Here is a 111,941-nt window from a genome sequence, read left to right on the forward strand (position 1 = left end):
CTGCCGGTGGAGCGCTTCACCCGGGCACTGGACGAAGCCGGCTTCCCCGCGCGGCCGGCCAACGGCTGACCCCGGCCGCCCCGGAACGGCCCGCCGGGCATTGCCCGGCACCGGCACCGGCGCCGCGGCGCACAGCCGCGGCCGCAGGGGCCGCCGCGTGGGGCCGCCCGATGGCGAGCCGGCCGCGGCGCGCGGACCGCCTGCAGTTCCACCGGGCCCGCACCGCAGGCGGCGCCCCCCCACAGCACGGCACCAGACAGGCGGCGGCCCAGGCGCGCAGGCATCGCACACGCCCTCCATGGATAGATGGCCCTCGTGCGCGGGCACCGCGGCGACGCGCCAAGCACCGGCGCTATCATGGCGGCCTCCCACTTCGGCGGCAGTCGCGTGCAGACCATCCTCACTCCGGTATCGATCGGCGAGCTGATCGACAAGATCACCATCCTGGAAATCAAGGCCGAGCGCATCGACGATGCAGGCAAGCGCGGCAACGTGCGCACCGAGTTGGAAGGCCTGTGGCCGCTCTGGCTGCAGCAGCAGGCCGAACGCCCCGAACTGGAAGCGCTCAAGCAGCAGCTCAAGGCGATCAACGAGCGCATGTGGGACATCCAGGACCAGCTGCGCGCCAAGGAACAGGCGCAGGCCTTCGATGCCGGGTTCATCGCCCTGGCGCGCGGTGTCTACGGCACCAACGGCGAACGCGTGGCGGTCAAGAACACCATCAACCGGATCGCCGGCTCGGCGCTGGTCGAGGAAAAGCAGTACCAGGGCGAATAGGCCGGCGGCGACCCGGGCAATGAAAAGGCCAGGTCGAAGACCTGGCCCGTGGCTCCCCAAAAAGACGGTGTACTCAGCGCAGCGGTGCCGGCGCCTCGCGCGCCGGTTCGGCGGCCACCGGTGCGGTCTTGATCGACAGGCACATCGGGCACACGCTCTCCAGCACCTTGATCGCGGGCCGGTACACCGTCTGGCATTTCATGCACTGGACCATTCCAGTCGTGATGGCTTCCATAAGCCCTCTCTTTGTCGTTGTTCGATCCGGCAATATCGCGGCAGCGGCGATGCTTTTCAAGCCGGCGCCGGTTTCCGCGCCGGTCCCGCCGCACCCGGCCGGCAGCGTGGCGTGACGCGCCGCAGACATCGCGCCCGGCATCATGGCCGCATTCTTCCGATGCCATAGCGGGTGCGCCATGCGGGTGTTGACCCTGTGCCTGTTGCTGCTGCTCGGCCTGACGTTGACGATCGGCGGCGGCATGCTGCTCGCGCTGCACGGCAGCGCTTTCTACCTTCTCAGCGGGCTGGTCCTGCTGCTGGTGGCCCGCGGCCTGTGGCGCCACCGCCGCTGGAGCAGCTGGCTCTATGCCGGCTGGCTGCTCGCACTGCTGGCCTGGTCGCTGTGGGAGGCCGGCCTGTACGGCTGGCCGCTGGCGACCCGGCTGGGCCTGCCGGTGCTGCTCGGCCTGCTGCTGGCGCTGCCGGCGGCGCGCCGTTCGCGCCCCTACGGCTACACCGGCCCGGCCGGCTGGCCGGTGCTCGGCACGAGCCTGCTGCTGGGCGTGGTGGCGCTGGCCGGCATGGCCCGCCACCCCCACGAAACCCGCGGCCGCCTGGCCGCCGCGCCATCCGCCGCCCCGCCCGCGGACACCACCGCGCCGGCGCCCGGCGAATGGCCCGCCTACGGCCGCAGCACCCATGGTCAGCGCTATTCGCCGCTGCAGCAGATCACCGCGGCCAACGTCGGCCGCCTGCAGCTGGCCTGGCAGATGCAGACCGGCGACGTGCGCCTGCCCGACGACGTCGGCGAGACCACCTATGAGGCAACGCCGCTGAAGGTGGGCGACACCCTCTACCTGTGCACGCCCCACAGCTGGGCACTGGCGCTGGACGCCGATACCGGCAAGGTGCGCTGGCGCTTCGACCCGGGTGCGGGCATGGAACCGCAGCGCCAGCACCAGACCTGCCGCGGCCTGTCCTGGCATGCCGGCTCCGCGACGGAGTCCGCCGACGGCCGCGCCTGTGCCGCGCGCGTCTTCCTGCCCAGCGCCGATGCCAGGCTGCACGCCCTGGACGCCCGCACAGGACAGCCCTGCGAGGATTTCGGCGACCACGGTGCAATCGACCTGACCCACAACATGCCGTTCAAGCAGCCCGGCTACTACTACTCCACCTCGCCGCCGCTGGTGGCCGGCGACAAGGTGATCGTGGCCGGCGCGGTCAACGACAACTACGCCGTCGATTCGCCGTCCGGCGTCATCCGCGCTTACGACGCGCGCAGCGGGCGGCTGCTGTGGAACTGGGATTCCGGCAATCCCACCCGGACCGCGCCGCTGGACCCGGCCGACCCCGGGCAGGTCTACAGCGCCAGTTCGCCCAACAGTTGGGCGGTGGCCAGCGCCGACGAAGCATTGGGCCTGGCCTATTTCTCGATGGGCAACCGCACCCCGGACCAGCTCGGCATGTTCCGCAGCCGCGCCGAGGAGACCTATGCGTCCTCGGTCGTCGCGCTCGATCTGGCCAGCGGCCAGGTGCGCTGGGTGCACCAGTTCGTGCACCACGACCTGTGGGACATGGACACCCCGGCACAGCCGTCGCTGCTCGACCTGGACCTGCCGCAGGGGCGCACGCCGGCCCTGGTGGTGCCGACCAAGCAGGGCGACGTCTACGTGCTCGACCGCCGCACCGGCCAGGCGCTGCTGCCGATCGGCGAACGCCCCGCGCCGCGGGGCACCGACATCCCCGGCCAGCGGCTGGCCACGCATCAGCCCTATTCGGCGCTGAGCTTCGAACCGCCACCGCTGCGCGAAGCCGACATGTGGGGCGCCAGCCTGGTCGACCAGATGCTGTGCCGGATCCAGTTCCGCCGCCTGCGCTACGAAGGCCGCTACACGCCACCGTCGCTGCAGGGCTCGCTGATCTACCCGGGCAACTTCGGCACGTTCAACTGGGGCGGCGTGGCGGTGGATCCACGGCGCCAGGCGATGTTCGGCATGCCCACCTACCTCGCCTTCGTCTCCACCCTGGTGCCCAAGACGCAGTTGGAAGGGCAGGCACTGAACACCGGCGAGCATGGACTGAACGAGAACAAGGGCGCCGACTACGCCGTGGAACTGAAACCGTTCCTGTCGCCGCTGGGCGTTCCCTGCCAGGCGCCGCCCTGGGGCACCATCGCCGCGGCCGACCTGCGCACCGGCATGGTCGCCTACCAGTACCGCAACGGCACCATCCGCGACCTCTCGCCGCTGCCGGTGCCGATCCGCATGGGCGTCCCGGGCATCGGCGGGCCATTGCTGACTGCCGGGGGCGTCGCGTTCCTGGCCGCCGCCGTCGACGACAACTTCCGCGCCTACGACGTGGACAGCGGCAAGCTGCTGTGGAACGTGCGCCTGCCCGCCGGCGGCCAGGCCACGCCGATGACCTACCTGGACAGCCGCGGCCGGCAGATGGTGGTGCTGGTGGCCGGCGGCCACGGGTCGATCGGTACCCGCGCGGGCGATTACGTGCTGGCCTACACCCTGCCGGGTAGCGACTGACGGAGCGGCCGCACGGGCGCCACACGCCCGTGCCCGGGCCGGTATACGGGTCCGCGCACGCCACCGCGGGAACCGGCATGCAGGCCTGCGCCACATGCCGCGACGACCACGGCCATGGCCGTCGCGATGTGCCGGTCGGCAGGCCGGCACCGGCCACGCGCTGGAACCTCCCTGCCGCTTTTGGTAAGGTCCGACGCTTGTTCAGCGCACTGGCGATGATTGATTCCGCCCTTTCATGCGCTGCCTCGACGGCACGGCAACGGCTGCGGTGTTGATGCCCGCAGGCGCTTGCCCCTGCCTCCATTCCGTCGGCCTGTGGCCACGCACCGGGGAGAAACATTGGAACCCATCGACAATCTCGCTTCATTCCACCAGCTTTCAATGCCGGTCGTGATCGCCCTGCTGGTCCTGTTCTACGGCGGCACCCTGTGGCTCTCCATCCGCATCAGCCGCCGCGATGAAAGCGTCGACGGCTACATGACCTCCAACAGCCAGGTCGGCTTCGGTCTCTCCACCGCCAGCATGACCGCCACCTGGATCTGGGCCGCATCGTTCTACGCCGCCTCCACCTCCGGCTACAAGTACGGCATTTCCGGCCCGCTCCACTACGGCATGTGGGGCGCGCTGATGATCCTTTTCATCTATCCCTTCGGACGCCGCATCCGCGCCGTGGCGCCGGACGCGCACACGCTGGCCGAAGTCATGCAGGCGCGCCACGGCCGCACCAGCCAGATGATCCTGGCCGGCTCCAACCTGGTCGGCAGCGTCATCAGCCTGATGGTCAACTTCACCGCCGCCGGCGCGCTGATGGCCATCCTCACCCCGCTGGACTTCCAGACCGGCGTGCTGATCGCCGGCATCGGCGTGCTCGCCTACACGCTGTGGTCGGGTTTCCGCGCGTCGGTACTGACCGATTTCGCGCAGGTGATCGCGATGCTCGGCGCCGCCGCGCTGATCATCCCGCTGGTGTACTTCGGCGCCGGCGGCACGCAGATGGTGCATGACGGCTGGAGCCTGCTCAGCAGCGAACAGGCCAGCCTGTGGTCCAGGACCGCGGTGCTGGAACAGGGCGCACCGTTCTTCGTCGCGGTGCTGGCCTACGCCATCGGCAACCAGACCATCGCCCAGCGCCTGTTCGCGGTGCGCGAGGACCTGATCAAGCCGACCTTCATCACCGCCACCGTGGGCTACGGCGCCACCGTGATCGGGCTGGGGATGATCGGCCTGATCGCGCTGCTGGTGGGCGTGGTGCCGGTGGATGGCGACCACAACAACCTGCTGCCGCAGATGGCCTCGAGCTACCTGACGCCGTTCTTCGTCGGTGTGTTCTTCGTGATGGTGATCGGCTCGCTGTCCTCCACCGCCGACTCGGACCTGGCGGCGCTGGCCGCCATCGTCATGACCGACGTCTACGCGCGCAACCTGGCGCGCGGCCCGGTGGTGCCCGAGCGCATGCTGTGGGTAGGCCGCATCACCATGATCGTGGCCACCACGCTGGGCGTGGTGTTCGCCAGCTTCCAGCTGGACATCCTGTCGATGCTGGTGTTCGTCGGTGCCCTGTGGGGTGCCATCGTGTTCCCGGTGATCGCCAGCTTCTACTGGCCGCGGGTGACCAGCAGCGCCTTCAACTGGTCGGTGCTGGTGGCCGTGGTGCTGTTCATCCTCGCGCGCTTCGGCCTGGTGCCGCTGCACGGCGCGAGCGGTGCGGTGTTCGAAGCCCTGGCCGCGGTCGGTGCCGGCGTGGTGCTGGGCCTGATGAGCTTCGGCTTCTTCGGCCTGCGCTGCGCGCTGGTGGTCGGCGGCCTCGGCACCCTGGCCGCATTGCCGTTCATGCACGGCTTCCTGCGCGACTACCCGGTGCTGCTGAGTTCGCTCACCGCCTATGGCAGCAGCATGCTGGTCTGCACCGCGCTGAGCCTGCGCAGCCGCCAGAACTTCGATTTCAACCGGATCCGGCAGCAGGTGACCACGTTCGCCGACGCTGCCGACGACGACAAGGAGAACTCGCATGCATGACCTACTGGTGAGCGCCTACATCCTGGTATGGCCGGCGGTGGTCGCCGTGGTGCTGGCCCTGATCGTGCGCGGCGTGTGGCGCGACAGCCGCCGCGCACGGCGGCGCGGCGAAGACATGGTCTGAGCCCTGGCGCGTGCCCGCCCGGCTCACTCCAGGGCCAGCGCGGGCACGTCGTACCAGTGCGCCAGCGGAAACCGCGCCGCGGTCCAACGGCGCAGGAAGCCGCGGCTGTCGGCGGCGATCACCGGATCGTCGCGGTCGTCGCGCAGGTTCCAGGCGACGCCGTGCAGGCCGATGCCGCGCGCGGCGAGCGCTTCCAGGGACAGCAAGGTGTGGTTGATGCTGCCGAGCCGGCCCGACGTCACCAGCAGCACCGGCCAGCCCTGGCGGGCCACATGGTCGATGCACAGCAGCTGCGGGGTCAGCGGCACCATCAGCCCGCCGGCTCCCTCCACCAGCACCGCGTCGTACCGCGCGCGCAGGCGCGCGGTCGCGACGGCGATGGCCTCCAGGTCCAGCGCGCGCCCTTCCAGCTCCGCCGCAAGGTGCGGCGAGGCCGGATAGGCGTACAGCGCCGGCATGGTGGTGCCGTCGCGGTCCTCGTCGAACAGGCCCTCGCCCATCAGCCGCCGGTGCAGGAGGATGTCGTCCGAGACACCGGTACAGCCGGTCTGCACCAGCTTCTGGGTGATCACCCGGCGGCCCTGCCCGATCCACTGCCGCGCCAGCCAGCCGGTCGCCACGGTCTTGCCGATCCCGGTGTCGATGCCGCTCACGAACACCACCTCGCCGCTCATCCGCGCAGGTCCCCGGCCTGCAGCTCCGCGACCAGCCCGACCATGCCGTCGCACAGGCGCTGCAGCTGGCCGTCGTCGATGACATAGGGCGGCATCACGTACACCAGCCGCCCGAACGGGCGGATCCAGATCCCGCGATCCAGCAGGCGCTGCTGGACACGTTCGGCGCGCAGCGGCGCGGCCAGTTCGATCACGCCGATGGCGCCGAGCACGCGCACGTCGGTGACCTGCGCCAGGCCGCGCGCCGGCGCCAGCCCGTCGCGCAGGCCGCGCTCGATGCGCTGCACGTTGCCCTGCCAGTCCTGCGCCAGCAGCAGCTGCGTGGAAGCGAGCGCGACCGCGCAGGCCAGCGGATTGGCCATGAAGGTCGGCCCGTGCATGAACACGCCGGCGTCGCCGGCGGCGATGGTGTCGGCGATGTCGCGGCGGGTGAGCGTCACCGCCAGGGTCATGTAGCCACCGGTCAGCGCCTTGCCGATGCACAGGATGTCCGGCGCGATGCCGGCATGCTCGCAGGCGAACAGCCGACCGCTGCGGCCGAAGCCGGTGGCGATCTCGTCGCAGATCAGCAGCACGTCGTGCTCGCGGCACAGCCGCGCCAGCTCGCGCAGGTACTGCGGATGGTAGAAGCGCATGCCACCGGCACCCTGCACCACCGGCTCGATGATGAAGGCGGCCAGCTCATCGCCGTGCTCGGCGAACAGGCGTTCGACCGGCGCGATGTCGGCTGCCTCCCAGGTACCGCCGAACGGGGTGGCCGGCGCGGGCACGAAACGGCGCGACGGCAGCGCCGCGCCGAACAGGCCGTGCATGCCGGTGACCGGATCGCATACCGACATCGCGTTCCAGGTATCGCCGTGGTAGCCGGACCGCGTGGTGGCGATGTTGTGCCGGCCCGGGCGGCCGCGGGCGGCCTGGTACTGGATGGCCATCTTCAGCGCCACCTCCACCGCCACCGAACCGGAGTCGGCGTAGAAGAGCGCATCCAGCGGCTGCGGCACGATCGCCAGCAGCTGCCTGCCCAGGGCGATGGCCGGCTCGTGGGTGAGGCCGCCGAACATCACGTGCGACATGCGCCCGAGCTGGTCGATCGCCGCCTGGTTGAGGACCGGATGGTTGTAGCCGTGGATCGCGCACCACCACGAGGCCATGCCGTCGATCAGCTGCGTGCCGTCGGCCAGCTCCAGCAGCGCGCCCTCGGCACGCGCCACCTTCAGCGCCGCCACGGAGGCGCCGAGCGCGCTATAGGGATGCCAGAGATGCTCCCTGTCGAATGGGTCAGTCAGCATGTGCGTATCGGATGCCGCCGACGGGGCGGCCTGCGGGCGCGTACCTTACCGCGTCGTCCTGCGCTTGGCACCGGGCAGGCTCAGCTCAGGCCGGCAGCACGCCGCCGCGCCGTTGCGGCTGGGTTTCGTGCACGAACACCGTGTAGGTGTCGGCCGGGTGCGCCACGCCGGCCAGGTCCAGCGCATGGCCGATGGCGCCGCGGTGGTAGGTGGCGTGGTTGAGGATGTGGAACAGGATCTCGCCGCGGGTCATGCAGCCGTCGCGGCCGTCGGCGAACCGGAACCGCACCGGCGCATCCCATTGCGCGGTCGTCAGCGCCGCCAGGTAGCCGGCGTACCAACGGTCCGAATCGACCAGGCGCTCGGCCAGTACCGCCAGCGCCGGCACCTCGGCACTGTTGGTCGCGGCGTGCGGTGCCGGTGCGTCCAGCAGCCGTGCCCGGAACAGCGCCTCGACGAGGGCGATGTGGTTCAGCTGCTGCCGCGCGAAGGCGACACTGGCCGGGAAGGCCTGCGCGTCCACCGCGTGCACCGCTGCCAGCGTCCGCTGCATCGCCCAGCGCTTGTAGGCGAAGGCATCGATGCACAGCGCCTGTCCACTGCCGGCCGCCACCGGCATCAACGGTCCCGCCCGGCAGCCGGCACGGCGAGCCGTGCCGCGCTCATTCCTCGTCGTCCTCGTCGTCTTCGTCCTCGTCCACTTCGTCTTCCTCCTCGTCCTCGTCGAACGCGTCCAGCTCCTGCACGCGCAGGAAGTTGGGCAGTGCATCGGCGAAGTCGATCTGCCGTCCGTCGGCGATCATCGCCCGCACCTCGCGCTTCATCGCGCTCTCCACCAGGGCGAAACACACCACCGCTTCGGCGCTTTCCTCGCCGCCTTCATCGAAGATCGCCACCCAGCCGGCAGCGGGCATGATCTGGAGGATGTTCTCTTGCATCGGAAGCCACCTGGTTCGAGGGTGCACAGAGCTTGCGCGAAGGACAGGGCCAGCGCAATCGCGGCGCCCCGGTTCAGGCACCCGCCCTCCGAAAGCGGTGCGGACCCGGCCCGACGGACCCGCCCGGAACCGCGCCCGGCCGGGGTTTCCGGACGGATATTCGGTCAGAATGGCGCCACCTCACCGGCATGGCGGCAGATGGCTTCCCTCGCGACCCTCGACCTGCGGAAACTGATCCTGGCGCTGACCCTGCTCGGCGCCCTGGTGCCGTTCGCCAACACCTTCTATGCCAGCTACGAAGTGCAGCGCCAGCAGCTCATGGACAACACGCTGGAGAGCAACTATGCCTACGCCAACAAGCTGGCCAGCAGCACCGATGAATTCATCCGCTCCGCGCAGCTGCAGCTGTCCTACACCGCGCAGTTGCTGGTCGGGCACATGGGCGATGCCCGGCGCCTGGGCGAGGAGGCCACGCGCCTGCGGCTGATGAGCAGGAGCTTCAATTCCATCACCATCTTCGATGACACCGGCAAGGTGCTGGCCACGTCCCCGGAAACGCTGAAGCTGCAGGGCAGGATGCTCGACAGCGACGCGGTCCGGGCCACGCTGCGCACGCGCCAGCCGCTCATCAGCCAGCCCTTCCTCTCGGTATCGGGCAACTTCATCGTGTTGATGGCCTGGCCGGTGACCACCCCGGAGGGCGAATTCCTCGGTGCCATCGGCGGCGCCATCTACCTGCAGCGGGAGAACTTCCTGGACCACCTGCTCGGCCAGCATTTCTACCAGGACGGTTCCTACCTCTACGTGGTCGACGGCAACAAGCAGATCATCTACCACCCCGACAGCGCGCGCGTGGGCGTGGTGGTGCTCGACAACGCCGCCATCAACGAGGTGGCCGGCGGCCACAGCGGCAGGGCACTGGTGGTCAACAGCAAGGGCGTGGACATGCTGGCCGGCTATGCCCCGGTGCCCGCGACCGGCTGGGGCATCATCGCCCAGCGCCCGCGCGAGGCGACCCTGGCACCGCTCACCTCGCTGATGCGCACGGTCCTGCACAAGACGCTGCCCTTGGCGCTGGCCACCCTGCTGGTGCTCTGGTGGAGCGCACGGCACATCTCGCGGCCGCTGCGCCTGCTCGCCGAAGGCGCCCGCGCCATGGACCGGCCCGGAACCGCCCACCGGATCCAGTCGGTGCGGTCCTGGTACTTCGAGTCGCACGAACTGAAGAAGGCCCTGGTGCTGGGCATCGGACTGCTGCAGAAGAGCATCGCCAAGCTGCGCGAGGACGTGGGCACCGACCCGTTGACCCGGCTCGGCAACCGCCGCCAGCTGCAGGCGACGCTGCAGGCGCTGGAAGCCGCGGCCACCCCGTTCGCGGTGGTCTCCCTCGACATCGACCACTTCAAGACGGTCAACGACGGCCACGGCCACGATGCCGGCGACCGCGTGCTGCAGCAGCTGGCCGCGCACATGCGCGCGGTGGCGCGCACCGGCGACGTACCCTGCCGGGTCGGCGGCGAGGAGTTCCTGATGGTCCTGCCCGCCACCACCGCCAGCGGCGCCGCTCAGCTGGCCGAGCGCCTGCGCCGCCAGGTGGCGGCGGTGGACACGCCGCCGGTCGGGCGCATCACCGTGTCGCTCGGCGTCGCGGCCTGGCCGGCGGACGGCACCGCGGTCGCCGACGTGCTCAAGCAGGCCGACGAACGGCTGTACGCGGCCAAGCGCGCGGGCCGCAACCGGGTGGTGCTGGAAGTACCGGTGACCTCCTGAGCGCGGCTGCGGGAGCCCGGCATGCGGGCTGGAAACCGTATCAGGCGGCCGCTCCTCCGTGCTGCTCGATCGCGGCGCCCGGGACACGGCGCCGCGCACGGCCGGGGCCGCACCTTGCGGCCCGTGGCACGGCCGGCCGCGGCCTCCGGTGGCGGGCCGTCAGTTCCTCAGCCGCACTTGCTGTAGCCGCAGTTCAGGCAGGTCTCGCACCCGTCCAGGATCACCAGCGCCTTGGTGCTGCACGTGTGGCACATGCCCGCGCTGGACGGGAAGCGGGCACCCTCGCCGGTGACCTCGACGTCTTCCCCGCGCCTGGCCGGGAGGACGCCCACCGCGTCAGGGGGGGTTTTTGAGCACTCCTCGAACTGCCTGTGCTTCTCGGCGACCAGCGCGCGCTGGTGGGCACTCATTTCCGGATCGTGCAGCAGGCCGATCGACGTCAGGTGGTCTTCGACGATGGAGCCCAGCTCGGCGACCAGCGAGGGCATGTACACCCCGCCGGCCTTGAAGTAGCCGCCCTTGGGGTCGAACACCGCCTTCATCTCGTCGACGATGAAGGTGACGTCGCCGCCCTTGCGGAACACCGCGGACATGATCCGGGTCAGCGCCACGATCCACTGGAAATGCTCCATCGACTTGGAGTTGATGAAGATCTCGAAGGGACGGCGCAGCTCGTGCTCGGTGCCGGCGTTGAGCACGATGTCGTTGATGGTCACGTAGAAGGCATGTTCCACCAGCGGCGACTTGATCTTGTAGGTACTGCCGACCAGCACGTCGGGGCGCTCGATGCGCTCGTGCATGTGCACGATGTTGCTGTCCTCCGCGGCGTCCCGCTCCGCCGCCGGGGCCGCCGCCTCCCGGGCCTTGTCGGCCGGGGTGATGACAGCGTAGCCCTTGAGTTTCCTGTCGATCTTGACGGCCATGGTGCGGGCCCTGGTTGTACGTTGCGATGCGGAATGCCGCGCCCCGCCCGTCGCCGGGCGGGGCGCGGGGAACGCCCTACCTGCGGACGGCCTTCTTGACCGCCTTCTTCGCCGTGGCGGCCTTCTTGGCCACGGCCTTGCGGGCCGTCGTCGCCTTTTTGGCTACCTTCTTCTCGGCCTTCTTGACCGCCTTCTTCGCCGTGGTGGCCTTCTTGGCCACGGCCTTGCGGGCCGTCGTCGCCTTCCTGGCTACCTTCTTCTCGGCCTTCTTGACCGCCTTCTTCGCCGTGGCGGCCTTCTTGGTCGCGGCCTTGCGGACCGCCGTCGCCTTCTTGGCTACCTTTTTCTCGGCCTTCTTGACCGCCTTCTTCGCCGTGGCGGCCTTCTTGGTCGCGGCCTTGCGGACCGCCGTCGCCTTCTTGGCCACCTTCTTCCCGGCCGACGTCACCGCCTTCTTCGCCGTGGCGGCCTTCTTGGTCGCGGCCTTGCGGACCGCCGTCGCCTTCTTGGTCGCCTTCTTCCCGGCACCGGCGACGGCCTTCTTGGCGGCGGCCCGCTTGCCCGCGCCCTTCTTCTTCAGCGCTGCGGCTTCCGCCTCGGCGCTGGCCTTGGCGGCCTCCAGCTTGCGGCGCACGCCGGACACGGTCTTCTTGACCTCCTTCTTGGCGGCGGCGGCCTTCTTGGCAACGGCCTTCTCGGCCTTCTTCACCACCTTTTTCACCTTGGCGGCCTGCTTCTTCGCGCCCGCCTCGACCTTGCCTGCCCGGGTCCTGACCGCGGCAACGGCATCGCCCGCGGTGGCGGCAATCGAATCGCCCAGGTGGCTCGCGGTTTCCTTCATGTTCTCGGCAACCTGGGAAACGGTCGCTGTCACACCATTACCATTGCTCATAAAGCCCTCCTAAGGGCATCGGGTCTGTAACAGTGGCGATGCTAAATCCAAACCGGTGAAGCAGGGAACATGGCGCGGCCTCCGCCGCCGGCAGGGGACCCGGCCGAGGGCCGGGCCAGGGTCAGAACTTGCCGTAGTAGTCTTCCTTGAGTGCGTCGAACAGGTTGGCGGCGGTATGCATCTCGCCGTCGTACTCGATCTGCTCGTTGCCCTTGACCTCCCCCCACCTCGCCGCCCTCCAGCTCGAAGCGGTAGGTGGTGTTCTCCAGGTCCGCTTCCTTGACCAGCACGCCCTGGAAGGCGGCCGGATTGAAGCGGAAGGTGGTGCAGCCCTTCAGGCCCTGCTGGTGGGCGTAGCGGTAGATGTCCTTGAAGTCCTCGTACGGGTAGTCGGTCGGCACGTTGGCGGTCTTGGAGATCGAGCTGTCCACCCACTTCTGCGCGGCCGCCTGAACGTCGACGTGCTCCTTCGGGGAGATGTCGGCGGCGGCGATGAAATAGTCCGGCAAGCGCGCCTCGGGGGCGTCGGCGAACGGCATCGCGTCGGCATTGACCAGGGCGCGGTAGGCGAGCAGCTCGAAGGAGAACACGTCCACCTTCTCCTTGCTCTTCCTGCCCTCGCGGATCACGTTGCGGCTGTAGTGGTGCGCGAACGACGGCTCGATGCCGTTGGAGGCGTTGTTGGCCAGCGACAGGCTGATGGTGCCGGTGGGCGCGATGGAGCTGTGGTGGGTGAAGCGCGCCCCGGTCTCGGCCAGCTCGTCCACCAGCTCCGGGGCCACCGCCGCGATGCGCTGCATGTAGCGGCTGACGAAGCGCTCGTACCAGTAGCCGCGCTTCTCGTCGCTGTCCTCGGCATCGGCCAGGGCACGCGCCACGCGCTGGTAGGTGCCGTCGATGTCGGCATCCAGCGCTTCACCGGCCTTGGTCTTGAGACGGTACTTCGTGTCCCGGATGTCCTGCGAGGCGGGCTGCAGGGGGACGGGGTCCGAACGGGTTGGATGGCTGACCACTTCCAGGCGCACCGTGCTCATGATCGCGGGATTTCTCCTTGCGCACCTTGCGGTGCGGGTTACCGTGCTCCCGGCGGGATACGGCGGCGAGGAGGCACCACGCACCGTCCGGCTGGCGCCGTGGGCGCCGCCGGAGGGGGAAGTGTCCGCATCGTTTCGGTCGTCATCGCCTGGCTTCCGGCGGGGTGTTCGCACCCCGGGGTTCAACCCTACCTCTTGGGGACGCACTTCACATCAACCCAACATCTTGTGGCTGATGGCCCGATCAAGCTTACCCACCGCAAGGGTGATGTCAAACGCGGCAGGGCCCTGTCCGCCGCCCCCGGTACGCGCCGCGGAACGACCGCGTACGGCGGGTTTCATTGTCGATTTAGGCGCGTGCGGCCACACTCCCGTTCAGCATCCCGTCCCACCCCCGGACGCCGCGCCGGCGTCCCAGCCTGGAACCTTCGGCCCCTATGCGACCGCTTCCCACCCTGCTCACCCTGGCCCTGGCCGCCGCCTTCGGCGGATTCACCGTCAGCGCCATCCATGCCCACCTGGACAACCGCGCCGAGGCCGCGCCCAGCGCCGTGGTGCCCGCCACCGCCGCACTGCCGGCCGTGGTCGCCGGACAGCCGGTGCCGTCGCTGGCGCCGATGCTGGAGCGGGCGATGCCGGCCGTGGTCAGCGTCAACACCAAGCAGGTGGTCCGGGTGCGCAACCCGTTCTTCGACGACCCGTTCTTCCGCCGCCTGTTCCCGCAGGTGCCGCAGGAGCGCATCAACGAGTCGCTGGGCTCGGGGGTGATCATCGACGCCGACAAGGGCTACGTGCTGACCAACCACCACGTCATCGACAACGCCGACGACGTGCAGGCGACGCTGGCCGACGGGCGCACGGTCAAGGCCGAGTTCCTCGGCTCCGACCCGGACACCGACATCGCCCTGATCCGCATTCCGGCCGACAAGCTCACCGCGCTGCCGCTGGGCGACAGCAACCAGCTACGTGTCGGCGACTTCGTGGTCGCCATCGGCAACCCGTTCGGCTTCAGCCAGACCGTGACCTCGGGCATCGTCTCGGCGGTCGGCCGCAGCGGCATCCGCGGGCTGGGCTTCCAGAACTTCATCCAGACCGATGCCTCGATCAACCCCGGCAACTCCGGCGGCGCGCTGGTCAACCTGTCCGGGCAGCTGGTGGGCATCAACACCGCCAGCTTCAACCCGCGCGGCAGCATGGCCGGCAACATCGGCCTGGGCCTGGCGATCCCCTCCAACCTGGCGCGCGACGTCGTCGAGCAGCTGGTCACCAAGGGCGTGGTGGTCCGCGGCACGCTCGGGCTGGAAACCCAGAACCTGAGCCCGCAGCTGGCCCAGGGCCTCGGCCTGGCCGAGGCGCGCGGCGCCCTGGTCACCCGCGTGCTGGCCGGCTCCGGCGCCGCCGATGCCGGGCTCAAGGCCGGCGACGTGGTGCTGGCGCTCAACGGCCAGCGCGTGGACAACGCGCAGGCCCTGCACAACTTCGAAGGCCTGTCGTCGGTGGGCAGCCGCGTGGAGCTCGACGTCCGCCGCGACGGCAAGCCGCTGCAGCTCCAGGCCACCCTCAAGGAGCAGCCGCGCGCGGTCGGCGGCGACACCCTGGACCCCCGGCTGGCCGGCGCCACGTTCGCCGACCTGCCCGAATCGCTGCGCCAGGCCGGGCTCAACGGCGTGCTGGTCAGCGAGGTCGCACGTGGCAGCCGCGCCGCCCAGTCCGGGCTGGCCAGCGGCGACATCGTGCTGGCCGCGAGCAGCGGCGAGTTCGTCGACCTGGCCAGCTGGCGCGCGAGCTTCGACGCCCGGCCGCAGCAGCTGGTGCTGCGCATCCTGCGCGGCAACGCACCCGGGCAGCTGGTGATGCGATGATCGACCCCGCCGGCGCGCACGGCCGCCGCCGCGCGCCGGCACTGACGTGCCATACACCTGGCGGCTGGTATTGCTTGCACCCTGCGCCGATGCGAAGGCGCCGACCCTGGACCCCCTGAGGAGACACCCGATGAGCCCCACCAACACCGACAACATGAAGGAACACCTGGGCGACGCCGGCACCCACCTGAAGTCGGCCGCCAAGGCCGCCGGTTCCGCCGTCAAGGGCGCCGCGGACGCCGCCGGCGACGAACTGCGCCTGGGCAAGGCCAACATGAAGGCCGAACTCTCCGACAGCGCGCTGTCCGGCCTGGCCGCCGCCGAACTGGGCGGGGCCGCCGCGAAGGAGCAGATGGATGCGTTGATGGACAAGGGCAAGGACCTGGTCGACAGCGCCGCCGACCTGATCCGCGAGCGTCCGCTGGCGTCGTTCGGCGTCGCCTTCGCCGCCGGCTGGATCATCGCCAAGCTCGCCCGCAGCAACGATTGACCGGAACGTGAGCGAGGACACGCCAAGGCCGGACACGGCCGAGGACGGCGCCGGCGGCGACACCGGCGCGACCCCGGGGCTGGAGGAAAGCATCCGCGAGGTCGGCGGCGCCGGACGGCAGACGCTGGCCTCGGCCGGGCTTGCGCTGCGCTCGCTGCGGCGGCTCGCCTCCAGCGACTTCGCACTGGCGCGCAGCGCCTTCGGGCGCGCACTGGCCTGGAGCGGGGTGGCCATCGTGTTCGGCGCCTCGGCCTGGCTGCTGCTGGCGGCCACGCTGATCGCGCTGCTGCACTACCTGGGGCTGTCCTGGCTGCTGTCGCTGCTGATCACCTCGCTCGCCAGCCTGGGCGTCACCGCCTATGCGATCTGGCGGGTCTCGTTCTTCTTCCACCACACCGGCATGCATGCGACCCGGCGGCAGCTGTCGCGGCTCGGCCTGTTCGACGAGGCGGGCACGGACGAGGACGACGAGGACGAACCGGATGCAGGCACGCCGGAAGGAGGCGCGACGCGATGAACTTCGACGCCCTGCAACGCCGTGTGCGCCGCGCCGAGACCGTGGTGGAACGGCGCATGGACGAAACCGTCCAGCACTGGGATGCGCTGGAAACCGCCTGGCGCCGCAGCTGGACCCCGGGCCGCATCGTGGTCGTCGGCCTGGCCGGCGGCTTCCTGGCCGGCAAGCTGGAACCCGGCGGCGCCTTCAGCGGCGCACGCTGGCTGCAGATGGTGGGCTCGGTCTCCGGGCTGGTGAGCTCGGCGCAGGCCTCGATCGCCTCCCTGCGCGAGGCGGCGATGGCGGCCGCCGCCGGCCTGGCCGCCTCGGCCGCGACCGCCGCGGCTGACGGCGAGGCCGCGCAGGCGGCCGGCGACACGCCGGAGCCGACGGATACCGGACCCGCCGCATCGGCACCGCCGCGCCCCGCGGAAGCGGCCACGGAACTGTCCGAACCCTGAGCCGCACCGGCAGCCCCGCGGCCGGTGCCGTAAAATGGCAGCGTGAACTTCCCTGTCCTAGCCATCACCCTCGACCTGGACGACACGCTCTGGCCGTTCGCGCCCATCGGCGCCCGCATCGACCAGGTGCTGCACGACTGGATGCGCGTCCACAGTCCCGCCACCGCGGCGATGTACCCGGTGGAGGCCATGCGCGAACTGCGCGTGCGCACCTTCGACGACAACCCGCACCTGCATTACGACCTGAGCGCGCTGCGCCGCCTCACCCTGACCGAAGCACTGCAGAACAGCGGCGCCGGCATGGAGCTGCTGGAACCGGCCTACGAGGCGTTCTACGCCGCGCGCAACCAGGTCGAGTTCTATCCGGACGCACTGGATGCACTGCACCGCATCGCCGCGCGCGTGCCGGTCGCCGCGGTCAGCAACGGCAACGCCGACCTGCAGCGCATCGGCATCGGCGAGCTGTTCGCCTTCCAGCTCGGCTCGCGCGAGTTCGGTGCCGCCAAGCCCGACCCGGGCATCTTCCACGCCGCCTGCGAGCGCCTGGGCGTCGAGCGCGGCCAGGTCCTGCACGTGGGCGACCACGCCGAGATGGACGTGGCCGGCGCGATCCGTGCCGGCCTGCGCGGCTGCTGGATCAACCGCGACGCACAGGCCTGGCCGCATGCCGGGCTGCAGCCGGACCTGCAGTTCGACACCCTCGCCGGGCTGGCCGACTGGCTGGACGCGCGGGCCTGAGCCGCATGCCGGGACCGGGCCGCATCGAGCAGTGGAACGCGCCCCGGGGCCGCGGTGTCGTGCCGGCGTTCGCATCGCCGGCCGCCGCGGGTGATCTCGCGGCCCTCGCCCACGCCGGCCGCGGCTCCGTCGAGCCCCCCGCACCCGCTGGCCGCACGCGGCGGCGGCCGGACGCGACCGGCCCCGCCTCCGCGGCCGGTGCAGGGCGCGGAACACCGCGGCGGCGGAACGCGGCGGGAATACCCGCACGCCACCACCGTGCGCCCCTGCAGGACCACCTGCCGCGCGCCGTGCTGGCCGTGGCGCTGCTCGCCCTGGCCGCCGGCAGCCTGCTGCAGGCCTGGCCGCCCGCGGTCACGGTGGCCTACGCGGCGATGGGCCTGGCCAGCTTCCTCGCCTACCGCCACGACAAGCGGGCCGCCGCCAGCGGGCGCCAGCGCACGCCGGAGAGCACCCTGCACCTGCTGGACCTGTGCTGTGGCTGGCCGGGCGGCCTGCTCGCCCAGCAGCGCTACCGCCACAAGACCCGCAAGCTCCGTTTCCAGTGCGTGTTCTGGCTCACCCTGCTGCTGAACTGCGCCGCGCTCCTCTGGCTGCTGCCGGCCCTTCCCAGCCCCCCGTGATCCCCGCGCCGACGGCCCTGCGCCGCCGGTCCCCCCGACTACCAGGAATGCCCCCATGACCCATCCCTCGCTTCCCACCGGCTTCACCTCCGACACCACCGGTGCCCGCCCGCTGCACGTCCTCGACACGGCCGCCTTCGCCGCCTGGCGCGAGACCCAGCCGGAGGCTGTCCGCGCCTGGCTCGACAACCAGCAGTTCACCGCCGCCGCCGGCAGCGCCGTGCTGCTGCCGGGCACGGACGGCATCGCCGGCGCGGTGCTCGGCGTGGGCGATCGCGCCGACGCCTACGCCTACGCGCATGCGCCGTTCGCGCTGCCCGCCGGCAGCCGCTGGCAGCTGGCAGGCGGGCTGGATGCCGATGCGCTGGCCAACCTGCACCTGGGCTGGGGCCTGGGCAGCTACCGCTTCGCCCGCTACCGCACCCCGACGCGGGCACCGGCGCAGCTGGCCGCAGCCCCCGCGCAGGAGGTGTGCGACCTGATCGCCGCCAGCCTGCGCGTGCGCGACTGGGTCAACACCCCCACCGAGGACATGGGCCCGCAGCAGCTCGAAGATGCCGCGCGCGCATTGGCCGACGCCCACGGCGGCGCACTGGAGGTGATCGCCGGCGACGAACTGCTGGAGCAGAACTTCCCCACCATCCACGCCGTCGGCCGCGCCTCGCACCGCGCACCGCGCCTGATCGTGCTGCGCTGGGGCAAGGCCGATGCCCCGCACCTGGCGCTGGTCGGCAAGGGCGTGTGCTTCGACACCGGCGGGCTGGACCTGAAGCCGGCCGACGGCATGCGCAACATGAAGAAGGACATGGGCGGCGCCGCACATGCGCTGGCGCTGGCCGGGCTGGTCATGGCCCAGCAGCTGCCGGTGCGCCTGACCCTGGTGGTGCCGGCGGTGGAGAACGCCGTCGGACCGGACGCGTTCCGCCCCGGCGAGGTCATCACCACCCGCAAGGGCCTCAGCGTGGAGATCGACAACACCGACGCCGAAGGCCGCCTGATCCTGTGCGACGCGCTGACCTACGCCTGCGAACAGAAGCCCGCGACGATCATCGACTTCGCCACCCTCACCGGGGCGGCGCGCATCGCGCTCGGACCGGACCTGCCGGCGCTGTTCAGCAACGACGACACGCTCGCCCAGCAGTGGCTGGCGGCCGGCGACCGCACCCGCGACCCGGTCTGGCGCATGCCGTTGTGGCGGCCGTACCTGCGCTATCTCCACAGCGGCATCGCCGACCTCGCCAACGCCGGCTCGCGCATGGCCGGCAGCGTCACCGCGGCGCTGTACCTGGAGCGGTTCGTGGACCCCGGCCTGCCGTGGGCGCACCTGGACGTGTATGCATGGAACGACGGCGAGCGTCCCGGCCGGCCCGCCGGTGGCGAAGCACTGGCACTGCGCTCGGCCTGGGCGATGCTCAAGGCCCGCTACGGCGGCTGAGCCCGCATGGCCACCGACCGCGGCTTCGTCGACTACGTGGCCGAGCAGATCGCGCTCGGCCCGCGGCTCACCCATCGCAGGCTGTTCGGCGAGTACGCGCTCTACGTGGACGACAAGGGAGTGGCCTTCGCCTGCGACAACCGGTTGTTCGTCAAGCCCTCCGCCGCGGCCGACGAGCTCGCGCCGCAGTTGCCGCGGCTGCCGCCCTACCCGGGCGCGAAGGGGTACCCGGTGGCCGACGAACTGCTGGACGACCCGGACCGCCTGCGCGAACTGATCCTGCGCACCGCGGAGCTGATGCTGCCGCCGAAGCCGAGAACGAAGCGCGCCCGGCGCTGACCGGCCGCCGGCGCACGTTCCCGGCGGCCCCCGTAGAACGGGGCAATGCCCCGTTGCGGCATTACCGACCAATGCCCCGCCGGGCCACCGCCCAGCACCACCGCCCCCGCCACCTTGTAGAGCGGGGCAATGCCCCGCTGCGGCATCACCGACCAACGCCCCGCCGGGCCTTGCCCGGCGCTACAGCCAGCCTTTCTGCCGCGCCAGCCGATACGCCTCGATGCGATTGGCGACACCCAGCTTGCCGATGCACTCGGACAGGTAGTTGCGCACGGTGCCATGCGACAACCCGAGCTGCTCGGCGATCTCGTTGGCCGAACGGCCCTCGCCGGCCAGGCGCAGCACCTGGCGCTCGCGGTCGTTGAGCGGATCGGCCTCGGACCAGGCCTCCACCGCCAACTGCGGGTCGATGGCGCGGCCACCGCGATGCACCTGGCGCAGGGCCTCGGCCAGCTTCTCGGCCGGTGCGTCCTTGAGCAGATAGCCCTGCACGCCGGCGTCCAGCGCGCGGCGCAGGAAGCCGGTGCGGGCGAAAGTGGTGACGATCACCACCTTCGTCGCCAACCCGTGGCGCTGCACGCGCTGGGCCAGTTCCAGCCCGGTCAGGCCGGGCATCTCGATGTCGGTGACCAGTACGTCCGGGTTCAGCCGCTGCAGTTCGCACCATGCCGCCTCGCCATCGGCGGCGGCACCGACCACCTCGATGTCGGCCTCCAGGTTCAGCAGCGCCGACAACGCGCCGCGCACCATCGCCTGGTCTTCGGCCAGCAGGATGCGGATCATGCGCGCGCCTCCCTGGCGGTCAGATCAGGGTCGGAAACGGGAGAAGCCATGGGCGCGCCTCCGCCTCCCAGCGGCACGGTCACCGTCAACCGCGTACCGCCACCACGCGGCGAGTCGATCCGCAGGGTGCCGCCCAGCGCCGCCACCCGTTCGCGCATGCCGGCCAGACCGTTGCCGTTGGCGGACACGCCACCGCGGCCGTCGTCGCCGACCTCCAGCACCACGGCACCGGCGTCGACGCGCACGGCGATCACCGCCTCGCCCGCCTGCGCATGGCGGGCGATGTTGGTGACCGCCTCGCGCAGCACCATCGCCAGCCCGCACTCGATCCAGGCGGGCATCGGCGGCGGCGGCGAATGCCGCAGGTGCACCCGCGAGGATTCCAGCAACAGGTGCGCCGAGGCGAGCTCGGCGACCATGTCGGCGGCGCGGAAGCCGGTGACGGCGCTGCGCACCTGTGCCAGCGCGTCGCGCGCGATCTGCTCGGCCTCGGCCAGCTCGCGCTGCGCACGCGCCGGGTCGCGCTCGAACAGCTTGCGCGACAGCTCCATCTTCAGCGTGATCAGTGACAGGGTATGGCCGAGCAGGTCGTGCAGGTCGCGGCCGATACGCTCGCGTTCAGCGGTGGCGGCCAGGCGCCGCACTTCCTCGTGCGACAGCCGCAGCGCCGCGTCCTTCTCGCTGCTCGCGCGTTCGACGTTGACGATCAGGCCGATGCCCACGGTCAACGCCGGGATCCAGGCCACGGCCTGCCACGGATAGCCGATCCACCAGGCCAGCGAGACGAAACCGGCGTTGAGCAGTACCAGCTCCAGCAGGTACCGGCGCATGCCGATACAGCGGTTGTAGCGCAGCATCACGCAACCGAACACGAAGTAGTTCATGCCCGAGGGATAGCTGCGCAGCAGCACCGTCGCCAGCGCGACCATCGCCAGCGCGAAGAGCGGGGCGTTGCGCCGGGATGCCACCAGGGTCATCACGAAGAGCAGGATGAACAGCGGATACGACCACAGCGTGATCAGCGCCCAGCGCAGGGTGAAACCGCCACCGAACATCGGGGTGATGAACACCCAGACCGTCCACAGCAGATGCACGGCATCGGTCCACGGCCACTTGCCGAGCCTGAGGTTGTCGGCCACCACCGAATCGGGGGCGGGCTCCAGCCACGCAGGGAGATGGCGGTGGTTCACGGGGCGGTTCCTGTCATGCAGGCGCCGATGATGCCATCAGCCATACCGGCGCGGGCGGCGCATGGCGATGGCCGGGACCACCAGGATGAATACGGCCAGCCACCACGGCTGCGGCCAGGCGTTGCCGGTATCGAAGCCGACCGCCGACTGCGCCCGCGCGCCGCCCCGCGGCGGCGGCATCCGCAGCAGGAACCCCAAGCCCGGACAGGAAGGCCATCGGCGGGTACGGCAGGTTGCCCATGGCCGGCGCGCACCGGCCCTTCACCGGCCTGCCTGGCAGCCGGCCCAGTGCGCAGACCAGCGCCGGCCGCCGCACCTGCACCGCTCGCGGCCGCACGTCCGCCAGGATCCGCCCCGGCGTCTGCAGCAGGATGGTGGCCAGCGCGGCCAGCGGCATCGCCATCACCCTCCTGCCGGCCGGACCGGCCGGCATCGGCTCGCAGCAGGCCGATGCCAGGGGCCGTGCCGGCGCCGTGCGCGCCGAGCTGGGCCCGGGCCTGCCCGGCGTGCAGGTCCGGGCCCACGCCAGCCAGCGCCTGCAGCGCGCCATGCTGCCTGCGCACGCCGCGCAGGCTGGCCAGTCCCCCGTCGTTCACGCCCATCCGCCCGCTCCGCCCGGCAAGGGCACCAAGGTATCGGAGCGCGCCACCGCCCTGCAGTGCGGGCGGTCAGGCGAAGCGGGTGACACCCGTCACCTGCGCCATGCGCGGGCGTTGCCTAGAATCGGACCCCGTCGCCGGCGGGCCTGTCCCACCGGTTTGGAGTACCTTCCGTCACTTCTTCCCGCGGACACCGTCCTGTCTCCGATGAACACCTCTTCCGACCTGCTCAAGGAACTGCGTATCGACCGTTCCGCACCGGCGGCACCCGGCCCGTCTTCGCCACGCCGCTGGCTGTGGTGGGTGATCGGCCTGCTGCTGGCCCTGCTGCTGGCGATCGCCGCCGGCATCTTCTTCAGCCGCGGCACGCCGGTGGTGGTGGAGACCGCACCGGTGGTCGCCATCGGCCAGGACAGCGCCAGCGCCTCGGTGCTCGATGCCAGCGGCTACGTGGTGGCGCGACGCATGGCCACGGTCTCGGCCAAGATCACCGGCAAGGTGCGCGAGGTGATGATCGAGGAAGGCATGCGCGTGGAGGAAGGCCAGGTCATGGCCACGCTCGACCCGATCGACGCCAACGCGCAGCGCGCGCTCAACGCTGCCCAGCTCGATGCCGCGCGCAGCCAGGTCGACGGCCTGCAGGCCCAGTTGCGCCAGGCCGACGCGGACGCCCAGCGCCTGCAGCAGCTGGTGGGCCGGCAGCTGGTGTCGCGCTCGCAGTACGACCAGTCCGTCGCCCAACGCGACAGCCTGCGTGCGCAGCTGGCCACCGCACGCCACAACGCCCGGGTCGCGCAGGACGCGCTGGCCATCGCCGACCTGGGCGTGGACAATAACGTGGTGCGTGCGCCGTTCTCCGGGGTGGTCACCGCCAAGGCCGCGCAGCCGGGCGAGATCGTCTCGCCGCTGTCGGCCGGCGGCGGTTTCACCCGCACCGGCATCGGCACGATCGTGGACATGGATTCGCTGGAGATCGAGGTCGAGGTCGGCGAGGCCTACATCGGCCGCGTGCAGCCGAAGATGCCGGTGGAAGCCGTGCTCAACGCCTACCCGGACTGGAAGATCCCGGCCGAGGTGATCGCGATCATTCCCACCGCCGACCGCGGCAAGGCCACGGTCAAGGTGCGCGTGGCGCTGAAGGTGACGGACCCGCGCATCGTGCCGGAGATGGGCGTGCGGGTGAGTTTCCTGGAAAAGCCGACCGAGGCCGGGCAGAAGAAACCCGAAGGCGTGCGCGTACCGGCGGCGGCGATCGTGCAGCGCGGCCCGGACGCGGTGGCGTTCGTGGTCGGCGGCGACGACACGGTGCAGGCGCAGGTACTGAAGACCGGAGTGGAGATGGGCAAGGACCGGCAGGTGCTGTCGGGCCTGTCGGCGGGACAGACGGTGGTGGTGGACCCGCCGCCGGCGTTGAAGGAAGGCGACAAGGTGGCGCTGGCCGGCGACGCGGGGCGGTGATGCGCAGTGGTCGGGCCGTGTGACGCCCGGCGTCGCTTGACGAACCACCCAGCAGGCAGCCACCTCGAATTCTGCTGTTGCTGTTGCTGTTGCTGTTGCTGTTGCTGTTGCTGTTGCTGTTGCTGTTGCCCGTGATTCTGCTGTTGCTCGTCGCTTTTGACTTCCGGGTCCCCTTCCGCAGCGACGGAGCCGGCGGGAAGAACCCGAAGGGCGACGTGCAGGGATGCACGTCGTTTTTCTACGCGACAGGGATGTCGCGTAGAAAAATCCCGCCGGCGGAGTGGACCCGGAGTGCCGCAGGCGCGGAGGGCGCGGAGGCAGGGGCGTGCTTTCTCTTGGTTACTTCTCTTTGCACGAGCAAAGAGAAGTAACTCGCTCCTGCGAAGCAGGAGTGAAAGCTCTGCTTTCATGTTTCCGCCTTGGTTGTTGCTTCTTTCCAAAGCCAAGGCCCAAGCAACGGCTGAAGCAGGATCAAGAGCTTTCGCTCCCCTTCGGGGCGCGAGCTACTTTTCTTTGCTCGTGCAAAGAAAAGGTAGCCAAAAGAAACACGGGCCGGGCCGCGAGCCGATGCGGCTTCGCCGCATCGGTTCCCTGCGCTCCTCGCGGGCCAGGGGGACGGCGCACAACTCGCTTCGCTCAGACACGTGCGCCTCTTCGCCCCCTGTCCCGCTGCGGTGCTCGGCCCGCTCTACGGCCGGGGAAGTCAGAAGCAGGAAGCAAAAGCAACAACCGCAACCGCAACCGCAACCGCAACCGCCGAAGCATCACATCCATCCACCCGCTCCCGCCCCAGGCGGGAGGATGAAAGCAGAACGGCGCGGCAGCGCCCACCATCCACCGCATCACCCGCAGAGGACCACCCATGAGCGACCTCGTCACCCTCCGCAACATCACCAAGACCTACCAGCGCGGCCCCGAGAAGGTGCAGGTGCTGCACGGCATCGACCTGGACATCGCCCGGGGCGACTTCGTCGCGCTGATGGGCCCCTCCGGCTCGGGCAAGACCACGCTGCTCAACCTGATCGGCGGGCTGGATACGCCCAGCGGCGGCCAGATCGCCATCGAGGGCCAGCGCATCGACCAGTTCAGTGCCGGGCAGCTCTCCACCTGGCGCAGCCACCATGTCGGCTTCGTTTTCCAGTTCTACAACCTGATGCCGATGCTGACCGCGCAGAAGAACGTGGAGCTGCCGCTGCTGCTGACCCGCCTGTCGGCCGGCGACCGCAAGCGCCGTGCGCAGATCGCACTGACCCTGGTCGGCCTGGCCGATCGCCGCGACCACCGCCCCAACGAGCTGTCCGGTGGCCAGCAGCAGCGCGTGGCCATCGCCCGCGCCATCGTCTCCGACCCCACCTTCCTGATCTGCGACGAGCCCACCGGCGACCTGGACCGCCAAAGTGCGGAAGAGGTGCTGGGCCTGCTGCAGCTGCTCAACCGCGAGCACGGCAAGACCATCATCATGGTCACCCATGATCCGAAGGCGGCCGAGTACGCCAGCCATACCGTGCACCTGGACAAGGGCGAGCTGGCCGACGCCCCGGCGCACTGAGGGAGCCCGGTCATGAACTATTTCTCGTTGATATGGGCGCAGCTGTTCCGCAGCCGCACCCGCACGCTGTTCACGCTGCTGTCGGTGGTCACCGCGTTCCTGCTGTTCGGGATGCTCGATTCGGTGCGGGTGGCGTTCACCAGCGGCGGCAGCGTCGCCGGCGCCAACCGCCTGGTCGTCGCCTCGCGGCTGTCGATCACCCAGTCGCTGCCGATCCGGCTGGAACCGCAGATCCGCCAAGTGGCCGGGGTGCGCGACGTCACCTACGGCATGTGGTTCGGCGGCATCTACCAGGACCCCAAGAACTTCTTCCCGAGCTTCTCGGTGGCACCCAACTACTTCGACATCTACCGCGAGCTCGAGATTCCCGACGACCAGCTCGACGCCTTCCGCACTACCCGCACCGGGGCCATCGTCGGCGCCTCGCTCGCCCGGGAGTTCGGCTGGAAGATCGGCGACACGCTCCCGATGCAGGCCACGATCTTCCCGCGCGGCGGCAGCAACGACTGGCCACTGGAGCTGGTCGGCATCTTCCACGCGGACACCGCCACCGCGGAGAACCAGGAACGCCAGTTGATGATGAACTGGAAGTACTTCGACGAATCCAACGACTACATCAAGAACCAGGTCAGCTGGTACACGGTGACGCTGGACAACCCCGACCATGCCTCGCGCGTGGCGCAGGCCATCGACGCGATCTCGGCCAACTCCGACCACGAGACCAAGAGCCAGACCGAATCGGCGTTCCAGCAGGCCTTCATCAAGCAGTTCGCCGACATCGGCATGATCGTCACCTCGATCATGGGTGCGGTGTTCTTCACCCTGCTGCTGCTGACCGGCAACACCATGGCGCAGGCGGTGCGCGAGCGCATCCCCGAGCTGGCCACGCTGAAGACGCTGGGCTTCAAGGACGGCACGGTGCTGATGCTGGTGATGGTCGAGTCGGTGCTGCTGGTGGGCCTGGGCGGCGCGATCGGCCTGGGCCTGGCGGCGCTGGCGCTGCCGGCGATGGCCCCCAGGACCATGGGCATGCTGCCACCGCAGGTACCGCTGCAGACCTGGCTGATGGGCCTGGGGCTGATCGTGCTGATCGGCCTGGTGGTGGGCGTGCTGCCGGCGCTGCGCGCCAAGCGGCTGAAGATCGTCGACGCGCTGGCCGGACGCTGAGGAGAAGAGCATGAAGACATTCGTTTCCAATGCCGTGGTGATCCTCGTGCTGGCCATCGGCCTCGTCCTGTGGATCGCCCTGCCATGGGTCGGCGTGCTGGCCGTGGTCGTCGCCATCGCGCTGTGGCTGCCGCTCAGCCGCGGCGGGCGGCTGGCGCTGGCCGCCACCCGCATCGGCCTGTCCAGCCTGCCGCAGCGCTGGGGCGCCTCCTCGGTGATCGTGGTCGGCATCGCCGGCGTGGTCGGCGTGCTGGTGGCGATGCTGGCGATGGGCGAAGGCTTCCGGGCCACGCTCAACAGCACCGGCGACGACACCACCGCCATCGTGCTGCGCGGCGGCTCGCAGGCCGAGACCAACTCGGTCATCACCCGCGAACAGGTGCCGCTGCTGGGCAACCTTCCCGGGGTGGCGCGCGACCCCGAGGGACGGGCACTGCTGTCCCCGGAACTGTCGCAGGTGGTCAACCTGGTGTCCCGTGGCGACGGCACCGACGTCAACGCCCAGTTCCGCGGCGTCGGCGACATGGCCTGGACGGTGCACGACAAGGTGAGGATCACCGAGGGCCGCGCGTTCAAGCCCGGACTGCGCGAGATCGTGGTCGGCGAGGGTGCGCGCGGCCAGTTCCGCGACATGGAGGTCGGCGCGACCCTGACCCTCGGCAACCAGGCCTGGACGGTGGTGGGCACGTTCGCGTCCGGCGACGCGCACGACTCGGAGTTGTGGACCGATGCCCAGACCCTGGCCACGACCTACCAGCGCGGCGCCTGGCAGTCGATCAGCGTGCGTACCGAGGGCGCCTCCGGCTTCCAGCGGTTCAAGGAGGCGGTGGCCGCGGACCCGCGCCTGAAGCTGGACGTGGAGACCACCGGCGACTACTACCGCAAGCAGGCCGGCGGACTGAACACGCTGGTCAGCGTCCTGGGCACGGTGATCGGCGCTATCATGGCGATCGGCGCCGTGTTCGGTGCGCTCAACACCATGTACGCGGCCGTGGCCACCCGCGCCCGCGAGATCGCGACCATGCGCGCGATCGGTTTCCGCAGCCTGCCGGTGGTCGTCGCGGTGATGCTGGAGACCCTGCTGTTGGCGCTGGCCGGCGGCCTGTTCGGCTGCGCCGTGGCCTGGCTGGTGTTCAACGGCTACAGCGTCTCCACCATCGGCAGCAACTTCAGCGCGGTGGTGTTCAAGTTCCACGTCACCCCCGGACTGTTGTGGAGCGGGCTGAAGTGGGCGCTGGGCATCGGCCTGGCCGGCGGCCTGTTCCCGGCCCTGCGGGCGGCGCGGCTGCCCATCACCACGGCCCTGCGCGAAACCTGAACGCGCCCGGCGCGGCGGCGTCCGGGGCGCCGCCGCACCGACCGCACGCCGGTCGCCGCGACGGGATGGCGGAAACTTTTCCTTCGCGCATCTATCCGTATGGTCCATCATGCGCCCCGCCGGAGAAACCTCCGGAGGTGGCGCGACGGCGTAACGACGGATGCCGCGCCCCTCCCCCCGCGGTGATCGCATCCGTTCATTTCGTAGTCAGTAAAGGAAAACCCCCGAAGATGTCTTTGAAGTCCACCCCCCTCCGCTCTGCGATCGCGCTGGCACTCGCCACCGGCTGCAGCGCCCCCGCCCTCGCACAGTCCGACAGCGACGGCACCACCACCCTGGACCGCGTGGAGATCACCGGCTCGCGCATCCGCCAGGCCAATCTCGAAACCGCCAAGCCGGTCATCGCGCTCAGCCGGGCCGAGATCGAGAAGAAGGGCTACGTCAACGTCGCCGACATCCTGCAGGACGTCACCGCCGCCGGTGCGCCGGCGCTGAGCCGCGCGTCGGCGCTGTCCTCGGGCCGCGATTACGGCGGCATGTTCGTCAGCCTGCGCAACCTCGGCCCCGAGCGCAGCCTGGTGCTGATCGACGGCCGCCGCATGGGCGTGAGCGCCGGCGGCTACGCCGACGTCGGCTCGATCCCCTCGGCCATCGTCGAACGCGTGGAAGTGCTGACCGACGGCGCCTCGGCGCTGTACGGCTCGGACGCCATCGCCGGCGTGGTCAACATCATCACCCGCAAGAACTTCGACGGCGGCCAGGCCAACGCCTACATCGGCCAGTACAGCGAAGGCGACGGCCAGAAGCACTCCTACAGCGCCACCTACGGCAAGACCTTCGAGCGCGGCTGGATCACCGTCGGCGCCGAGAAGGTCGAGGAAGACCCGGTGCTGGGCGGCGCGCGCGAGTTCACCGCCTACCCGAACGGCCCGTACCACCCCAACGACGGCCTGAACGGCACCACGCAGTGGGGCTGGGTGGACGTCGACGGCAGCAAGCTCAGCGTCGGCCCCGGCGGCGACCCCTCGGACGTGGGCAACTTCCGCCCCACCGGCCAGTTCCCGCAGGCCAACACCAAGACCAACATGACGCTGCTGTCCTCGCTGCAGCGCAAGTCGGCCTTCGCCAACGGCGGCTTCGACATCACCGACAACCTGCGCATTGTCGGCGACGTGCTGTACAGCGAGCGCGAGTCGGTCAAGCAGCTGGCGGGCTACCCGTACCAGGTGTCCTCGGCCCAGGTCGCCTCCGGCGCGCGTGCGCCGCTGTCCAAGGACAGCGTCTTCAACCACTGGGGCAAGGACGTGCTGTTCGCGCACCGCACCGAAGAGTACCCGCGTGCGACCAACAACAGCCTGACCACCAAGCGCGCCAGCCTCGGCCTGGAAGGCAGCTTCGAGACCGGCGAGCGCTACTGGGACTGGAACGTCAGCTACATGTACAACCGCAACGAAGGCAAGCGCCACACGTTGCAGAGCATGTACCAGCCCAACGCCAACACCGCGGTCGGGCCGTCGTTCATCGACGCCGACGGCGTGGCCCGCTGCGGCAGCCCGGGCAACGTGATCCAGGGCTGCGTGCCGTGGAATCCGCTGGCCCCGATGGGCAGCGACGCGGTCGGTTCGCTCGGCGACCCGGCGGTGCGCGACTACCTGTTCACCCGCTTCAAGGACGACATCCAGAGCACCACCAAGGTGGCCAGCGCCAACCTGTCCGGCTCGCTGTTCGCGCTGCCGGCCGGCGACGTGCTGATGGCCTTCGGCGTCGAGCACCGCGAAGAGGAAGCCAGCTACGTGCCGGACCTGATGGTGCAGAAGGGCGAGATCGCCGGCACCAGCGGCCAGCCGACCCGCGGCGCCTACAAGCTCGATGAGGCCTATGTCGAGTTCCAGGTGCCGCTGCTGTCCGACCTGCCGTTCGCGCGCGAACTGTCGCTGGATCTGGCCGGCCGCTACTCCGACTACGACAACTTCGGCTCCACCACCAACAGCAAGTTCGGCCTGAAGTGGAAGCCGATCGACGACCTGCTGGTGCGCGCCACCTACGGCACCGGCTTCCGGGCGCCGACCGTGGACGACCTGTACGGCGGCACGGTGACCACCCGCGACCGCATCACCGATCCGTGCGACCGGTCCTTCGGCGCCGCCGCACGCAACGATGCGGTCGCCGCCCGCTGCGCCGCGGCCGGCCTGGGCCCGGACTTCCGCCAGAAGACCGGCGACGGCGAGGTCGCCACCACCTCCGGTGCGCAGGCCGTGACCGACTTCACCTCCGGCTCCAACCCGGACCTGAAGCCGGAAACCGCCAAGACCTGGACCGTGGGCCTGGTGTACAGCCCCGAGTTCGTGTCGGGCCTGGACGTCAGCCTGGACTGGTGGAAGATCCGCATCAACAACGTGATCGTGGGCGAGTCGGCCACCGACATCCTCAACCAGTGCTACGTGCAGGGCATCGATTCGGCCTGTACGCGTTTCACCCGCTACGGCTCGGGCAGCAACCAGGGCCAGGTCAGCGGCATGAACCGCTCGCTCAACAACGCCGGCTACCAGGAAACCGCGGGCTACGACCTGGGTGTCCGCTACCGCCTGCCGGAGCTGGCCATCGGCCGCTTCGCGATCAACTGGAACACCACCTACGTGGACTACCTGTCGCGCAAGAGCGACAACGTGGACACCACGCCGGTGGAACAGTTCACCGGCTGGGGTGGCGACTTCCGGGTGCGCTCCAACTTCAACCTCGATTGGCAGTACGGTGACCTGGGCATCGGCTGGACCACCCGCTTCTACTCGGGCATGAAGGAGAAGTGCTCCTACGACCTGAACGGCGGGCCGGAGTGCAATATTCCGGACTTCCGCTCCGGGTACACGGACATGCAGCCCAGCCGCAAGGTCGGCTCCAACACCTTCCACGACCTGCAGGTGCGCTACGCCCTGCCGTGGGACGGCACCGTGTCGCTGGGCGTGAACAACGTCTTCAAGCACGAAGGTCCGATCATGTACAGCCAGCCGAACAGCAGCTTCACCTACTACGGTGGCTTCGACATCGGCCGCTTCATCTACATGAAGTACCAGCAGCGCTTCTGATCGCCGCGACACCGCAACAAGGCAAAGGCACCGCAAGGTGCCTTTGCCGTTTCCGGAGCCGTCGCGAAACCGAACACCCCACAACCGTCATCGCATTGTCATCCGCATGCGGTAGAGCCGCGGCGGTACAGCCGCTACCGTGGCGCGTTCCCCGTTCCGGATCCCCGCCATGCTGCGTTCGCTGGCGCTGGCCTGCGTCTGCGTGATGCTGGCCGGCTTCGCCCTCTCCTCGCCCCTTCCCCCGCTCTCGCTCAGCGCGCGCCTGGCCGCGCCGGGCGGCACCTCGCCGCTGGTCCCGCGCGCGCGCATCGACGCGCTGCTCGCCACGCTGCCGCACCGCGAGGGCCGCGTCGCCGGCAGCGACGGCGTCGCACTGCACTGGATCGCCTTCGACCCCGGCGACTACCGCCTGCAGTACCGCTATCTCGGCCAGGGCGATCCCTTCCCCGAATTCGCGATGGACGCCTCCGCGCCGGCCGCGACCGCGCCCGCGCCCGCCCCGCGCGGCACGGTGATCCTGCTGCATGGCTGGATGATGGACGGCGGTTCGCTGCTGCCCTGGGCCCTGCACCTGGCCGAGGGCGGCTACCGCACGATCGCCCTGGACCTGCGCAACCACGGCCGCTCCGGGCACGCGCCCTCCGGCTACGGCACCCGCGAGGGCCGCGATGTCGCCGCCGCCCTGCAGGCGCTGGAGGCCGTTGGCGAGATCGATGGCCCGGTGCACCTGATGGGGGTGTCCTACGGGGCCGCGACCGCCATCTTCGCCGCCCGCGAGCTCGGCCCGCGGCTGCGCAGCGTGGTGGCGATGGAGTCCTTCGACAACGCCGGCCAGGCGATCCGGGCGATGGTGCCGCACATGCTCTCGCGCCCGCCCGAGCGCTTCGGCGATCGCCTTGCGCTGCCGCTGGCACGCTGGCAGTACGGCGGCCGCGGGCTGGACGATGCCATCGCCGCGGCCGACCGCCGGCTCGGCCTCGACCTGGACCGCGTGGACGTGGGCCGGGCGCTGGCGCAGGTGCCCAGCTGCGTGCTGCTGATGCACGGCCGCGACGACGCGCACATTCCGGTGGCGCAGGGCCGCGCCCTGGCCGCGGCCGCGCCGCGCGCCCGCTACCTGGAGCTGGCGGACGAGGACCACCTGAGCCTGCCGATGCGCCTGGACCGTCTTTCCGGCGTGGTCGACGACTGGCTGGCGCGGGTGCCGGCCGCCGGCGCGCCCTGCCCGGCGCCGGCCCCGGCATTGCCGCCCGCGGTGACCGGCGGCCTGGCCGCGCGCTGAGCCGCGGCCGCCGCGCTCAGTCCGCCGCGGCGGCGCCGCAGGCGGCCACGCCGGCGCAGTAGCGGCGCTCCTGGTGCGCCTGCAACGCCTCGTCGGTGAACCGCACCGGCAGCAGCCGGTGCCCCTGGAACGCCTGCACCTGGTCGTTGGAATGCGGCGAATTCCAGTCCCCGGACTGGCCGCTGCCCAGCACCGACCAGGCCTTCAGCGGCGTCGAGAACTCGACCATCATGATCCAGTTGTCGCCGAAGCCGGCCAGCGTCTCGCCGGCGGCCTGCGCCCCCATCTGCCGCTTGCCGTCGGCGGCCGGCACATAGCGCATCACCTGGAAGGTGCCGTAGCTGCCGTCGGCGCCGGCGCCGGGAAGGTCATGGCCGCGCAGGCGGATGCGGTTCACCTCGCCCCAGGCCACCGCTTCGCTGCCGTACTGCGCGCGCACGTCGGCCACCGCGTCCTGCAGGTGCCGCAGCGCCTGCGCCGGCTCGGCCAGGCCGCGGGGCGTGCGCAGCGGCGCGTCATTGCTCCACGGCTGCGCGAACGGCTGTGCCAGCGCCGCGGAGTGGCGGTCCCAGAATGCCTGGAACAGCACCGCGCCGCGGCTGTCCGCCGCCACCTGGCGGTCCCAGGCGGCAAGCACCGCGCGCGCGGCGCGCAGGGGCTCGGGCAGTCCCGGCTCGGCCTCCAGCGCCGCCAGCAGGTCGGGGAGCACCCGCTCGGCCAGCAGCATGCGCGGGCTGAACTTCAGGTCCAGCACGTCCTGCGGCGAATAGCGCTTGTCGCCGGCCAGCAGGTCCAGCGCCAGCTGCGGCCGCAGGGCGATCGGCCCGCGCTGGAAGTAGGCCGGGTAGCGCGCCGGGTCGATCCAGTCGTCCGGCGAGGCCCACCACGGCGGGTTGTTGGCGTTCTGGACGATGCCGCCCGGTGGATTCAGCAGCGCCGGCATGTCGTCCAGCCCATGTACCCGGGTCCAGATCCGCGACGCGTCGGCGGGGACGTCCAGCGAGTAGTCGGTGCCGTCGTCGGGACGCTGCGGGATCGGCGCGTTCCACAGGTAGTAGATGTTGCCCGGGCGGTCGGCGTAGATGTAGTTGCAGCCGAAGGTGGGGTGGTCGCGGAAGACCTGCTGGAAGGCCTGCAGCGAGCGGGTCTGCGCCAACCGGTAGAACCCTTCGAACTGCAGCGGTGCGTCCAGCCGGGTGGTCCGCACCGCGAACGCACGGCCGCCGACACGGTGCACGATCGGTCCCAGTTCGGATTCCCAGTAGGTGCGGGTGCGGGTCGCCAGGCGGCCGTCGGCCTGCTTGACCTGGATCTCGACCTGGCGCGGCACCAGCGCCCGGACATCTCCCTGGTAGCGGTAGTGGTCCGGTTGCGACGGATCCAGCTCCAGCGCGTACAGGTCGTCCAGGTCGGCGGCGTGGACGGTGTTGGCCCAGCCCAGATCGGCATTGAAGCCCGCCCACAGCACCGGGTAGCCCGCCAGGGTGTTGCCGTAGAAGTCGAGCACGCCGGGCACGCGGATGTGCGCCTCCCAGTACAGGCTGGACCAGTTCAGGTGCGGGTTGGCCAGCAGGATCGGGTGCCCGCCCTCGGTCCGCGCCCCGGACAGGGCGAAGGCGTTGGAACCCGGGCCCTCCTGGTTCGGCGCCGGTGCGGCGTGCATCGCGGTGGCCTCGCCCGGGCCGTACTTCCGGTCCAGGCGCGCGATGATCTCCGGCGCGATCAGGGGCGGGATCGCATTGGAGCGGATCAGCGCCATCGTGTCGGCCGGCGTGAACCGCGGCACCCATTCCGGAAGCGTCTCGCGGTGGCCGTCGACGTAGCGGTTGAGGCCGGCGGCGAAGGCGGAGACGACCGTGCGGAAGGTCGGGCTGACCCGCTCCAGGTCCTTTCCGGCCTCGGCCAGGTTGTCGAACCGTCGCATCGCGAAATCGTTGTCGGCCTCGGCCTCGCCGAAGATGCGCGCGGCCTCGCCGCGCGCACGCACCATCCGCCGGGCGATCTCGACCATGTGGTCCTCGGCCTGGGCATAGCCGAACGCGAATGCCGCGGCCTCCTCGCTGCGCGCCTGGATGTGCGGCACGCCACGGTCGTCGCGCACGATCTCCACCTGCGCCGCCACCGCGTCCCAGTGTGCGGTCTCGGCGGCGTGCGGCGCGGCGGCGAAGGCCGGCGCCGCCGCCAGGGCCAGCAGGCCGGCCAGGAACGTGCCGCGGGCCAGGCGGCGGGAATCAGAAGTCATAGGTCAGCTCCGCGTAGATCTGCCGCCCGAGGGGGCTGTAGCTGCGGTAGAAATACGGATAGTTCGTGTAGCTGTCATCGCGCGGGTGGAATGTGTTGAACACGTTGTTGACGTTCAGGCCGAGCGTCGCCTGCGGCAGGATCTTCTTGGCGATCCCCGCGTTCCAGATCACGTACGGCGCGATGCGCCCGGTGTTGGCGAAGTTCGGCAGCGAGCCCCAGCGGTAACCGTACACCGTGGCCTGCCAGTCGTCGCGGTTCCAGTTGACCTGCCAGTTGGTCTTGCTGCGGAAGTTGCGGTAGCGCAGGTCGTCGCGCTCGTTGATCAGCGCATCGCCGGCGAACAGCTGGCTCTCCAGCTTGGTGACGATGGTGTAGCCCAGGCGCAGGTCGAAGGTGCCCAGGCCACCGGCGTCCAGGCTCCAGCGCAGCGAGGTGTCCACGCCCTGGGTGCGCATCATCGACTGGTTCACCGGGTAGGAGGCGTAGCGGGTGATGGTGCCGGTATCCGGATCGCGCGCGACCAGCCCGGTGTAGAACTGGCACGACGGCGAACCGCCGTCCACCGGCTGGCCGGCCACGGTGGTGCCCAGCAGGCAATTGGCGTACTGGTCCATCAGGAAGTCGCTGTCCAGGTCGGAGACCGCGCCCTCCAGCTTGATGTCGTACCAGTCGGCGCTGAACGACAGGTTGCGCGCCACGTCCCACACCAGCCCGACGGTGTTCGAGGTGCCGGTCTCCTCCTGCAGCTTGCGGTTGCCCGAGTAGGTGCCCTGCACCTGGTCGTAGTAGTCGCTGGACCCGGAGGTGCACAGCGGGTCGCTGGGATGCAGCCCGTCCACGCGGCAGCGGTAGATGTCCGTCAGCCAGTAGAAGTTGCTGGACTCGCCCGAGTACAGGAAGGTCATGTCCGGTGCGCGGAAGCTGGTGGCATGGGTGGCGCGCAGCAGCAGCGAGGACACCGGCCGCCATTCCAGGCCCGCCTGCCAGGTGAAGGCGCCGCCGACGTCGCTCTGGTCGTCGTAGCGGTCGTAGCGGCCGGCCATGCTGGCATCCAGGGTGGACAGCAGCGGAACGCCGAACTCCAGCCCCAGCGCGTAGCGGTTGCGGGTGCCGCCGCCGGTGATCGCGGTCCAGTTGAAGATGTTCTCGCCACCGGCATGGTCCGGACGGGTGCGGACGTCGGGGTCGAGGTTGAACGTCTCGCGCCCGGCTTCGAGCACCGCGGCCATCTTGACCGTACCGGCCGGCAGATCGAACAGGTCGCCGTTCATGACGAACTGGGCGTTGCTGATGTTGGAGTCGCCCTTGTTGGTGAACACCGTGCTCAGGTCGTTGAAGGTCTGCGCGTCCACCGGCCCGAACAGGCGGCCGACCTGCACGCTGCGGATCTCCATTCCATCGCTGGTGTGGCCCTGCAGGGGACCGAGGAAGTAGTCGTTGACGCGCTGGGTGACGAAGAAGCGGCGGTCGATCGACAGGTCGTAGCGGGAGTGGCTCAGGCTGGCGTCCCAGTCGAACCGGTCGCCGAACATCCGACCGCGCATGCCCACGTTCACGCTCAGCGCGCGCTCCTTGTACTCGGCCGGAGCCTGGCCGCCGGTCTGCCCGGGGGTCAGCTTGCGGCCGGCGCTGACCACGCCGATCGCCGGGTCGTACACGTTGTTGGACATGTACCAGTTGAACATCGTCTTGTTGTAGCTCTTGTTCTTCGATTCGCTGGCCATGAGGTTGAAGTAGGCCTGGGCCGAATCGCCGACGTCGACGTTGCCGGACACCAGGCCGGAGACCTGGCTCACCGCGTTCTGGATCGAGTAGCGCGATACGTAGTCGAACACCCCGCAGCGGTCGGGCGCGGTGGCCGAGGCCGACGACCTGAAGGGGGTGTAGCGCGGATCGGCACCGGCACAGGCACCGGCCAGCGCGTCCGGCGAAGCGGTCAGCACGCCATTGGCGTCCGGCCACAGGTAGGCGTTGCCGACATTGTTGAGGAACACGCCCTGCTGCGCGGTGGCCGCGTCCGGATCGCCACGGTAGGCGGGGTTCTGGTACTCGTCGCGCAGGAAGTCGCGCTGGCTCGCCATGACCGCTTCGCGCGCCATGTACTCCAGCGCGTAGGTGACGCTCCAGCGGTCCCCGGACTTGCCGCCGGACCACTGGAACACGCCGGTATCGCCACCGCCGCCGGTGCTGGTGCCGGCGCGCACGCGGAACTGGTCGCCCTGGTAGTCGCTCTTGGTGATGATGTTGATCACCCCGGCCACGGCGTCGGAGCCGTAGATCGCCGACGCGCCGCCGCTGAGGATCTCGATGCGCGCCACCGCGCCGGCGGGAATGCTGGCCAGGTTCACCGCGGTGGAGCGGAAGTCGTAGGCCTGCGGGTAGTTGGCCATGCGCTTGCCGTTGAGCAGGACCAGGGTGTAGCCGGGCCCGATGCCGCGCAGGTTGACGAACTGGCCGTTCGGCGTGCCGCCGGTCTGGTCCATGTCGGTGCCGACGTCGCCGGTGGACTGGTTGATCGTCACCAGCGCATCGCGCACGGTGGTGAAGCCCTGCTTCTCCAGCTCCTCGCCGGTGATGACGGTCACCGGCGACGGGCCTTCGCTCTGCGAGCGGGCGATGCGCGAGCCGGTGACCGAGACCTTGTCCATCTCGGTGACGCCGGGCGCGTCCTGGGCGGAAGCGGCGGTCTGCGCGTGGCCGGCGCCGGAAGCCGTGGTGAGGATGATCGACAAGGTGACTGCAAGGGGCGTTCTACGAATCATGATGGCTTCCTGGCTGAGGGCTCTACACGGAAGGAACGGGAGGTACATCCAGTTGTCGAAAACGTGCGCGCCCGGGCGGGGGGAGCCGCCACGGGTGCGCGGAACCGCGCCGGAGCGCTAGGGGGAGGGAGAGGGGGAGGGAGAAGGCGCGGCGCCGCCGCGGCGGATCGGGTGGCCGAGCAGCGCCTCCAGTGGCGGATAGAGCTCGGGCATGTCCATGGTCGCGGACAGCCGCAGGCGCTCGCGCGGGGCCGCGACCACCTGCACCGGCATGCCGGTCTGGACCTTCGCCGATACCAGCGGCGCGCCCGCGGAGAAGGTCATGATCAGTTCCGGGAACGCCGCCAGGCAGGTCGCGCCCTGCTCCAGCAGCAGGTACTCGTTGACGAACCGCAGCACGGTGCCGGCGCGGTCGTCGAGCCGCAGCCAGCCCACGTCCAGGCCGTCGCGGCGCTCGCAGACGTATTCGGCGACCACGCCTTCGGCCGCCACGCGTCCCCCCAGTTCCCGGCAGACGCCCGCGACACCGTCGGCGACATAGGCATGGCCCAGGGCGATCGCCGCGCTGATCGCGCCCGGCGCGCCACTGCGGCAGGCCTCGGCCACCGCCACCGGGTTGCGCGCCACCGAGACGAAGCCGCCGACCGCGACCGAGGCCTGGCGCACGACCGCCGACGCGGTTTCCAGTGAACCGCTGATGGCGCCTTCGACATACTCCGCGTCGAGGCCGCCGGAGAATCCCTGTACCGAGCGGTAGCCCGGTTGCCGGTGCAGGCCCAGCGAGCCCATCAGGCTGGTGGGGTGGGCGCGGCCGTTGCAGGCCAGGTCGATCACCGGCAGCCCGGAGAGCGCCGCCTGGACCCAGCCGTTGATGCTGGTCTCGGCGCCGTTCTCGTTGGTGTTGATCGCCCTGATCGGCAGCGCCGGGTCGGCATGGGCACGCGCCAGCTCCAGGGCGCGCATCATGTGGAACGGCTGGATCGGCGCCTTCTGGCTGGACGGCGTGCCCACCAGCGCCACGGTCACGCACGCCGCCTCCGGCGCGAACTCGTCCGCGCTCCACAGCTCCGGCTGTCCCAGTTCCAGGGCGAGCGCGGCGTTCTTCAGGCCGTTGTCGACGTGGCCACCACCGCCGCCGCCGAGGATCGCCCCGCCCATCACCGCCGCACGCACATCTCCGATGGTCAACTTGCGCTTCATCTCTATGTCCCCGATGAGTACCGACACCCAGGCGCGGGATCGCTACCTGGAAAAGCTCTTGCCCAGGCCCGTGGCGAACCCGCACAGCGCGTCGCCGGCGATCACCCCGCCGGCGAACACCTCCAGCGACTTGTCGCCGCCGGTGCCGGCGCGGCGGCGGTGCCACAGCCGGTACGCCAGGCCGAGCGCGACCATCCAGCCCGCGGCCGGGTTGACGATCAGCAGGCCGGTCGCGAACAGCACCCCCAGCTGCCGGCGCACGCCGCCGACCGCCTGCAGCACCGCGCCGACCAGGCCCCACAGCACCAGGCTGCGGGCGAGATCGGGCGAGGCGCCGGTCTTGATCGCGGCCACATACGCCTGGTTGATCGGTGCCACCAGCCCGCGTGCGAAGAACAGGTCGTGGGTCGCGGCCACCACCACCGCCGCGACCGCGAACCCGATCAGCCCGGCCAGCCACTGCTGGCGGCGGCCGTCCCATTCCAGGCGCGGGTCGCGGCCCTCGCCGCGCAGCAGCCAGCCCGCCTTGAGGTCGTAGCCCATGTCGGCGAATGCCGGACCGGTCGCGGCCGAAAAGCCGGCCAGCACCACCAGCGCCTCCGGCGGGAAGCCGATGAGGATGCCGATCAGCAGCGAGATCAGGGCGATCGCGAACGCCGGGAACCAGCCCGAGTGCATCGCGGCGATGCCCACCAGCATTTCGTGGACGAAGGCCGAGAACGTGCCGTAGACCACGAAGCCGACCAGCATCGGCCAGTGCATGCCGGTGTAGACGCCCGTCCCCAGGGTCAGCAGCAGCATGATCAGCAGGTAGCCCAGCCAGCCCAGCCGCAGCACGCGCCCGGAACGGACCGGCGCCATGCCGGCCACGGCGACCGCGTCCGCGCTCCCGTCGGTGGCCGGCGCGCCCGGACGCATCCGCCGCGACACCGCGCGCCCGATCTGCAGCACCGCCATCGCACCGGCGCCGATCATCATTCCGTGGGGCACGTAGGCGGCGCCGAGGTCGATGCCCGCGAGCGGCCCGGCGTACCCGCGTACCAGCAGGCCCAGCGCGAACGCGACCATCGCCGCCATGCCGCCGATCAGCGCCACGCCCAGCGCCGACATCGGCAGCCCGACGAGATTGCCGGCGACCCCGCAGGCCAGCCCCGCCAGCAGCCTGCGCGCCTGGCGGCCACCGGCGTCGCCGGCCTTGATGGCTTCCGCCGAAGCCACGCCCATCGGCCAGGCATGGGTCGCCGGAAACGCCGGCGTGCCGAACAGGCGGTACAGCAGGTAGCCGTCCAGCAGCATCGCCAGGACCATGCCGGCCAGCATCGGCGTCACCATCTGCGGCAGCCCGAACAGGAACGGGATGCCGATCGGCAGGAACAGGCTGTTGGCCGCACCGAAGGTGGCCGCGGAGATGCTGGTCTGGGCCAGGTTCTGGGAATGGATCGAGCGGTAGCCGGCGAAGGCCGACAGCGGAATCCGCGCCAGCGCCATCGCCGCCAGGGCGCCGATCAGCGAGGTGTTGGGGGTGATGCCCAGGCTCACCAGCATCTGGATGCCGACCACCGCGCCGCACAGGCTGAGCGCCAGCGTCAGCAACAGGTTCGCCGGCGCCAGCGCGCGCGGATGCGGGAGCTGTTCTGGGTTGCCTGCGGACGTCTCGAGGGGCTCGCGCACTGGGTTCACCGCCGGGGTTATGTTCTATAATATGGAACTATATTCCACATTGTGATATATAGTTAGGCGGCTTCCCTTTGGCTTGTCAAGTGCTTGTCATGATTTCCCCAACGCACCGAGAATCCAGTGCCCCCTCCCACCCGCGAGACGCCGCGTGAGCACACTCAGCAATGCGATGCAGGTCCTCCAGCTGATCGTCCGGCTGCGGCGCGACATTTCCGTCACCGATCTCGCCACCCAGCTGGACATCCCCAAGAGCTCGGCCTCGCGCACGCTCAGCCAGATGAGCCAGCACGGCTTCCTGGAGCGCGACCCGGTCACCCGTGCCTACCGGCCGGGGAAGATCATCATGGAAGCCTCGTTCCACCTGCGCAGTTCGCGCAGTGCGTTGTCGCTGATCGAGGCGCAGCTGGACCGGCTGGTGCAGGAAACCGGCTACACCCTCTATGTGGACCTGCTCGACGGCGCCGATTCGCTGGTCATCCAGATGCGGATCGGCGGCGGTTCGCTGCAGGTGTACACGCCGCCAGGCACCCGCCTGCCGGCCTACTCGACCTCGGTCGGCCGGGCGATCCTGGCGCGCCTGGACGATGAGCGGGTGCTGCGCCTGGTGAGCGGCAGCATGCAGGCGCGCGCCAATCCGGATGCGCTGCAGACACCGAAGGAACTGCTGACCCGGCTTGCCGAGATCCGCCGCCGCGGCTGGTCGCTGGCGCGCGGCGAGTTCGTCGCCAACGTGGCCGGCATTTCCACCTCGCTGGAAGATCCGGACACGCACCAGATCTACGGCTTGAGCATCGCCCTGCCGTCCCAGGACCTGACCGAGTCGCGGATCAACGATTTCAGCCAGGCGCTGGTCACCGCGACCCGCGACATCGGCCAGCAGATCGGCGATCCGTACTGGCTCGACTTCCGCGCCAGCTGAACCACGCGCACGCCGCGCCGCTCAGAGCAGTGCGTCGAGCACCGACGTCACCACGCTGCCGGACGTGAGCACCGGCAGCTCCAGCGCACGTGCCAGCCAGGCACGCTGCGCTTCGTCATAGCCCATGCAGTCCAGCACCACCAGGCGCACCTCGGCCGCACGGCGCAGCTCCTCGACGGCGTGCTGCCAGCCGCCGCAGCCGGGCGTATACGGCGAGGCCACCGTGCACACCGGCTTCAAGCCGGCGCGCCGCCATTTGGTCGGGGTCTCCGGCAGCTGCTCGCTGGCCGGTGCCACCACTCCGATCGCCGCCCCCGGCATCAGCCCGGCCACCACCGCGGGAAACAGCACGTCCGGCTGGACCAGCAGCGCCCTGCGGGTCCGCAGGCGGTCGAAGCGCCCGGTGCACAACAGCAGGATGGCCTCGATGCCGTCCGACTCCAGCCGGTCGATCAGCGCCTGCAGCCCGGTCTCGACCTTTTCGCTGCAAATCGCCACCACGCGCCCGTCGCGCAGCTTGGTCACCAGCGGGATGCCGCCGGCGCCGGGCGCGTAGCGCGCCGCCACCTCCGCCGCGTCCAGTCCGTCCAGCAGCCCGCACTCCTGCAGCCGCAGCGACCGGCCCTTGCCGGCCAGCGCCTGCCCGATGGGCGCGACCATGTCCGGACGCGGGGTTTGTCCGATCGTCACCAGCGCGAGGGATGAAATCACGGCGGAAGTTCCATTTATTAGAACTTCGTATTATATTTTCAAACTCGCTCGCTGTCGATGGCGTTCAACGCCCGCGCCCGCCGCTCCCGGCGCGTGCGCCGCCAGGCATCACCGACGAAGACCAGCAGCCCCAGCCAGATCAGGGCGAAGCCGACCCGCCGTTCGAAACCGAACGACTCGTGCAGCACCAGCACGCCGACCAGCAGCTGCAGGGTCGGCCCGATGTACTGCAGCAGGCCGACCAGCGACAACGGAATGCGGCGCACCCCATAGGCGAAGGCGATCAGCGGCACCGCGCTGACCACGCCACCGAACACCAGCAGCAGGTCGTTGCCCCAGCCCCAGCCGGAAGCGAAACCGCCGCCGTGGCCGTGTTCCGACCACAGCACGAAGGCCACCGCGGGCGCCACCATGAACAGGCTCTCCACGCCCAGCCCGGTCACCGCCTCGACCGCCACCAGCTTGCGGATCAGCCCGTACAGGCCGAAGGTCACCGACAACCCCAGCGCGATCCACGGCGGGCGGCCGCTCTGCCAGGTCAGCCAGGCCACGCCCAGCGCCGCCAGCGCCACCGCCAGCCATTGCAGCCGGCGCAGGCGCTCGCCCAGCACCGCGACCCCCAGCACCACGCTGAACAGCGGGTTGATGAAGTAGCCCAGGCTGGTCTCGACCACGTGGCCGGCGTTGACCGCCCAGATGTACAGGCTCCAGTTGGCGCTGATCAGCGCACTGGCCAGGCCCAGCAGCCAGAACCGCCGCCGCGTCTCCCAGACCGCGCGCAGCCAGCCCCAGCCGCGCGCGAGCGCCAGGCCGCCGATCAGCAGTACCGCGCTCCAGACGATGCGGTGGGCGATGATCTGCAGCGACGGCACCTCGATCAGCAATCGCCAGTACAACGGCACCAGGCCCCAGATGACGAACGCCAGCGTGGTCGCCAGCAGGCCGTTGCGGTGCTCGCGGGCGGCGCTCATGCGCGTCGCCTCCGCGCCAGGGTGATGACCACGACCCCGGCCAGGATCACCGCCATCGCGCCCAGGTCGGCGGCGCTGAAGCGCTCGTGCGCGATCCACACGCCCAGCGCCACGGCGATCACCGGGTTCACGTAGGCATAGCTGCTGGCCAGCACCGGGCGCACGTTCTGCAGCAGCCACACATACGCGGTGAATCCGACGATGGAGCCGAACAGGCTCAGGTAGCCCACCGCCAGCAGGCCCTGCAGCGTCGGCGGCGCGGTGAAGCGCTCGCCGCGCAGCAGCCCCGCCGCCACCAGCACCACGCCACCGCACAGCATCTGCCCGGCGGCGGCCATCAACGGCGACGGCAGGTCGCGTCCCCGCGACCAGATCGACCCGGCCGCCCAGCCCAACGGCGCCACCAGCAGCAGCACCAGGCCGGTGGGCGTCGCGGTCAGGCTGCTGCCGGCGTTGAGCCACAGCACGCCGGCAAAGCCCACCGCGATCCCCAGCCACTCCCCGCCCGCCACGCGCTCGCCGCGGAACGCGGAGAACAGCGCCATCCACAGCGGCACCGAGGCCAGCGCCACCGCCGCCATCCCGGAGGAGACGTCGCGCTCGGCCAGCACCACCATGCCGTTGCCCAGCAGCAGCAGACAGGTGCCCATCACCGCCAGCGTCGGCCATTGGCGGCGGGTCGGCGCGGCCACGCCGCGCCAGCGCAGCACCGCGTAGAGCAGGGCACCGGCGATGACGAAACGGACACCGGCGATCACCGACAGCGGCGGCATGCCGCCTTCCAGCGCCAGATGGATGCCCAGGTAGGTCGAGCCCCACACCACGTACACCAGGAGCAGCGCGAGGACGACCCGGCCCCCTCGTGCGGGGGCGGGCAACGCGGGAGCGGAGGAGGACATGGTCGGTGTTCGCGGTTGGACGGGAGCAGATTCTAGGCGTTCGCCGCCCGCCGCAGCAGTCCGAAAAACGGCATGCTGTATCCGCCGCCCGCTCTTCATGCCGGCTGCGCTAGGGTGGCCGGGAGCGTCGGCGGGCCCGCCGGCCGCACCGGTCGCGCCCGCGGCCCCACCCTGCGAGGACCTCCCGCCCATGAGCACCGCCACGACCGCCGATCCCGCCGCGTTGCGGCGGTCGATCGCCAACACCCTGAAGGGCTCCGCGGGCAACCTGGTGGAGTGGTACGACGTCTATGTCTACTCGGTGTTCGCGGTCTACTTCGAATCGCGGTTCTTCTCCGCCGAGGACAAGAACTCCACGCTCTACATCTGGGCGATCTTCGCCGCCACCTTCCTGATGCGGCCGATCGGCGCCTGGTACTTCGGCCGCTTCGCCGACCGCTACGGACGGCGCCTGGCGCTGACCGTGTCGGTGTCGGTGATGGCCGGCTGCTCGTTCGTGGTCGCCCTCACCCCCACCGCCGGCACCCTCGGCCCCTGGGCCGCGCTGATCCTGCTGCTGGCCCGACTGCTGCAGGGCTTCGCCACCGGCGGCGAATATGGCACCAGCGCCACCTACATGTCCGAAGCCGCCCTGCCCGGCCGGCGCGGCTTCCTGTCCTCGTTCCACTACGTCACCCTGGTCGGCGGCCATGTGCTGGCGCAGCTGACCCTGCTGCTCATGCTGGTCTTCTGGGACACCGCGCAGATCTCCGACTGGGGCTGGCGCATCGCCTTCGGACTGGGCGGCATCGCCGCGATCGTGGTGTTCTGGCTGCGGCGCTCCATGGACGAGTCGCTGGAGCAATCCTCCATTGCCGCCGCGCGCGAAGGCAAGGCCCGCGCCTCGGGCTCGATGCGCGAACTGCTCGTGCACCAGTGGCGGCCGCTGCTGCTGTGCTTTTTGATCACCGCCGGCGGCACCGTGGCCTTCTACACCTACTCGGTGAACGGCCCGAAGATGATCCAGAGCGCGTTCGCCGGCGACGACCCGATGGTCGGGACGCTGATCAACCTGGGCGTGCTGGCGTTCCTGATGGTGCTGCAGCCGGTCGGTGGCTGGCTGTCCGACCAGGTCGGGCGCAAGACCCTGCTGGTGTTCTTCGGCGTCGGCGGCGTGCTCTACACCTGGTACATGGTGACCCGGCTGCCGCAGCAGCACGATGCGCTGCTGGCCTTCCTGACCCTGGCGCTGGGCTTCGTCATCCTCACCGGCTACACCTCGATCAACGCGGTGGTGAAGGCCGAGCTGTTCCCCACGCACGTGCGCGCCCTCGGCGTCGGCTTCGGCTACGCGCTGGCCAACTCGCTGTTCGGCGGAACCGCGCCGCTGCTGTACCAGGGCGCGCTGCGCACCGGCCATGTCGGCGCCTTCGCCGCCTATGTCACCGCGGTGATCGCGGTGTCGCTGGTGGTCTACGTGTTCTTCCTGGAGAACAAGGGCCCGAACTGGCTGGACGGAACGCGCTGAACCGCGGCCCACGGGCCACGCCCGCAGCCGCCGAGCGTGCCTCCATCCCGGCGCCCGTCCGAGCGCGCCGGCCGACGGCTGCCCGTCACGGGATTGCTAGTATCCCCGGTGTTTTCCCCGGGCCGAGGCCATCCGCATGCCGTCGTCACGCTCCCTCCATTCGCTGCTGGTGCTGTGCGCGCTGGCCGCATGTCCCGCCGCCCTGCAGGCGGCCGCGGCGGCGCCCGGAGACGGGTTCTTCACCCATGCGATCGATGCCACCGCGGATGCGCCACTGGTCGCGCGCGGCACGGATGGGCGGCTGCGCTACGCGCCCTACCGCGAACGGGGCGGTGAGCTGGCCCGGCATATCGTTCCGGACTTTTCCCGTGCCGGCTACCGCGGCGGCGGCGTGGCCCTGCCGCCCCGGCGGACGCTGCCGGTGCGCATCGTCCTCGCCCCCACGCCGACGGGCGATGACCATGCGCGCATCCAGCAGGCGCTCGACACGGTCGGCGCCCGCACACCCGACGGGTACGGCGTGCGCGGCGTGGTGCTGCTCCGGCGCGGCCACTACCGCGTGTCCGCGGGGCTGGTGATGCGCAGCGGCGGCGTCGTGCTGCGTGGCGAGGGGCGCGGCAATGACGGCACGGTCATCCGTTCCACCTACCGCGGCCGCCAGGGGCGGATCATCGAGGTGGGCAGCCGCGAACCGGCACGGCCGACGCAGGCGGCAGACGCCCGCGCGGTGCGGATCGACGCCGCGCAGGTGCCGGTGGGCGCGATGCGCCTTCCCCTGGCGTCCGCGGCGGGCTATGCCGTGGGCGACGCCATCGCCATCGTCCGCGAGCCGAACGCCGCCTGGCTCGGTGCCGACGGCATCGACACGGCGCGCTATGGCTGGACGCCCGGGGACTTCACGATGGACTACGAGCGCGTGGTCGCGGCCGTGGACGGGAACACCCTGACGCTGGACGCGCCGGTGGTGGACGCCCTGGAAGCCCGCTTCGGCGGCGGCCGCGCGTACCGCATCGCTCCCCGGCGGATCAGCGGCGTCGGCATCGAGGACCTGCGGCTGGAAGGCGACCCCGATACCGGCACCGCGTTCCGGACACCCGACGATGGGCCGTACATGGCCATCCGCTTCGGCGGGGTGCGCGACTCCTGGGTGCGCAACGTCACCATGCGCCATGTCTCGCACGGCATCACCGCGCACAACGGCGCGCACTTCAACACCTTCGAGGACCTGGCGTACCTGGACCCGCGCTACGGCGCGACCGAGGGCATGCGCCGCTATGCGTACAACTACGAAGGCAACGCCTCGTTCAACCTGACCCAGCGCTGCTACGCCGAGCAGGCGCGGCACAGCTTCGTCACCGGCGCGCGCACGCCCGGCCCGAACGTGTTCCTGGACTGCCTGGCGGTGGACGGCAGCAACGACAGCGGTCCGCACCACCGCTGGTCCACCGGCACCCTGTACGACAACACCCGCGACAGTCAGCTGCGGGTGCAGAACCGGCGTCGCAGCGGGTCCGGCCACGGCTGGGCCGGCGCCCAGCAGATGTTCTGGAACACGGGCAGCGCGCACCGTGTGCTGCAGGCGCCGCCGCATGCGATGAACTGGAGCGTGGGACAGATCGGCGACGCCGTGGCCGGCAAGTTCCCGCCCGAGGAACCGGCCGGGATCGTAGAGTCCGCGGAGCGCGTGGCGGTCCCGCGCAGCCTCTACCTGCAGCAGCTGCAGGACCGCCTCGGCAGGCGCGCGGTGGCCGCGGTGGCAAGCCCGGCGCAACGGCACGGACGGGTATGGGAGCTGCTCGCGGCCAGCCGCGGCGAGTAGCCGGGCGACGGCGCGCGCCGGGCGGTCAGCGCCGTGCCGCGTCGCTGGCCCCGCGGGCGGCCGCGAATTCCGCGTCCTCGTCCCAGCGCGGCCAGTGGCGGCTGTTGGCCAGTTCCAGGCCCAGGTCGTAGACCAGCAGCGTGTCGGCGGCCAGGCCACGTGCGTCCCACGACGGCGACCAGGCATCGCAGGCCTGGTGGTAGCACCGGGCGAAATAGGCCTCGCGCAGCGCGCGGCCGGCAGCGACGCCGCCGTCCCGCTTGTCCAGGCCGGCGCCGACGGTGATCGCCGGCACGCCCTTGCGGGCGAAGGCGAAATGGTCGGCGCGGTAGAAGAAGCCCGCTTCCAGGTCCGGGTCCGGCGACCAGCGCCGGCCGCGCGCCCTGGCGACGCGGTCCACGTCCGCCTCCAGCGAGACGCGGCCCCTGCCCCAGGTGGCGATGTCGGCGGTTTCGCCGTCCGGGCTGAACATCTCGATGTTCAGCACCGCGACCGTGGTCTCCAGCGGCGCCAGCGGATGCTCGGCGTAGTAGCTGGCACCGAGCAACCCCTTCTCCTCGGCGGTCAACGCCAGGAAGTACAGCGTGCGCTGCGGCCGCGGACCGGCGGCGAACACCCGTGCCAGCTCCAGCACCGACGCCACGCCGGTGGCGTTGTCGATGGCGCCATGGCGCACCGTGTCGCCGCTGTCGTCGGGTTCACCGATCCCGAACGCATCCCAGTGCGCGGAGACGATCACCGTCTCATCGGGATGGGTGGTGCCGTCCAGCTTCGCCACCACGTTGCGGGTGACCACCGGCTCGCGCTTGATCCAGAAGCTAGCCGACAAGCGGGCGTCGCCCAGCGGCACCGGGTGGAAGTCGGCGCGCATCGCCCTGCGCTTCTCCGTCTCGAAATCCAGCCCGGCGGCGGCGAAGATCCGTTCGGCCAGCGCGCGCTGCATCCAGCCGCGCAACGGCGTGTGCAGCGCGCGCGCCTCGGCGTCGCCGCGCTGGATGTCGAACAGCGGCGAAGTGCCGGAGGCCTTCACCGTCGCCCACGGATAGGCCGCCGCCGCGGTCTCGTGCACGATCAGCACGCCCTCGGCGCCGCGCCGCGCGGCCTCCTCGAACTTGTACGTCCAGCGCCCGTAGTAGGTCACCGCCCTGCCGTCGAACGCGCCGGGCGCGTCGGCTTCGAAGTCGGCATCGTTGATCAGCACCACCGCGATCTTGCCGGCCAGGTCCACGTCCTTGTAGTCGTCCCAGTGGCGCTCGGGCGCATCGATGCCGTAGCCGACGAACACCAGCGGCAGGTCCTGCCGGTCCACCACCTCCTGCGGACTCAGGCTCTGCAGGGTCAGGTCCTCGCCGTTGTGCAGGCGGGTACGGGCGCCGCCCTGCTCCAGCCAGGCCTCGACCTCGCCGACCACCTGGGCACGCACCAGCGGCACGTCCTGCACCCAGCCGCCGTCCTCGCCACCGGGCTGCAGCCCGGCCTCGCGGAACTGTTCGACCAGGTAGTCGACGGTGCGCTGCTCGCCGGCGCTGGCCGGCGCCCGGCCCTCGAACGCATCCGATGCCAGGACCTGCACATGGCGCGACAGCGCCGCCGGGTCGATGCCCCCACCGGGCAGGTCGTTGGCCGCGCTGGCGACCCCACCGACGAACAGGCAGGACGACAGCAGCAACATGCGCATCGGATTCACGGCGGTACCGGCAACAGGGGGAAGCCGGCGATTTTAGCGCGCAGGGCGCACGCGGTCAGGCGCGTCGAGCGGGCGGTCGCCTCAACCGCGGTCCAGCCAGCACGCCAGGCCCTGGGCGTTGAGCTCGATGTCCAGGCCCAGCACCCGCAGCACACCGGCATCGTCCAGCGTGCAGCCGTGCCTGCGCGCCCGCTCCAGGTAGAGCCCGCCCAGTGCCGCCACCAGCGCGGCATGGCGGTCGTCGCGGCCGGCGCAGGCGCGGCCGATGGCGGTCATGGCATCGATCTGCGCATGCAGGTCGGCCGCCAGCCGCACCGGATCGTGCACCGGCCCGTAATGGGTCAGGTACATCGTCTCCGGGTCCTGCGCCACCAGGCGTTCGATCGAGGCGTGCAGCGGGGCCGGCTCGAACTGCACCGGCGAGGTGCTGGGAACGATGAACGCCCCCTGCGCACTGTCCAGTTCGCGGTAGGACAGGCCGAAGGTATCGCCGGTGAACCAGCTGCGGCTGTCCGCGTCCCATACGCACAGGTGGTGGCGGGCATGCCCGGGCGTGTCGATGCAGCGCAGCTCGCGGCCGGCCAGCGACACCCGGTGGCCGTCCTCGGCCACCACCACGCGGGCGGCCGCCACCGGCACGACCTGCCCGTAGCTGCGCGCCATTTCCGGTTCGCCGTAGACCGCGGTGGCGCCGGCGACCAGCCGCGCCGGATCGATCATGTGCGGTGCGCCGCGCGGGTGCACCAGCAGGCGGGCGTTGGGCAGGTGCTGGAGCAGCGTACCGGCGCCGCCGGCATGGTCCAGGTGCACGTGGGTCAGGATCAGCCAATCGATGGCGTCGGGGGCCAGGCCGGCACGCGCCACGGCCTCCAGCATCCGCGGCAGCGCAAGGGCGGTACCGCAGTCGATGAAGGCGCCGCGGCCGTTGTGCACCAACAGGTAGGCGGCGTCGAAGTGGTCGCGCTGGAACGCGGTATCGATGACGTGGATGCCGTGTGCGACGGTCATGGCCTATGGCTCCTCCTGGCGGGGGTCAGCGGTACAGCACCCGCGGCCGCAGCAGCAGTGCCAGCGCCATCACCGCGAGGAATGCGCCGTAGGCGTAGAGCACCGCCAGGATCTGCTTCCACAGGCTGTCGGCGGCGGCATCGGCCGCGCCGACGCGGTAACCCCAGTGCATGAAGCCGACGCTCAGCAGCAGCGCCAGCACCAGCATGGCGCCGTCGAACAGGCGGCGGGCGCGGTGCCGCGGCTGGCGCGGGAACCACCAGTACAGCGCGGCCATCACCCCGAACCAGGGCAGGAACAGCAACAACGACAACCAGGCCATCGCAAGCTCCTTCAGGGGGCGCGCCGCCGTGGCGCACCCGGTGTGTTCCCGCTGCGGCCGCCCGCCCGGAGGGCGCCGGCCTCAGGCGGCCTCGCGCAGCTGGCGCAGGGCCGCCAGCACCACTCCGGCCTCCGCCTCCAGCGTCACCGGCGCGGCGCGCAGCGCGTCGTCGTGCTCGGCCTGCTTGAGCGCGGCGATCCGCTGGCCGGCATCGCGCGGCGAGTCGAAGCCTTCGCTCTGCAGCAGCAAGGCGCCCTGGCCGTCGAGCAGCTTGAAGTAGAAACGGCCGTCCTTCTCGCGGTACTGCTTGAACACCGGCAACACCGCCCTGTCCACGGCCGTGGCCGCGGGGGCGTCGGTGGCGGCGGACAGCGCACGCAGGCCCACCGCATGGCGCAGCGCCTTGAGCAGCGGTATGGCGAACCGTTCGCGCAGCTGCTGGCCACGGCGGCAGAGCAGCGCCTCGATCTTCTCCGGCTCGGCCATCAGCGCCTCGTAGCGCGCGCGCAGCGGCGCCAGTTCGCTGTCGATCCGCTCGAACAGCTGCTGCTTGGCCTCGCCCCAGCCGATGCCGTCGGCGAAGGCCTGGGCGAAGGCGGCGCTCTGCTCCGCGCTGGCGAAGGCCTGGTACAGCTGGAACAGCGCCGAACCGGCGGTGTCCTTCGGCTCGCCCGGCGCACGCGAGTCGGTGACGATCGAGAACACCAGCTTCTTCAGCTCCTCGCGCGGAGCGAACAACGGGATCACGTTGTCGTAGCTCTTGCTCATCTTGCGCCCGTCCAGGCCCGGCAGGGTCGCGACCGCATCGTCGATCGTCGCCTCCGGCAGGACGAAATAGTCCTTGCCGTACAGGTGGTTGAAGCGCTGGGCGAAATCGCGCGCCATCTCGATGTGCTGGATCTGGTCGCGTCCCACCGGCACCTTGTCGGCGCCGAACACCAGGATGTCCGCGGCCATCAGCACCGGGTACATGAACAGGCCCGCGGTGATGCCGGCATCGTCGTCCTGCCGCTCTTCGCGGTTGCGGTCCACCGCCGCCTTGTAGGCATGGGCGCGGTTGAGGAGGCCCTTGCCGGCGACCACGGTCAGGTACCAGGTCAGTTCGGTGATTTCCGGGATGTCGCTCTGCCGGTAGAGCCACACCTTCTCCGGATCCAGCCCGGCGGCCAGCCAGCTGGCGGCGATCTCCAGCGTCGAGCGCTGCACGCGCTGCGGATCCTGGGTGTTGATCAGGCTGTGCAGGTCGGCCAGGAAGAAGAAACTCTCGGTATCGGCGGCGCGGCTGGCGGCGATGGCGGGACGGATCGCCCCCAGGTAGTTGCCGATGTGGGGAGTACCGGAAGGCTTGATGCCGGTGAGGACGCGGGTAGTCATGGACGCGGACGTGACGGACGGATGAACCGCGCCAGTGTAACCGGCGCGCGGCAACCCCGCCGCCGGCCGCCATCCGTTCCAGGCTGTGTCCCCCGTCCGGAGCCCGCCATGTACCGCCTTCTCGCCTGCCTGCTGGCCCTGCCCATCCTGTGCGGCTTCCGTCCGGTGCCGATGCCCCCGCCCGCCCCCGCGTCCGCCCGGGTGGCGCTGTCGCTGGTGGACCGCGACAGCGGCCGGGAACTGCCCGAGTACCGCCATGGCGGCCGAGCGTGGGTGCCCGCCGCGCCCGGCCACCGCTATGCGGTACGCCTGCGCAACCTCACCGGCGAGCGCCTGCTGGTGGTGCTGTCGGTGGACGGGGTCAATGCCATCACCGGCCAGACCGCCGCGCCGGAGCAGCCCGGCTACGTGCTCGGTCCCTGGCAGGACAGCGAGATCGCCGGCTGGCGCAAGTCGTCCTCGGACGTGGCGCAGTTCGTGTTCACCGACCACGGCGACAGCTACGCCAGCCGCACCGGCCGACCCACCGATGTCGGCGTGGTCGGGATCGCCGTGTTCGGCGAGGCGCGCCCGCCGTCGGTCCCACACCCGCCAGTGCCACCGCGCCCGCTGCCGCGACTGGCCGCGCCGGCATCCGCGGTGGCCGCGGAGAGCGCCCGCCAACGCAGCGCCGACGGGGGCCGCCCGTCCCTGGGAACCGGGCATGGCGCACGCGAACGCTCGGACAGCGCCAGCGTCCAGTTCCAGCGCGCCGGGCCGCGGCCGCTCCAGATCGCCACGCTCCGCTACGACGCCTACGCGCGCCTGGCGGCGCTGGGCATCGTGCCCGGCGTTCCCGCACCGCGTGCGTTCCCGGCCGGCTTCGTTCCCGACCCGCCGGCCCGGCCACGCTGACCGCGGCCGCGGAAACGCGAACGGGCCGCATCGCGGCCCGTTCCCTTGCCCAATTCACCGCAGCATCGCCGCGGCGTGTGGCCCCGGCCGGCTCAGCGCCAGTCCGGGTCTTCCTTGTGCAGGGCATCCTGGAAGTCGCGCACTTCCTTCTCGGCGCGGTCCTTGGCCCAACCGTAACGCTCCTGGAGGCGCCCGGCCAGGTACTCCGAATTGCCTTCCGCCACCTTGAAGTCATCGTCGGTCAGGTCGCCCCACTTGGCGCGGGCCTTGCCCTTGAGCTGGGTCCACTTGCCGGAAATGATGTCTTTGTTCATGCGGATCTCCTTTCGGGGGAATGGCGGCAGTTCCGCCGCAGGACCAGCATGCCGCGCACGGTGTTGAGGGTGCATCGACGATTCGTTGATTTCCGCTGATGTCCTTGAACCACACCTGAGTGCACCGGGGGGGGACGGAAACGCACGGGGCCGGCATGTCGCCGGCCCCGTGCGTTTGCCTGTGTGGCGGAAGGTCAGCGCTTGGCCGCGCCCTCCACCTTCTCGCCCGCCTTCTGCACGTCCTTGCCGGCACCGGCAACGGTGTTGCAGCCGGACAGCACGGCGATCGAGAACAACGACACCATCATCAGGGCGACCATGCGCTTCATGTCTTCAACTCCTCAGGGATTCGGGGGGTGCGGGTACCGCGGCGGGGATCAGCACTTGCCGTCGCTGCAATCCTCGGCCTTGTCTTCGACCTTCTGGCCGGCCTTCTGCATGTCCTTGCCGGCACCGGCAACGGTGTTGCAGCCGCCCAGCATCGCCACCGAGAACAGGCCCAGCATGGCCAGCATCAGCATTCGCTTCATCACTCTGTCTCCTTGCCTTGGATCGGCGGCTGCCGGTCGCGGTGGCTCCGCGGCCGGTGTCCCCGCGCGTGGAACAGAATCTGGCGGCTGCGCCGTGCAGCCAGCGTGAATGCCGGGGCCACGCGTTCAGCGAGGTCGCGCCCGCATCAATCCCGCATCAGCGTGGACTTGCCGAACAGGCTCTCCACCAGGTCCACCGCCAGCTTGGCGGTGCGGTTGCGGCGGTCGAGCAGCGGATTGAGTTCGACGATGTCCAGCGACCCCATGGCCCCGGTGTCGGCGATCATCTCCATCACCAGCTGCGCCTCGCGGTAGTTCACCCCGCCCGGCACCGTGGTGCCCACGCCCGGCGCGATGCTGGGATCCAGGAAGTCGACGTCGAAGCTGACGTGCAGGTGGGTGTCGGCATCGACCCCGGCCAGCGCCGCCTCCATGGTCCGCTTCATGCCGCTCTCGTCGATGTAGCGCATGTCGTACACGTCCACCTGGTACTGCTTGATCAGCCGCTTCTCGTCCTGGTCCACCGACCGGATGCCGATCTGCCGCACCTGCTGCGGCGAGATCGCCGGTGCCTCCCCGCCCAGCCGGGTCAGTGCGTCCGGGCCCAGCCCGCACAGGCAGGCCACCGGCATGCCGTGGATGTTGCCCGACGGGGTGACCTGGGAGGTGTTGAAGTCCGAGTGCGCGTCCAGCCACAGCACCCGCAGCTGCTTGCCCTGCGCGCGGCACCAGCGTGCCACCGCGGTGATCGAGCCGATGCCCAGGCAATGGTCGCCCCCGAGCATGATCGGCAGGCGGCCCTCGCGCAGCTCGGCCTCGGTCGCTTCCATCAGCGCCCGGTTCCAGGCCACGACCTCGTCCAGGTGGCGGTAGCCCTCCACCGGGTCGGTCCAGGGGTTGCGCGGCCCGGGCAGGTTGCCGACGTCGCGCACGTCCACGCCGCGCGCGGCCAGCGCCTCGGGCAGGCCGGCGATGCGCAGCGCCTCCGGCCCCAGGCGGGCGCCGCGGTGGCCGGCACCGACATCGGTGGGTACGCCTATCAACGAGACGGGACGATGGGTAGGCATGGCTCCTCCGTTGCAAATGAAATCATTGTAGACGCAGGCCCGCCGCGGCCGCTCGCGGCGGTGCGTCAGATCCGCGGGGAACCCGACGGCCGTGCCCGCACGCCGGCCGCTCCCCGCCGCGGGGGACGCACACAGAGCGACGGCAGGGGGATGCCCTGCCGTCGCTCCTCACCCGGGTACCGCCATCGGCCTATTTCAGGCCGCGGTTGTGCAGCAGCGGTTCCACGCTGGGGTCCTTGCCACGGAAATCGCGGTAGGCCGTGGCCAGGTCGCGGGTGTTGCCGATGGACAGGATCTTGTCGCGGAACACCTGGCCGTTCTCGCGGGTCAGGCCGCCGTTCTCCTTGAACCACTCGAAGGCGTCATGGTCGATCATCTCCGCCCAGAAATAGGCGTAGTAACCGGCGGAATAGCCGCCACCCCAGATGTGGTCGAAGTAGCTGCTGCGGTAGCGCGGGGGCACCTGCGCCAGATCCACCTTGAAGCGCTTGAGCGCGCTGGCCTCGAACGCGTCCACGTCCTGCAGCGGCGCATCGGCGGCCTGCGTGTGCCAGGCCAGGTCCAGCAGCGCCGCCGACAGGTACTCGGTGGTCATGTAGCCCTGGTTGAAGGTCTTGGCCTTGGCGATCCGCTCGACCAGCGCCTGCGGCATCGCGTCCTTGGTGCGGTAGTGCTTGGCGTAGTTGGCGAACACCTTCGGGTCCGATGCCCAGTGCTCGTTGAACTGCGACGGGAACTCGACGAAGTCGCGCGGCACGCTGGTGCCGGCCACGCTCGGGTACGTCGTGTTCGAGAACATGCCGTGCAGGGCATGGCCGAACTCATGGAACATCGTGGTCACGTCGTCCCAGCTCAGCAGGGCCGGCTGGCCGGCCGCGGGCTTGGTGAAGTTGCTGACGTTGTAGACCACCGGCCGGGTACCGGCCAGCCCGTCCTGTTCGACGAACACGTCCATCCAGGCGCCGCCGGACTTGCTGTCGCGCTTGAAGAAATCCGCATAGAACAGCGCCAGCGGCTGGCCGTCGGCGTCGGTGACCTCGAACACGCGCACGTCCGGGTGGTAGACCGGCAGGTCGGTGCGTTCCTTGAAGGTGATGCCGTACAGCTCGGTGGCGGCGAAGAACACGCCGTCATGCAGCACGGTGTCCAGCTCGAAGTACGGCTTGATCTGCGATTCGTCCAGGTCGTACTTGGCCTTGCGCACCTGCTCGGCGTAGAAGTCCCAGTCCGAGGCGGCGGCCTTGAAGCCGCCCTTCTGCGCGTCGATCACCTGCTGGATCTCGGCCAGTTCGCCACGCGCCTTGGCGGTGGCCGCGGGCACGGTGTCGGTCAGCAGCTTCAACGCGTTGGCCGGGTCCTGCGCCATCTGGTCGGTGAGGTTGTAGGCGGCGTAGTTCGGGAAGCCGAGCAGCTTGGCCTTGGCGGCACGCAGCTGCGCCAGGCGCTGGAGGATGCCGCGGGTATCGTTGCCGTCGCCCTGCTCGGTCCGCGTCTCCGATGCCTGCAGCACGCTGGCGCGCAGCGCCCGGTCCTGCAGCGAGGCCAGGACCGGCTGCTGGGTGGTGTTCTGCAGGCCCAGCACCCACTTGCCGTCGAGCGCGCGGCCCTTGGCGTCTTCCGCCGCCGAGGCCAGATCGCCGTCGGACAGGCCGGTCAACCGCGCCGGGTCGTCGACCACCACCGCGGCGGCGGCGGTGCCCGCGACCAGCTTGTTGTGGAAGTCGTTGGCGAGCGTGGCCTCCTCGGCGTTGTACTGCTTGAGTGTTTCCTTGTCGGCATCGCTGAGCTGGGCGCCGGCCTTCACGAAGCTCTGGTAGGTCTCCTCGACCACGCGCAGCTGCTCCGGATCCAGCCCGGCACCGGCACGTCCGTCATGGACCGCCTTGACCCGTTCGAACAGCTTGGCGTCCAGGTGGATGGCGTCGCTGTGCGCGGCCAGTTTCGGGATCACCTCTTCCTGGATCTTCTGCCGCTCCGGATTGGTATCGGCCTGCACGACGCTGAAGAACACGCGGCTGACCCGGTCCAGGACCGCGCCGGACTTCTCCATCGGCAGCAGGGTGTTGTCGAAGGTGGCCGGCTGCGTGTTGGCGACGATCTGCGCGATCTCCGCGCGCTGCTGGCGCATGCCTTCCTCGAAGGCCGGCAGGTAGTCGCTGTCCTTGATCCGGTCGAACGCCGGCGCCTGGAACGGCAGTGTGCTGGCACTCATGAACGGGTTGGCCGACGCCTCGGCCGGCTGGCCGTCCTGTGCGGAAGGGGGGGCGTTCACGGGGGTGTTGGACTCCTTGCCCGAACAGGCCGCCAGCGCAAGGCTGATGGCGGCGGCCAGAATGACGGTGCGCGACATGGTACGTGCTCCTGGTTGCATGCAGCCGCCCACCCTACTCCCTCGCCCCCGGCCCGGCATGTGCCGATGGTGGCGCCTGCCTGCACGGCGGTGGCCGGTTCAGCCGCTGCGCGGGCGGCGCAGCGCGGCGAATGCCGCCAGGGCGCCGGCCCGGCCCGCGGCCAGCTCCACCTGCGGCCGCGCCGGGTAGCCCGGCGCCATGCGGCGCGCCAGCGCCGGGTGCTCCCAGGGGGCGAAGCGCGCCGGCACCGGCAGCCCGGCCAGTTCCGGCACCCAGCGCGCGATGTAGTCGCCGGCCGGATCGAACCGCCGCGCCTGCGCGACCGGGTTGAACACGCGGAAGTACGGCGCCGCGTCGGCCCCGGTGCCGGCGGTCCATTGCCAGCCCTGGGTGTTGTTGGCCAGGTCGGCATCCACCAGCGTGTCCCAGAACCAGCGCGCGCCGTGCAGCCAGTGCTGGCGCAGGTGCTTGCTCAGCCAGCTGGCCACCACCATGCGCACGCGGTTGTGCATCCAGCCGGTCTGCCACAGCTGGCGCATCCCGGCATCGACGACCGGCACCCCGGTGCGCCCGTGCCGCCAGGCATCCAGCAGCGCCGCGTCGGGTGCCGCCCAGGGGAAATCGTCGAAGCGCGGATCCAGGTTGTGCTCGGGCACCCGCGGGTAGTGGTGCAGCACGTGGTGGGCGAACTCGCGCCAGCCCAGTTCGGCGAGGAAGCGCTCGCGGTCGGCCTCGGCCAGGGCATCGCCGGCGGCCAGCACCGACGCGGCGATCCTGCGTACCGAGATCTCGCCGAAATGCAGGTGCGGCGACAACCGCGACGTGCCGGCATCGGCAAGCACATCGCGGCCCTGCGCATAGCCGTGCACGGGCCCGTCGAGGAAGGCCTGCAGCGCGGCCCGGGCGCCGTCCTCGCCGGGCGTGAAGCACTGCCAGAAGCCCGCATCCCACCCCGGCCGCGGTGCCGGCAGCAATGCCTCCAGGCGGACCCCGGCTGGCAGGTCGTCCGCATCCAGCGAGGGCAGCCGCGGCGGTGCCTCCCAGGTGGCCGGCGTCCGCCAGTGCGCGCGCGCGGCTTTCCAGAACGGCGTGAACACCCGGTACGGGTCGCCCTGCCGGGTCGCCAGCTCCCAGGGCTCGAACAGCAGCGCGCCGTTGAGGCTCTCCGCGTGCAGGCCGGCCTGGCGCAGGCTGCGCTTGATGTGCGCGTCGCGCTGCTCGATGGCCGGCTCGTAGCGCCGGGTCCACAGCACCGCTTCGGCGCCGGTGCGCGCGGCCAGTGCCTGCAGGGTGTCCAGGGTGGGGCCACGCAGCAGCAGCAGGCGCGAACCGCGGCGCTCCAGGCCGGCGGCCAACGCCGCCAGCGAGCGCCGCCGCCAGGCCTGCGAGGCGGCCCCGGGCGCCCACGCGCCCTCTTCCTCCGGCGCATGGATGTAGACCGGCAGCGGCCGCAGGCCGCGGTCCAGCGCCGCGCGCAGCGCCGGCTGGTCGTCCAGGCGCAGATCGTCGCGCAGCCACACCAGCGCGATGCCCATCGGCTACACCGTGCCGCGGTTGCGGCCGATCCACGGCCGGTACCAATGGCGGATCGCGGCCATGTCGGCGGCATCGTCGCCGCTGGTGTGGAACGGTGCGCCGAAGCCGATGACTTTCTCGGGGTAATGGAAGTAGGCCGGCACGATCGGTACCTGCGCCAGCCGCGCGATGCGGATGAAGCCTGTCTTCCACTCCTTCACCGGCTTGCGCGTGCCCTCCGGCGCCAGCGCGAACCAGATGCGCTCGCTGCCCTGGATCATCGCCACCGCCTGCCCCACCGTGCCCTGCGGGCTGCTGCGGTCCAGCGGCACCACGCCCAGGCGGCGCAGCAATGCCCCCAGCGGCCACCAGAACAGCTTGTCCTTGCCCAGCACCCGCGCCTCGATGCCCAGCGCCAGCTTCGCCGCCAGGCCCCAGATGCCGTCCCAGTTGGACGAATGCGGAGCGGCGATGACCACCGCCCGGGCCAGGTCCGGGACCGGCCCGGCCACGCGCCAGCCGCCCAGGCGCAGCAGCGTGCGCCCCAGCCAGCGGGTACCTCCATTGCCGCGCACCCGCGGCACGTTCGGCGGAACCCGGGGCACCACCGGCGACGGCTTGTCCACGCCTACTCCCAGTTGCGTTGCGAACGGCCGCGCTTGATCTGCGCGCGCCCCTTCTTCTCTTCCAGCCGGCGCATCCGAGAGCCGTAGCTCGGCTTCGTCGCCACCCGGGCCTTGGGCACCACCAGCCCGGTGCGGAGGAAGGCCACCAGGCGTTCGCGGGCATCGCAGCGGTTGCGTTCCTGGGTCCGGAACCGCTGCGCATCGATCACCAGCACCCCGGCCTCGGTGAGGCGGCGGTCGCGGCGCGCCAACAGGCGCGCGCGCACCGGCTCGGGCAGCGACGGCGAGCCGGCGACGTCGAAGCGCAGCTCGACCGCCGTGGAGACCTTGTTGACGTTCTGCCCGCCGGCGCCGCTGGCGCGCACGAAGCGCTCGACGATCTCCGATTCGGGGATCGCCAGCGAGGCATCGACGGCGAGCGACAGGGTGGCCATGGCGCCGATTGTATCGGCCCGGCGCGCCGCCATCGCATTCCGCGGCGACGGCACGGCTGCTAGGCTGCGGCCAGGTCCGGAAGGAGCAGCACATGTCGTCCGCTTACTGGTGTGTCGTGATCGCCGCGGTACTGCCGTACGTCTGGGTCGCCGTCGCCAAGGGCCGGCCCGGCTACAACAACCGCAACCCCCGCGCCTGGGCCGCCAGGAGCGACAACCACCTGGTGCAGCGCGCCAACGCGGCGCACCTGAACGCCTTCGAGAGCTTCGCGCCGTTCGCCGCCGGCGTGGTGCTGGCCCAGCTGGCCGGCGTGGCCGCGCAGACGGTCACCGCGCTCGCCATCGGGTTCGTGGTGCTGCGCGTGCTGCACGGCCTGCTCTACCTGGGCGACCAGCCGCTGCTGCGCAGCCTGTCGTGGCTGGGCGGCTTCGCCTGCACGCTGGCGCTGCTGGTGCTGGCGGCGCTGCAGGCCGCCTGAGGCGCTAGCGGCCGTCCGCGTTCCAGCCCAGCAGCTGGAAGGCCTTGCGGAACTCGGCGTCCAGCGGCGCTTCGACCTCGATGCGGCGCCCGTCCTGCGGGTGCGGGAACGCCAGCCGCTGCGCGTGCAGCAGCATGCGGTGCACGCCGTGCATGCGGAACGTGCGGTTGTGGCGGCCGTCGCCGTGGCTGGTGTCGCCGATCAGGTGGTGGAACACGTGCTTCAGATGCCGGCGGATCTGGCGGAACCGGCCGGTCTGCGGCTGGCAGCGCAGCAGGGCGTAGCGCGACGTCGGAAAGCCGTTCGACGGGACCGGCAGTTCGCCGGCCAGCAGCTTCCGGAAATGCGTGACCGCCGGTTTCTTGACCGGCTTGCCGGGGCCGCCGTCGAGGTCGTGGTCGACGGTGAAGGCGTCCTCCGCCGGCCAGCCGCGGCATACGGCAAGGTAGTCCTTCTCCACCTCGCCGCCCATCAGCGCCCTGCCCAGGGCACTGGCGGCATCGCGGTCGAAGGCCAGCAGCAGGCAGCCGCTGGTGGCGCGGTCCAGGCGATGGACGAGGAAGATCGGCCGGCCCAGCTGCTCGCGCAGGCGGTCGGCCAGGAAGTCGTCCTCGCCGCGCGCCAGCTTGCTGTCGTGGACCATCAGCCCGGCCGGCTTGTCGACCACGGCCAGCCATTGGTCCTCGTACAGCAGCGGCAGGGGCGCGCCGGCCGTCGCGGCGGCGTCCACCGCGGCGTCCGCTGCCGCGCTCATCGCCGCAGCCAGGCCGAGGCCAGTGCCAGCACCCCCACGCCGCCACTGACCCACGACCACAGCGGCACCGTGGCCAGCAGCGGCCCGCCCGCCTGCAGCCCGTGCAGCAGGGCGGCCACCACCATCAGCCCGGCACCGGCGACCGCGGTGACCACGCGCCGCTGCATGCGCCGCAGGGTCTGGTCGAGATCGACGAGGTCCTGCGACCGCATCGACAGCTCGTGCCGGCCCTCGACCTGCTGGCGCAGCCAGGCATGCACCAGCACCGGCATGTCCGGCGTGCGGGTCATGATCTCCGGCAACCGCCGGCGCAGCTCCTTGAGCGCGCGGCGCGGGCTGTAGCGCTCGCGCAGGATGCGTTCGAGCACCGGCCGGGCCACCGCCCAGATGTCGATCTGCGGGTCGAGCTGGCGGCCGACGCCCTCGATGTTGAGCAGGGTCTTCTGCAGCAGGATCAGCTGCGGCTGCAGGGTCAGCTGGTAGCGCTGCGCGGTGCGGAACAGCTTGAGCAGCACCTCGGCCAGCGAGATCTGCGACAACGGCCGGGTGAAGTACGGCTCGCATACGGCGCGCACCGCCGCCTCCAGGTCGTCGATGCGCACGGTGGCCGGCATCCAGCGCGCCTGCACGTGCAGCTCGGCGATGCGCCGGTAGTCGCGGTTGAAGATCGCCATGAAGTTCTCGGCCAGGTAGTACTGGTCCGCTTCCGAGAGCTGGCCCATGATGCCGAAGTCCAGCGCGATGAAGCGCGGGTTGTCGCGGCGCGCCGGATCGGTGTCGACCCAGATGTTGCCGGCGTGCGCGTCGGCGTGGAAGAAATTGTCGCGGAACACCTGCGTGTAGAACACGCGCACACCCTTGGCGGCCAGCGCGCGGCGGTCGATGCCGGCCGCGTCCAGCGCGGCGATGTCGTCGGAGGGAATGCCCCAGACCCGCTCCAGGGTCAGCGCGCGCTCGGCGGTGTGGGTCCAGATCACCTCGGGCACGTAGAGGTCGTCGGAATGTTCCCAGAAGCGGCGCAGCACGCTGGCGTTGGCGCCCTCGCGCTGCAGGTCCAGCTCGGCGGCCAGGGTGGTCTCGATCTCGGCCACCACCTCGCGCGGACGGATCTTGTCGGCACGCGGATGGGTGCGCTCGACCAGCGCCGCCAGCGACTTGAGCAGGGCGATGTCGGCATCGATCTGCCGCTCGATGTCCGGGCGCAGCACCTTGACCACCACCTGGCGGCCGTCGGGCAGCGTGGCCGCATGCACCTGCGCGATCGAGGCCGAGGCCAGCGGCGTGGTGTCGAAGCCGGCGAACGCCTCGCTGACCGGCAGGCCCAGCGCCTGCTCGACGATCGCCCGCGCCTGCTCGCCGTCGAACGGCTTGACCCGGTCCTGCAGCAGGGTCAGCTCGACCGCCACGTCCGGCGGCACCAGGTCGCGGCGGGTGGACAGGATCTGCCCGAACTTGACGAAGATCGGCCCCAGCTCCTGCAGCGCCAGGCGCAGCCGCGCACCGCGCGGCAGCGAGGCGATGTCGCCGCGTGCGCGCGGCACGAACGGCCTGGCCAGGCGCAGCCAGCGTTCGGCCGGGGTGCCGTCGAACAGGTCGTCGAGCCGGTAGCGCAGCATCACCCGACCGATGCGGTTGGCGCGGAACATCGCGCGCGCCGCCTTCATGCCCGGGCTCCGGCACGCAGCCGCGCGACCCGCGCGGCCAGCCGCTCGACATCGTCGCGGGTGGCGTCGACATCGTCGTGGAACGCGTCCAGCTCCGCGCGCGGCACCACGTCGCGCGACTCCTCGGTCACGTACTCGGCCGCGGTCTGCGCCAGATCGGCGGCGCTGCGGCGGGCCTGCACCAGCGCCGTGCGCAGGGCCTGGGCGATCTGCACGCCCAGCACCTCGCCGAACACCGCCACGAACGGCTGCTGCCAGTCCGGGTCGAAGCCGGTGGCCAGCTGCTGCAGGCGCCGCGCCAGTTCGGCGTCGCCGGAAACCTTCACCCGCCCCGCCGGTGCAGCCCCCGGGCTGCGCCGCGCGTTGGCCAGGAACGGCAGCTGCGCCAGGACCCCACCGAGGGTGCTGCGCACCGCCAGGTCCGGCTCCAGCGACGGATCCACCGGCCCGACCGTCAGCCGCTGCCCGTCGACCCCGATCTGCAGCGCCAGCGGCGGCGACTCCAGGGTCAGGGCGATGCGCCGGCCCTCCAGCGGCCGCAACGCGGCGCGGGTATCCGGGTCCAGCGCCAGGGCGCGGTTCAGCGCCGCTTGCAGGGCGCGGCCGGCGAGCGGCTTGAGGAGCTTCAGGGGAGAGGCAGGCATGGGCCGCATTCTACCGAAGCGCGGACCGCCGCCGGCGCCCGTGCCGCCGGCATCAGCCGCCGTTCACCCCGGCCGGCACATCGCCGGCGCCTGTTCCCCCTCGCCGGATTTCGCCCCATGCTATGCACCTCAATGCAATGGCAGGAGCAACAGGCTATGGGCAAGACCCGGGTCGGCATCATCTTCGGCGGTCGTTCGGCCGAGCACGAGGTCTCGCTGCAGTCGGCGAAGAACATCCTCGACGCGCTGGACAAGGAGCGGTTCGACGTCAGCCTGATCGGCATCGATAAGCAGGGCCACTGGCACCTGAGCGATCCCGGGCAGTTCCTGCTCAATGCCGGCGATCCGTCGAAGATCGCGCTCAACCGCTCCGGCAACGCGCTGGCGGTGCTGCCCGGGCGCGAGCAGGCGCAGCTGGTGCCCAGCGACCCGGCCACAGCCCTGCAGCAGATCGACGTGGTGTTCCCGATCGTGCACGGCACCCTGGGCGAGGACGGCTCGCTGCAGGGCCTGCTGCGCATGGCCAACCTGCCCTTCGTCGGCGCCGGCGTGCTCGGCTCGGCGGTGGCCATGGACAAGGACGTGGCCAAGCGCCTGCTGCGCGACGCCGGTCTGCCGGTGGCCCCCTTCGCCTGCTTCGGCCGCGCCACCGCGGCCGGCGCCGACTACGACACGCTGGTGGCGCAGCTGGGCACGCCGTTGTTCGTCAAGCCGGCCAACCAGGGGTCATCGGTGGGCGTGAGCAAGGTGCGCGACGCCGGCGAGTTCCAGGCGGCCATGGCGCTGGCGCTGTCCTTCGACCACAAGGTCCTGGTGGAATCGGCGATAGACGGCCGCGAGATCGAATGCGCGGTGCTCGGCAACGACGCGCCCGAGGCCAGCGTCTGCGGCGAGGTGGTGGTGCATGACGACTTCTACGCGTACGACACCAAGTACATCAATGCCGACGGTGCCGAAACGGTGATCCCCGCCGACATCCCGGCCGATGCGCAGGCGCGCATCCGCGAGATCGCCATCGCCGCCTACCGGGCGCTGGACTGCGCCGGCATGGCCCGCGTGGACGTGTTCCTGACCGCCGCCGGCGACGTGGTGATCAACGAGGTCAACACCCTGCCCGGTTTCACCCGCATCAGCATGTATCCCAAGCTGTGGGGGGCCAGCGGCGTGGGCTATACCGAGCTGATCACGCGGCTGATCGAACTGGCGCTGGAACGGCATGCGGCCGACAAGGCGCTGCGCAGTTCGATCACCGCGTCCTGACGGCGCGCCCCGGCGCCCGGGCTGCCTGGCCCGGACACCAGGGCGTCCAGCTGCCCGTGCGGCGGCCGGTTACGGGCCGCCGCACGGGCGGCGTCACGCTTTCTTCCGGAACAGCGAGATCACCGCCAGCACCAGGAACACGACGAACAGGATCCAGGCGATGTTGCTTGCGGCGCCGGCGATGCCGCTGAAACCCAGCAGCGCGGCGATGATGGCGATGACGAAGAAAACCACTGCGTAGTGCAGCATCTCGACCTCCTCGAGGGCGGTTGCCATGTGGGCGAGGCTCCACTGTGCCAAGGCGCACATCATCAGACGGTGATGAACTGCGACGGCGGCATCCCGAAGTGGGCACGGAACGCCGCGGCGAAGGCGCTCTGGCTGGCATAGCCCTGGGCCAGGGCGACGTGTCCGATCGGACGCCCCGCCACCAGGTGCTCCAGCGCTCCCAGCAGGCGCGCCTGCTGCCGCCAGCGCGCGAAGCCCAGGCCGGTCTGGCGGTGGAACTGGCGCTGGAAGGTCTTGCCGCTGACCGCCATCTCGCCGGCCCATTGCGCCACGGTGCGCGCATCGTCGGGCTGCGCCAGCAACCGCTCGCACACCGCCGCCAGGCGCGGCTCGCTCGGCCACGGCAGCTGCAGCGGCGGCAGCGCCTGCTGCAGCCGCAGTTCATCCAGCAGCAGGCCCAGCAGGTGCCGGTTGCGGCCCTCCTGGGGATACAGCGGCGGCAGCCGGGTCACCGCCAGGATCAACTCGCGCAGCAGCCCCGGCACCTCGATCACCCGGCTCTCGGCCGGCAGCCCCGGGAACCCGTCGACGAACAGGCTGCGCATCCGTACCGCACCGCGCATGCGGATGTCGTGGACCTGCCCGGGCGGCAGCCACAGCGCACGGTTCGGCGGCACCACCCAGCGCTGCCGCTCGCCGCCCACCAGCATCACCCCGCGCACCGCATGCACCAGCTGCGCGCGCGGATGCTGGTGGGCGGGCACGCGGTGCCCGTCCGGGTAGTCGGCGGCGACGCCGGTCATCGGCCGGGCCGAGGATTCGTAGAAATGACGGGGCAGGGAGGCGCGGGGCATGGCCGCGCCAGTATGTCCTTCCAGCGACAAAAATCGAGCCCTGCGCGAAAACCGGAAGCAGTCGCCGTTGCTACGGTAGGAGTGCGCCCGCCACCCGTGCGGCCCTGTCCTCCCGCGCCCCCGCGCCTCCGCCTGCCATTGCCATGCTGACCGATCCTTCGCGCCGTTACCGCCCGTTCCCGCCCATCGACCTGCCGCACCGGCAGTGGCCGTCCGCCACCCTGGCGCAGGCCCCGACCTGGCTCTCCACCGACCTGCGCGACGGCAACCAGGCGCTGTTCGAGCCGATGAACGGCGCACGCAAGCTGCGCCTGTTCGAGGAGCTCGTGCGCATCGGCTTCAAGCAGATCGAGGTCGGGTTCCCGGCCGCCTCGGCGACCGACTTCGGCGTGGTCCGGCGGCTGATCGAAGAGGACCGCATTCCCGAGGACGTCACCCCGATGGTGATGACCCAGCTGCGCGCCGACCTGATCGAACGCACCGTTGAGAGCCTGGCCGGCGCACGCCGCGCCATCGTGCACCTGTACAACGCCATCGCCCCGGCCTGGCGCGAGGTGGTGTTCGGGCTGTCGGTGGACCAGATCGACGCCATGGTCGCCCAGCACGTCGGGCTGCTGCGCCGGCTGACCGACCGCCATCCGGAAACCGAATGGGTGCTGCAGTATTCGCCCGAGACCTTCTGCATGGCCGAGCTGGAGGTCTCGCTGCGGGTCTGCACCACCGCCATCGACACCTGGGACGCCGGCCCGCAGCGGCCGATGATCGTCAACCTGCCCACCACCGTGGAAGTGGCCACGCCCAACGTGTTCGCCGACCAGATCGAATGGATGCACCGGCACCTGCCGCGGCGTGACCACGTGGTGCTGTCGGTGCACCCGCACAACGACCGCGGCACCGGCGTGGCCTGCGCCGAACTGGCGCTGCTGGCCGGCGCACAGCGCGTGGAAGGCTGCCTGTTCGGCAACGGCGAGCGCAGCGGCAACCTCGATCTGGTGACGGTGGCGCTGAACCTCTATACCCAGGGCATCACCCCGGGACTGGACTTCTCCGACATCAACGCGGTGGCCCGGGTCGTGGAGGACTGCACCGCACTGCCGATCCACCCGCGCCACCCCTATGTCGGCGACCTGGTGTTCACCGCTTTCTCCGGCTCCCACCAGGACGCCATCGCCAAGGGCCTGGCCGCGCAGGACCCGGACGGCCCCTGGCGGGTGCCCTACCTGCCGCTGGACCCCAAGGACCTGGGACGCAGCTACGAAGGCCTGATCCGGGTCAACAGCCAGTCCGGCAAGGGCGGCATCGCCTTCCTGCTGCAGCGCGAACATGGCGTGGGCATGCCGCGGCGCATGCAGGTGGAATTCAGTGCCGTCGTGCAGAAACAGGCCGATGCCAGCGAGACCGAGCTGGACAGCGCCGCGCTGTGGTCGCTGTTCGAGCGCACCTACCTGGCACCGGCGCAGCAGGGCGCCTGGCGCTACCGCGGACACCGGCTGTCGCCTGCCGGCGACCGGCAGCACATCCGCCTGGATGTCCTGGACCCGCAGGGCGTGGCCCGCACCCTGCAGGGCGAGGGCGAAGGCCTGCTGTCCAGCGCGCTGGCGGCGCTGGGCCTGCCGCTGCGGGTGGACCATTTCCAGGAGAGCAGCCTCGGCCACGGCGTCGACGCGGAGGCGCTGGCGGTGATCGAGGCCGGCCACGCGGGCCAGAGCGGCACCCGCTTCGGTGCCGGCCGCCATGCCGACGTCGCCACCGCCTCGCTGCTGGCGCTGTTCAGCGCCGCCAACCGCTTCGTCGCCGCGCCGGCGCCGGCGGCAGCTCCCGCCATGGTCACCGCGGAATGAACCGTGCGGGCGGGCTCAGCCGCCCGCCCGCACGCTGGCGCGCAGGCGCTCCAGGCCGTCGGCGATCGTCACCCGCGGCCGGTAGCCGAAATCGCGCTGCGCCGGCGCCATGGAGTACCAGTGCGGCGTGCACAGCTGCTCGGCCAGGAAACGGGTCATCGGCGGTTCGCCGCGCAGGCGCAGCAACGGCCACGCCTTCTCGCAGACCGCGCCGAGGCGGTAGGCGGTCCGGAAGCGGATCGACTTCTCCACCGTCGGCGCTCCCATCGCCGCAAGCAGCCGGTTGAGCAGCTCGCGGATCGGCAGCGGCTCGCCGTTGGAGATGAAATACGCCTTGCCCGCGCAGGCCGCGCCCGCCACCAGGTGGTCGAAGGCGTCGAAGTGCGCCTGCGCGGCGTTGTCGATATAGGTGGTGTCGACCTTGTTCAGACCGTCGCCGACGATGCGCAGGCGACCGGCACGGGCGCGCTCGGCCAGCCGCGGCACCAGCTGCTGGTCGCCCGGCCCCCAGATCAGCCGCGGGCGCAGCGCCACGGTGGCCAGCTCGGCGCCGTTGGCGGCCAGCACTTCCTGCTCGGCGATGGCCTTGGTGGCGGCGTAAGGCGCCTGGAAATCCTCGCCATAGGGCACCTGGTCGGCGCCCAGCCCTTCCACCGGATGGGTGGCGCGGTGGGTCACGCTGGGCGTGGAGGTGTACACCAGCCGGCCGATGCCGTGCGCGCGGCAGGCCGCCAGCACGTTGCGGGTGCCCACCACGTTGGCCTGGAAATAGCTGTCGTAGCTGCCCCAGGCACCGGCCTTGGCGGCGTTGTGGAACACCGCATCGGCCCCGGCGGCGGCATGGCGCACCGCACCGGCATCGGCCAGGTCGCCCCGGATCTGCCCCACCCCCAGCGCCGCCAGCGCCGGGTAGTGGCCGCGGTTGAAGCTCAGCACCTGGTGCCCCCGCTCGATCAATCCGCGGCACAGCGCCTGTCCGAGGAAGCCGCCCCCGCCCGTCACCAGGATCTTCATCGCGATACCGCACCACTGTTGGAGAACGGCACACGATAGCCGCCGCGCCCGGTGCTGGCGACGACCCGGCCGCAACCCCTTGATCGCATTGGCCTTCACAATTCTTCATCGTCCCATCAGGCACTTCAGCCGGGGCTTGGCTGTACTCGCCGGCCCCGACCCGAGGAGCCGCCATGAAGCGCCTGATCCTGTTGTCCCTGCTGTTCGCCACCGCCCCTGCCGCCCCCGCCGGCGCGGCGCCGGCCGCCCTCGACGATGGCTGGAAGGTGGCCGATCCGGCCGCCACCGGCTGGCACGTCGAAACCCTGGAGGCGATGGCACGCGCCATCGCCGACGGCCAGGCCCCGGAAACCACCAGCGTGCTGCTCGTCCGCGATGGCGCGCTGGTCTACGAACGCTACTTCGGCGGCAGCGACCGCGACACGCTGCAGGACACCCGTTCGGCGACCAAGAGCGTGACCGCGCTGCTGGTCGGCGCGGCCATCGCCCAGGGGAGGATCCCCGATACGCAGGCCCGCCTGTACGACCTGTTCGGCGACCGCCACTGGCAGAACCCCGACCCCGCCAAGGAAGCGACCACCATCGAGGACCTACTGACGATGAGCGCGCAATGGGAATGCGACGACGACAACGTGTTCTCGGCCGGCAACGAGGAACGCATGTACGTGAGCGCCGACTGGGTGCAGTTCGCGCTGGACCTGCCGGCCAGGGGCTATGCGCCGTGGACGCAGCGGCCCCATGAGAGCCCCCATGGCCGCGCCTTCGCCTACTGCACCGCGAACGCCTTCATGCTCGGGGCGGCGGTGGAGAAGGCCAGCGGGCAGCGGCTGGAGGATTTCGCCGCGCAGGCACTGGAGCGACCGCTGGGCATCGTGCACTCGCACTGGGGCCGCGCCTCGGAAGGCACGGGCATGGGCGGCGGCGGCACCCGCTACCGCAGCCGCGACCTGGCCAAGCTCGGCCAGTTGATCCTCGATCACGGGCGCTGGCAGGGGCGGCAGGTGCTGCCGGCCACCTGGGTGGCGGCGATGACCACGATCCAGGCGCAGGCGCGCGAGGATGCGGACTACGGCTACCAGCTGTGGCGCTTGCGTTTCCCGGTACGCGGCGTGGAGCGCGGCGTATGGGCGATGTCCGGCAACGGCGGCAACTATGTGTTCGTGCTTCCGGAGGAGCGGCTGGTGGCGGTGATCACCCGCCGCGCCTACAACCAGCGGCAGGCGCATGCGCAATCGCAGGCGGTGTTCGCCGACTACGTGCTCAAGGCATTGCCTTGACCGCGCCGGTCTCGCCCGGCAGCAGGCCTCGGGCGCGCACCCGGGCGCGCTGCGCGGCCAGGTCGGCTTCGATGCGCTCCAGCAACGCGTCGAAACCCGGCCGCGCCCGCAACGGGGCCAGCAGCGGCGAGGCGCGAAGGTAGGCGGCATCGCGGTAGCCGGCCACGCGTGCGCGCTCGAGTGCCGCCAGCGCCGCCTCGGGTTCGCCCGCGGCCATCAGCAGCAACGCCGCATCCAGGCCGTCCAGCGGATCGGTGCCGCGCGCCACACCCTCGAGCAGCCCACCGGCCCGGCTTCGCAATTCGGCCGGCGCCGGCAGCGGCTGCGCCCCCGACACCCAGGCGATCGTCTGCGCCAGGCTGCCCTGCGGACGCAGGCGCAGCGCCTGCAGGCTGGCCTCGCGCGCCGGGCCGGCTTCGCCGCGTGCCAGCGCCAGCTCGGCCTGCAGCAGATGCAGCCCGGCATGCCCGGCGCCACGGCGCAGGGCTTCGTCCAGCGCCGCCTGCGCCTCGTCCCGGCGGCCGTGCACGAACAGGAACCGCGGCCAGGCCAGGTTGGAGAACACGCTGTCCGGGTACAGCCGGAAGCTGTCCCGGTAGCGCGCTTCGGCGGCCGCCGCATAGCCCAGCAGGTCGAGGTTGCCCGCGATCTGGATGGGCAGGAAACGCACCTTGGCAGGGTCGCGGACCTGGAGGTTGGCGTCCAGCGCCTCGACCAGACGCCCCTGGCGTTCCTGGAGGTAGGCGGCCGAGCCGCGCGCCGCATCGGCGCCGGGATCACGCCGCACCGCCTGCTCGTAGGCCGCCAGCGCCTGCGCCATCTCGCCGCGGCAGTCCAGGGCGTACCCCAGCGCGGCATGCGCGGCCGCCCACTGCGGCCGCGCCGACACCATCCGCGCCGCCAACCGCTGCGCCTGCATCGCGTCATCGGCGCTGCCGTCGTACTGGCAGGCGCGGGCGCTGTAGGCGCGGCTCAATCCCAGCGTGGCGTCCGGATCGTCCGGCGCCTCCTGCAGGCGCTGCCGGTACAGCACGATCGCGCGCTCGTTGTTGTCGCGCTGGCCGATGCCGGCATAGTGGTCGGCACGCTGCAGCAGGGGCGGGACGGGAGACGGCGGCCGGGAAGGCCACGACCGCCACGCGACCACGGCACCGGCCGCCAGCGCGCCGGCAAGGGCGATGCCGAGCCCGCGGCGCCACCGCCGCGACGCCGGCATGCCCAGCCCGGTCGTCTCGACCGCCTGCACCGGCACGCACAACTGGTAACCCTGCCCACGTACCGAGCGCAGGTAGCGCGGCTGCCGCGGATCGTCGTCCAGCGACTGCCGCAGCAGGCGCACGCGCTGGGTCACGGTTTCCTCGTTGACCAGCGCCGGCGCCCAGACCTGCGCGATCAGCTCGTCGAAGCCGACCACGCGCTGCCCCTGCCGCACCAGGTAATGCAGCAGGCGGAAGCTCAGCCCGCGCACGTCCAGCGCCACGCCGGCGCGCTCGACCCGCTGGCGCCGCACGTCGATCAGCAGGTCGTCCAGCCGGTAGCGCTCGTCCATCGCCTGGCGGCCTCAGCCGAGCCGGTCCTGCGCCCAGGCCGCCAGTTTCTCGCGGCCGATCTTGGCGTTGTGGCGGATGTCCACCGGGAACGCGCGATGGCGCAGGAAATGGTCGATCCCGGCCAACTGCGGATGGTCCGCCGCCAGGGCGCGCAGCCGCGGCTCGACCGCCGCCGCATCGGCGCCCGGCAGCAGCTCGTAGCACAGCACCGGCAGCTGGCGGCCCGGTGCGCCGACACCGACCAGGGCGGTGCGGCGCACACCGGGCACGGTGTTGAACACCGGCTCGGCCTGTTCGGTGTACAGCGGCCCGGCGGCGGTCTCCACGCGCTGGGTCTTGCGTCCGCAGAACCACAGCCGGCCCTGCTCGTCGAACCAGCCGACGTCGCCCATGCGGTGCACGATGCGCTCGCCGCCCTCGGCCAGGGGTTCGCGGATCTTGGCCACGGCGGTGGCCTGCGGCCGGTTGTAGTAGCTGTCGGTGGTGGTCGGGCCGGCGACGGTGATCTCGCCGACTTCGCCGGCGGGCAATTCGCGTACGCCGCTCCAGTCGGGAATCGGCGCGTCGTCGATGGCGATGATGCGCACCACGTTCGGCGCCACCACGCGGCCGACGCAGGTGCCGGCGCCGGCCTCGGTGGCCGCGCGGGTGTCCTGCAGTTCGCGGCCTTCGATCACCGCCACCGGCAGGCACTCGGTGGCGCCATAGGGCGTCCAGAACTGCGCGTGCCCGGGCAACAGCGCACGCATCTTCGCCACCACCTGCGGCGGCACCGGCGCGCCGGCCGAGGTCACCCGGGTCACCGTCGGCAGCGGCCGGCCATGCTCGGCCAGCACCCGCATCAGTGCCGGCGAGCCGAACAGCTGGGTCACGCCGAAGCGGGCGATGGCGTCGTGCAGCCGGCGCGGGTCGGCGCTGCCCGGCCGGGTCGGGTCCATGTCCGGGATCACGCTGGTCAGGCCCAGCGCCGGGTCGAACAGGGCGAACGGCGGGAAGGTCGGCAGGTCCACGCCGCCGGCCTGCATGCCGAAGGCGTTGCGCAGCAACTCGACCTGGCCGAGGAAATGGCGGTGGCGGTAGACCACGCCCTTGGGCACGCCGGTGGAGCCGCTGGTGAACAGGATGGCGGCCACGTCGTCGGGCGCGGTGTCGGCCAGCTGGCTGCCGGCGCCGGTCCCGGCGGCCTCGATCTTCGCCAGCGTGGTACCGCCCCAGCCCCAGCGGGTGCCGACGGTGACCAGCCGCGTGGCCGATGCCGCCCAGCCCAGCAGCCGCCGCGCCACATGCGCCAGCGGAATGCCGATGAACGCCTGCGGCTGCGCCTCGTCCAGGCATTGGCGCAGCGCGCGCCGATCGATGCCCGGGTCCACCAGCACCGGCACCGCGCCGACCTTGAACAGGGCGAACATCAGCAGGAAGAACGCCGGTCCCGGGCGCACCATCACCACCGTGCGCACGCCGCGGCCGATGCCATGGGCGGACAGGCCGGCGGCGATGGCGTCGCTGCGTGCGTCCAGGCTGCGGTAATCCAGGGTGACGTCGTAGGCGGCCATGCCGCCGGCGCCGGGGCGCCCGGGGCAGCGGATGGCAATCTGGCCGGGCCGTTCGCGCGCCAGTTCCGGCAGCCGCGCGGCGATGTTGCACGGAGGATTCATCAGGCTATTGTCGCCGCTGCGGAAAATTCTTGCGCGCGCTCCGGCGGCGTGGAAAATCTCCCCATCGCCATTGCCCGGGCCGGCGCCCGAGGGCCATCCCCATGCCTCACCCCTGCCTGGCCTGCGGCGCCTGCTGCGCACAGTACCGCGTGGCGTTCCATTGGCTGGAGTCGGATGCGCTCGGCGGTGGTGGCGTGCCGCACGCGCTGACCGAGCGCCTGGACGCGCACCGCCTGTGCATGCGCGGCACCTATTCGGACCCGGTGCGCTGCGTGGCGCTGGACGCGGTGGTCGGCGTGCGCTCGCGCTGCCGCATCCATCCCGACCGGCCGAGCGTATGCCGCGAGGTCGATGCCTCGTGGGAATACGGCAAGGCCAGTCCGCAGTGCGACCGCGCGCGCATCGCCCACGGCATGGCGCCGCTCACCGTGGCCGACTGGCGCTGGCGCGACGACGCGGACAACGACGACGACCATCCCGACGACAGCGGCAACAGCCCGTCGTCTCCACGCGCGGCTTGAGCGCGAGTCCGCGCCACGGCTTGCTGTGCAAACCGCGGGCCCCGGCGCATCGTCTTCCACATCCCCGCGCCTGCGAAAGCAGGGCAGGCCGGTGGCTCAGCCGATCGGATTGCGTTCCAGGAACGCCCGCACCGCCGGCACGATCACCTCGTGCTTGTCTTCCAGCACGTAATGGTTGGCGTCCTCGAAGGCCATCACCTCGGCCTGCGGCAGCGCCTTGCGGAAGCCGGCGAGGAAGTGGTGGTCGAAGCAGAGGTCGCGCAGGCCCCAGGCGATGAACGCCGGGCGGTCGGCGAACGACGGCAGCGCCTGCGCCGCGCGCTCCAGCAGCGGCCAGGCCCTGTCGGCCGGCGACAGCGGGATGTCCTGCATGAAGCGGATGGTGGCGATGCGGTTGTCCCAGCTGTCGTACGGCGCCACGTAGGCGCGACGCACGTCGCCCGGCATGCGCCGGCTCACGCCCAGCCACGAGGCGCCGGCCGAGAATGCGTTGAAGGTGCGGATGAACCACTCGCCCGGCTTCCAGTGCCGGCCCATGGCGATCTGCCACGGCATCGGCTTCTCCGCCGGCAGCGGGAACGCGGCGGTGTTGGTGATCACCAGGCGCTTGACCTGCGCGTTGTGCGCCAGCGCCCAGCCGAAACCGATCATGCCGCCCCAGTCGTGCACCGCCAGGGTGACCGGCCCGCTGATGCCGAGGTGCTCGAGCAGCGCGGTGACGTCGTCCACACGCGACTGCAGGGTGTAGTCGTAGCGACTGTCGTCGGGCTTGTCGGACAGGCCCATGCCGATGTGGTCCGGCACGATGCAGCGGTACCTGTCGTCCAGGCCGTTGACCAGGTGCCGCCACAGGTAGCTCCACGACGGATTGCCATGCAGCATGACGACCACCTCGCCGTCGCGCGGGCCGGCATCGATGTAGTTCATCGACAGGCCGGGGCGGACCTCGAAACGGTGGCGGGCGGCGGGGTAACCGGGGAACGGCATCGGGCGGCTTCACGCAATCGCGGACTGGGCGCGCATTGTAGGCCAATGCGCCTCGCGGCCCTCCGGCGGCCGAGGGCGGCACGGGGGCCGCAGCCGCGGCGGGCGCCATCGCAAGCGCGGCGTTCGCTGCCCTGATGACCCACGCCCGCACCGCGGACACGATCGTTGCCCGCCGGCCGGGCGCAGGGTACGCCCGGCCGCCATTCCCTTCGACGCCCCCGGCGGTGCGCACCCTGCATCGACGGGCGACGCTCTACGCCGCCGCCCGGGGCACCTGCGTGCCGGCGGGCTTCTGCTTCCCCGGCACCGGCAGGAACCACGCCCCGCCGCTCCGCTCCGAAGGCGCCCGCACCCGGCCCCCCGGTTGCCGCCACGCCGGAGGCGGCAGCGCCTGGCGCCGGCGGCAGCGGAGCGGCGCGGAGGCGGGCTCCGGTCCGACAGCGACTACCATGCACGCCTCCCCCACCCAGCGACCGCCATGTCCACGCCTCCCTCCTTCCTCGATGACAACCAGATCGAACGGCTGTCCAGCCTGCTCGAACAGCGCGCGGTGCCGTTCAAGGGCCTCAACCTCGAGGCGCTGGACGGCTTCCTGTCGGCCCTGGTGGTCGCACCGGTGGCCGCGCCGCCCGGCCAATGGCAGCCGCGCGTCTGGGGCGGCCAGCCGCCGCGCTGGAACGACGAGGACGAGGCCCTCCAGGTCCAGCAGCTGCTGATGGGCCACTGGAACATGTGTGCCGCACGCGCGCGGTTCGAAGGCGACGACCTGCCCGATCATCTCGCACCGCTGATGTGGCTCCCGGAAGACCCGGAGCAGGACGAGGACGCCCTGCCCGACTCCGAGCTCGATGTCGGCCGGGACTGGGCACTGGGCTTCTTCACCGCGGTCATGCTGCATGAAGCGGAATGGGACACGTGGCTGGACGAACACGCATGGATCGAGGAGATCTTCGACCTGCTCGACCAGCTGGCCAGCGGCGAACGCATCGATCCGCAGAACCCCGAGGCCCCGCCGGCCAGGGTCACCTACCGCGAACGCCTGGACATCACCATGGAGCTGCCGGCGATGCTGGCCGACCTCAACCACCACCGCGTCGACGCCCTGACCCCGCGCGTGCCGATCCGCCGCGACGCGGCACCCAGCCGCAACGACGACTGCCCCTGCGGCAGCGGGACGAAATACAAGAGGTGCTGCGGGCTGAACTGAGCGGACCGGGCAGGCCTGACCCGTCCGCCCATGCCGGGGAACGCAGCCCCGGCCTGCCCGGACACGGGCCCCTCCGATCACGGTGGCGGCCGCGCCCGCTCCAACCCGGTGCGGGCTCGGGGCCCGCCCGGCAGGCCCCAGCGCCGCCAAAGCGCATGCGGGCGGCCACCGCCCCTGCGAAGCGCGGGCTTGCCGGCGACGTGCCGGGCGGATGCCGCCATGCAAAACGCCCGCAAGGGCGGCTTGCGGGCGTTTCCGGGTGTCAGGCCCCTGCGGCCGGGCAGGCCGTCGCGGCGCTGCGGGCGCCGGTGTTACCAGACCACCTCGGCCATGGTGCAGTTCAGGCCCGAACCGATCCCCATAAGTGCGACGCGGTCGCCCTTCTTGAGCTTGCCCAGCTGGCGCAGCTTGCTCAGCACGATCGGCACCGAGGCCGGGCCGACGTTGCCGTGCTCGCCGAAGATGGTCATCACCTTCTTCGGGTCGATGCCGAAGGCCTTGATGAAGGCATTGGTGTGCGGCTGGCTGACCTGGTGGATGACGAACTGGTCGATCTCGTCCACCGCCCAGCCCAGCGCGATGCGCGTGGCTTCAAAGGTCTTGGTGGCCAGCTTGATGCCTTCGATCAGCAGCAGGCGGGTGTCGGTGACCATGCGGTCCAGGTTGCCCACGCACAGCTTGTTCCACTGGTTGGCCGCGCGGGTCACGCCCCCCTTGTAGCGCGGCGCGTCGGGCACCAGCTCGGCGCGGGCCAGCACCATGGCGGCGGCGCCGGAACCGGTGGTCAGCGCGGCGAACTCGTCGCGCAGCTGCTGGGCGGTGACGTCCGGCGCGCTCATCCGCTCCAGGGTCTTTTCGTAGACCAGATTGGAGCTCTCGCCGTCGACGATCAGCGCATAGTCGATGTCGCCGCGCTCGATCATGCGCGCGGCCACGTCCATGCCGTTGATGAAGGCCAGGCAGGCGTTGGCGATGTCGAAGGTGACGCAGTCCTCGCCGATGCCCAGGTTGCCCGAGACGATGGAGGCGGTGGACGGCTCCAGGTAGTCGCGGCTGACCGAGGTGTTGACCAGCAGGCCGATGCGGTCGGCGCCGACACCGGCGTCTTCCAGTGCCTTGCGGCCGGCCAGGGTGGCGGCGTCCGAGGCCTGGGTGCCCTGGTCCCACAAGCGGCGCGCGTGGATGCCGGCGACGTCGCCCAGCATGTCGGCACGGATGCCCAGACGATCCAGCGTCGGCTGCAGCCGCTCGTTGATTTCCTTGGAGGTCAGGGTATGCGGCGCGTCGACATGCGCCAGTCCCGCGATCGAGACATTCTGGAAGGGCATCGGAAGGCGCCAGGACTCAGGCGGAGGGGGCGCCATTCTAGCGGCTGCCTGCCCTTGACGCATCTTTAACGGTTTGCTGCCGGTGCGTATGGAGCGCGGGCCGGTGCGCGGCCCTGGAAACGCCCGCCGGCCGGCGCTCTCCGGGCGCCGGCGGGAACCCTCGGTGTCCGGGCGCGGCGGCACGTGCGGCCGGCCGCACGGCACCCGGGGATTATCCGCGCGCCGGCGTCAGGGGCACTGCCAGGCGCTGAACCGCTGGCTGCCGTCGGCCGGGCGGCCCAGTGCCTGGACGGCGTTGGCGCCGGCACTGGGGGCCTCGTTGCGCGCCAGGGTTTCCAGCTCTTCCTGCACCCGCAGCGGGTTGCGGTTGTAGAACGCCACCTTGCTCTTGACCGAGACCACGATCTCGCCCTTGCCCACGCAGCCCGGCACCACCGGGCCGGCCGGCAGCACCCGCACCGCCTTGCCGCCTTTCTCGATCGGCACCCAGGTGCAGGCGGCGGTGCCGACAATCAGGGCGGACAGGATCAAAACACGCATGGGCAGGTCCTTGTGGAGATCGGAACGGATTGTGCCGCGTCCGGATGAATCCGTCATGATCCGCGGCCCGCCCCGGAACGGGCGGGCCGCGGCGCCGGAGCGTCAGCGGGAGGCCGGCAGCGGGTTGCCGTCGCTGTCGATCACGCTCACCTCGCCCAGCTCCAGCGCGCGCACCGGCGCCTCGATCTGCTTGAGGTCGCCGACCACCACCCAGGTCAGCGTCGCCGGATCCAGGGTCGCCGCCGCCTCGGCCACCTGCGCCGGCGTGATCGCCTCGATCTCGGCCTTGCGCAGGAACACGTAGTCGTCCGGACGCTGGTAGCGGACGATGCCGCCGATGGCGTTCATGACCGCGGCGGCGGTCTCGTAGGCCCCGGGCAGGCTCAGCGTCTGGATGTTGCGGATGCGCGCGACTTCCTCGGACGTCGGCGGACGCTGGCCGCCTGCGAACTGGCTGATCTCGGCGTGCATCTCCCGCAGCGCCTCGGCGGTCTTGTCGATCTGCACCGGCGCGATCGCCATCCACGGCCGCTGCCCGAGCGCACCGCTGGCGCTGGAGCGTGCCCCGTAGGACCAGTGCTTGTCCTCGCGCAGGTTCATGTTCAACCGCGACGTGAAGTCGCCGCCGAGCACGCCGTTGGCGATGTCGAAGCGGGTCGCCCCCGGGTCCATGGTCGAGGGCACCACCTCGCCGGCGAACAGGTTGGCCTGCACCGCGCCGGGCTGGTCGATCAGGTAGACCCGGGCCTTGTCCGGACGCGCCACCGGTGCGGGTACCTGCAGCTGCGGTGCCGGCCCCTGGCCCTTCCAGTCGCCGAGGCGGCGCTCGAGCAGCGGCACGATCTCCTTCAGGGTGGTGTCGCCGACCACGATCAGGGTGGCGTTCTCCGGGCGCACCCAGTCGCGGTGGAACGCCAGCAGGTCGTCGCGGCCCAGCGCCTGGATGGCGGCCTCGTCGCCACTGCCGGTGAACGGGATCGCGTAGGGGTGGCCCTTGCCGTACAGCAGCGGCGGCAGCACCCGCATCGCCACCGCGCTGGGATGCACCTTCTCCTGCTGGATGCCGGCGATCCAGGTGGCCTTGATGCGGTCGATCTCGCTCTGGTCGAAGCGCGGCGCGCGCAGCACGTCGGCATACAGCGCCAGCGACGGCGCCAGGTTCTCCTTCAGCGCCGACAGGTAGACATTGGCGCCGTCCAGCGAAGCGCCGGCGCCGATGCGCGCGCCCAGTGCATCGGCGGCATCGGCGAAGGCCAGCGAACCGAGCTCGCCGGCGCCTTCGTCGAGCAGCCCCATGGTGAAGTTCGCGGTGCCCGGCTTGCGCCCCTGGTCGGCGGTGAAGCCGCCGGGGAACTCATAGCTGAACTGCACCACCGGGATGTCGTGGCGCTCGGCCAGGACCACCCGGGTGCCATTGCTCAGCGTGGCGCGCTGCAGGCGCGGGAATGCCAGTTCCGGGAACGACGCGGTCCGCGGCACGCCGGCGCTGCGGTCCACCGGCGAGGCCTGCACCCGGTACTTCGGGTCGACCGCCGGCACCGTGAACGGCGCCGGCGTGCCCGAGGGCAGTTCCTCCAGCGCCACGCGCTCGCCCGGCTCGACCACCAGGGTGTGGTCGCCCACGCCCAGCCATTTGCCGGCGACCGTGCCGAGGTCGCCGGCGCTGGCGTTCTGGATGGTGGCCAGCGAGGTCCGGAAGCAGCCCGGGTCGCCTTCGTAGACGGCGCATTCGGCCAGCGCGTCGGCCTTGCCGCCGAAGCCGCCGATGCGCTCGATGCCGCGGATGAAGCCGGCACGGAACGCGGTCTTGGCGCGCGCCAGCTCATCGGCGCTGGGACCGTCGGCGATCAGCTTCTTCAGCTCCTCGTCGATGACCGCCTCGACCCTGGCCGGGTCCACGCCCTGCTTGACCGTGGCCATGATCACGAAGTTCGAGCCCAGCTGCGACGGGCCGACCATGGTGCCGATGTTGTCCACCAGCTGGTCCTGGTGCAGCAGCCGCTGGTCCAGGCGCGAGGACTTGGCGCCGCCCAGCACCTGGGCGAAGAGCTGCAGCTGGTCGATGTCGGTGGTGCCGACCTCGGCGACGTTCCAGGCGCGGTAGATGCGCGCCTGCGGCACCTTGTCGGTCATCACCTCGCGGGTGGAGGCCGCCCGGCGGGCCACGTCCACCTTGGGCTGGGCCATGCTCGGCCCGGCCGGGATGTCGCCGAAGTAGCGGGCGACCTTCTCCCTGGCCGTGGCCACGTCGATGTCACCGGCCAGCACCAGCACCGCGTTGTTGGGGCCGTACCAGGTGCGGAACCAGGTCTTCACGTCATCCAGCGAGGCGGCGTTGAGGTCGTTCATCGAGCCGATCACGCCGTGGTGGTACGGGTGGCCGGCCGGGTACAGCGCGCGGGTCAGCTTGTCCCACACCTGGCCATAGGGCTGGTTCTCGCCCTGGCGCTTTTCGTTCTGCACCACGCCGCGCTGCTCGTCGAGCGCGGCCTGGTCGATCGCGCCGAGCAGGTGGCCCATGCGGTCCGACTCCATCCACAGCGCCATGTCCAGCGCGGTGGTGGGCACGTTCTGGAAGTAGTTGGTGCGGTCGGTATTGGTGGTGCCGTTCTGGTCGGTGGCACCGACCTGCTTGAAGGGCTCGAAGAACTCGCCGTGGTGGTTCTCGCTGCCCTGGAACATCAAGTGCTCGAACAGGTGCGCGAACCCGGTGCGGCCGGCCGGCTCGTCCTTGGCACCGACGTGGTACCAGATGTTGACCGCCACGATCGGCGCCTTGCGGTCGGTATGCACGACCACGCGCAGGCCGTTGGGCAGGGTGAATTCCTCGAAGGGGATGTCCACCGCGACCGGCGCCGGCGCCGCCGCGGCGGGCGGCAGCCCGGCGAAGCCGCCCAGGGCGGTGGCGAGGGCGACGCTGAGCAGGGCGCTGCGGGGTGTTGTCCGTTTCATTCCGCTTTCCTTGAGCAATGAGGTAGGCGCCGATCCTAACCGGACCGGCCTGTCGGCGGGATGCGCCACGGGTCACGGCCGGTGGCGCGCGGCCGCGCTGTCCGCGGACAGCGCCCGCCGGCACCGGGTGTCCGGACAGCGGACACCCTCACCTGCAGAAAACCCTTTCAAATCAATGCAATGGGATTGGCACGCCTCCTGCTTGACGCTACGCACCGCCACGCAGGATCCACCGAATGATGACTACAGGCTGAACAAAAAGCCAGGGAAGAGGAAAAAGCTTGCCTCCCCAGAACTGGTGTACTACATTACTACCACACCACTTATCAAAAACACTAAACAGGACCGCCATGAACACCACCGCCCTCGCCCTTGCTTTCGCCCTTGCCGCCGGGTTCTCCGCCACCGCCCAGGCCGGTGACATCCCCACCCTGGAGACCGTGCAGGTACGTCCGGCCGCCGACCAGCTGGCCCAGGCCGCGCGCGAACGCGGCAGCACGATCCCCACGCTCTCCTCGGTGCAGGTGCGGCCCAGCGCCGGCCAGATCATGGAGCTGGCCGCTGAGAAGGCCACCGCCCGGCTGGCGGCGCATACGCCGGTCGCGCTCGGTGCCAGCATCGGCCAGTGGATCGTTTCGCTGCCGGCCATCACCGTGCATCCGGATGCACAGCAGGTGCAGGCGCTGGCCGCGGAGCTGGCCGCCAGCCGGTTGTCGCGGATCGCCGACGAGACCCTCGCGCAGTGAGCCATCGCCGCCATCCGTCCGTGTCGTCTCCCGCCCGCGGGCGCCCCGCGCCGGCCCACTCCGCACGGCCCTAGGGCGGCGGCCACGGCGTACACTCCGCCGATGACCGCCGCCCCCGTTTTCCACGTCCTGCTCTATCAGCCGGAGATCCCGCCCAACACCGGCAACGTGATCCGCCTCTGCGCCAACACCGGCGCACGGCTGCACCTGGTGGAACCGCTGGGCTTCAGCCTGGACGACAAGCAGCTCAAGCGCGCCGGCCTGGACTACCACGAGTACGCGCGCATGCAGGTCCATCCGGACCTGGACACCGCACTGGCGCGCATCGCGCCCCGCCGGCTGTTCGCCCTGAGCACCCGCGCCAGCATCCGCTACGACACAGTGCAGTTCGCCGATGGCGACGCCTTCCTGTTCGGCCCGGAAACCCGCGGCCTGCCGCAGGACCTGCTCGATGCCCTGCCCGCCGGCCAGCGCCTGCGGCTGCCGATGCAGCCGCACAATCGCAGCCTCAACCTGTCCAACGCGGTGGCCGTACTGGTGTTCGAGGCCTGGCGCCAACACGGCTTTCCCGGCGCCGGCTGAGCCCGCGCCCGCACCTACCCGCCGGCCGCCTCCACCACGCCCAGGCGCTGCAGCGCCTGCAACCGCTCCGCGTCCAGTCCAAGCAGCCCGCCGAGCACCTGGCAGGTGTGCTGCCCGCGGAGTGGCGCCGCGTCGCCGTAGCGCAGCGGAGTGGCCGAGAACCGCAGCGGGTTGCGCACCATCGCCACCTGCGCGCCGCTGGCGTGCGGAAGCGTGATGCGCAGTCCGCGGGCCTGCACCTGCGGGTCCTGGAACACCTGGTCGATGCGGTTGACCGGACTGGCCGGCACGCCGGCGCGCTCCAGCCGCGCCAGCCATTCCGCGGCCGGCCGCGCGCGCAGGCTCCGCTGCAGCAGCGGCACCAGCACGCCGCGCTGCGCCACGCGGCCGGCGTTGGTCGCGTAGCGGGGGTCCGACGCCAGCCCGGGCTCCCCGAGCACCTCGCAGAAACGCGCGAACTGCGCGTCGTTGCCGACCGCCAACATGAAATGGCCGTCGGCCGCCGGCATCACCTGGTAGGGAACGATGCTCGGGTGCGCGCTGCCCTGGCGCTCCGGCACCACGCCGCCGACCAGCCAGTTCGAGGCCTGGTTGGCGAGCCAGGCCACCTGGGTGTCGAGCAGCGCCAGATCGATCTGCTGCCCGCTGCCGGTGCGTTCGGCATGGCGCAGCGCGGCCAGGATCGCGGTGGCCGCGTACATCCCGGTCATCAGGTCGGTGGCGGCCACGCCCACCTTCTGCGGCCCGCCGCCGGGCGCACCGTCGGCTTCGCCGGTGACGCTCATCAAGCCGCCCATGGCCTGGATGGCGGCGTCGTAACCGGCGCGCTGCGCATAGGGCCCGTCCTGGCCGAAGCCGGTGATCGAGCAGTACACCAGGCTCGGGTTGAGCGCCTGCAGGCTGGCGAAATCCAGCCCGTACTTCGCCAGGCCGCCGACCTTGTAGTTCTCGACCAGCACCTGGCTGCGCTCGGCCAGCGCGCGGACCAGCGCCTGGCCCTCGGGCCGGGTGAAATCGATGGCGACCGACTGCTTGCCGCGGTTGGCGCACAGGTAGTAGGCCGACTCGGTGGTGTCGCCGCCGTCGGCATCGGCCAGGAACGGCGGCCCCCAGCCACGGGTGTCGTCGCCAATTCCGGGACGTTCGACCTTGATGACCTCGGCGCCGAAATCGGCCAGCACCTGGGTGGCCCACGGCCCGGCCAGGATGCGCGACAGGTCGAGCACGCGGATACCTTCGAGCAGTTTCATCCGATCACCACGCACCACCTCCGGGAAGCAGGCAGGTTGCCATGCCGAAACGCCCGGCAACACCGCCACGCCCAACCGCGGCCCATGGCCCCGCCCGGCACGGCCTGCCCACGCTCAGTCGTCTTCTTCCGCCGCCTCGCGCCCCTGCTGGCGGATGAGGGCTTCCTCGCGGGCGTCGTTGATGGCCTCGCGGACGCCGTCCAGGTCGACCGCGCGCAGGTCCGGGGTGAATTTTCCGCTCAGCACGCTGTCCGGCTGCAGGTCGCCCGCCTGGAACCGTTCCCACATCTCCTCGCCATACCAGGTCTCGAACAGCTCCGGCGCCGAGCGCCCGAGCCAGGCGGTGAGGTTGTTGACGTCGCGCAGCAGCATGGCCCGCGCGGCGTTGTTGCCGCCGGCGCTGACCACCTGCGGGAAATCGATGACCACCGGGCCATCCGGGCCAACCAGCACGTTGTAGGGCGACAGATCGCCATGGACCAGCCCGCAGCACAGCATCAGCTTGACCTGCTGCACCAGCACCGCGTGGAACCGCCGGGCCTGCGCGGCATCGAGTTCGACCTCGCCCAGCCGCGCGGCGCTGTAGCCCTCGGCGTCGGTGACCAGCTCCATCACCAGCACGCCGTGGAAATAGCCGAACGGCTCCGGCACGCGCACGCCGGCTCCGCGCAGCTGGTACAGCGCGTCCACCTCGGTGTTCTTCCAGGCCGCTTCCTGCTGCCGGCGGCCGTACTTGCTGGCCTTGCCGATGGCGCGCGCCTCGCGCGAGCCGCGCACCTTGCGTCCTTCCTGGTACTGCACCCGCTGCTGGAAGCTGCGCTGGGCCATGTCCTTGTAGACCTTGGCGCAACGGATCTCATCGCCGCTGCGCACGACGTAGACCGCCGCTTCCTTGCCGCTCTTGAGCGGGCGCAGCACCTCGTCGATGACGCCGTCGTCGATCAGCGCCTGCAGTTGTGGAGGTGTCTTCATGTCCAGCCATGCGAAAAGCGGCCCGCATGATCGCATGCGGGCCGCCAGGCACCCGGAAGACGCATTCAGAACGCGTTGATGCCGGTCAGCTCGCGGCCGATCACCAGCTGGTGCACGGTTTCGGTGCCCTCGTAGGTGATCACCGACTCCATGTTCAGCGCATGGCGGATCGCGCTGTGCTCGGTGGTGATGCCGGCGCCGCCAAGCAGGTCGCGGCACTCGCGGGCGATGTCGATCGCCAGCCGGCAGTTGTTCCACTTGGCCAGCGACACCTGCTGCGGCAGCATCTGCCCGGCATCCTTCAGGCGCCCCAGCTGCAGCACCAGCAGCTGCCCGGCGGTGATCCGGCGGGCCATGTCGGCCATCTTGATCTGCGCGCTCTGGGTGGTGGCGACCGGGCGGCCGAACAGGATCCGCTCCTTGGTGTAGGCCAGCACTTCGTCCAGGCAGGCGATGGCCGCGCCCAGCGGGCCCCAGGTGATGCCGTAGCGGGCCTGGGTCAGGCAGCCCAGCGGCCCCTTGAGGCCCTTGACGTTGGGCAGGCGGTTGGCGTCGGAGACGCGCACGTTGTCGAAGAACAGCGCGCCGGTGACCGAGGCGCGCAGGCTCATCTTGTGCTTGATCTCCTGGGCGCTGAAGCCCGGCGTGCCCTTCTCGACCACGAAGCCCTGCACGCCCTCGTCGGTATTCGCCCAGACGATGGCGATGTCGGCCACCGAGCCGTTGGTGATCCACATCTTGGAGCCGTTGATGACCCAGTCGCCGCCGTCCTTGACCGCGCGCGTCTTCATGCTGGCCGGGTCGGAGCCGCCATGGGCCTCGGTGAGGCCGAAGCAGCCGATGACCTTGCCGCGCGCCATGTCCGGCAGCCAGCGCATGCGCTGCTCTTCCGAGCCGTAGGCGTAGATCGGATACATGCACAGCGAGCTCTGCACACTGACGAAACTGCGCAGGCCCGAGTCGCCGCGCTCCAGCTCCTGGCAGATCAGGCCGTAGCTGACACCGTTGAGGCCGGCACCGCCGTACTCCTCCGGCAGCGAGCAGCCGAGCAGGCCCATGTCGGCGATCTCCGGGATCAGCTCGTCCGGGAAGCGGCCCTGGTCGAAGCAGTCGCCGATGATCGGCAGCACGCGCTCGTCGGTGAAGCGGGCGACGGAATCCTGCACGGCGCGCTCTTCCTCGCTCAGCAGCGAGCGCACGTCGAACAGATCGAAGGGGTTGAGGGTCTTCAAGGTCATTGCTGTCTCGGAAAGCAGCCGTCACGGCGGGGGGAGGAAGTGGATAAGGTAGTCGATTCGGGCGCGGAGCATTGCTGCATCCGCACGTTGACAATCCACGCCCGACCCCCTCCCGGCGCCGGCCCGCGCACCGGCGGCGGCCGCGCCGCCACGGGCCGGCAGGGCGGGCACGGGCGAGGACGGACGCGGTATGGTGTCGCCCTTCCCGCCAGCGAACACCTGCCGATGCCCACCCCTTCGTCCGCGACCGCCCCGGCCCCCGTCACGCCCACCCTCGAGCGCGCGCTCAAGCCGCGCCAGCTGATCATGATGGGCCTGGGCAGCGCGATCGGCGCCGGCCTGTTCCTGGGCTCGGGCGTGGGCATCCAGGCGGCCGGCCCGGCGGTGCTGCTGTCCTACCTGGTCGCCGGCACCCTGGTGATCATCATGATGCACGCCATGGGCGAGATGGCCGCGGCGCGCCCGGCCAGCGGCGCGTTCTCGGTGTATGCCGCCGACGCGCTGGGCGCCACCGCCGGCGCCACCATCGGCTGGCTGTGGTGGGTGCAGCTGGTGATCGTGATCGCGGCCGAGTCGGTCGGCGCCGCCGGGCTGCTGGCGACGCTGTGGCCGCAGTTGTCGGTGCCGCTGACCTCGCTGGCGTTCATGGTGGTGTTCACCGCCATCAACCTGATGGGCGTGCGCAACTACGGCGAGTTCGAGTTCTGGTTCGCGATCCTCAAGGTCGCCGCGATCGTCGCCTTCATCCTGGTCGGCGTCGCCCTGCTGTGCGGCTGGCTGCCGGGCGTGGCCTCGCCGGGCCTGTCCAACGTGCTCGGCCATGGCGGCTTCGCGCCCAAGGGCCTGGCCGGCGTCGGCGCGGCCCTGCTGGTGGTGGTGTTCGCCTTCGGCGGCACCGAGATCGTGGCCGTCGCCGCCGCCGAGACCCAGGACCCCGAGCGCAGCCTGGCGCGTGCGATCCGTACCGTCGCCTGGCGCATCCTGGTGTTCTACATCGGCTCGATCGGGGTGATCATCGCCGTGGTGCCGTGGACCAGCGAATCGCTCAAGTCGCCGTTCGCGGCGGTGCTGCAGGCCGCCAACATCCCCGGCGCGGCCACCGGCATCACCCTGATCGCGGTGATCGCCCTGCTCTCGGCGCTCAACGCCAACCTCTATGGCGCCTCGCGCATGATCCACTCGCTGGCCGCGCGCAGCGAGGCGCCGCGCTGGCTGGCGCGCATCAGCCGCAACCAGGTGCCGATCCCGGCGGTGCTGGCCAGCGTGCTGTTCGGCTTCGCCGCCACCGTGCTGGAGCTCCTGTACCCGGACCAGGTGCTGCCGCTGCTGCTCAACATCGTCGGCTCGACCTGCCTGCTGGTATGGACCCTCACCCTGGTCTCGCAGCTGGTGCTGCGCCGCCGCGCCGAGCGCGACGGCACGCCGTTGCCGTTCCGCATGGCCGGCTTCCCCTACCTCACGGTGCTGGCACTGGCGATCCTGGTGCTGATCTTCGCACTGCTGCTGTCCTCGCCGGCCACCCGCGTGCAGTTCCTGTCGATGGCCGCACTGACCGCCGCCATCGCCGTCGCCAGCCGCCTGGCACGGCGCGTCCGCGGCGGCTGAGGCGTCCCGGCGCCTTTTCCGGCGCCCTCCCGCCGGCCCGCCACGGCGGCCGGCAGGCCCCGGGAAGCTCCCGCATCGCAACATCCGGGCAGGCCGTGCCACGTGTCCCGCGCGCGGCCACGCACGGCGGCCAGGCCGGCGCATGCACCCGCGTGCCGCATGCCGGCGCCCCGTCGCACCACCGTTTCCGCTGCAAGCATCCACTGGCGGCGGGCCTTCTGGCGCCCCTGACGGCCCGCGTCCGGCGCCCCGCCGTGCGCGCCCGCGCGCGCCCGTGCGGCCCGGGTGGCGAAGAAAGCGCCGCAGGCATTGACGCCGGCCCCGACAACGATTCCACTTGCCCCCGAAAACACCCCACGGACCCCCACCCGCACGACCATGATCGAGCTAGAAGATCTCATCCAGCGCGCCATCGACCCCGCCTCCGTCAGGCTGGAAGGCACCCTCACCAATCCCCCGTCCTTCGGGGTCTACCTGATCGAGGACACCGACGATGGCAGCAGCCACTACCGCTTCGGCAGCCACCCGGTGCGCATGCAGGAGCTGGAGGACCGCTTCGGCGGATGCGAGCTGGAATACCTGTTCCTGTCGCGCGAGGACGCCGCGGCGGTGAGCTCGGCCCTGAACAAGCGCGAGGAATGAGCCCCGCGCCGGCACGGACGCGGGAACGCCCGGGCGCCGCACCCGGGACGGCCCGGGCCACCGGCGCCTGACCGCACCGCCGGCGCTTTCCGGTCCGATACGCTGCGCGGGCGGGCGGCCCCCCACGGGCAAGGCCGCCGCCTGCCGCAGGCCCTCCGCGCGGCACGCTCCGTAACGCGCGCTACCGGTCCGGCCGCTGCGGGCCGATCACCCTCTTGAAGGGCGGCAGGGCATCGATGATGCGCTTGCCGTAGCGGCGGCTGAGCAGCCGCGAATCGAGGATGATCACCCGCCCGGTATCGGTCGACGTGCGGATCAGCCGGCCGGCGAACTGGGTCAGCGTGCGCAGCGCATGGGGCACGGCGATCAGGTTGAAGGAGTTCAGCCCGCGGCTCTCGAACCATTCGCTCAGCGTCGAGGTCTGCGGATCGGTCGGCACCGCGAATGGCACCTGGGTGATGACCACCGTGGTGCAGGCCGCGCCGGGCAGGTCCAGCCCCTCGCCGAAGGAGTTCAGCCCGAACAGCACCGACCCTTCCCCGGCCGCGGTACGGCGCAGGTGGGTATCGATCATCTTCTGCTTGGCACCCTCGCCCTGCACCAGCAGCTTCGCGCGCAGCGTGGCCGGCATCAGCTCGGCCACCTTCTCCATCTTCCAGCGCGAGGTGAACAGCACGATGCTGCCCTTGTCCCAGTCCAGCTCGGCGGCGAGGTACCTGGCCACCTCCTTCGGGTGGCGCTCGCGGTCGTCGGGCGTCGCCGGGAACGGCGGCACCACCAGCTCGGCCTGGTTGGCCAGGTCGAACGGCGAGGCCAGCGACACCATCTCCGCCTCCCCGGGAATGCCGTTGTCGATCGCCAGCGCCTGGAACCCGCCCTCCCCGCCCAGGGTCGCCGAGGTCATGACCACCGAATCCACCTCGTCCCACAGCAGCCTGCGCAGCACCGCCGCCGCCGACACCGGCGAGCAGTGCAGCACCTGTTCGCCGTCGCGGCCGAGGCTGATCCAGCGCGCCATCGGCGGCTGCCCTTCCGGGTCCTCGCGGCGCCAGCCGGCCCACAGGTCGTACTGCTGCTGGATCATCTCCAGCGCCATGCCCAGGCTGCGCTGCAGGCGCTCCTGCGCGGCATCCTCGGGCTTGCCCTTGGCCGCCTGCGCGGCCGCCGCGGTGGCCCAGTTGAGCAGGGTGCGGGTCTCGTCGGCCAGTTCTTCGACCGGCTGCCGCCAGGCCTCGGGAAGGCGGCCGTTGGCGGCCCGCCATATCGGTTCGCGGGCGTCCGCGGCCGGCGTCCATACCTCGGCGATGGCGTTGGCGAAGGCCTTGAGCAGGGTGCTCACCCGCGACGCGGCGTCGATGGCCTCGTTCGGCAGCAGGTTGCCGATCCGGTCCTTGTCCACCGCACGGTAGGCGGCGGCGATCAGGATCTGCAGACGGCCGGTACGCCGCGCCATGTCGTCCAGCGGCAGGCTGGCCGCTCCCTGGTCGATGGCGACATTGCCGATGTGGTGGCCTTCGTCCAGCACCAGCAGCATGTCCGCCGGCGCGGCGATCAGCGGCTGGCCATTGTCGGACTCGCCGATGGACAGCGCCGACAGCAGCAGCGCGTGGTTGGTGACCACGATCTGCGCCTCGCGCACCTCGCTGCGCGCGCGCAGCACCGGGCACTGCGTCGAATACGCGCAGCGGCGCCCGGCACAGCCCGAGGCCGGCGTGGTGATGCGCGGACGCAGGCCGGCGCTGACCGTTTCCGGCGCGGCATCGAGATCGCCGTTCCAGCGCCCCTCCATGAAGGCGCTCACCAGCTTGCCGGCCACGTCCATCTCGATCGGTGCCAGCGGCCGGTCGTGCAGCAGGCCCTCGTCGCCGAACATGCCCTCCTGGGCGCCCTCGCCCTGCGCCTCGACGGCATTGCGGGTGCACAGGTAGCGGGTGCGGCCCTTGGCCAGGGCCACCGTGGCCTGCAGGCCGGTGGCCTTGAGGAAGCTGGGAAGGTCGCGCTCGACCAGCTGCGACTGCAGCGCCACCGTGCCGGTGCTGACCACCAGCTTCTTCTTCGACGCCAGCGCGATCGGCACCCCCGCGGTGAGGTAGCCCAGGCTCTTGCCGACGCCGGTGGGCGCCTCGACGATGCCCACGCCGCCGGTGGCCAGGGCCCGCGAGACCACCCCGATCATCTGGCTCTGCGAACGGCGCGTGGCGAAGCCCGGAGTATTGGCCTGCAGCTTCGCGTAGGCATCGCGGATGGCCGTCTTCAGGTCCTCGGTCAACGCCCGCGGCGCTTCCACTTTTTCCGTCACGCCACTCTGCCGCCTGCTCCGTTCATGGCCGCCATTTTCCCATACCGCCGCGGCACCGCCGACCGCGACGGTTCAGCGGCGACCGGCAGCCGGCCCCCGCAACGCCCGCACCAGCGCCCAGGCCAGCAGCACGAGCCCGACCGCCTCCAGCAGCGACAGCGCGACATGGCCCAGGCCCAGCGATACATTGAGGGCGGCGATGCCGTCGAAATTGCCCATCGCGATCAGCAACAGCGGCAGCACCGTCAGCACCGCGCCGGACAGCGTCGTCGCCATCAGCAGCGCCAGCGCCCACAGCGCCGCGGTGCGGGGTGCCGCGCGCGGCGCGCCGAGCAGCAGCACCAGCGCCACCCCCAGCGCCACCATCACCGGCAGCCGGCGGCCGACCGAGACCAGCAGGGCATTCAGCAGTTGCAGCTCGTCCATGCCGCGCTCAGTCCGCGGTGACCAGCAGCGCGTCGCGCGCGCGCAGCGCGGCGTACACGTCATCGGTCCGCGGGCGCACGCCATGCCACTGCTGGAAGCTCTCGGCCGCCTGCTCCACCAGCATGCCCAGGCCGTCGAAGCTGTTGCGGCAGGCCGCGGCACGCGCCCAGGCCAGGAAGGGGATCGCCGCCTCGCCGTAGTTCAGGTCCACCGCGGTGGTCAGGCTGTTGACCAGCGACAGCGGCAGGCTGAAGCCGGCCCCGTCGCCGCGCCCCGCCGCCGTGGCGTTGATGATCAGCTCGAAATCGCCCTGCTCGCGCAGCGCGTCCCAATAGGCCGAGAGCGCACGTCCCGGCTCGCCCATCGCGTCCACCAGCGCGTCGGCGCGCTCGGGAGTGCGGTTGGCGACGACCAGCTCCAGGATGCCGGCATCCAGCAGCGCCGGCGCCACCCCGCGCGCCGCACCGCCGGCGCCGAGCAGCAGCACCCGGCGGCCGCGCAGGTCCAGGCCGTGACGCGCGGTCAGGTCGCGCACCAGGCCGGCGCCATCGGTATTGTCGCCATGCCAGGCCTGCCCCTTGCGCAGCAGGGTATTGACCGCACCGGCACGCTGCGCGCGCGAGGTGCGCGTGGCGCACAGCGCGAACGCCGCCTCCTTGTGCGGCAGGGTCACGTTGGCGCCCACCCCGCCGTCGGCGGCGAACGCCTCCAGCGCGGCGGCGAACGCCGCCGGTGTCGCTTCGATGGCGCGATAGTCGACCGCGATCCCCTCGGCCTCGCCGAAGGCGGCGTGGATCCGTGGCGACTGCGAATGGGCGATGGGCTGGCCGAAAACGGCATAGCGGGCGGCACTCATGGCGTTCCTCTGCATGACCTAGACTGGCGCGACCCCGGCTTGCGGAACCTCCATGCGGACCCGATCACTGCTGCTCGCGCTGTCGGCGAGTCTACTCTGTACGCCCGCTGCAACGGCACTGGCCGAATTCGGCATCGAAGGCATCGGCGTGGTCTCTACCCGCGCCGACGAACTGCGCGCCACGCGTTCGGCCGACGGCCGCCGGCTGGTCTGGGCCAGCAACCGCGAGGGCGGCGCCGGCGGCTGGGACCTGTGGCAGGCCAGCTGGGATGCCACGCGCTGGCGCGACGCACGGCCGCTGCCCTTCAATACCGCGGCCGACGACCTGGACCCGTTCCTGAGCGCCGATGGCCGCTGGCTCTATTTCGCCTCCGACCGCGCCGGTGGCCACGGCGGTTTCGACCTCTACCGCGTGGCGCTGCTCGCGGACGGCGGATTCGGCGCCCCGCAGAACCTGGGCGAAACCGTCAACGGCGCCGACGACGAACGTTCTCCGGCCCTGCGCGAGGACGACGGCACCCTGCTGCTGGCCAGCAACCGGCCAGGCGGCAGCGGCGGCTGGGACCTGTGGAGCGCGCGCCGCCAGGGCGAAGGGTTCGCCCCGCCGCAGCCGCTGGCCGGCCTCAACAGCCCGGGCGACGAGCTGGACGGCAGCTGGCTGCACGGCGGCCGCGCCATGGTGTTCGCGCGCGGCACCGGTACCGGCGGCGCGCAGTTGCAGCTCTCGCACTGCCGTCATGGCCAATGGAGCGCGCCCGAACCGCTGCCGCTGTCGTTCAACACCGCCGATGGCGATACCCGTGCCGCGCTCGCCGATGCCAGCACCCCGGGCGAGCTGCTGGTGAGCGGCCACGCCCGCGCACCGCGCGCCGGCGGCCGCGACCTGTACCGGATGCGCGCACCGGCCAGCGACGGCGGGGGCGACTGCCGATAGAGGCCACCCCAGGGCCCCCCACGTCCAGCGGACCATGCTGCCGGCGGCGCCGGGAACATGCCGGCGGGCTTCACCGGCACGGCCCTGGCGGGGCATGGCCCCGCTCTACAGGGCGGGGCGACTGCGTGCTGGTAGCGCCGGGCCGGGCCCGGCGGGGATTTATCGGGAAGGCCCTAGCGGGGCAGGGCCCCGCTCTACAGGGCGGGGCGACTGCGTGCCGGTAGCGCCGGGCCGGGCCCGGCGGGCTTCCGGGACGGCGTTCCCTAGGGTTGCCCGGGGGGCTGCGCGAGTACCGTGGCGCGGCGGCGTTCGTAGTCGGCATCGCTGATCCTGCCGGCCTGGTGCTGACCGGCCAGTTCCCGCAGCTGCGCCTCGACCTCCGGCGCCTGCGGTGCCTGCCGCTGTACCTGGCGTGCCGCGGAGGGCAGTTCCGGCGGGCGCCGTCCGGCGCGGACCGCGGCGACGATCAGCCACCCGATCACCCCCGCGAACACCGTGACGCCGATGACCCATACCACCCAGTGGTACGACTGCATGCCCGGTGCGTCCATCTCAGCCCTCCCTCAGCCAGCGCGCGATCTGCGGCGCGTAATAGGTCAGCACGCCATCGGCGCCGGCGCGCTTGAAGCCGATCATGGTCTCCATCACGCAGCGGCGCTCGTCCAGCCAGCCGTTGGCGGCCGCGGCCTTGAGCATCGCGTACTCGCCACTGACGTGGTAGGCGAAGGTCGGCACGCCGAACTCCTGCTTCACGCGGTACACCACGTCCAGGTACGGCATGCCCGGCTTGACCATCACCATGTCCGCGCCCTCGTCCAGGTCCAGCGCGATCTCGCGCAGGGCCTCGTCGCTGTTGGCCGGATCCATCTGGTAGGTGTGCTTGTCGGCCTTGCCGAGATTGCCGGCGCTGCCCAGCGCATCGCGGAACGGGCCGTAGAACGCCGACGCGTACTTGGCCGAGTAGGCCATGATGCGGGTGTTGATGTGGCCGGCCTCGTCCAGCGCCTGGCGGATCGCGCCGATGCGGCCGTCCATCATGTCCGAGGGCGAGACGATGTCCACTCCGGCATCGGCATGCGACAGCGACTGCTTCACCAGCGCGTCGACGGTGACGTCGTTGAGCACGTAACCGCGCTCGTCGATGATCCCGTCCTGACCGTGCACGGTGAACGGGTCCAGCGCCACGTCGGTCATCACCCCCAGCTCCGGGAAGCGCTGCTTGAGCGCGCGCACCGCGCGCTGCGCCAGCCCGTCCGGGTTCCAGGCCTCGGCCGCATCCAGCGATTTCCCGGACGGATCGACCACCGGGAACAGGTCGATCACCGGCACGCCCAGCTCCAGCGCCTGCTCGGCCTCGCGCAGCAGCTCGTCGATCGACAGGCGCTCCACGCCGGGCATCGACGGCACCGGGGCACGGCCGGGAAGCGCATGCACGAACACCGGCCAGATCAGGTCGTCGGCGGTGAGGGTGTGCTCGCGCATCAGCCGCCGCGAGAAGGCGTCGTGGCGCATGCGGCGCGGGCGGTAACGGGGGTGGAACATGGCGGTACTCCGAAGCGGGGGAAACTAGTGCAGCAGGTAGTCCTGCGGTTGCAGCGGTGCGGGCAGCGGGTGGTCGCCCAGGGCGTCGCGCACGTCGATCTCCAGCGTGCGCACCAGCGCGTCCAGCGGCAGGTCGTTGGACTCCAGCCCGAACGGCTCCTCCAGTTCCTCGCCCAGTTGGTCGAGGCCGAAGAACGCATAGGCCAGCACCATCGACACCACCGGCGTGGCCCAGCCCAGCGCACCGGCCAGTCCGAACGGCAGCAGCACGCAGAACAGCCACGCGCAGCGGTGCAGCAACAGGGTATAGGCGAACGGCAGCGGGGTGCCGGCGATGCGTTCGCAGGCGGCCTGCACCGAGGACAGGGCGTGCAGCCTCGCGTCGAAACAGCCATACAGGTAAGGGTCCAGCGCCCCCGCACGCAAGGGGCCGGCCAGCTCATCGGCGGCCTGTGCCAGCAGCGCATCGGGAACGTTGCGCCGCTGCAGCACATGCGCCTGGTCCGGCGCCAGCCAGGGCGCGGCGGCGGCCGCCTCGTCGCGGCCGCGCAGCCGTGCCGCCAGCGCATGCGCGAAACCGATCAGCAGCCACGAGACACGGCGGCGCAGCCGCGGGTCCTCCGGCAGCAGCGCACCGGCCTGGCGCGCCAGGCTGCGCGCCTCGATCAGCAGCTGGCCCCACTGCTTGCGCCCTTCCCACCACCGCTCGTGGCAGGCGTTGTTGCGGAAGCTCAGGAAGATCGACAGCACCAGCCCGAGCAGGGTGAACGGGGCCACCGCCAGGCCATCGGCGGCGAACGGCGCATGCAGCTTGGCGAACAGCGCCACGGCCACCGCCAGCAGGCCGATCGCCAGCACCCGCGGGGCGATGGCCGGCACGATCGAACCACGCAGGATGTACAGCAACTGCCAGCCGCGGGGGCGGGGTCGGATGATCATCGTTCGGTGGGATGCCGGCGGCGGGCCCGTGGCGCCGGGACATGCGCCCGGCAGGGCCCGTCATTCTACGCCCGGGCCCCGCCCGGCGGCGCGGCCTCTCAGAACAGGCCGCCGCCAAGACTGAGGCGGACCACGCCGACCACGATCACCCCCACGTTGAGCAGCAGACCGGCCTTGGCGCGGCCGCGGTTGGCCGGATGGGTGAACAGCAGGCCGATGGCCGCGATCAACGCACCGCACGCCGCGAACGGGATCACGAACCAGTTGCCCCAGCCCAGCAGCGGGATGAAGGCCACGACCATCCACAGCAGTGCCAGGATGCCCCAGACCAGGCTGATCAGACCCATGTGTTTTCCTCCTTATGGAAACAACCCGCCGATTCCGGATGGTACGCGTTCGGCCACCCGTGGGCCGCCGCGGCGGGCGGCGTTGGCGGCCGATTCAGACTTGGGCAAGGATGATCCATGAACCACCATCCCGGGGGAGTGAAGCCATGAGATTTCCGCTCGCGATCGCGCTGTCCGCCGTCCTCGCCACCGGCGGCTGCGCCAGCACGTCCAAGGTCATGCTGGGGCAGGCACGCGCACCGATCGATCCGGCCAGCGTGCAGATCTACACCACCCCGCCGGAAGGATCGCTGGAGATCGCCCAGCTGGAAGCCTCCAGTGCGGTCGGCTTCGGTACCCAGGGCCAGACCAACGCGGCCGTCGCCCGGCTCAAGCGCGAGGCCGCCGCGCTCGGCGCCAATGGCGTGATCCTGATGGGCGTGGGTGCCGGCGGCTCGCCGGTGGGCATGTCGGTCGGTGCCGGCAGCTACGGCCGCCACAGCGCCGGCGGCCTGAGCGTCGGCATCCCCACCCAGCAGAAGCGCGCCGCCGGCGTGGCGATCTGGGTGCCGCCGGGTGCCGGCCGCTAGGCAGGAAGGCCTTCCCGGTATGGCGGGCAGTCTCCGTCAACGAACCCGTGGGAAGTAGCCGGACCGATGTGTGATGGCAAGCGTGTGCCGGGGCCCTTGACCGCCCCCCAGCCCCGTCCACTCCCCCACGCTGAACGTCGATCGCCGCTCGGGCCGGAGCGCGGCTAGAAAAAAAAAAAGCCTCCACGATCTGTGGAGGCTTCCTTTCCGGAATGGATCTTCAGGGTACCTGGCATTTGTACAGGCAGTCGATGTAGGCATCGCCACAATCATCGACATTGCCGCCCATTGACTTGCATTGTTCATACGCCAGGCGGCAGGAGCGCGTGCAGAACGTCTCTGCGGCATAGGCCGCGCTGCCGAGGACGGACAGGGCCAGGACACTGATGACAAAGAATTTCGAAACCTTTTTCATGGCTACCGACTCTTTGGGCCTGAACATTCAGGCGTCGTCAGACTAGTTGCCCTGTTTCGCCCCACGAAAGATGTCTTCATCCCATTCTGGCGAATATCAGACTTTTCCTACAAAGATCGCAAGAGATCAGCGGTACCGATGTACCGCCACCCGGCCCCCTCTACACGGTGATGCAACGCCCCCGGCCCTGCCTGCATTGCCGCGCGGATCGCGGCGCCGGAACGTCGCACGCGCCTCCGCCCGCCGATGCGTGGCGGTCCGGCCGGCGCATCACTTCCTGCGCTGCGCGGGAATGAAGACCTCGTTGACCGCGGTGGCCAGCTGGTCCGGCGGCAGCAGCCCCTGGTCGAGCAGGAAGTTGTTGAAGGCCAGGCGGTCGAACGCGCCGCCGAGGGCCAGTTCGGTCTGCATGCGCAGCTCCAGGATCCGGGTGTAGCCATAGAAATAGCTGCACGCCTGGCCCGGCGAGCGCACCGTGTAGCGGTCCAACTCCTGGGCCGCCATGGCCTCGGACAGGCCCACGCCATCGACCAGCACCCGACGCGCCTGCTCGCGGTCGGTCTGGCCGAGGTTGAGCATCGGGTCGAGCATGGCCCGGGCCGCGCGCAGCAGGCGGAACTGCAGGGCGATCATCTGCCCGTCCAGCGGCTCGAACGGCACCATCTCCGCTTCGGCATACAACGCCCAGCCCTCGACGTTGACCGAGTTGAACGCGAACAGCGTGCGCGCCAGCGAGATGCCGCGCTCCACCATCGCCGCGAACTGCAGGTCATGGCCGGGGCGTCCTTCGTGCGCGCTCAGGGTCCACGCCGCCGAACCGAAGTTGAAGTCGTCGTACTGCGCCTTCTCACCGGAGGCGGGGTTGCCCAGCGGCAGCACGAAGGTGCCCTGCTGGCCGGTATTGCCGACCAGCGGCGCCGGCAGGTAATGCGGGGCCGGCGACGCGGCGCTTTCGGCGGCGCTGCCCAGGCGCATCTGCAGCGGACGCTGCGGCACGTCGACGATGCCCTGCTCGCGGATGATCGGGTCGATCGCGTCGATCACCCCGCGGTAATGCGATTCGAGCCGGTCGTTGCCGATGGTGTCCTGCTTCAGCGCGCGGATCACCGCCACGTAGTCGTTCGGGTCGGCGACCTCCAGGCGCTTGTCCCTGGCCACCAGCGGCGCCAGCTGGCGCATCGCCGCACGGGTCTCCATGTATTCGAGCTGGGCGCGCTGCACCAGCAGCGCCGGGTCGATGTCCACGCCCACGTCCTTGAGCTGGAAGGCGTACAGCCCGGCCGGCAGGCGGGTGTCGGTGCGGGCCTGCGCCAGCACGTCCTCCCGCGTCCAGGCGATGTAGTCCTTCATCTGCGTGGACAGGGCGGCCAGTGCCGCGTCGGCGCCTTCGATGCCGTACTTGGCGAACAGCGTGCCGATGCCGTCGATGTAGGTGTCGACGTTGGCGATGGCCTGCTCGACCTCGATCTTCGTAGGCTGCAGCAGGTCCGGGGTACCGCTCTTCTCGGCATAGCGCTGGCGCGCCAGGGTGGCCAGCGGCTGCGTGCCCGGTGCCTGGCCGACGTAGGCCTTCAGGCGGTCCAGCGCCCTGGCGCGGCGCTCGGCCGGCACCTGGTCGGACAACAGTCCGTTGAGGCCGCTGAAGACGATCTGCGGCACGTCCACCCACGGCATCAGGTGCTGTTCGTTGAGCGTGCTGCCCTCGATGCCGCGCTCGGCCGCGGCGATCATGATCTCCAGGTCCTGGCGCACGTTGGGGTCGCGCTCGACCTGCAGCTTCGCGCGCAGCCGGGTCCGCGCCTGCTCCAGCGCGGCACGGTAGCGGCGGGCGTTGTCCTGGCCGAGGTCGACCGTCTTGTCGTCATAGCCGGGGACGCCGAAGAAGCTGGCCATCTCCGGCTGGAACGGCGCCTGCGCCTGCAGCAGGATCTGCGCCAGCTCGTTGCTGTGGACCACCCAGGCGGGGGCCGCCGGCGCGGCCGGGGAGGCGGGTGCCGGGGCGGCAGCGGCGGTGCCGATGACGGTCGGGGGGACGGCAAGGGCCAGGGCGACAGCGAGAACCAACGGCTTCATGGGACGACTCCGGAAAGGATGCCGGTGAAACTACCCAGTCGACGCAGGAGCGGCAAGCGCACCCGGCTGGACGACGAGCCTTGGATGCCGGCCCGCCTGCACTTCCCCGACCGGACAAGGCGACCGGCTGCCGCCACGGGCCGGCGCCGTGCGGGACGGCGCGTACCCGGCTGGAACAGGACCCCGCGCGCGCCGGACGGCGGAGCAACCGCTCACCCGCCGCGCGGCAGGCCGGTGCAGGACGTCCCGCCGGGGAGGCGCAGGTCCGGCAGCGCCTCCCGACCGGCCGCTGCACCCACCGTTCCTCGAAGCCCCCTGCAGGTGGCGATACGCCCCACGGGGTCCTGCCGCACCGTGCGGCCCGGAGACACGGATCACCTTCCAGGCGCTGCCCACCGCGCCAAACCCGCTGGCGCCACCGATGACGCACTGCCCGGCCGCGATCGGCGCCTCCGGCACTGCCGCACCTGCGGGCGTTGCGCGGCGCGGGCGGCGGCCTCGCGGCAGGGCGCGCGGGACGCCGGCGATACGGCCATCCGCCGCGGTCCCATGCCGTTGACCCGTCTCCGGTGCCGAGCCGCGGCCCGGCGGCCGGCGGCAGCGTCCACGTCAGCTGGCGTCACCGGGTGCGCGACGGCGCGCCGGGCGCGGGCGCCGCATCCGGCGGAGGCGCTGGAAGCCGTGCGGCCGCGCCCCCGCTGCCGTTCAGGGTGCGAGGCAGCGTGCGAGGAAGCCCTCGGCGATGCGGTAGCGGTGCAGTGCGTCGGCACCGGACAGGCCATGCTTGGCGCCCGGGTAGGTCATCAGTTCGAACGGCTGGCCGCGCTTCTGCAGCGCGCTCATCAGGCTGGTCGAGTTGGAGAACAGCACGTTGTCGTCGGCCATGCCGTGGATCAGCAGCAGCGGCGAGGTCAGCCCGTCGATGTGGCTGAGGATGCGCGCCTCGCGGTAGCCATCGGGGTTGGCCGCCGGCAGGTTCATGTAGCGCTCGGTGTAGTGCGTGTCGTACAGGCCCCAGTCGGTGACCGGCGCGCCGGCCACGCCGCAGGCGTACTGGTCCGAGGCCTTGGCCAGCAGCATCAGGGTCATGTAGCCGCCGTTGGACCAGCCCTGCACGCCGATGCGCGCGCCGTCCACCCACGGCTGCCGCTTCAACCACGTGATCCCTTCGAGCTGGTCGGCCACTTCCACCGTGCCCTGCACGCCGTACAGCGCGCCGCCGAAGTCGCGGCCGCGGCGCGGGGTGCCGCGGTTGTCCAGCGAGAACACCACGTAGCCCTGCTGTGCGAGGTACTGGTTGAACAGGTGGTCGCCGCGGCCGGGCCAGCTGTCGGTGACCGTCTGCGTCGCCGGCCCGCCGTAGACGTAGACGGCGACCGGGTAGGTCTTGGCCGGATCGAAGCCGGCCGGCTTGATCAGGCTGTAGTGCAGCGGGGTCTTGCCGTCGGCGGCGGTCAGCGTGCCGTACTCGATGGGGCGCTGCGCATCCAGGTACCTCGCGTAGGGATGCCCGGGATCGGTCAGGGTGTTGTCCAACAGCGTGGCGATCTTCTCTCCGCTGGCCCGGTACAGCTCGATCTGCGGCGGCGTGGTGCTGTTGGACCAGCTGTCCACGTAGACGCTGGCGTTGTCGGCGAACGTGGCGCTGTGCATGCCCGGAGCCTGCGAGCGCTTGACCGGCGTACCGCCGGCCAGCGGCACGGCGTAGATCTCGCTGCGCAGCGGGGACTCGATGCCGGCACGGAAGTAGACCTGGCCGGCAGCCTCGTCCACCGCCAGCAGCGCATCCACCGGCCAGTCGCCGGACGTCAGCGCGGTGAGCGTGGCGCCGTCCTCGCTGGCCAGGTACAGGTGCTCGAAGCCGCTGCGTTCGGACGACCACAGGAACCGGCCGTCCGCGAGGAAGCGCAGGCTGTTGTGCAGCGGCACCCAGGTGCGGCTGGTCTCGGTCGCCAGGGTCCGCTGGCGGCCGTCGGCCAGGGTGGTCTCCACCAGCTCCAGGGTCTTCTGGTCGCGGCTCTGGCGCTGGAAGGTGAGCCGCTGCGGATCGCGCCAATCGACGCGGGCCAGGTAGATGTCCGGCTCGCTGCCGAGGTCGACCCAGGCCGGCGCGGCGCCGGCACGCGGCGCGACCACGCCGAGCCCGACCCGCACGTTGCGGTCGCCGGCGGCCGGGTAGCGCTGCTCGATCATCTCCACCCGGTCGGCGTACATCTCGTAGCGCTTCTGCACCGGCACCGGCGATTCGTCGATGCGGGCGAAGGCGATGGCCGAATCGTCCGGCGCCCACCAGTAGCCGGTGTGGCGGTCCATTTCCTCGTCGGCGACGAACTCGGCCACGCCGTTGCCGATGGTCGTGCTGCCGTCGCGGGTCAGCTGCAGCGCCCGGCCATCGGCGAGGTCGATCACCCACAGGTCGCGCGCGCGCACGAAGCTGACAAAGCCGCCCTTGGGCGAGATCTTCGGATCGGTGGCGAAGCCCTCGCCACGGGTGAGCTGGCGCACCGCGTCGCGGCCCTGCCTGCCCAGGTCGTACAGGTACAGCTCGCCGCCGAGCGGGAACAGCAGGGTCTTCGCGTCCGGCGACCACTGGTAGTCGACGATGCCGGACATCGCGGCGATGCGCTGGCGCTCGCGGCGCGCCTTCTCCTCGTCGCTCAGGGTCTCGGTGCCGGGCAGCACGACCTTGGAGTCGACCAGCAGGCGGGTCTGGCCGCTGGCGATGTCGTACTCCCAGAGGTCCAGCTGGTTGCGGTCGCTGTCCTTGCCGCGCAGGAAGGTCACCCGCGAGCCGTCCGGGGCCACCTTGGGCTTCATCAGGGTCGGTCCGGACAGGGGCGCGCTGCCGGTGATGGCTTCCAGGGTGAGCTTTTCGGCGTGGACGGCGGGCGTGGCGAGCATCATGGCAAAGGCAAGGAACAAGGGGCGCATGGGATTCCTGTCGTCGACAGAACGGATCGCGCCATCCTAGCCGAGCGTGGCCGCAGGCGCGCCCCGCGCGGCGGCCATGCCCCCGCCGGGCGGCGGCCATCGGCGGGGACGACCGTGCCGGCAGCGCGGCCCGGCGCGGTGGCGGTCAGCGCGGGCCGAACAGGTGCCTGCGCTCTTCCTCGCTCAGCGGCTTGCCGGCCTCCGGGTTGATGGTCGGCCCCAGCGCATAGGCGCGCCGGGTGGCGGGACGCGCGGCGATGGCCTGGTGCCAACGGTGCAGGTGCGGGAAGGCGTCGAAGTCGGCCGGCAGCTTGCTGTAGGCGCCGATCCACGGGTAGCTGGCCATGTCGGCGATGCCGTAGTCGTCGCCGGCCAGGTAGGCCGACCCGGCCAGGCGCTTGTCCATCACCCGGTGCAGCCGCCGCACCTCGCTGTCGTAGCGTTCGATGGCATAGGGAATGCGCTCGGGCGCGTAGACGTTGAAGTGGCCCATCTGCCCGCTCATCGGCCCCAGCCCGCCCATCTGCCAGAACAGCCATTCCAGCGTGGCGGCGCGGCCCCGCGGGTCGGCCGGCAGGAAGCGGCCGGTCTTCTCGGCCAGGTACAGCAGGATCGCGCCGGACTCGAACACGCTCAGCGGCGCGCCGCCGTCGGCCGGGGCATGGTCGACGATCGCCGGCATCTTGTTGTTCGGCGAAACCGCCAGGAACGCCGGCTGGAACTGGTCGCCCTTGCCGATGTCGACCGGCAGCAGCCGGTAGTCCAGCCCCGTTTCCTCCAGGAACAGGGTGATCTTGTGGCCGTTGGGGGTCGGCCAGTAGTACAGGTCGATCATGAATGCGCCTCCTCGTGGCGAGCGTCCGCAGGCCGTCTACGGTAGCGCTTGGCAGCCCCCGGGGGCGACCGCTAACCTTCCGCGTTTCCGCAACGCAGCATCCCTGCCATGTCCGCACACAAACCGCTGAGCCCGCTTCCCGCCCTGATCTTCGCCTCGCGCTGGCTGCAGCTGCCGCTCTACCTCGGCCTGATCGTCGCGCAGTGCGTCTATGTCTTCCTGTTCGGCAAGGAACTGTGGCATCTGATCCACGACGCGGACGCGCTGGGCGAGCAGCAGATCATGCTGATCGTGCTCGGGCTGATCGACGTGGTGATGATCTCCAACCTGCTGGTGATGGTGATCGTCGGCGGCTATGAGACCTTCGTCTCGCGCCTGGGCCTGCAGGGCCACCCGGACCAGCCGGAATGGCTCAGCCACGTCAATGCCTCGGTGCTCAAGGTGAAGCTGGCGATGGCGATCATCGGCATCTCCTCGATCCACCTGCTCAAGACCTTCATCGAGGCCGGCCAGCTGGGCCTGCCGCTGTGCGCGCCGGAGCTGGTGGCGACCGGCGTGGCCTGCACCAAGTTCACCTCCACCGGGGTGATGTGGCAGACCATCATCCACTGCGTATTCATCCTTTCGGCGGTGGGCATCGCCTGGACCGACAAGCTGATGGCCAACGGCCATCCCAGGCAGAACGGGCACTGAGTCCCGGGCGGCCGGGCGCCGTACCGCGGCGGCCGGCGGGGCCTGCCGGCCGGCCCCGGCCTCGTGCCGCCGGGGAAGCGGTGTTAGATTCCCCCCTTCGTCCGGGATCCGGCCGGTGTCGGGAAACGCCGTGCCGTGATGCACCCCCGGGCGGGCCACCATTCGCGTTCGTCGATTCAAGGGGAAGATTGATGTCGTACGTCACGATCCACCGCAAGGTCCACCTGCTGGTCCCCGCCCTGCTGGCCGTCGCCCTGGCCGCCTGCTCGGACAAGGACGGCTCCACCCCCGCCACCGCCGAAGACGCCCCGGCGCCGGCACCGGCCGCCGCGCCGGCGGAACCGGCGGTCTCGGCCAAGGTGCAGTCGATGGGCACCGACCAGCTGCGCGATTCGGCCAGCACCGCGCTGCGCGAGAACCGCATGTACGCGCCGGCCGGCGACAACGCCATGGAGTACTACCTGGCGCTGCGCGACAAGCTCCCCGACGACGCCAGCATCAAGAGCGCACTGACCGACCTGCAGCCCTACACCCTGATCGCCGCCGAGCAGAGCCTGGCCCGCGAGGACTTTCCCGAAGCTCAGCGCCTGATCGCGCTGATCGAGAAGGTCGACCCGGCCGCGCCGGCGCTGCCGCGCCTGAAGCAGGGTGTGGACAGCGGCATGCAGCTGGTCTCGCGGCGTACCCGCGACGAGGCCGACCGCGCCCGCCAGGACAACGAGAACCGCGCCCGCCAGCAGGTCGAACAGCAGCGCCTGGCCCAGCAGCTGGCCGCCGAGGCGGTGGCCGCACAGCAGCTGGCGGCGCGCCAGGAGGCGGCGCGCAAGGAAAGCGAGCGTCTGGAGGCCGAGCGCCAGGCGGCCGCCAAGCGCGAAGCCGATGCCCGTGCCGCCGCGCAGCAGGTCGCGGCCGCGGCCAAGCCGGCGGCCCCGCCACCGCCGCCGGCCGCGCCGACCCTGCGTGCGGTCAGCACCCCGGCACCGCGCTATCCGGCCGATGCCCTGCGCTCGGGCACGTCCGGCGAGGTGCTGGTGGAGATCACCGTGGGTACCGACGGCTCGGTCACCGACGCGCGCGTGCTGCGCGCCACGCCGCCGCGGGTATTCGACCGCGAGGCGCTCAATGCGGTGAAGCGCTGGCGCTTCGAGCCCATCGCCAGCCCGACCACCACCCGCCGCACCCTGGCGTTCCAGCCGAACCAGTAAGGCCGCCGCCGGCCTGCGCAGCGCGCGGGCCGGCACGCGGAAACGGCGCCCTCAGGCCGCCGGCAGCGGCGGCGTGCTCAGGTACTTCTCGCGGCGCACCTGCGGCGCCCCGAGGCCCGCGGCCCGCAGCGCCTCGAAGCAGGCGTCGACCATGGCCGGATTGCCGCACAGGTAGGCGATGTCGCGCGAGGGATCCGGCGCCAGCTCGGCCAGCTGCTGCTGCACGTAGCCGTGGCGCACGTCCGCGTCCGGCTGCTCCGGCAGCGCCCGCGACAGGCAGGGCATGTAGCGGAAACCGGGATGGGCGGCGGCGAAGGCGCGGAAATCGTCGCCGTAGAGCAGCTCGTCGGGAGTGCGCGCGCCCTGCAGCAGCACCACCTCCACCCCGCGCCGAGCGATCGCCTCGCCCAGCAGCGGCAGCATCGCGCGGTACGGGGTCACCCCGGTGCCGGTGGCGATCAGCAGGTAACGGCCGTTGCGGTCGCCGGGCTGCAGGCAGAAACGCCCGAACGGGCCGCTGGCGGTGATGTGCTGGCCGATTTCCAGCCCCTCGAACAGCGCGGTGGCGGCACCCCCGGGCACGAAGCCGACCGCGATCTCGGCCGCGTCGCCGGCGCCGAGCGCGGGGTCGTGGACCGTCGCCAGCGAATAGCTGCGCTTGGCCGCGGTCCCGTCGGCATAGGCGAAGTGCACCTGGATGAACTGCCCGGGCTTGAAATCCAGCGGCTGGCCGTCATCGCGGACGAAGTGGTAATGACCGACAGCCGGCGCCAGCATGCGGCGGCCGGCCAGCTTGAGGGGGAATTGGACAGGCACGGATGGGAAACAGTGTGTAGCCGGGTGGAGCCCGCGGGGCTTCTATAATAGCCCCTCGCACTTACCCGGCACCGCCACGGCGGCGCGAAGGCACGAGCTTGATATCCCCAACCGCTTCCGGCGCGCCCGCATTGCGCGTGCACGATCTCCGCAAGACCTACGACAACGGCGTGCAGGCGCTCAAGGGCGTTTCGCTGGAGGTCGCCCCCGGCGACTTCTTCGCGCTGCTCGGCCCCAACGGCGCCGGCAAGTCCACGCTGATCGGCATCGTCTCCTCGCTGGTGAACCTCAGCCAGGGCGAGGTGCAGGTGTTCGGCACCGACCTGGTGTCCGAGCGCAGCGCCACCATGCGCCTGCTCGGGCTGGTGCCGCAGGAGATCAATTTCAACCTGTTCGAGAAGCCGTTCGACATCCTGGTCAACTACGCCGGGTTCTACGGCCTCCCGCGTGCCGAGGCCGAGGTCCGCGCCGAGCAGGAGCTCAGGCGCGCGCACCTGTGGGACAAGGCGCAGATGATGAGCCGCACGCTGTCCGGCGGCATGAAGCGGCGGCTGATGATCGCCCGCGCGATGATGACCCGGCCGCGCCTGCTGATCCTGGACGAACCCACCGCCGGCGTGGACATCGAGATCCGCCGCGACATGTGGAAGACGCTGCAGGAGATCAACGCCGCCGGCACCACCATCATCCTCACCACCCATTACCTGGAAGAAGCCGAGCAGCTGTGCCGCAACCTGGCCATCATCAACCATGGCCGGATCGTCGAGCAGGGACCGATGCGCGGGCTGCTGGCCAAGCTCGACGTGGAGGGCTTCATGCTCGACGTCGAAGGCGAGCTGCCGGCGGCGCTGCCGGCGATCGACGGCGCGCGGCTGGTGGCGGTCGATGCGCACACCCTGGACCTGGACATGCCGCGGGCGATGGACCTGAACCGCGTGTTCGACACGCTCGGCACCGCCGGCATCCGCGTGCGCTCGATGCGCACCAAGAGCAACCGCCTGGAGGAGCTGTTCGTGCGCCTCACCGGCAACCTGGAGACGCCCGCCGCATGAATCCCTCCGCCGCCACTTCCGACCGCGCCCGCAACTGGGTGGCGCTGGGCACCGTCGTCCGCCGCGAGATCACCCGCATCCTGCGCATCTGGGGCCAGACCCTGGTGCCGCCGGCGATCACCATGACCCTGTACTTCCTGATCTTCGGCGGCCTGATCGGCTCCCGGGTCGGCGACATGGGCGGCTACAGCTACATGCAGTTCATCGTCCCCGGCCTGGTGATGATGAGCGTGATCCAGAACAGCTACGGCAACATCAGCTCCTCGTTCTTCGGCGCCAAGTTCGGGCGCCACATCGAGGAACTGCTGGTCAGCCCGATGCCGAACTGGGTGATCCTGGGCGGCTACGTCGCCGGCGCGGTGCTGCGCGGGCTGATGGTCGGCGCCATCGTGCTGCTGATCGCGCTGCTCTTCACCCGCCTGCACATTCCGCACCCGCTGGTGACGCTGAGCACGGTCCTGCTGGGCTCGACGATCTTCTCCCTGGCCGGCTTCATCAACGCGGTCTACGCCAAGAAGTTCGACGACGTCGCCATCGTGCCGACCTTCATCCTGACCCCGCTGACCTACCTGGGCGGCGTGTTCTACTCGGTCACCCTGCTGCCGCCCTGGGCCCAGGCGATGACCAAGGCCAACCCGATCTTCTACATGGTCAACGCCTTCCGCTACGGCCTGCTCGGCAGCAGCGACGTGACGCCCTGGGTGTCCTATGCGCTGATGCTCGGCTTCGTCGTCGCGCTCACCGCACTGTCGCTGTGGCTGCTGCGGCGCGGCGTGGGGCTGCGCAGCTGAGGGCAGGTCCGGCGACCCGCGCCGTCTTCTTGGAACAGCACTGGAGGATTCGATGTTCAGCCACGTCATGGTCGGCAGCAACGACCTGGAAAGGTCCCGGCGGTTCTACGACAGCGTCCTCGGGCTGCTGGGCGCAGGGGCGCCCTTCCGGATGCAGAAGCCGGACGGCCAGACCGCGCTCTTCTACCGCAACCGTGACTGTCTGTTCGCCGTCACCCAGCCCAAGGACGGCGCACCGGCGACGGTCGCGAACGGCGCGACCATCGGCTTCAGCTGCGGGTCCCCGGAGCAGGTGCGGCAGTTCCACGCGCTGGCGCTCGCCAACGGCGGGACCGCCATCGAGGACCCTCCCGGGCCGCGCGGGTCGCCTGCCGGGGACCTGTACATGGCCTATGTCCGCGACCCGGACGGCAACAAGCTCTGCGCCCTGCACCGGCTGCCCGCCGACGCCGGGACCTGACGCCGGCAACCGGCGCCGACGGCCACCCGCCCGCGGCGGCGCGGATGGACGCCACCAGGCGCGGCGGTTGCCGGCCGCCGCCCCGGCACCCGCATACGGGCCGATAATGGGGCGGTCCTTCGCGCCTCATCCCCACGGGAGTCTGCAGCATGCGCATCCTGATCCTCGGCGCCGGCGGTACCGGCGGCTACTTCGGCGGCCGCCTGGCCCAGGCCGGCATCGACGTGACGTTCCTGGTACGGCCGGCACGCGCCGCGCAGCTGGAACGCGACGGCCTGGTGATCCGCAGCCCGCTCGGCGACGCCGCCTTCCCGGTCGCGCACGTCGGCGCCGACGCCCTGCCGGCGCTGGCCGCGGCCCGGCCGTTCGACCTGGTGGTCCTGAGCTGCAAGGCCTACGACCTGGACGGCTCGATCGCCGCGATCGCACCGGCGGTCACCGCCGGCACCACGCTGCTGCCGATCCTCAACGGCCTGCGCCACTACGCCGCACTGGATGCGCGCTTCGGCCGTGACGCGGTGCTTGGCGGGCTGTGCTTCATCAGCGCCACCAAGGCCGACGACGGCGCCATCGTGCATCTGGACACGCCGGCGCGCCTCACCTTCGGCGAGCGCGACGGCGGCACCGGCAGCGCGCGGGTCGCCGCGCTCGCCGCCGCCTGCACGGCGGCAGGCATCGACCATGTCGCCTCGCCCGGCATCGCCCGCGAACAGTGGATCAAGTACACCTACCTGACCGCGCTGGCCGCCGGCACCTGCCTGATGCGTGCCGACGTCGGCCGGATCGCCGCCACCACGCATGGGCGCGCCTTCATGCAGGCGCTGTACCACGAAGGCCTGGCGGTCGCCGCGGCGGCCGGGCAGGCGATACCGGACAAGGCCCGGGACATCGCGCTGGCATCGCTGACCCAGGCCGGCTCGCCGATCAAGGCCTCGATGCTGCGCGACCTGGAAGCCGGGCAGCGCGTGGAGGCGGCGCACATCATCGGCGACATGCTCGAGCGTGCCCAGGCCGCCGGGCAGCAGGCACCGCTGCTGCAGGCCGCCAGCTGCCACCTGCAGGCCTACGAAGCGCAGCGCCCCGCCTAGGCACCCGGAGCGGGCGGCGCGTTCCCGCTGCAGCACCCGGGACACATCGCTCCGCTATGCTCGCGTCCCCGAACCGGCTTCAGGAGATCCCCACGTGCGCAGCCACTGGAACGTCCTCGGACACGGACTGGCAGCCCTGCTGCTGGTGGCCTGCGGTGCGCCGCCCGCTCCCCCGGAAGGCGGGCAGGCCGCTGCAGCGCCGGCGGACCCGGCCGACGCGGCGGCCGGTGGCGACCCTCTGGCCGACGCCGGGCCGCAGCCGCCACACCGTCCGGTGGACGCCATCGACGACCGCGACGGCCACCCCGTGGCGTTGCTGCCCTTCGACCTGGAGCGCCTGCCGCTCAGCCATGCCCCGCTCGGCGCGCTGCCGTTCTTCGGCCTGCCGCAGGGCTATGTCCCGCTGAACCCGCCGCAGCTCCGTGCCTGGGCGCGCTTCCCGTTCCGCCTCGGCGAGGGCGTGCACTGGGCGGAGGGACCGACCTGGTCGGCGCGCATCGCCACCGAGGGCGGCAAGGATTTCTCCGCGCTGGAACTGCAGCGCAACCTGGAGAGCCTGGTGGACGCCGCCGGCGGGCGGAAGGTGTTCGAAGGTCCGCTGCACCGCGACATCTACTACGGCCCGCAGCTGGAGGGCGAGATCGGCGGTGGCTTCATCGATGCGGTGAACCTGGACCGCGACGCGCCGACCGCGGTGTACGTGGTGCGCCAGGCGCAGCGCACGGTCTGGCTGCAGCTGGCGATGGATGGCAACGGCGCCGGGCTGGTGGTGCTGGAGCAGCAACCGTTCCAGGCCAGCGCGTCGTGGTCGGCCGAGTTCCCGCACCTGTCGCTGCCGGCCGGCTACCGCGAGCGCAACGCGCCCCGGCAGCGCGACTTCGACCGCTTCCCGTTCTGGACCGGCGAGCGTTTCGAACAGGTCGAGGGCCGCACCTGGGCCATCGACTTCGACAAGGGCGAGCGCGAGCACTCGATGCACGAGGTGCGCCGCAACCTGGAGGCGATGATGGCCGCGGCCGGCGGCCACAAGGTGTTCGAGGGGCGCATCCCCCGCGACCAAGCCGAGGCCCTGCCGCAGACCCTGCAGGCGGCCTACGGCGATGCCGCCGGCTACAACTGGCATGACCACGACCTCCTGGTCTACCGCGCCGCGCTGCCCGACGGCCGCGAGGTCTGGGTGCACGCGCGCCTGCAGTACCTCAGCGCCGGCTGGGTGGTGGCCGAACGCAGCGGCTTCGTGCAGACCGCCGCGCTGCTGCCGGCCGCGGACCTGAAGCAGGCGCTCGACAGCGACGGGCGCGTGGCCATCCAGGTCAACTTCGCCACCGATCGCGCCGAGATCCTGCCCGCCTCCGAACCGCAGCTGGCGCAGGTGCTCGACCTGCTGCAGGGCGATCCGGCGCTGCAGCTTGCCGTCGAAGGGCATACCGACGGCACCGGCGATGCCGCGCACAACCGCGCGCTCTCCGAAGCGCGCGCGCGTGCGGTGGTCGCCGCGCTGGCCGGCAAGGGCATCGACGCCGGGCGCCTGCAGGCCGCCGGCTTCGGTGCCGACCGGCCGGTGGCCGACAACGCCGACGAACCGGGCCGTGCCCGCAACCGGCGGGTGGAGCTGGTCAAGCGCTGAGCGCGCCCGGGCAGGCCGCCTCCGGTGGAGGCCGCCTGCCCGTCAGGCGGCCGCGGCCTGGCGCCGCTCGCGGCGGGCGTGCACCCAGTAGTACAGCGCCGGCAGCACCACCAGGGTCAGCAGCATCGCCGAGATCAACCCGCCGATCACCACCACCGCCAGCGGCTTCTGGGTCTCCGCGCCGATGGCGTGCGAGGTCGCCATCGGCAGCAGGCCGAACATCGCCAGCAGCGCGGTCATCAACACCGTGCGCAGGCGCTGCAGCGAGCCCTGGACCACCGATTCGTACAGCGACAGCCCCTGCTCGCGCAGCTGGCCGAAGCGGCTGAGCATCACCACGCCGTTCAGCACCGCCTGCCCGAACAGGGCGATGAAGCCGATCGCCGCCGACACCGACAGCGGGATGCCGGTCAGCAGCAGCGCGAGGATGCCGCCGATCATCGCGAACGGCACGTTGGCCAGGATCAGCGCGGCACTGGTGACGTCCTTGAAGGCATCGAACAGCAGCACGAAGATGATCAGCACCGACAGCGGCACCACCCAGCCGAGGCGCTGCATCGCCCGCTGCTGGTTCTCGAACTCGCCCGACCAGCTGACCCCGTAGCCCTGCGGCAGCTGCAGCGTGGCGTCCACGCGCTGGCGCATGTCGGCGACCACGCTGCCCATGTCGCGGCCGGCGATGAACACGCTGATCGCCTTCACCCGCTGGCCGTTGTCGCGGGAGATGTTGATCGCGCCACTGGCCATGCCGAAGTCGGCCACGTCGCCGAGGGTGACGGTGCGGCCCTCGCCGATGTCCACCGGCACCTGCGCGAGCCGCTGCAGTTCGCGGTCGCCATCGGCCAGCCGCAGGGTCACCGGGAAGCGCCGCTCGCCCTGCCACAGCTCGCCGACCTCGCGTCCGCCCAGGGCGGTCTCGATCACCGTGTCGATGGCCTTGACGCTCAAGCCGTAGCGCGCCGCGCGCTCGCGGTCGATGTCGATGCGCAGCTGCGGCAGGCTGCCGTCGCGGTCGATGAAGGCGCTCTCCACGCCCTCCACGTCGCGCACCTGCGCCAGCACCAGCTGGGCCTGGGTGTTGAGCTGGTCGAGGTCCTCGCCGCTGATCTTGATGACGATCTGGCCCTTGATCTGGGAGATGCTCTCCAGGATGTTGTCGCGCACCGGCTGCGAGATCGAGAACTCCGGCCCGGGAATGCGCTGTTCCAGGGTCCGCTGCATCCGCGCCACCAGCTGCGCCTTGTCCAGGCCGCTGGTCCATTCCTTTTCCGGCTTCAGCGCCACCAGCGCCTCGATCTGGTTGGCGCCCTTGGCGTCCGAGCCGTCTTCCGGGCGCCCCAGCTGCGCGACCACCGTGGACACTTCCGGCATCTGCCCGACCAGGTCGCGGATGCGCCGCGACTGGGCCTGGGCCTCGCTCAGGCTGGTGCTGGGGTCGAGCGTGGCGGTCAGCCAGATCGAGCCTTCGTCCAGTTCCGGCAGGAACTCGCTGCCCAGCCGCGTGCCCAGCGCCAGGGTCACCGCGAGGATCGCCAGCGCGCTCAGCGCCACCGCCCTGGGCCGCGCCAAGGCACGTTCCAGCACCGGCCGGTAGCCGCCGCTCAGGCGCCGCATCAGCGGGTTGTCCGCGCGCGGCGGGCGGCCGCGCCCCAGCCACCAGTAGCACAGCAGCGGCACCAGGGTCAGCGCCAGGATCAGCGCCCCGACCAGCGCCGAGGTGACCGAATAGGCCATCGGCGCGAACATGCGGCCCTCGTGGCGCTGCAGGGTGAAGATCGGGATGTGCGCGGCGATGATGATCAGCATCGAGAAGAACGTCGGCCGGCCCACCTCGCGGGTCGCCGAGAGCACCGTATCGAACGTGCGCCGGCGGTCGCTGCCCGGCGGCAGCAGCGCCAGCCGCGCCACGATGTGCTCGGTGACGATCACCGCGCCGTCGATGATGATGCCGAAGTCCATCGCCCCCAGCGACAGCAGGTTGGCCGGCACTCCCCACAAGGTCAGGCCGAGGAAGGTCGACAGCAGCGCCAACGGCATCATCGCGGCCACGATCAGCGCCGCGCGCGGGTTGTACAGGAACAGCCACAGCACCAGGAACACCAGCACCGCGCCTTCCACCAGGTTGCCGAACACCGTGCGCAGGGTGGTCGATACCAGCCACGAGCGGTCGTAGAACGGCTCGATGCTGACCCCGGCCGGCAGCTGGTCGCGGGAGATCTCGGCGATGCGCGCATGCAGCGCGTCCAGCACCTTGGACGGGTTCTCGCCCTTGCGCATCAGCACCATGCCGAACACGGCATCGTCGTTGCCGTCGTGGCCGACCAGGCCCTGCCGCGGCAGGCCGGTGTCGGCCACCGTGGCCAGGTCGCGCACCAGCACCGGCGCGCCGGCGCGCTCGGCCACCACGATGCGGCCGATGTCCTCCGGCGAGCGCAGCAGGCCGACGCCACGGATCAGGTACTGCTGCTGGCCCTTCTCGACGTAGCCGCCGCCGGCGTTGGAGCTGCCCTCCTCCAGCGCCTGTGCGAACGCCTCCAGGCTCACCCCGCGGTCGCGCAGCCGGTTCAGGTCCGGCTGCACCTGGAAGGTGCGCAGCCAGCCGCCGAAGCCGACCACGTCGGCGACCCCGGGCACCGTACGCAGCTGCCGCGCCATGACCCATTCCTGCAGGGTGCGCAGCTCGGTGGAATCCAGATGGTCGCCGCGCAGCACGTAGCGGTAGATCTCGCCGACCGCCGAGCTCATCGGCTCGATGCCCGGCTGCACGCCGTCGGGCAGGTCCACGTCCTGCAGCCGCTCGAGCACCTGCGCGCGGGCGAAATAGTCGTCGGCGCCGTCGTCGAAGGTCAGGATCACCATCGACAGCCCGAACTGGGTATGCGAGAACACCCGCACCGAATGCGGAATGCCGGCCAGCGCCACCTCCAGCGGCATGGTGACCTCGCGCTCCACCTCCTCGGCCGCGCGTCCCGGGTACAGCGAGACCACCGTGACCTGGGTATCCGACACGTCGGGGAACGCCTCCACCGGCAGCTCGCGGAAGGCGATCAGCGAGCTGCCGACGAACAGCAGCAGCGCCAGCATCACCATCACCGGCTGGCGCAGGCACCAGGCAACCAGGCGATCGATCATGGCGCGGCCTGCGTGCTGCCGTCGTTTCCGGACCGGGGCTGGTCCAGCAGCTGCTGCAGCAGCAGGCCGCCGTCGACCACCACCCGCTGCCCGGCGCGCAGGCCGTCATGCACCCAGGCACGGCCATCGCCGATGTCCTCGCTGCGCACCGGCTGGCGCCGGTAGCGGCCCTCGCCCTCGTCGACGAACACCAGCGCGCGGTTGTCGATCAGCAGCACCGCGGATAC

At 71.1% G+C, this 111,941-nt stretch carries 102 protein-coding genes and 1 pseudogene (2 of these 103 cut by a window edge); 44 read left to right on the forward strand and 59 right to left on the reverse strand.

Annotated features, from left to right (window positions below):
- Positions 1 to 69, forward strand: partial view of a heavy-metal-associated domain-containing protein gene (locus tag K5L01_RS07905; RefSeq protein WP_250063638.1) — the 3' portion only. Its footprint begins 132 nt before the window's first position; only the last 69 of its 201 coding nucleotides appear in the window; the start codon falls outside the window, past its left edge; the stop codon is at positions 67 to 69.
- Between the two features lie 318 nt (positions 70 to 387).
- Positions 388 to 777 (forward strand): DUF6165 family protein, encoded by a 390-nt coding sequence (locus K5L01_RS07910; RefSeq protein ID WP_250064144.1) that lies wholly within the window; start codon positions 388 to 390, stop codon positions 775 to 777.
- A gap of 73 nt (positions 778 to 850) precedes the next feature.
- On the opposite strand, the gene K5L01_RS14895 is transcribed toward K5L01_RS07910, so the two are convergent.
- On the reverse strand, positions 851 to 979 hold the full coding sequence (locus K5L01_RS14895; RefSeq protein ID WP_272494136.1) for a hypothetical protein: 129 nt from the start codon (positions 977 to 979) through the stop codon (positions 851 to 853).
- Between the two features lie 211 nt (positions 980 to 1,190).
- On the opposite strand from K5L01_RS14895, the gene K5L01_RS07915 reads away from it, so the two are divergent.
- The 3 genes from K5L01_RS07915 (at position 1,191) to K5L01_RS07925 (ending at position 5,670) form a co-directional block, all read left to right on the forward strand.
- Entirely contained in the window at positions 1,191 to 3,530 is a 2,340-nt protein-coding gene (locus K5L01_RS07915; protein WP_250063640.1) for a membrane-bound PQQ-dependent dehydrogenase, glucose/quinate/shikimate family, read from the forward strand.
- Between the two features lie 339 nt (positions 3,531 to 3,869).
- Positions 3,870 to 5,546 carry a sodium:solute symporter family protein gene (locus K5L01_RS07920; RefSeq protein WP_250063642.1) on the forward strand — a complete coding sequence of 559 codons (1,677 nt, stop codon included), beginning with the start codon at positions 3,870 to 3,872 and terminating at the stop codon, positions 5,544 to 5,546.
- Positions 5,539 to 5,670: a putative transporter small subunit gene (locus K5L01_RS07925; protein WP_250063644.1), complete on the forward strand. Its 132-nt coding sequence runs from the start codon at positions 5,539 to 5,541 to the stop codon at positions 5,668 to 5,670. Before K5L01_RS07920 ends, K5L01_RS07925 begins: the two co-directional genes overlap by 8 nt.
- A 23-nt stretch (positions 5,671 to 5,693) precedes the next feature.
- On the opposite strand, the gene bioD is transcribed toward K5L01_RS07925, so the two are convergent.
- From bioD to K5L01_RS07945, 4 genes are all read right to left on the reverse strand, one after another.
- The gene (gene bioD / locus K5L01_RS07930; RefSeq protein ID WP_336254090.1) at positions 5,694 to 6,344 is read right to left on the reverse strand and encodes a dethiobiotin synthase; all 651 of its coding nucleotides are present in this window, start codon (positions 6,342 to 6,344) and stop codon (positions 5,694 to 5,696) included.
- A complete protein-coding gene (gene bioA / locus K5L01_RS07935) occupies positions 6,341 to 7,633 on the reverse strand; it encodes an adenosylmethionine--8-amino-7-oxononanoate transaminase (protein ID WP_250063646.1) in 1,293 nt (430 codons plus the stop codon). The genes bioD and bioA overlap by 4 nt, the downstream gene beginning before the upstream one ends.
- A gap of 85 nt (positions 7,634 to 7,718) precedes the next feature.
- The gene (locus tag K5L01_RS07940; RefSeq protein ID WP_250063648.1) at positions 7,719 to 8,252 is read right to left on the reverse strand and encodes a DinB family protein; all 534 of its coding nucleotides are present in this window, start codon (positions 8,250 to 8,252) and stop codon (positions 7,719 to 7,721) included.
- A gap of 43 nt (positions 8,253 to 8,295) precedes the next feature.
- Positions 8,296 to 8,571, reverse strand: a complete 276-nt coding sequence (locus tag K5L01_RS07945) for a hypothetical protein (protein ID WP_250063651.1) — start codon at positions 8,569 to 8,571, stop codon at positions 8,296 to 8,298.
- Positions 8,572 to 8,769: 198 nt separating this feature from the next.
- Between K5L01_RS07945 and K5L01_RS07950 the strand changes: the two genes are divergently transcribed.
- The gene (locus tag K5L01_RS07950; RefSeq protein WP_250063653.1) at positions 8,770 to 10,341 is read left to right on the forward strand and encodes a sensor domain-containing diguanylate cyclase; all 1,572 of its coding nucleotides are present in this window, start codon (positions 8,770 to 8,772) and stop codon (positions 10,339 to 10,341) included.
- Between the two features lie 167 nt (positions 10,342 to 10,508).
- On the opposite strand, the gene K5L01_RS07955 is transcribed toward K5L01_RS07950, so the two are convergent.
- From K5L01_RS07955 to K5L01_RS07965, 3 genes and pseudogenes are all read right to left on the reverse strand, one after another.
- Entirely contained in the window at positions 10,509 to 11,264 is a 756-nt protein-coding gene (locus K5L01_RS07955; protein WP_250063654.1) for a TSCPD domain-containing protein, read from the reverse strand.
- A gap of 76 nt (positions 11,265 to 11,340) precedes the next feature.
- Positions 11,341 to 12,156 (reverse strand): histone, encoded by an 816-nt coding sequence (locus K5L01_RS07960; protein ID WP_250063655.1) that lies wholly within the window; start codon positions 12,154 to 12,156, stop codon positions 11,341 to 11,343.
- Positions 12,157 to 12,277: 121 nt separating this feature from the next.
- Positions 12,278 to 12,965, reverse strand: a pseudogene (locus K5L01_RS07965) (adenosylcobalamin-dependent ribonucleoside-diphosphate reductase); the annotation flags it as partial.
- A gap of 662 nt (positions 12,966 to 13,627) precedes the next feature.
- Here K5L01_RS07965 and K5L01_RS07970 point away from each other — a divergent pair.
- The 8 genes from K5L01_RS07970 to K5L01_RS08005 all read left to right on the forward strand — a co-directional run bounded on the left by K5L01_RS07970 (position 13,628) and on the right by K5L01_RS08005 (position 19,634).
- Complete coding sequence (locus tag K5L01_RS07970) at positions 13,628 to 15,052, forward strand: Do family serine endopeptidase (RefSeq protein WP_250063656.1); 1,425 nt, start codon at positions 13,628 to 13,630, stop codon at positions 15,050 to 15,052.
- Between the two features lie 130 nt (positions 15,053 to 15,182).
- Positions 15,183 to 15,542, forward strand: coding sequence for a hypothetical protein (locus K5L01_RS07975; RefSeq protein ID WP_250063657.1), 360 nt, complete (start codon positions 15,183 to 15,185; stop codon positions 15,540 to 15,542).
- Positions 15,543 to 15,549: 7 nt separating this feature from the next.
- Positions 15,550 to 16,059 (forward strand): phage holin family protein, encoded by a 510-nt coding sequence (locus K5L01_RS07980; protein WP_425603862.1) that lies wholly within the window; start codon positions 15,550 to 15,552, stop codon positions 16,057 to 16,059.
- The gene (locus K5L01_RS07985) at positions 16,056 to 16,499 is read left to right on the forward strand and encodes a protein sip-5 (protein ID WP_250063659.1); all 444 of its coding nucleotides are present in this window, start codon (positions 16,056 to 16,058) and stop codon (positions 16,497 to 16,499) included. The genes K5L01_RS07980 and K5L01_RS07985 overlap by 4 nt, the downstream gene beginning before the upstream one ends.
- Positions 16,500 to 16,541: 42 nt before the next feature.
- Positions 16,542 to 17,237 carry an HAD family hydrolase gene (locus tag K5L01_RS07990; RefSeq protein ID WP_250063661.1) on the forward strand — a complete coding sequence of 232 codons (696 nt, stop codon included), beginning with the start codon at positions 16,542 to 16,544 and terminating at the stop codon, positions 17,235 to 17,237.
- 299 nt (positions 17,238 to 17,536) lie between these two features.
- Complete coding sequence (locus K5L01_RS07995; RefSeq protein ID WP_250063663.1) at positions 17,537 to 17,860, forward strand: DUF1294 domain-containing protein; 324 nt, start codon at positions 17,537 to 17,539, stop codon at positions 17,858 to 17,860.
- A gap of 55 nt (positions 17,861 to 17,915) precedes the next feature.
- Positions 17,916 to 19,295, forward strand: coding sequence for a leucyl aminopeptidase family protein (locus K5L01_RS08000; protein ID WP_250063665.1), 1,380 nt, complete (start codon positions 17,916 to 17,918; stop codon positions 19,293 to 19,295).
- 6 nt (positions 19,296 to 19,301) lie between these two features.
- Positions 19,302 to 19,634, forward strand: a complete 333-nt coding sequence (locus K5L01_RS08005) for a TfoX/Sxy family protein (protein ID WP_250063667.1) — start codon at positions 19,302 to 19,304, stop codon at positions 19,632 to 19,634.
- A gap of 180 nt (positions 19,635 to 19,814) precedes the next feature.
- On the opposite strand, the gene K5L01_RS08010 is transcribed toward K5L01_RS08005, so the two are convergent.
- Genes K5L01_RS08010 through K5L01_RS08020 form a run of 3 tightly spaced genes read right to left on the reverse strand, consistent with a single transcriptional unit; the run spans position 19,815 to position 22,010 of the window.
- Positions 19,815 to 20,417: a response regulator transcription factor gene (locus K5L01_RS08010; RefSeq protein ID WP_250063669.1), complete on the reverse strand. Its 603-nt coding sequence runs from the start codon at positions 20,415 to 20,417 to the stop codon at positions 19,815 to 19,817.
- Positions 20,414 to 21,607: a sensor histidine kinase gene (locus K5L01_RS08015; protein ID WP_250063671.1), complete on the reverse strand. Its 1,194-nt coding sequence runs from the start codon at positions 21,605 to 21,607 to the stop codon at positions 20,414 to 20,416. The genes K5L01_RS08010 and K5L01_RS08015 overlap by 4 nt, the downstream gene beginning before the upstream one ends.
- A gap of 13 nt (positions 21,608 to 21,620) precedes the next feature.
- Positions 21,621 to 22,010 carry a hypothetical protein gene (locus K5L01_RS08020; RefSeq protein WP_250063673.1) on the reverse strand — a complete coding sequence of 130 codons (390 nt, stop codon included), beginning with the start codon at positions 22,008 to 22,010 and terminating at the stop codon, positions 21,621 to 21,623.
- A 403-nt stretch (positions 22,011 to 22,413) separates the two neighbouring features.
- On the opposite strand from K5L01_RS08020, the gene K5L01_RS08025 reads away from it, so the two are divergent.
- The 7 genes from K5L01_RS08025 to K5L01_RS08055 all read left to right on the forward strand — a co-directional run bounded on the left by K5L01_RS08025 (position 22,414) and on the right by K5L01_RS08055 (position 32,063).
- A complete protein-coding gene (locus K5L01_RS08025; RefSeq protein WP_250063675.1) occupies positions 22,414 to 23,664 on the forward strand; it encodes an efflux RND transporter periplasmic adaptor subunit in 1,251 nt (416 codons plus the stop codon).
- Between the two features lie 77 nt (positions 23,665 to 23,741).
- The gene (locus K5L01_RS08030; RefSeq protein ID WP_250063678.1) at positions 23,742 to 24,035 is read left to right on the forward strand and encodes a hypothetical protein; all 294 of its coding nucleotides are present in this window, start codon (positions 23,742 to 23,744) and stop codon (positions 24,033 to 24,035) included.
- 491 nt (positions 24,036 to 24,526) lie between these two features.
- Complete coding sequence (locus tag K5L01_RS08035; RefSeq protein WP_250063680.1) at positions 24,527 to 25,213, forward strand: ABC transporter ATP-binding protein; 687 nt, start codon at positions 24,527 to 24,529, stop codon at positions 25,211 to 25,213.
- A gap of 12 nt (positions 25,214 to 25,225) precedes the next feature.
- Positions 25,226 to 26,380, forward strand: a complete 1,155-nt coding sequence (locus K5L01_RS08040; protein WP_250063682.1) for an ABC transporter permease — start codon at positions 25,226 to 25,228, stop codon at positions 26,378 to 26,380.
- 10 nt (positions 26,381 to 26,390) lie between these two features.
- Complete coding sequence (locus K5L01_RS08045; RefSeq protein ID WP_250063684.1) at positions 26,391 to 27,698, forward strand: ABC transporter permease; 1,308 nt, start codon at positions 26,391 to 26,393, stop codon at positions 27,696 to 27,698.
- A gap of 230 nt (positions 27,699 to 27,928) precedes the next feature.
- A complete protein-coding gene (locus tag K5L01_RS08050; protein ID WP_250063686.1) occupies positions 27,929 to 30,781 on the forward strand; it encodes a TonB-dependent receptor plug domain-containing protein in 2,853 nt (950 codons plus the stop codon).
- A gap of 169 nt (positions 30,782 to 30,950) precedes the next feature.
- Entirely contained in the window at positions 30,951 to 32,063 is a 1,113-nt protein-coding gene (locus tag K5L01_RS08055) for an alpha/beta fold hydrolase (protein WP_250063688.1), read from the forward strand.
- A 16-nt stretch (positions 32,064 to 32,079) separates the two neighbouring features.
- Here K5L01_RS08055 and K5L01_RS08060 read toward each other — a convergent pair whose 3' ends face one another.
- From K5L01_RS08060 to K5L01_RS08075, 4 genes are all read right to left on the reverse strand, one after another.
- Complete coding sequence (locus K5L01_RS08060) at positions 32,080 to 34,305, reverse strand: penicillin acylase family protein (protein WP_250063690.1); 2,226 nt, start codon at positions 34,303 to 34,305, stop codon at positions 32,080 to 32,082.
- A complete protein-coding gene (locus tag K5L01_RS08065; protein ID WP_250063692.1) occupies positions 34,295 to 37,069 on the reverse strand; it encodes a TonB-dependent receptor plug domain-containing protein in 2,775 nt (924 codons plus the stop codon). Before K5L01_RS08065 ends, K5L01_RS08060 begins: the two co-directional genes overlap by 11 nt.
- A gap of 117 nt (positions 37,070 to 37,186) precedes the next feature.
- Positions 37,187 to 38,269, reverse strand: coding sequence for an S-methyl thiohydantoin desulfurase domain-containing protein (locus tag K5L01_RS08070; protein ID WP_250063694.1), 1,083 nt, complete (start codon positions 38,267 to 38,269; stop codon positions 37,187 to 37,189).
- A gap of 42 nt (positions 38,270 to 38,311) precedes the next feature.
- Complete coding sequence (locus K5L01_RS08075) at positions 38,312 to 39,940, reverse strand: OPT/YSL family transporter (protein ID WP_250063696.1); 1,629 nt, start codon at positions 39,938 to 39,940, stop codon at positions 38,312 to 38,314.
- A 154-nt stretch (positions 39,941 to 40,094) separates the two neighbouring features.
- On the opposite strand from K5L01_RS08075, the gene K5L01_RS08080 reads away from it, so the two are divergent.
- Complete coding sequence (locus tag K5L01_RS08080) at positions 40,095 to 40,865, forward strand: IclR family transcriptional regulator (protein ID WP_250063698.1); 771 nt, start codon at positions 40,095 to 40,097, stop codon at positions 40,863 to 40,865.
- A gap of 21 nt (positions 40,866 to 40,886) precedes the next feature.
- Here K5L01_RS08080 and K5L01_RS08085 read toward each other — a convergent pair whose 3' ends face one another.
- Genes K5L01_RS08085 through yedA form a run of 3 tightly spaced genes read right to left on the reverse strand, consistent with a single transcriptional unit; the run spans position 40,887 to position 43,446 of the window.
- Positions 40,887 to 41,576: an AroM family protein gene (locus K5L01_RS08085; protein ID WP_250063700.1), complete on the reverse strand. Its 690-nt coding sequence runs from the start codon at positions 41,574 to 41,576 to the stop codon at positions 40,887 to 40,889.
- A 38-nt stretch (positions 41,577 to 41,614) separates the two neighbouring features.
- A complete protein-coding gene (rarD, locus tag K5L01_RS08090) occupies positions 41,615 to 42,547 on the reverse strand; it encodes an EamA family transporter RarD (protein WP_250063702.1) in 933 nt (310 codons plus the stop codon).
- A complete protein-coding gene (gene yedA, locus K5L01_RS08095) occupies positions 42,544 to 43,446 on the reverse strand; it encodes a drug/metabolite exporter YedA (RefSeq protein WP_250063704.1) in 903 nt (300 codons plus the stop codon). Before yedA ends, rarD begins: the two co-directional genes overlap by 4 nt.
- 190 nt (positions 43,447 to 43,636) lie before the next feature.
- Between yedA and K5L01_RS08100 the strand changes: the two genes are divergently transcribed.
- Together K5L01_RS08100 and K5L01_RS08105 are read left to right on the forward strand one after the other, a co-directional pair.
- On the forward strand, positions 43,637 to 44,953 hold the full coding sequence (locus K5L01_RS08100; RefSeq protein WP_250063705.1) for an MFS transporter: 1,317 nt from the start codon (positions 43,637 to 43,639) through the stop codon (positions 44,951 to 44,953).
- Between the two features lie 136 nt (positions 44,954 to 45,089).
- The gene (locus K5L01_RS08105; RefSeq protein ID WP_250063707.1) at positions 45,090 to 46,772 is read left to right on the forward strand and encodes a hypothetical protein; all 1,683 of its coding nucleotides are present in this window, start codon (positions 45,090 to 45,092) and stop codon (positions 46,770 to 46,772) included.
- A gap of 25 nt (positions 46,773 to 46,797) precedes the next feature.
- On the opposite strand, the gene K5L01_RS08110 is transcribed toward K5L01_RS08105, so the two are convergent.
- The 4 genes from K5L01_RS08110 to K5L01_RS08125 all read right to left on the reverse strand — a co-directional run bounded on the left by K5L01_RS08110 (position 46,798) and on the right by K5L01_RS08125 (position 51,163).
- Positions 46,798 to 48,450 carry a M28 family metallopeptidase gene (locus K5L01_RS08110; RefSeq protein WP_250064146.1) on the reverse strand — a complete coding sequence of 551 codons (1,653 nt, stop codon included), beginning with the start codon at positions 48,448 to 48,450 and terminating at the stop codon, positions 46,798 to 46,800.
- Positions 48,451 to 48,540: 90 nt separating this feature from the next.
- On the reverse strand, positions 48,541 to 49,467 hold the full coding sequence (locus K5L01_RS08115; protein ID WP_250063709.1) for an MBL fold metallo-hydrolase: 927 nt from the start codon (positions 49,465 to 49,467) through the stop codon (positions 48,541 to 48,543).
- 25 nt (positions 49,468 to 49,492) lie between these two features.
- Positions 49,493 to 49,789: a hypothetical protein gene (locus tag K5L01_RS08120; protein WP_250063711.1), complete on the reverse strand. Its 297-nt coding sequence runs from the start codon at positions 49,787 to 49,789 to the stop codon at positions 49,493 to 49,495.
- Between the two features lie 81 nt (positions 49,790 to 49,870).
- Positions 49,871 to 51,163, reverse strand: a complete 1,293-nt coding sequence (locus tag K5L01_RS08125; protein ID WP_250063713.1) for a tryptophan--tRNA ligase — start codon at positions 51,161 to 51,163, stop codon at positions 49,871 to 49,873.
- Between the two features lie 108 nt (positions 51,164 to 51,271).
- On the opposite strand from K5L01_RS08125, the gene K5L01_RS08130 reads away from it, so the two are divergent.
- Positions 51,272 to 52,057, forward strand: a complete 786-nt coding sequence (locus K5L01_RS08130) for a hypothetical protein (protein ID WP_250063715.1) — start codon at positions 51,272 to 51,274, stop codon at positions 52,055 to 52,057.
- Positions 52,058 to 52,149: 92 nt separating this feature from the next.
- On the opposite strand, the gene K5L01_RS08135 is transcribed toward K5L01_RS08130, so the two are convergent.
- The 8 genes from K5L01_RS08135 to arfB form a co-directional block, all read right to left on the reverse strand.
- Positions 52,150 to 52,371: a CsbD family protein gene (locus tag K5L01_RS08135; protein WP_250063717.1), complete on the reverse strand. Its 222-nt coding sequence runs from the start codon at positions 52,369 to 52,371 to the stop codon at positions 52,150 to 52,152.
- Positions 52,372 to 52,565: 194 nt separating this feature from the next.
- Positions 52,566 to 52,700: an entericidin A/B family lipoprotein gene (locus K5L01_RS08140; protein ID WP_250063719.1), complete on the reverse strand. Its 135-nt coding sequence runs from the start codon at positions 52,698 to 52,700 to the stop codon at positions 52,566 to 52,568.
- Between the two features lie 48 nt (positions 52,701 to 52,748).
- A complete protein-coding gene (locus K5L01_RS08145; RefSeq protein ID WP_250063721.1) occupies positions 52,749 to 52,901 on the reverse strand; it encodes an entericidin A/B family lipoprotein in 153 nt (50 codons plus the stop codon).
- Between the two features lie 146 nt (positions 52,902 to 53,047).
- On the reverse strand, positions 53,048 to 53,968 hold the full coding sequence (gene rocF, locus K5L01_RS08150) for an arginase (protein WP_250063723.1): 921 nt from the start codon (positions 53,966 to 53,968) through the stop codon (positions 53,048 to 53,050).
- Between the two features lie 190 nt (positions 53,969 to 54,158).
- Positions 54,159 to 56,318 (reverse strand): peptidyl-dipeptidase Dcp, encoded by a 2,160-nt coding sequence (dcp, locus tag K5L01_RS08155; RefSeq protein WP_250063725.1) that lies wholly within the window; start codon positions 56,316 to 56,318, stop codon positions 54,159 to 54,161.
- A gap of 99 nt (positions 56,319 to 56,417) precedes the next feature.
- Positions 56,418 to 57,854, reverse strand: a complete 1,437-nt coding sequence (locus tag K5L01_RS08160) for a cryptochrome/photolyase family protein (RefSeq protein ID WP_250063727.1) — start codon at positions 57,852 to 57,854, stop codon at positions 56,418 to 56,420.
- A 3-nt stretch (positions 57,855 to 57,857) separates the two neighbouring features.
- Positions 57,858 to 58,460 carry a lysophospholipid acyltransferase family protein gene (locus tag K5L01_RS08165; protein ID WP_425603866.1) on the reverse strand — a complete coding sequence of 201 codons (603 nt, stop codon included), beginning with the start codon at positions 58,458 to 58,460 and terminating at the stop codon, positions 57,858 to 57,860.
- 2 nt (positions 58,461 to 58,462) lie between these two features.
- The gene (arfB, locus tag K5L01_RS08170; protein WP_250063729.1) at positions 58,463 to 58,894 is read right to left on the reverse strand and encodes an alternative ribosome rescue aminoacyl-tRNA hydrolase ArfB; all 432 of its coding nucleotides are present in this window, start codon (positions 58,892 to 58,894) and stop codon (positions 58,463 to 58,465) included.
- Positions 58,895 to 58,986: 92 nt separating this feature from the next.
- Here arfB and K5L01_RS08175 point away from each other — a divergent pair, with 92 nt between their 5' ends.
- Entirely contained in the window at positions 58,987 to 59,373 is a 387-nt protein-coding gene (locus K5L01_RS08175; protein WP_250063731.1) for an MAPEG family protein, read from the forward strand.
- A gap of 4 nt (positions 59,374 to 59,377) precedes the next feature.
- On the opposite strand, the gene K5L01_RS08180 is transcribed toward K5L01_RS08175, so the two are convergent.
- Genes K5L01_RS08180 through K5L01_RS08190 form a run of 3 tightly spaced genes read right to left on the reverse strand, consistent with a single transcriptional unit; the run spans position 59,378 to position 62,435 of the window.
- Positions 59,378 to 60,127 carry a pseudouridine synthase gene (locus K5L01_RS08180; RefSeq protein ID WP_250063733.1) on the reverse strand — a complete coding sequence of 250 codons (750 nt, stop codon included), beginning with the start codon at positions 60,125 to 60,127 and terminating at the stop codon, positions 59,378 to 59,380.
- Positions 60,124 to 61,791, reverse strand: a complete 1,668-nt coding sequence (gene ubiB, locus K5L01_RS08185) for a ubiquinone biosynthesis regulatory protein kinase UbiB (RefSeq protein ID WP_250063735.1) — start codon at positions 61,789 to 61,791, stop codon at positions 60,124 to 60,126. Before ubiB ends, K5L01_RS08180 begins: the two co-directional genes overlap by 4 nt.
- Entirely contained in the window at positions 61,788 to 62,435 is a 648-nt protein-coding gene (locus K5L01_RS08190) for a ubiquinone biosynthesis accessory factor UbiJ (protein WP_250063737.1), read from the reverse strand. The genes ubiB and K5L01_RS08190 overlap by 4 nt, the downstream gene beginning before the upstream one ends.
- Positions 62,436 to 62,591: 156 nt before the next feature.
- Between K5L01_RS08190 and ddlA the strand changes: the two genes are divergently transcribed.
- Positions 62,592 to 63,695: a D-alanine--D-alanine ligase gene (gene ddlA, locus K5L01_RS08195; RefSeq protein ID WP_250063739.1), complete on the forward strand. Its 1,104-nt coding sequence runs from the start codon at positions 62,592 to 62,594 to the stop codon at positions 63,693 to 63,695.
- 93 nt (positions 63,696 to 63,788) lie between these two features.
- Here the strand turns inward: ddlA and K5L01_RS08200 are convergent, their stop codons facing one another.
- The gene (locus K5L01_RS08200) at positions 63,789 to 63,944 is read right to left on the reverse strand and encodes a DUF1328 domain-containing protein (RefSeq protein ID WP_250064148.1); all 156 of its coding nucleotides are present in this window, start codon (positions 63,942 to 63,944) and stop codon (positions 63,789 to 63,791) included.
- 62 nt (positions 63,945 to 64,006) lie between these two features.
- Entirely contained in the window at positions 64,007 to 64,777 is a 771-nt protein-coding gene (locus K5L01_RS08205; RefSeq protein ID WP_250063741.1) for an AraC family transcriptional regulator, read from the reverse strand.
- 143 nt (positions 64,778 to 64,920) lie between these two features.
- Between K5L01_RS08205 and K5L01_RS08210 the strand changes: the two genes are divergently transcribed.
- Positions 64,921 to 66,618, forward strand: coding sequence for a 2-isopropylmalate synthase (locus K5L01_RS08210; protein ID WP_250063743.1), 1,698 nt, complete (start codon positions 64,921 to 64,923; stop codon positions 66,616 to 66,618).
- 15 nt (positions 66,619 to 66,633) lie between these two features.
- On the opposite strand, the gene oleD is transcribed toward K5L01_RS08210, so the two are convergent.
- Positions 66,634 to 67,632, reverse strand: a complete 999-nt coding sequence (gene oleD, locus K5L01_RS08215) for a 2-alkyl-3-oxoalkanoate reductase (RefSeq protein WP_250063745.1) — start codon at positions 67,630 to 67,632, stop codon at positions 66,634 to 66,636.
- A 173-nt stretch (positions 67,633 to 67,805) separates the two neighbouring features.
- On the opposite strand from oleD, the gene K5L01_RS08220 reads away from it, so the two are divergent.
- Entirely contained in the window at positions 67,806 to 68,909 is a 1,104-nt protein-coding gene (locus K5L01_RS08220) for a serine hydrolase domain-containing protein (protein WP_250063747.1), read from the forward strand.
- Here the strand turns inward: K5L01_RS08220 and K5L01_RS08225 are convergent.
- Positions 68,893 to 70,458: a winged helix-turn-helix transcriptional regulator gene (locus tag K5L01_RS08225; protein WP_250063749.1), complete on the reverse strand. Its 1,566-nt coding sequence runs from the start codon at positions 70,456 to 70,458 to the stop codon at positions 68,893 to 68,895. The two genes, K5L01_RS08220 and K5L01_RS08225, sit on opposite strands and share 17 nt — an antisense overlap.
- A 12-nt stretch (positions 70,459 to 70,470) precedes the next feature.
- Positions 70,471 to 72,114 (reverse strand): olefin beta-lactone synthetase, encoded by a 1,644-nt coding sequence (oleC, locus tag K5L01_RS08230; protein ID WP_250063751.1) that lies wholly within the window; start codon positions 72,112 to 72,114, stop codon positions 70,471 to 70,473.
- A 101-nt stretch (positions 72,115 to 72,215) separates the two neighbouring features.
- On the opposite strand from oleC, the gene K5L01_RS08235 reads away from it, so the two are divergent.
- A complete protein-coding gene (locus tag K5L01_RS08235) occupies positions 72,216 to 72,635 on the forward strand; it encodes a YkgJ family cysteine cluster protein (RefSeq protein WP_250063753.1) in 420 nt (139 codons plus the stop codon).
- Positions 72,636 to 72,731: 96 nt separating this feature from the next.
- Here the strand turns inward: K5L01_RS08235 and K5L01_RS08240 are convergent, their stop codons facing one another.
- Positions 72,732 to 73,622, reverse strand: a complete 891-nt coding sequence (locus tag K5L01_RS08240; protein ID WP_250063755.1) for an alpha/beta fold hydrolase — start codon at positions 73,620 to 73,622, stop codon at positions 72,732 to 72,734.
- Positions 73,623 to 74,100: 478 nt separating this feature from the next.
- Here K5L01_RS08240 and K5L01_RS08245 point away from each other — a divergent pair, with 478 nt between their 5' ends.
- Positions 74,101 to 74,829: a UPF0149 family protein gene (locus K5L01_RS08245; protein ID WP_250063757.1), complete on the forward strand. Its 729-nt coding sequence runs from the start codon at positions 74,101 to 74,103 to the stop codon at positions 74,827 to 74,829.
- Between the two features lie 311 nt (positions 74,830 to 75,140).
- Here the strand turns inward: K5L01_RS08245 and K5L01_RS08250 are convergent, their stop codons facing one another.
- The 3 genes from K5L01_RS08250 to K5L01_RS08260 form a co-directional block, all read right to left on the reverse strand.
- Positions 75,141 to 76,157, reverse strand: a complete 1,017-nt coding sequence (locus K5L01_RS08250) for a 3-oxoacyl-ACP synthase III (RefSeq protein ID WP_250063759.1) — start codon at positions 76,155 to 76,157, stop codon at positions 75,141 to 75,143.
- A 228-nt stretch (positions 76,158 to 76,385) separates the two neighbouring features.
- Complete coding sequence (locus K5L01_RS08255) at positions 76,386 to 76,697, reverse strand: DUF4156 domain-containing protein (RefSeq protein ID WP_250063761.1); 312 nt, start codon at positions 76,695 to 76,697, stop codon at positions 76,386 to 76,388.
- A gap of 102 nt (positions 76,698 to 76,799) precedes the next feature.
- Positions 76,800 to 79,649, reverse strand: a complete 2,850-nt coding sequence (locus tag K5L01_RS08260) for a M16 family metallopeptidase (RefSeq protein WP_250063763.1) — start codon at positions 79,647 to 79,649, stop codon at positions 76,800 to 76,802.
- A gap of 350 nt (positions 79,650 to 79,999) precedes the next feature.
- Here K5L01_RS08260 and K5L01_RS08265 point away from each other — a divergent pair, with 350 nt between their 5' ends.
- Both K5L01_RS08265 and trmL read left to right on the forward strand, forming a co-directional pair.
- Positions 80,000 to 80,395 (forward strand): hypothetical protein, encoded by a 396-nt coding sequence (locus K5L01_RS08265; RefSeq protein WP_250063765.1) that lies wholly within the window; start codon positions 80,000 to 80,002, stop codon positions 80,393 to 80,395.
- 102 nt (positions 80,396 to 80,497) lie between these two features.
- Positions 80,498 to 80,977, forward strand: a complete 480-nt coding sequence (trmL, locus tag K5L01_RS08270; protein WP_250063767.1) for a tRNA (uridine(34)/cytosine(34)/5-carboxymethylaminomethyluridine(34)-2'-O)-methyltransferase TrmL — start codon at positions 80,498 to 80,500, stop codon at positions 80,975 to 80,977.
- 14 nt (positions 80,978 to 80,991) lie between these two features.
- Here trmL and K5L01_RS08275 read toward each other — a convergent pair whose 3' ends face one another.
- The 3 genes from K5L01_RS08275 to K5L01_RS08285 form a co-directional block, all read right to left on the reverse strand.
- Entirely contained in the window at positions 80,992 to 82,227 is a 1,236-nt protein-coding gene (locus tag K5L01_RS08275; protein ID WP_250063769.1) for a CaiB/BaiF CoA transferase family protein, read from the reverse strand.
- A gap of 114 nt (positions 82,228 to 82,341) precedes the next feature.
- Positions 82,342 to 83,199, reverse strand: coding sequence for a PA4780 family RIO1-like protein kinase (locus tag K5L01_RS08280; RefSeq protein WP_250063771.1), 858 nt, complete (start codon positions 83,197 to 83,199; stop codon positions 82,342 to 82,344).
- 65 nt (positions 83,200 to 83,264) lie between these two features.
- The gene (locus K5L01_RS08285) at positions 83,265 to 84,437 is read right to left on the reverse strand and encodes an acyl-CoA dehydrogenase family protein (protein ID WP_250063773.1); all 1,173 of its coding nucleotides are present in this window, start codon (positions 84,435 to 84,437) and stop codon (positions 83,265 to 83,267) included.
- 219 nt (positions 84,438 to 84,656) lie between these two features.
- Between K5L01_RS08285 and K5L01_RS08290 the strand changes: the two genes are divergently transcribed.
- Together K5L01_RS08290 and K5L01_RS08295 are read left to right on the forward strand one after the other, a co-directional pair.
- Entirely contained in the window at positions 84,657 to 86,042 is a 1,386-nt protein-coding gene (locus K5L01_RS08290; RefSeq protein WP_250064149.1) for an amino acid permease, read from the forward strand.
- Positions 86,043 to 86,420: 378 nt separating this feature from the next.
- A complete protein-coding gene (locus K5L01_RS08295) occupies positions 86,421 to 86,684 on the forward strand; it encodes a hypothetical protein (protein WP_250063775.1) in 264 nt (87 codons plus the stop codon).
- A 181-nt stretch (positions 86,685 to 86,865) separates the two neighbouring features.
- Here the strand turns inward: K5L01_RS08295 and dinG are convergent, their stop codons facing one another.
- The 3 genes from dinG to aroE all read right to left on the reverse strand — a co-directional run bounded on the left by dinG (position 86,866) and on the right by aroE (position 90,265).
- The gene (dinG, locus tag K5L01_RS08300; RefSeq protein ID WP_250063776.1) at positions 86,866 to 88,983 is read right to left on the reverse strand and encodes an ATP-dependent DNA helicase DinG; all 2,118 of its coding nucleotides are present in this window, start codon (positions 88,981 to 88,983) and stop codon (positions 86,866 to 86,868) included.
- 72 nt (positions 88,984 to 89,055) lie between these two features.
- The gene (locus K5L01_RS08305) at positions 89,056 to 89,409 is read right to left on the reverse strand and encodes a hypothetical protein (RefSeq protein WP_250063778.1); all 354 of its coding nucleotides are present in this window, start codon (positions 89,407 to 89,409) and stop codon (positions 89,056 to 89,058) included.
- A gap of 7 nt (positions 89,410 to 89,416) precedes the next feature.
- Positions 89,417 to 90,265, reverse strand: a complete 849-nt coding sequence (gene aroE / locus K5L01_RS08310; RefSeq protein WP_250063780.1) for a shikimate dehydrogenase — start codon at positions 90,263 to 90,265, stop codon at positions 89,417 to 89,419.
- A 52-nt stretch (positions 90,266 to 90,317) separates the two neighbouring features.
- On the opposite strand from aroE, the gene K5L01_RS08315 reads away from it, so the two are divergent.
- Positions 90,318 to 91,199, forward strand: coding sequence for a TolB family protein (locus K5L01_RS08315; RefSeq protein ID WP_250063782.1), 882 nt, complete (start codon positions 90,318 to 90,320; stop codon positions 91,197 to 91,199).
- Positions 91,200 to 91,462: 263 nt separating this feature from the next.
- Here the strand turns inward: K5L01_RS08315 and K5L01_RS08320 are convergent, their stop codons facing one another.
- The 4 genes from K5L01_RS08320 to K5L01_RS08335 all read right to left on the reverse strand — a co-directional run bounded on the left by K5L01_RS08320 (position 91,463) and on the right by K5L01_RS08335 (position 94,027).
- The gene (locus K5L01_RS08320) at positions 91,463 to 91,750 is read right to left on the reverse strand and encodes an SHOCT domain-containing protein (RefSeq protein ID WP_250063784.1); all 288 of its coding nucleotides are present in this window, start codon (positions 91,748 to 91,750) and stop codon (positions 91,463 to 91,465) included.
- 1 nt (position 91,751) lies between these two features.
- Positions 91,752 to 92,741: a porphobilinogen synthase gene (hemB, locus tag K5L01_RS08325; protein WP_250063786.1), complete on the reverse strand. Its 990-nt coding sequence runs from the start codon at positions 92,739 to 92,741 to the stop codon at positions 91,752 to 91,754.
- A gap of 24 nt (positions 92,742 to 92,765) precedes the next feature.
- A complete protein-coding gene (locus K5L01_RS08330; protein WP_250063788.1) occupies positions 92,766 to 93,680 on the reverse strand; it encodes a bestrophin family protein in 915 nt (304 codons plus the stop codon).
- A 98-nt stretch (positions 93,681 to 93,778) separates the two neighbouring features.
- The gene (locus K5L01_RS08335; protein ID WP_250063791.1) at positions 93,779 to 94,027 is read right to left on the reverse strand and encodes a hypothetical protein; all 249 of its coding nucleotides are present in this window, start codon (positions 94,025 to 94,027) and stop codon (positions 93,779 to 93,781) included.
- 146 nt (positions 94,028 to 94,173) lie between these two features.
- On the opposite strand from K5L01_RS08335, the gene K5L01_RS08340 reads away from it, so the two are divergent.
- On the forward strand, positions 94,174 to 94,596 hold the full coding sequence (locus tag K5L01_RS08340; protein ID WP_250063793.1) for a hypothetical protein: 423 nt from the start codon (positions 94,174 to 94,176) through the stop codon (positions 94,594 to 94,596).
- Between the two features lie 220 nt (positions 94,597 to 94,816).
- Here the strand turns inward: K5L01_RS08340 and K5L01_RS08345 are convergent, their stop codons facing one another.
- The 4 genes from K5L01_RS08345 to K5L01_RS08360 all read right to left on the reverse strand — a co-directional run bounded on the left by K5L01_RS08345 (position 94,817) and on the right by K5L01_RS08360 (position 100,850).
- Entirely contained in the window at positions 94,817 to 95,011 is a 195-nt protein-coding gene (locus K5L01_RS08345) for a hypothetical protein (protein WP_250063795.1), read from the reverse strand.
- Between the two features lie 270 nt (positions 95,012 to 95,281).
- Positions 95,282 to 97,084 (reverse strand): DUF885 domain-containing protein, encoded by a 1,803-nt coding sequence (locus tag K5L01_RS08350; RefSeq protein WP_250063797.1) that lies wholly within the window; start codon positions 97,082 to 97,084, stop codon positions 95,282 to 95,284.
- A 705-nt stretch (positions 97,085 to 97,789) separates the two neighbouring features.
- Positions 97,790 to 100,015: a S9 family peptidase gene (locus K5L01_RS08355; RefSeq protein WP_250063799.1), complete on the reverse strand. Its 2,226-nt coding sequence runs from the start codon at positions 100,013 to 100,015 to the stop codon at positions 97,790 to 97,792.
- Positions 100,016 to 100,160: 145 nt separating this feature from the next.
- Positions 100,161 to 100,850: a glutathione binding-like protein gene (locus tag K5L01_RS08360; protein WP_250063801.1), complete on the reverse strand. Its 690-nt coding sequence runs from the start codon at positions 100,848 to 100,850 to the stop codon at positions 100,161 to 100,163.
- Between the two features lie 108 nt (positions 100,851 to 100,958).
- Between K5L01_RS08360 and K5L01_RS08365 the strand changes: the two genes are divergently transcribed.
- Together K5L01_RS08365 and K5L01_RS08370 are read left to right on the forward strand one after the other, a co-directional pair.
- Entirely contained in the window at positions 100,959 to 101,543 is a 585-nt protein-coding gene (locus tag K5L01_RS08365; RefSeq protein ID WP_250063803.1) for a TIGR00645 family protein, read from the forward strand.
- 191 nt (positions 101,544 to 101,734) lie between these two features.
- Positions 101,735 to 102,748 carry an energy transducer TonB gene (locus K5L01_RS08370; RefSeq protein WP_250063805.1) on the forward strand — a complete coding sequence of 338 codons (1,014 nt, stop codon included), beginning with the start codon at positions 101,735 to 101,737 and terminating at the stop codon, positions 102,746 to 102,748.
- Positions 102,749 to 102,799: 51 nt separating this feature from the next.
- Here K5L01_RS08370 and K5L01_RS08375 read toward each other — a convergent pair whose 3' ends face one another.
- Entirely contained in the window at positions 102,800 to 103,525 is a 726-nt protein-coding gene (locus K5L01_RS08375; RefSeq protein WP_250064150.1) for an FAD-binding oxidoreductase, read from the reverse strand.
- 140 nt (positions 103,526 to 103,665) lie between these two features.
- On the opposite strand from K5L01_RS08375, the gene K5L01_RS08380 reads away from it, so the two are divergent.
- The 5 genes from K5L01_RS08380 (at position 103,666) to K5L01_RS08400 (ending at position 108,582) form a co-directional block, all read left to right on the forward strand.
- The gene (locus K5L01_RS08380; RefSeq protein ID WP_425603873.1) at positions 103,666 to 104,616 is read left to right on the forward strand and encodes an ABC transporter ATP-binding protein; all 951 of its coding nucleotides are present in this window, start codon (positions 103,666 to 103,668) and stop codon (positions 104,614 to 104,616) included.
- Positions 104,613 to 105,407, forward strand: coding sequence for an ABC transporter permease (locus K5L01_RS08385; RefSeq protein WP_250063809.1), 795 nt, complete (start codon positions 104,613 to 104,615; stop codon positions 105,405 to 105,407). The genes K5L01_RS08380 and K5L01_RS08385 overlap by 4 nt, the downstream gene beginning before the upstream one ends.
- A gap of 52 nt (positions 105,408 to 105,459) precedes the next feature.
- Positions 105,460 to 105,867 (forward strand): VOC family protein, encoded by a 408-nt coding sequence (locus K5L01_RS08390; RefSeq protein ID WP_250063811.1) that lies wholly within the window; start codon positions 105,460 to 105,462, stop codon positions 105,865 to 105,867.
- Between the two features lie 149 nt (positions 105,868 to 106,016).
- The gene (gene panE, locus K5L01_RS08395; protein ID WP_250063813.1) at positions 106,017 to 106,955 is read left to right on the forward strand and encodes a 2-dehydropantoate 2-reductase; all 939 of its coding nucleotides are present in this window, start codon (positions 106,017 to 106,019) and stop codon (positions 106,953 to 106,955) included.
- Positions 106,956 to 107,049: 94 nt separating this feature from the next.
- A complete protein-coding gene (locus tag K5L01_RS08400; protein WP_250063815.1) occupies positions 107,050 to 108,582 on the forward strand; it encodes an OmpA family protein in 1,533 nt (510 codons plus the stop codon).
- Between the two features lie 42 nt (positions 108,583 to 108,624).
- Here the strand turns inward: K5L01_RS08400 and K5L01_RS08405 are convergent, their stop codons facing one another.
- Positions 108,625 to 111,714, reverse strand: a complete 3,090-nt coding sequence (locus K5L01_RS08405; RefSeq protein ID WP_250063817.1) for an efflux RND transporter permease subunit — start codon at positions 111,712 to 111,714, stop codon at positions 108,625 to 108,627.
- A protein-coding gene (locus K5L01_RS08410) for an efflux RND transporter periplasmic adaptor subunit (RefSeq protein ID WP_250063819.1) crosses the window boundary here: on the reverse strand, positions 111,711 to 111,941 show its final stretch. Its footprint extends 936 nt past the window's final position; only the last 231 of its 1,167 coding nucleotides appear in the window; the start codon falls outside the window, past its right edge — the gene reads right to left on this strand; its stop codon occupies positions 111,711 to 111,713. Before K5L01_RS08410 ends, K5L01_RS08405 begins: the two co-directional genes overlap by 4 nt.

Origin of the sequence: Stenotrophomonas mori (genome assembly GCF_023556335.1) — a bacterium.
Taxonomy (GTDB): domain Bacteria; phylum Pseudomonadota; class Gammaproteobacteria; order Xanthomonadales; family Xanthomonadaceae; genus Stenotrophomonas; species Stenotrophomonas mori.

Excerpts from the sequence above, each read along its gene's own strand:
- K5L01_RS08035 (WP_250063680.1), top strand. The coding sequence starts at position 24,527 with ATGAGCGACCTCGTCACCCTCCGCAACATCACCAAGACCTACCAGCGC.
- oleD (WP_250063745.1), bottom strand. The coding sequence starts at position 67,632 with ATGAAGATCCTGGTGACGGGCGGGGGCGGCTTCCTCGGACAGGCGCTG.
- rarD (WP_250063702.1), bottom strand. The coding sequence starts at position 42,547 with ATGAGCGCCGCCCGCGAGCACCGCAACGGCCTGCTGGCGACCACGCTG.
- K5L01_RS07970 (WP_250063656.1), top strand. The coding sequence starts at position 13,628 with ATGCGACCGCTTCCCACCCTGCTCACCCTGGCCCTGGCCGCCGCCTTC.
- K5L01_RS08050 (WP_250063686.1), top strand. The coding sequence starts at position 27,929 with ATGTCTTTGAAGTCCACCCCCCTCCGCTCTGCGATCGCGCTGGCACTC.
- K5L01_RS08365 (WP_250063803.1), top strand. The coding sequence starts at position 100,959 with ATGTCCGCACACAAACCGCTGAGCCCGCTTCCCGCCCTGATCTTCGCC.
- K5L01_RS08405 (WP_250063817.1), bottom strand. The coding sequence starts at position 111,714 with ATGATCGATCGCCTGGTTGCCTGGTGCCTGCGCCAGCCGGTGATGGTG.
- oleC (WP_250063751.1), bottom strand. The coding sequence starts at position 72,114 with ATGAATCCTCCGTGCAACATCGCCGCGCGGCTGCCGGAACTGGCGCGC.
- K5L01_RS08010 (WP_250063669.1), bottom strand. The coding sequence starts at position 20,417 with ATGATCCGCATCCTGCTGGCCGAAGACCAGGCGATGGTGCGCGGCGCG.
- K5L01_RS08345 (WP_250063795.1), bottom strand. The coding sequence starts at position 95,011 with ATGAAAAAGGTTTCGAAATTCTTTGTCATCAGTGTCCTGGCCCTGTCC.
- K5L01_RS08060 (WP_250063690.1), bottom strand. The coding sequence starts at position 34,305 with ATGACTTCTGATTCCCGCCGCCTGGCCCGCGGCACGTTCCTGGCCGGC.
- K5L01_RS07915 (WP_250063640.1), top strand. The coding sequence starts at position 1,191 with ATGCGGGTGTTGACCCTGTGCCTGTTGCTGCTGCTCGGCCTGACGTTG.
- K5L01_RS08360 (WP_250063801.1), bottom strand. The coding sequence starts at position 100,850 with ATGATCGACCTGTACTACTGGCCGACCCCCAACGGCCACAAGATCACC.
- K5L01_RS08220 (WP_250063747.1), top strand. The coding sequence starts at position 67,806 with ATGAAGCGCCTGATCCTGTTGTCCCTGCTGTTCGCCACCGCCCCTGCC.
- K5L01_RS08120 (WP_250063711.1), bottom strand. The coding sequence starts at position 49,789 with ATGGCCTGGTTGTCGTTGTTGCTGTTCCTGCCCTGGTTCGGGGTGATG.
- K5L01_RS08130 (WP_250063715.1), top strand. The coding sequence starts at position 51,272 with ATGTACCGCCTTCTCGCCTGCCTGCTGGCCCTGCCCATCCTGTGCGGC.
- K5L01_RS08055 (WP_250063688.1), top strand. The coding sequence starts at position 30,951 with ATGCTGCGTTCGCTGGCGCTGGCCTGCGTCTGCGTGATGCTGGCCGGC.
- K5L01_RS08180 (WP_250063733.1), bottom strand. The coding sequence starts at position 60,127 with ATGAGCGCGGCAGCGGACGCCGCGGTGGACGCCGCCGCGACGGCCGGC.
- K5L01_RS08045 (WP_250063684.1), top strand. The coding sequence starts at position 26,391 with ATGAAGACATTCGTTTCCAATGCCGTGGTGATCCTCGTGCTGGCCATC.
- K5L01_RS08295 (WP_250063775.1), top strand. The coding sequence starts at position 86,421 with ATGATCGAGCTAGAAGATCTCATCCAGCGCGCCATCGACCCCGCCTCC.
- K5L01_RS08205 (WP_250063741.1), bottom strand. The coding sequence starts at position 64,777 with ATGCCCCGCGCCTCCCTGCCCCGTCATTTCTACGAATCCTCGGCCCGG.
- K5L01_RS08355 (WP_250063799.1), bottom strand. The coding sequence starts at position 100,015 with ATGCGCCCCTTGTTCCTTGCCTTTGCCATGATGCTCGCCACGCCCGCC.
- K5L01_RS07975 (WP_250063657.1), top strand. The coding sequence starts at position 15,183 with ATGAGCCCCACCAACACCGACAACATGAAGGAACACCTGGGCGACGCC.
- K5L01_RS08370 (WP_250063805.1), top strand. The coding sequence starts at position 101,735 with ATGTCGTACGTCACGATCCACCGCAAGGTCCACCTGCTGGTCCCCGCC.
- K5L01_RS14895 (WP_272494136.1), bottom strand. The coding sequence starts at position 979 with ATGAAATGCCAGACGGTGTACCGGCCCGCGATCAAGGTGCTGGAGAGC.
- K5L01_RS08125 (WP_250063713.1), bottom strand. The coding sequence starts at position 51,163 with ATGACTACCCGCGTCCTCACCGGCATCAAGCCTTCCGGTACTCCCCAC.
- K5L01_RS08335 (WP_250063791.1), bottom strand. The coding sequence starts at position 94,027 with ATGGGTCTGATCAGCCTGGTCTGGGGCATCCTGGCACTGCTGTGGATG.
- K5L01_RS08285 (WP_250063773.1), bottom strand. The coding sequence starts at position 84,437 with ATGACCTTGAAGACCCTCAACCCCTTCGATCTGTTCGACGTGCGCTCG.
- K5L01_RS08115 (WP_250063709.1), bottom strand. The coding sequence starts at position 49,467 with ATGACCGTCGCACACGGCATCCACGTCATCGATACCGCGTTCCAGCGC.
- yedA (WP_250063704.1), bottom strand. The coding sequence starts at position 43,446 with ATGTCCTCCTCCGCTCCCGCGTTGCCCGCCCCCGCACGAGGGGGCCGG.
- K5L01_RS07940 (WP_250063648.1), bottom strand. The coding sequence starts at position 8,252 with ATGCCGGTGGCGGCCGGCAGTGGACAGGCGCTGTGCATCGATGCCTTC.
- K5L01_RS07950 (WP_250063653.1), top strand. The coding sequence starts at position 8,770 with ATGGCTTCCCTCGCGACCCTCGACCTGCGGAAACTGATCCTGGCGCTG.
- K5L01_RS08330 (WP_250063788.1), bottom strand. The coding sequence starts at position 93,680 with ATGATCATCCGACCCCGCCCCCGCGGCTGGCAGTTGCTGTACATCCTG.
- K5L01_RS08340 (WP_250063793.1), top strand. The coding sequence starts at position 94,174 with ATGAGATTTCCGCTCGCGATCGCGCTGTCCGCCGTCCTCGCCACCGGC.
- K5L01_RS08160 (WP_250063727.1), bottom strand. The coding sequence starts at position 57,854 with ATGGGCATCGCGCTGGTGTGGCTGCGCGACGATCTGCGCCTGGACGAC.
- aroE (WP_250063780.1), bottom strand. The coding sequence starts at position 90,265 with ATGAGTGCCGCCCGCTATGCCGTTTTCGGCCAGCCCATCGCCCATTCG.
- bioD (WP_336254090.1), bottom strand. The coding sequence starts at position 6,344 with ATGAGCGGCGAGGTGGTGTTCGTGAGCGGCATCGACACCGGGATCGGC.
- K5L01_RS08135 (WP_250063717.1), bottom strand. The coding sequence starts at position 52,371 with ATGAACAAAGACATCATTTCCGGCAAGTGGACCCAGCTCAAGGGCAAG.
- K5L01_RS08190 (WP_250063737.1), bottom strand. The coding sequence starts at position 62,435 with ATGCCTGCCTCTCCCCTGAAGCTCCTCAAGCCGCTCGCCGGCCGCGCC.
- rocF (WP_250063723.1), bottom strand. The coding sequence starts at position 53,968 with ATGCCTACCCATCGTCCCGTCTCGTTGATAGGCGTACCCACCGATGTC.
- K5L01_RS08065 (WP_250063692.1), bottom strand. The coding sequence starts at position 37,069 with ATGATTCGTAGAACGCCCCTTGCAGTCACCTTGTCGATCATCCTCACC.
- K5L01_RS08260 (WP_250063763.1), bottom strand. The coding sequence starts at position 79,649 with ATGAAACGGACAACACCCCGCAGCGCCCTGCTCAGCGTCGCCCTCGCC.
- K5L01_RS08240 (WP_250063755.1), bottom strand. The coding sequence starts at position 73,622 with ATGCCGTTCCCCGGTTACCCCGCCGCCCGCCACCGTTTCGAGGTCCGC.
- K5L01_RS08350 (WP_250063797.1), bottom strand. The coding sequence starts at position 97,084 with ATGAAGCCGTTGGTTCTCGCTGTCGCCCTGGCCCTTGCCGTCCCCCCG.
- K5L01_RS08025 (WP_250063675.1), top strand. The coding sequence starts at position 22,414 with ATGAACACCTCTTCCGACCTGCTCAAGGAACTGCGTATCGACCGTTCC.
- K5L01_RS08140 (WP_250063719.1), bottom strand. The coding sequence starts at position 52,700 with ATGAAGCGCATGGTCGCCCTGATGATGGTGTCGTTGTTCTCGATCGCC.
- K5L01_RS08105 (WP_250063707.1), top strand. The coding sequence starts at position 45,090 with ATGCCGTCGTCACGCTCCCTCCATTCGCTGCTGGTGCTGTGCGCGCTG.
- ddlA (WP_250063739.1), top strand. The coding sequence starts at position 62,592 with ATGGGCAAGACCCGGGTCGGCATCATCTTCGGCGGTCGTTCGGCCGAG.
- K5L01_RS07985 (WP_250063659.1), top strand. The coding sequence starts at position 16,056 with ATGAACTTCGACGCCCTGCAACGCCGTGTGCGCCGCGCCGAGACCGTG.
- K5L01_RS08040 (WP_250063682.1), top strand. The coding sequence starts at position 25,226 with ATGAACTATTTCTCGTTGATATGGGCGCAGCTGTTCCGCAGCCGCACC.
- K5L01_RS08070 (WP_250063694.1), bottom strand. The coding sequence starts at position 38,269 with ATGAAGCGCAAGTTGACCATCGGAGATGTGCGTGCGGCGGTGATGGGC.
- hemB (WP_250063786.1), bottom strand. The coding sequence starts at position 92,741 with ATGTTCCACCCCCGTTACCGCCCGCGCCGCATGCGCCACGACGCCTTC.
- K5L01_RS08110 (WP_250064146.1), bottom strand. The coding sequence starts at position 48,450 with ATGCGCATGTTGCTGCTGTCGTCCTGCCTGTTCGTCGGTGGGGTCGCC.
- K5L01_RS08175 (WP_250063731.1), top strand. The coding sequence starts at position 58,987 with ATGTCGTCCGCTTACTGGTGTGTCGTGATCGCCGCGGTACTGCCGTAC.
- ubiB (WP_250063735.1), bottom strand. The coding sequence starts at position 61,791 with ATGAAGGCGGCGCGCGCGATGTTCCGCGCCAACCGCATCGGTCGGGTG.
- panE (WP_250063813.1), top strand. The coding sequence starts at position 106,017 with ATGCGCATCCTGATCCTCGGCGCCGGCGGTACCGGCGGCTACTTCGGC.
- K5L01_RS08305 (WP_250063778.1), bottom strand. The coding sequence starts at position 89,409 with ATGGACGAGCTGCAACTGCTGAATGCCCTGCTGGTCTCGGTCGGCCGC.
- K5L01_RS08315 (WP_250063782.1), top strand. The coding sequence starts at position 90,318 with ATGCGGACCCGATCACTGCTGCTCGCGCTGTCGGCGAGTCTACTCTGT.
- K5L01_RS07955 (WP_250063654.1), bottom strand. The coding sequence starts at position 11,264 with ATGGCCGTCAAGATCGACAGGAAACTCAAGGGCTACGCTGTCATCACC.
- K5L01_RS08210 (WP_250063743.1), top strand. The coding sequence starts at position 64,921 with ATGCTGACCGATCCTTCGCGCCGTTACCGCCCGTTCCCGCCCATCGAC.
- K5L01_RS07960 (WP_250063655.1), bottom strand. The coding sequence starts at position 12,156 with ATGAGCAATGGTAATGGTGTGACAGCGACCGTTTCCCAGGTTGCCGAG.
- K5L01_RS07925 (WP_250063644.1), top strand. The coding sequence starts at position 5,539 with ATGCATGACCTACTGGTGAGCGCCTACATCCTGGTATGGCCGGCGGTG.
- K5L01_RS08265 (WP_250063765.1), top strand. The coding sequence starts at position 80,000 with ATGAACACCACCGCCCTCGCCCTTGCTTTCGCCCTTGCCGCCGGGTTC.
- K5L01_RS08200 (WP_250064148.1), bottom strand. The coding sequence starts at position 63,944 with ATGCTGCACTACGCAGTGGTTTTCTTCGTCATCGCCATCATCGCCGCG.
- K5L01_RS08320 (WP_250063784.1), bottom strand. The coding sequence starts at position 91,750 with ATGGACGCACCGGGCATGCAGTCGTACCACTGGGTGGTATGGGTCATC.
- K5L01_RS08245 (WP_250063757.1), top strand. The coding sequence starts at position 74,101 with ATGTCCACGCCTCCCTCCTTCCTCGATGACAACCAGATCGAACGGCTG.
- K5L01_RS08385 (WP_250063809.1), top strand. The coding sequence starts at position 104,613 with ATGAATCCCTCCGCCGCCACTTCCGACCGCGCCCGCAACTGGGTGGCG.
- K5L01_RS08000 (WP_250063665.1), top strand. The coding sequence starts at position 17,916 with ATGACCCATCCCTCGCTTCCCACCGGCTTCACCTCCGACACCACCGGT.
- K5L01_RS08235 (WP_250063753.1), top strand. The coding sequence starts at position 72,216 with ATGCCTCACCCCTGCCTGGCCTGCGGCGCCTGCTGCGCACAGTACCGC.
- K5L01_RS08145 (WP_250063721.1), bottom strand. The coding sequence starts at position 52,901 with ATGAAGCGAATGCTGATGCTGGCCATGCTGGGCCTGTTCTCGGTGGCG.
- K5L01_RS08100 (WP_250063705.1), top strand. The coding sequence starts at position 43,637 with ATGAGCACCGCCACGACCGCCGATCCCGCCGCGTTGCGGCGGTCGATC.
- K5L01_RS08390 (WP_250063811.1), top strand. The coding sequence starts at position 105,460 with ATGTTCAGCCACGTCATGGTCGGCAGCAACGACCTGGAAAGGTCCCGG.
- K5L01_RS08225 (WP_250063749.1), bottom strand. The coding sequence starts at position 70,458 with ATGGACGAGCGCTACCGGCTGGACGACCTGCTGATCGACGTGCGGCGC.
- K5L01_RS07945 (WP_250063651.1), bottom strand. The coding sequence starts at position 8,571 with ATGCAAGAGAACATCCTCCAGATCATGCCCGCTGCCGGCTGGGTGGCG.
- trmL (WP_250063767.1), top strand. The coding sequence starts at position 80,498 with ATGACCGCCGCCCCCGTTTTCCACGTCCTGCTCTATCAGCCGGAGATC.
- K5L01_RS08020 (WP_250063673.1), bottom strand. The coding sequence starts at position 22,010 with ATGGCGATGCCGCTGGCCGCGCTGGCCACCATCCTGCTGCAGACGCCG.
- bioA (WP_250063646.1), bottom strand. The coding sequence starts at position 7,633 with ATGCTGACTGACCCATTCGACAGGGAGCATCTCTGGCATCCCTATAGC.
- dcp (WP_250063725.1), bottom strand. The coding sequence starts at position 56,318 with ATGTCGCGCACCGTCATTCTGGCCGCCGCCATCAGCCTTGCGCTGGCG.
- arfB (WP_250063729.1), bottom strand. The coding sequence starts at position 58,894 with ATGGCCACCCTGTCGCTCGCCGTCGATGCCTCGCTGGCGATCCCCGAA.
- K5L01_RS08005 (WP_250063667.1), top strand. The coding sequence starts at position 19,302 with ATGGCCACCGACCGCGGCTTCGTCGACTACGTGGCCGAGCAGATCGCG.
- K5L01_RS08280 (WP_250063771.1), bottom strand. The coding sequence starts at position 83,199 with ATGAAGACACCTCCACAACTGCAGGCGCTGATCGACGACGGCGTCATC.
- K5L01_RS08375 (WP_250064150.1), bottom strand. The coding sequence starts at position 103,525 with ATGCTGGCGCCGGCTGTCGGTCATTACCACTTCGTCCGCGATGACGGC.
- K5L01_RS08275 (WP_250063769.1), bottom strand. The coding sequence starts at position 82,227 with ATGAAACTGCTCGAAGGTATCCGCGTGCTCGACCTGTCGCGCATCCTG.
- K5L01_RS08255 (WP_250063761.1), bottom strand. The coding sequence starts at position 76,697 with ATGCGTGTTTTGATCCTGTCCGCCCTGATTGTCGGCACCGCCGCCTGC.
- K5L01_RS08250 (WP_250063759.1), bottom strand. The coding sequence starts at position 76,157 with ATGCCCTTCCAGAATGTCTCGATCGCGGGACTGGCGCATGTCGACGCG.